This window comes from Mesorhizobium sp. CCNWLY176 (assembly GCF_037153935.1).
Taxonomy (GTDB): domain Bacteria; phylum Pseudomonadota; class Alphaproteobacteria; order Rhizobiales; family Rhizobiaceae; genus Mesorhizobium_M; species Mesorhizobium_M zhangyense.
This window is the reverse complement of sequence record NZ_JBBBDZ010000010.1, coordinates 56,434-170,983: the sequence shown is the minus strand read 5'-3', so window position 1 is coordinate 170,983 and position 114,550 is coordinate 56,434. Positions and strand designations below refer to the sequence as shown.

The window sequence follows — 114,550 nt, the reverse complement described above, 5'->3', positions numbered from 1 at the left end:
GCCGCGCGAGATCGCAGAAGCGATGGTCCTGCACGAGGAGATGGCGTCCCGCACCGGCATCCTCATCGCCAACCCCATTCCCGAAGCCGATGCGCTCGACCCCGCCTTCATCGATGGCACGATTACTGCCGCCGTGAAGGAAGCCGACGAGAAAGGCATTTCGCGCAAGGAGCTGACGCCCTTCCTGCTCGCCCGCATCAACGAGCTTTCGCAGGGCCGTAGCTTGAAAGCCAATATCGCGCTGGTGCGCAACAATGCAGAACTCGCGGCAAGGATCGCCGTCGAGCATGCGCGCTTGAGGCGGGCCGAGGGCTGAAAGCCGACATGGACAGAATGGTGCCCTACGTTGCCCCCCTCTGTCCTGCCGGACATCTCCCCCACAGGTGGGGAGATTACCAGCTTCGATCGCCTCCATCCTCCAGCGTCGCCGATTGGCGAAAATCAAGCGGCCGGCTGATCTCCCCACCTGTGGGGGAGATGTCCGGCAGGACAGAGGGGGGCGCGAAGGATCGCGACCTCCATACGCGTCGATTCATCCCCAGCTTCCGTAATTTCCGCCCACAGGAGACAGCATGAGCGACCAGACCTTCGAAACCATCCTTTACGAAAAGGATGCCACCGACAAATTCGCCACCATCACCATCAATCGCCCCGACAAGCTCAACGCGATGAACAAGACGGTGATCCGCGAGATCGACGCCGCACTCGCCGCTGCCGTTGCCGACCCGGACGTCAATGCGCTGGTCATCACCGGCGCCGGCCGCGCCTTCTCTTCCGGCTACGATCTGCAGGGCGGCGATTTCGATGTCGACATCGATTTCTGGCGCTCCGACATGGGCGAGAACGCCGAGGCGCTGCTCAACATCTGGAAGGCGCCGATCCCCGTCATCGCCTCCATCAACGGCTACGCGCTGGCCGGTGCGCTGGAGCTGATGATGTGCTGCGATCTGGCGATCGCCGCCGACAACGCCAAGTTCGGCGAACCGGAAGTGCGCCACAATTCCGGCCCGCCCGCGCTGATGATGCCCTGGCTGCTCGCCACCCGCGACGTGCGCTGGCTGATGTATACGGGCGATCTCGTCGATGCCGAGGAAGCGCTGCGCATGCATCTCATCAACAAGATCGTGCCTGCCGACCAGCTCAAGCTGAAGACGGAAAACCTTGCCCGCAAGCTGGCGCGCATGCCCGTGCCGGCGCTGAAATTCACCAAGGCCTCGATCAACAACCAGCAGATGGTGGCGGGGCTTCTGCCGTCCTTCCAGTACAACATCGAGGCAATCGCCGCCCTTCACGTCACCAAGCAGGGCCGCGAATGGATGGCCAACCTCGCCAAGATGAGCCTGAAGGAATATCTCGCCTTCCGCGACGGGCCGTTCAAGGATCTGGACTGAGCTGGAGCGGGGGTGGGGAACGTCGATCACCCCCACCCCTAACCCCTCCCCACAAGGGGGAGGGGAACTCAGGTGTTGCTTGCGCCAAATTCGGACAGACTGTGCCGAGGATACTCGACGGCGTCCCCCTCCCCCTTGTGGGGAGGGGCTAGGGGTGGGGGTGCTTCATATGCGATCGGCGTGCCCTTGTGGGCGCTGAGGTGGGGGGAACCGAAATACGATGGCGATGAAATCACCTGACATGACCGCCGCAATGCAGGCCCTGATAAACCCGCGCTCGGTTGCCGTTATCGGCGCGACGGAACGTCCGGACGCTTCTTCAAGCTATGTCATGCGCAACCTGATGGCGTTCGGCTTTTCCGGGGCCATCATCCCGGTGCATCCCAAGGCTGATCAGGTCTTCGGCATCCCGGCCATTCCCGTGCTCGACCGGCTCGACAAGCCAGCCGACGTCGCCGTGATCGGCATCGGTGCAGTGCATGTTCTGGGCGCACTCGAAGCCGCAGCTAAGGCCGGCACGAAAGCCGCCGTCGTGCTTGCCAGCGGCTTTGCCGAGACCGACGACGAAGGCAAGGCACGCCAGCAGGTGCTGATCGAAATCGCCGAGAAATACGGCATGGCGATCTGCGGGCCGAACTGCCTCGGCCTGTTCAATCTCTCAAGCGGTGCGGCACTCTATTCGTCGACCCTGTCGCCCAATCTTCGCAAGGGTGGCCTGGCGCTGCTTTCCCATTCCGGGGCCAGCGCTATCGCGCTCGCCAATACAGGCCGTTTCGGCCTCAGCCACATCGTCTCGTCCGGCAACAGTGCTGCGACCGACATTCCCGATTATCTCGCCTATCTCGCTTCCGACGAGACTACCCGCGTCGCAGGCGTCGTGCTCGAAGCGATCCGCGATCCAAAAGCCTTCTCAGCGGCGATGCAGGCTATGCACGTCGCCGGCAAGCCGGTCATCGCCTTGCGCGCCGGCCGCTCGGCCAAAGGCTCGGCTGCAACCGCCGCCCACACCGGTGCGCTCGCCGCCGCCAACGAAGCCTATGAAGCCTTCTTCCGCAACAGCGGCGTGATCGAAGTTTCCGACATGGACGCCTTCATCGAGACCGCTTCGCTCTGCCTGTCGCTGAAAGCAAAACCGCGCGCCAGGGGCGTTGCGGTGGTCGGCGTCAGCGGCGGCGGCGTGGCGCATGTGTCCGACATCGCCTCCGAGATCGGCCTGGAATTGCCCGAACTTGCCACTGAGACGAAAGCCGGCCTGAAAACTTTGCTGCCGGCCTTCGCCACCCCGCAGAACCCGATCGACACCACCGGCATCGTCTTTGCCGACGGTTCGATCTACGCCCGCGTTCTGGAGGCATTGGCCAATGACCTGTCGATAGGCCTGATCGTTGCGTCCCAGGACGCGCCTGTCGGCCTCGACGCGGACGGTGCCGCCGAATATGTCGGCATCGCCGAGGCCGTCGCAGGCTATGCGCGCAACCCCACGGTGCCGGCCGTCTTCATGAGCAATCTGTCGTCTGGTCATCATCCTGCGGTGCGCGCCGTGCTCGACGGCGTCCCGGTGCTTAACGGGACACGCGCGGCGCTGACGGCGATCCGCAACATGGTCGAGCCGCCGGTTCTTCGCGCTGCCATATCGCCCGCCGTCGAACCGGCTCCTGCAGGTGATCCATGGGCGAAGCGTCTCGCTGCCGGCGATAAACTCACCGAGCGCGAGGCCAAGGAATTGCTCGCCTCCTGCGGCCTGCGGGTCACGAAGGAACGGCTTGCAACCACGGCGGACGAAGCTGCCGCCGCCGCGCTGGAAATCGGCTTTCCCGTCGTGCTGAAAATTGAATCGCCGGATATTCTGCACAAGACCGAGGCCGGCGGCGTGCGGCTGAACATCGCTTCTGAAGCCGAAGCAAGGCAGGCGTTCGACGCCATCATGGCGTCTGCACGCGCCTATGCGCCCGCCGCCGAACTGCGCGGCGTCGTCGTGCAGGAAATGGCCGGTCGCGGCGTCGAGGCGCTGATCGGCCTGGTTCGGCATGAGCCGTTCGGGCTCGGCATCGTCGTCGGTGTCGGCGGCGTGCTGGTCGAACTGGTCAAGGACGCCGCCTTCGACCTGCTGCCCATCGATCGGGCTGCCGCCGAAGCGCTGATAGACCGAACCCGCCTCGGCCATCTTCTCGCCGGCCATCGCGGCGCGCCGGCAGCCGACCGCGAAGCGCTGGTGGAAGCGATGCTCGCGCTATCACGCTTCGCCGACCACTACGGCCATCTGGTCGAGGCGGTGGATCTCAATCCTGTCGTGGTGTTTGAAAACGGCAAGGGCGCCTGCGCGCTCGATGCGCTGGTGATCGCGCGGTAGGTGGCAGCCTTGGATTTTGGGGGGAAAGATTCCCAGTTGATTTTCTCTTCGCAAAGCTAGTTCTTCGACAACGGCCGGATGCGAAGCAGGCGCGGCGGTGATAAAGTGCGCCCACGTATTCTCCCCCCTTGAGGGGGAGATGGCGCGTAGCGCCAGAGGGGGTCGGTTCATGCAGTGCGCGACGCAAAAAGAACGTCGAGCACTGCCGCAACGACCCCACCCGGCCCTACGGGCCACCCTCCCCACAAGGGGGAGGGAGGCGCTGAGCCTCGAAGGACGCACTTAAGCGGCGACCTCTCCGATGGAGGGTGAAGCTGAACTCTTGTTTGCACTAAGCTTGGCCAGAAGCCCGGCGCGCTTCTTCTCATAGCGCTCCACAGCCGCCAGCTTCACATGACCAAAGCCGCGAACCTCTTCCGGCAGCTTTGCAAGCTCGATCGCGACCGTACGATTGTCCGCAGAAAGCCGTGCCGCCAAATCTTCCACCATTGCAAAATAATCGGCGATCAACTGCCGTTCCAAGCAGCGTTCCTCGGTGCGGCCGAAGGGGTCGAAGCGCGTGCCGCGCAGGCCCTTGAACCGCGCTAGAAGACCGAACACCGGCCCCATCCACGCCCCGAACGCGATCTTGCCAGGATGGCCGGTGCGCGGATCGGTGCGCGAGATCATTGGCGGTGCCAGATGGTATTTCAGCGTAAAATCGCCCTCGAACTGCTCGGCCAGTTTCTGCGCGAAGGAGCGGTCGCGGTGCAGCCGGGCGACCTCGTACTCGTCCTTGTACGCCATCAGTTTGAACGCGCCATGCGCGACCGCCAGGCCGAAATCGGCATCGGCCTTGTGGGCCTTTTGGACCAGCGCGCGATAGCGCCCGGCATAGGTACCATCCTGATAGGCGGTGAGGAATTCGGCACGCCGTGCCACGATTTCATCGAACGTTGCGGGCTTCGGAGTTTCCGGCCCGACATGCGCGGCCTTGGACACTGCGCCCGGATCGACCGCCGCGCGCCGCCCCCAGCCGAAGGCGGCGCGGTTCATGGCCACGCCCGCACCGTTCATTTCGATTGCCTTGTCGAGCGCGTCCAGGCTGATCGGCACCAGCCCGCGCTGCCAGGCATTGCCGAGCAGGAACATGTTGGCAGCAATCGCATCGCCAAGCAGCGCCGTGCCGAGTTTGGTGGCCGAGACCAGCGCCAGCGCGTTCTCGCCTGCTGCCTGCCGAAGCTGCTTCAGCGTCGCTTCCTGCCGGAAGTCGATGGTGGTGTTTTTAACGAAGGAGGCGGTCGGCGCGAAATGGTCGTCCAGCACCAGCCTCGTGCGGCCATTGGCGACGGTGGCGAGTGAGCCGGCGGAGGCCGCCACGACGATGTCGAAGCCGAGGATCAGGTCGGATTCGCCGAGGCCGATGCGGATTGTGTTGAGCGATGCGGGGTCGCGCGCCAGCCTTATATGCGAGGTCACCGCGCCGTTCTTCTGCGCCAGCCCGGTCTGGTCGAGCGTGAGCAGGCCGAGCCCGTCGAGATGCGCCGCCTGTGAGAGAATGGCGCTGACGGTGATGACGCCGGTGCCGCCGACGCCGGCGAGCAGCATGTTGTAGGGCCGCTCGATTGCCGGCAAAACAGGCATCGGCAAGTCGGAGAAATCGGCTTCTCGTGCCTTGCCCTTCGGCTTGCGCACCTGCCCGCCCTCGACCGTCACGAAGCTCGGGCAAAAGCCCTTGATGCAGGAGAGGTCGGTGTTGCAGCTCGACTGGTTGATGGCGCGCTTGCGGCCGAATTCGGTTTCCTTGGGCTCGATGGAAATGCAGTTGGAGACCGCCGAGCAATCGCCGCAGCCCTCGCAGACCAGCTCATTGATGAAGGCGCGCTTGGGCGACACGGGAAACGCGCCGCGCTTGCGGCGGCGGCGCTTTTCCGCAGCACAAACCTGATCGAAGACCAGAACCGTGACACCCTCGATCTCGCGCAATTCGCGCTGTGCGGCATCGAGTTCGTCGCGGTGATGGATGGCCACGCCGCGCGGCAGCACGCCTTCCCAGGCTTCCGGCTTTTCGGAGACGACGACGACGCGTTTTGCGCCTTCCGCCAGCACCTGATCGACGATGCCGGGTACGGTCACCTCGCCGTCATGGCGCTGGCCGCCGGTCATGGCGACGGCGTCGTTGTAGAGGATCTTGTAGGTGGCATTGACCTTGGCCGCGATCGCCGCGCGGATCGCCAGCAGGCCGGAATGGAAATAGGTGCCGTCGCCCATATTGACGAAAATGTGCTTCTCGTCGGTGAAAGGCGACAGGCCGATCCATGCACCGCCTTCGCCACCCATCTGAGTGAAGGTCGAGGTGTTCCGGTCCTCGACGCCGATCACCATCATGTGGCAGCCGATGCCGGTCGATGCGCGGCTGCCCTTGGGCACGACGGTGGAGATCGAATGCGGGCAGCCGGAGCAGAAATAAGCCTCGCGCTTCAGCGCGATCGCCTCGGCGGGAACGGCTGCCGCGATCTCTTCGACGCGGCTGGCATTGGCGGCCAGCGCCTTGTCCGGCTTGCCGAGGCGCGACATCACTGCACGGGCGACCACGACGGAATTGATCTCGCCGATCGACGGCAGCAGCGGTGCGCCTTTCTCGTCGGCCTTGCCGGTGACGCGCGGGCGGCGGTCCGCAGGCATGTTGAACAGCAGCGACTTGATCTGCTCTTCGATCACCGGCCGCTTTTCCTCGACCACGAGAATCTCGTCCAGGCCGTTGGCAAAGGCGCGAAGACCTTCCGGCTCCAGCGGCCAGACCAGCCCGACCTTGTAGAGGCGTATGCCGAGCGCGGCGGCTCGCTTTTCGTCGATGCCGAGTGCGGATAGTGCGCCGAGCAGGTCGAGCCACGACTTGCCGGTCGAGACGATGCCTAGCCGCGCCTTGCCGTTGCCTCGGACGCGGTCGATGGCGTTGGCGCGCGCGAAGGCATGAACCGCTTCCAGCTTGTGCTCCAGCCGCCGCTCCATCGCATGCGGGCCGTCGGGCCAGCGCAGCGACAACCCGTCGCCGGGAAGCACGAGATCAGGCATGGCGATCGAAAGCCCATCGGGCGAGACATCGACGGTTGCTGTGCATTCGACGATCTCGGTCTGGCATTTGAAGCCGACCCAGGCGCCGGAATAGCGGCTCATCGCCCAGCCCAGAAGGCCGTAGTCGATATATTCGCCGACGCCGCCCGGCGACAGCATCGGCACCATAGCCGAGATGAGGTTGTGCTCGCTCTGATGCGCCAGTGTCGAGGAAACCGCGCCATGGTCGTCGCCGGCCAGCAGCAGCACGCCGCCATGGCGGTCGGTGCCGACGGCATTGGCGTGGCGGATGACGTCTATCGAGCGGTCGACGCCCGGTCCCTTGCCGTACCACATGGAAAAAACGCCGTCGTAGCGGGAGCCGGGAAACATGCCGGTCTGCTGCGTGCCCCAGACGGCGGTCGCGGCCATGTCCTCGTTCAGGCCGGGATGGAAGACGACGTGATTGGCCTTGAGGTATTTGCCGGCGCGCGCCATCTCGCGGTCGAAGCCGGCCAGCGGCGAGCCGCGATAGCCGGAGACATAACCGGCGGTGTTGAGGCCGGCGGCAAGGTCGCGCTGGCGCTGCATCATCGGCAGGCGCACCAGCGCCTGCGTGCCCGAAACGAGGATGCGCCCGCGCTCCAGCGCGTAACGGTCGTCGAGGCTTACCCCTTCCCGTGTTGGCGAGGGCGCTTTGTCATGTTGCGTGGCTGAAACTGTGGCTACGGACATGGGGCACTCCGTCAGGCGGAAGGATCGGGTGGCGTAAGATCGAAGACGCGCCCGCGATTGAGGATATTTTTCGGGTCGAACGCGGCCTTCAGCCGCCGCATCGCGGCAAGTTCAGCGTCGCTGCGAACGAGTGAAAGCCAGCGCTTCTTGTCGAGGCCGATGCCGTGCTCGGCCGAGACGCCGCCGCCGGCAGCGGCGACGCTGCGATAGATGATGTCGTACACGGCGGCCGGCTCAGTCGTGCGCACTTGATAGTGCAGATTGCCGTCGCCGAGATGGCCGAAGACATAGATGTCGGCTTGGCCATCGATCGCGCGGATCGCGGTTTCGGTTTGCGCGAGAAACGCCTGCATCCGCGCCAGCGGCAGGCTGACATCGACGCCGATCATCCCCTTCATTGCGAACAGGAAGGGATTGACGCTTTCGCGCACGGCCCAAAGCGCATGAAACTCGCGCGGCGATTGCGAAACGACCACGTCGCTGACGATGCCGTCTTCCACCGCCTGCATCAGCACTTCGGCGAAGCGCTCGCCGTCACGATCGGGCTCGTTGCCCTGGATCTCGGTCAGCACATAGACCGGCGAGCCGGCGGGCAGTGGCGCAGGCGCTGCCATGCTGGGTATCATGTCGTCATAGAGCGGCGCGAAATTCACCTCATAGGCGGAAAGCAGCGGCCCGAGCTTTTGGCGCAACAGCCCGAGCAGCGCGATTGCGGCTTCGAATGAAGGCAGTGCGCAAAACGCATTGACCTCCGAAAGCGGCCTGGGATGCAGCCTGAGTGCGGCGCGTGTGACGACGCCGAGCGTGCCTTCGGTGCCGATGAAAAGCTGGTTGAGATCGTAGCCGGAATTGTCTTTCGGCAGGCCTTTCAGCGAGGTCAACACGCTGCCATCGGCCAGCACTGCCTCCAGCCCCAGAACCTGGGCGCGATACATGCCGTAGCGCAGCACGCGGATGCCGCCGGCATTGGTGGCGATGTTGCCGCCGACTGTGGCCGAGCCGCGCGCGCCGATATCGACGCCGAACATCAGGCCGGCATTGTCGGCAGCCTCTTGGACGGTCTGCATCGTCGCGCCCGCCTGCGCGGTGATGGTCGCTGCCTCGCGGTTCGGGACGTCGAGCCCTGTCATACGCTCCAACGACAGCACCACTTCGCCGGGCTGCACACGCGCCGCCCCCGCAAGCCCGGTACGCCCGCCTTGCACAACGACAGGCTGGCCGAGGCGATTGCAGGCGGCAAGTGCTGCAGCAACGCCCTCGGTGTCGCGCGGACGAAGGACAATTTCAGGCAATGCGCCAAGCTTGCCGTCGGGGTCGTCGCGGTAACGTTCATCGACGGCAGAGCCGGCAAGAATGCCGCCCGCGTCGAGCTTGCCGTCTAGTTCGGACAGAAGCCGATCGCCTTCGAGACTCATGAACGTCAGGAACCGCGCTGAAGGGAGAAGGTTTCGGCCGGCAGGCTGCCGCCCTGCGAAGGTCCGCAAGCAAGCGCCAAAAAGACCCGACGAAATGCCTGACTGGACACGCTTGCCACCTGTTGAAGCCGTTACCGATCAACCATATTCTCGGGCGACTATTTGTCAAACCTATATTCATTAAAAAGATATGGCTTTCCGCGTCGCTTCGTGGCATCCATCACAAAGCCAAGGGACGGAGCATATGATCCTCAAATACGATGAAGTCGTGCGGTCGGGCGTGGCCAAGCAGGTCGCCGACAACATCCGCTCGGCCATTATGGACGGTAGGCTCAAGATCGACGAGCGCCTGCCGACCGAGGAAGAACTGGCAAAGAGTTTCGGCATTTCCCGGCCGACGGTACGCGAAGCGCTGAAGCGCCTGGCGGCGGAAAATCTCATTCGCTCAAGGCGCGGCCCGACCGGCGGAAATTTCGTTACGCGGCCCGATCCCGAGGGGCTTTCGGCGGCCATCACCGGCGCTGCCACGCTGCTGGTCGGCATCGGCGCCTTCGACATTGACGAGATCATCATCGCGCGCCTCGAAACCGAGACGATCTGCTGCCGGTTGGCTGCGGCCAATCGCACGGATGCCGATATCGAGGCGCTTGAAGTGGAAATCCGCGTCCAGCTTGATGAGACCATTTCGGACGAAGCCTTCTGCGCTTCCGACGTGCGCTTCCATCGCGCGCTGGTGAATTCGGCCGGCAACGGCCCGCTCAATCTGATGATGTACACGGTGGTCGAGGCCTTCATGCCCATCACCAACATGATCGTTTCGCGGGTGCGCGATCGCCGCGCTGTCGCCGGCTTTCATAAGCAACTGGCATCAGCCATCAAAAACCGCGATGCGGCGAAGGCGACTGAGGCGCTTGCCGCCATGCTCGCCTATCTGCGCGACAACTATTCCACCAGTCTAGAACGGCGCGAGCGCGCACTGGCCGCCCGCGGCTGAGGGCGTCACCGCCCCTAACAACCACCGGATAATTTGGAGGTACCATGTCCGATACGTTCACCGCACTCATGATTGAAGACGAAGGCGGCAAGCCCAAGGCTGCGTTCAAGCAGATCACCATTGCCGATCTTCCGGACCATGACGTGCTGGTCGAAGTCGCCTTCTCCACGCTCAACTACAAGGACGGTCTTGCCGTTTCCGGCAAGGGCCGCATCGCTCGCAAGCTGCCGATGGTCGCCGGCATCGATATCGCCGGCACGGTGGTCGAATCGCGTTCCGACAAGTGGAAGGCCGGCGACAAGGTCGTGCTCAACGGCTGGGGCCTCTCGGAAACGGAGTGGGGCGGCTACACGCGCTTCCAGCGCGTCAAGCCGGAATGGCTGATCCGCCTGCCCGACGCCTTCAGTCTGCAGGACGCAATGGCCATCGGAACCGCCGGCTATACGGCGGCCCTTTGCGTCGATGCGCTCGAAGCCTGGGGCACGATCGCCGCCGACCAGCGCGAGGTGCTGGTGACGGGTGCTGCCGGCGGCGTCGGCTCGACGGCGATCGCACTGCTCGCCAAGCGCGGCTACAAGGTGACCGCCGCGACCGGCCGGCCGGAAACGCATGATTATCTGGCCAAGCTTGGAGCAACGGCTTTTGTCGATCGCGCCACGCTGTCCGAAAAGGGCGGCCCCTTGCAGAAGGAGCGTTGGGCCGGTGCCGTCGATTCCGTCGGCTCGACCACGCTGGCCAACGCTCTCTCGCAGACCGTCTATGGCGGTGCGGTGGCTGCCTGCGGCCTTGCCGGCGGCGCCGATCTGCCGGCGACCGTGTTGCCGCATATCCTGCGCAGTGTCGCTCTTCTCGGTGTCGATTCCGTCATGGCGCCGATCGCCAAGCGCGAAAAGGCGTGGGAGCGGCTGGCCCGCGATCTCGACCGTGAAGCGCTTTCCAGCATCACCCGTGTCGAGCCAATGTCCAGGCTGCCGGAACTTGCCAACGAGATTCTGGCCGGCCAGGTGCGCGGCCGCGTCGTCATCGAAATCGGCAAGTAGTTTCTGGCAGGCGGCGGTGTCGTTAGACGATGCCGCCGCTTCCGCCCACAACCGCCGGCCGTTCTGCGGCGACCTTGGCGCGGTAGCCGGCAGCCCGGTAGGCGGCAACCGGGTCGATTGCGCCGCCTGAATCGAGCCGCGCCATGGCAAGAATCGGCTCGACATCGGTCCGGTACGCGGCCTTCAGCATCTGCGTTGCCATCAGTGCATCATTGTCATCCTGAAAGCCTTCCAGTGCCTTGCGGTCCACCAGCAAGGCGGCGGCATAGGCGCGCTGGACTTCGATCGCCGACAGCATCAGGCTCTCGATCGGGTCGGTCACATTGTGGCTCTGGTCGAGCATGTGTGCGGGGTCGAATCCCTTGGCGTTGTTCAGTTCGGCGTCGACCAGCTCGTTGAAGATCAGGAACAGGCGGTAGGGATCGATCGAGCCGGCGTCGAGATCGTCGTCGCCATATTTCGAATCGTTGAAATGAAAACCGCCGAGTTTGCCGAACTGGATCAGGCGGGCGACGATCATCTCGATATTGACGTTGGGCGCATGATGGCCGAGGTCGACGAGGCAGTGGGCCTTCGGCCCGAGTTCCTGCGCGATCAGGTAATTGGTGCCCCAGTCCTGCACGACCGTGGAATAAAAGGCAGGCTCATACATCTTGTGCTCGGTGAACAGCCGCCAGCCGTCCGGCAGCTCCGCATAGATCGCCTTCATCGCATCGAGATAGCGCTCGAATTGCTTTGTGAAATTCACCTGCCCGGGAAAGTTGGAACCGTCGCCGATCCACACCGTAAGCGCCTTCGAGCCGATCGTCTTGCCGATCTCGATACATTCGAGATTATGCTCCACCGCCTGCTGGCGCGTGCCGGCGTCGGCATGTGACAGCGAGCCGAATTTGTAGCTGAGCTTCTGGTCCGCCGCGTCCGAGAACGTGTTGGAGTTCATCGCGTCGAAGCCGAGCCCGAAGCGGCTCGCCGCCTGCTTCAGCCGGTTGGCGTCGGCCTTGTCCCAGGGGATGTGCAGCGAGACCTTTGGCGTCGCCTGCGTCAGTTGCTGGATGACAGCGCAGTCTTCGATCTTGTCGAAAATGTCGCGCGGCTCACCGGCGCCCGGAAAGCGCGCAAAGCGCGTGCCACCGGTGCCGACGCCCCAGGACGGCACGGCGACCTTGAACGCCGCCACCTTGTCGCGGATCGCGTCGATGGAAATGCCGCGCCGGTCGAGCCGCTCGCCGAGCGAGGCGTAGTCGCGCGTGAGCTCGGCACGGCGCTTTTCGTTTTCGCTTTCGACAATGTCGGCGGAGATGATGGTTTCCGTCACTTATGCCTCCCAAGTCTTGTCATGCCGACGCTGCCCCTCACCTGCCTGCCGGCTTCCTCTCCCCGTATAGTGACGGGGAGAGGAAGAAGCTCCAGCGCTGACGCCCCCCTCTCCCTGTTCTTACGGGGAGAGGGTAAGGGTGAGGGGCAGCGCAACGCTCAAATGACTACCGCGTAAAACTCTGCGCATTCCCAGCATCGACATTGACGATATTGCCAGTGGACTTCGCCGACATGTCCGACACGAAGAAGAATACGGCCTCTGCAATGTCTTCGGGGTAGACGCTGAGCTTCAGCATCGAGCGCTTGCGGTAATGCTCCTCAAGTTCGTCCGGGCTCATATTGTAGGCGGCGGCGCGCTGCTCGCGCCATTCGCCGGTCCAGATTTTAGAGCCGCGCAGCACCGCGTCCGGGTTGACCGTGTTGACCCTTATGCCGAACTCCGCACCCTCCAGCGCCAGGCAGCGGGCGAGATGGATTTCGGCGGCCTTGGCGGTGCAATAGGCCGACGCGTTGGGCGAGGCGGCAAGGCCGTTCTTGGAGGCGATGAAGACGATGGCGCCGCCGGTCTTCTGCTTTTTCATCAGGCGGAAGGCCTCGCGGGCGACCAGGAAATAGCCGGTCGACAGGATATCCATGTTGCGGTTCCACATCGACAGTTCCGTCTCGTCGATGGGCGCGGAAGACGAAATCCCGGCATTGGAGATCAGGATATCGATGCCTCCGAATTCCTGTGCCGCGAATGTAAAGGCATCGATGACATCCTGTTCGCGCGTCACGTCGAGCCGCACGCTGCGCACGACATCGGCCGTGTGCCGGCTGGCCAGGTCGTCATTGGCGGCTTGCAGCGCGCTTTCATCAATGTCGGCCAGCACCACGCAGGCGCCGTCGCGCAGCAGGCGCTCGGCGGTCGCCTTGCCGATGCCACCGGCACCGCCCGTCACCAGCGCCACCTTGCCGGCCAGTGGCTTCGGCCTGGGCATGCGCTGAAGTTTTGCCTCCTCCAGCACCCAGTATTCGATGTCGAAGGCCTCCTGCTCGGGCAGGCCCATATAGGATGAAACGCTGGACGCACCGCGCATGACATTGATCGCGTTGACGTAGAACTCCGCCGAGATGCGCGCGGTGGCCTTGTCCTTGGCGAAGGTGATCATGCCGACGCCGGGCACCAGATAGACCACGGCGTTCGGGTCGCGCATCGGCGGGCTTTCCGGCCGCTTGCAGCGTTCGTAATAGGCGGCATGGCCCTTGCGGTAGTCTTCCACCGCAGCACCGAGCCCGGCCAGCGTCTTGTCGAGGTCGGGCTTTGCCGGGTCGAAATCGACCACCAGCGGGCTTATCTTGGTGCGCAGGAAATGGTCGGGGCAGCTCGTGCCGAGTGCTGCCAGCGGCTCCATGTCGCGCGCGGCGACGAATTCCAGCACGGCCGGCGAATCGTCGAAATGCCCGACCTTGCGCTCGGAGGCCGAGATCATGCCGCGTATCGCCGGCATAAGCTTCGCCGCGATCGCCTTGCGTTCAGTTGCAGGAAGCGTCGGGCGCACTTCGCCGCCGAAGGCGGCCTTGCCGACGCTCTTCTCCTCGAACCATTCGATCGCGCGGTTGATGATGCGGATCGTCGTTTCGTAGCACTCCTTTGCCGTATCGCCCCAGGTGAACAGGCCGTGGCTTTCCAGGACGACACCGGTCGCCTTCGGGTTTTCGCGGCAGAATTTTTCCAGCCAGAGGCCGAGTTCGAAGCCCGGCCGCTTCCATGGCAGCCAGCCGATCTCGCCGCCGAAGATTTGCTGCGTCAATTCCCTGCTGTTCTTCGCGGCGGCGATGGCAATGACCGCGTCCGGGTGCATGTGATCGACATGCTTTTGCGGCACATAGGCATGCAGCGGCGTATCGATGGAGGCTGCGCGCGGGTTGAGATTGAAGGTGCAGTGGGGCAGGTAGCCCACCATCTCGTCTTCGAACGCGACACCGCGATAGAGCCCCTTCAGCGCCTCGAGCTTGTCCATGTAGAGCGTGGCGAAGCCGTCGAGCTTGATGGTGCCGACATCTCCGCCTGAGCCTTTCACCCACAGCACCTCGACCTGATTGCCCGTCAGCGGGTCTTTCTCCATCGCCTTGGCCGAGGTGTTGCCGCCGCCATAATTGGTGATGCGCTTGTCGGAACCGAGAAGGTTGGAGCGGTAGAGCAGGCGCTGCGCTTCCGACATGGATACCGCCTTGGCCTCGTCCCAAAGATTGGCGAGGCGCTTGGCTGTGCGCGTTTCGAGCATTTTCCATCCTCCCAGAGCCGCGCGGCGGCAGCGCGTAATTTGCCCAAGGCTTTCATGATCGGGCCATTACTGTCAATCAAAAACGATCATGTTCGATCATATTGCGCTGCACAATGAAATAAAATGACTGAAGTTGATTGACAGTAACCGGTATGAATGACCTAATGACCAGCAACGGGAGGAACCATGCACGAAAAGGAACGCCACCGGATCATTCTGTCGGCCATCCAGGAAAAGCCTGTGGTGACGGTGCAGGAGATGGTCGATCTGACAGAATCGTCGGAGGCGACGATCCGGCGCGATATCGCGGCACTCCATGTGCAGAAGCGGCTGCGCCGTGTGCGTGGCGGTGCCGAGGCGATCAACCCGCCGCAGTTCATCGGCCTTGCCGGCCGCCCCTTTTCCGTCAACGAAACGCTCAACGCTTCCAAGAAGCGCGCCATAGCCCGCGAGGCGGTCGAGCTTTGCGCCGATGGCGAGCCGATCATCATCAATGGCGGCACCACCACTTTCCAGATGGTGCATTTTCTCACCAACCGGCGCATGCCGATCTTCACCAATTCGTTTCCCATTGCCGAGCACCTGCTCAAGCATTCCAAGAACACGGTGATGCTGTCGGGCGGCACGATTTACCGCGAGCAGAACATCATCCTGTCGCCCTTCGACAATGACGTGACGCGCAATTTCTATGCGCGGCGCATGTTCATGGGCGCGCAGGGGCTGGGGCCGCTCGGTCTGATGGAAGGCGATCCGCTGCTGATCCAGGCCGAGCAGAAGCTGATCGATCAGGCTGACGAACTGGTCGTGCTGGTCGATTCCTCGAAATTCCGGCAGCGCTCGAGCCTGATCCTGTGTGGCCTGGCGCGCATCACCACCGTCATCACCGACGATGGCGTCGAGGATCGCGAAGCCAAGATGCTGGAGGACGCAGGCGTCAATCTCGTCGTGGCGAAAAACACGGCATCGAAAATGGAGGAATCTTCGCTGCAGGCGTGAGGGAATTCCCGGTCGCAGCGCTGATGGAATACAACGTCAAAGGGAGGAACTCGATGAACATCTTGAAGAAACTGATGGTGACTGCCGCACTTTCGGCCGCCATGTTCGCAACCGCCGCACATGCCGAAAGCACCAAGATCGCACTGGTCGTCAAGTCGCTCGGTAATGGCTTCTTCGACGCCGCCCACACCGGCGCGCAGGAAGCCGCCAAGGAACTCGGCGATGTCGAGATCATCTACACCGGCCCGACCAAGGCAACCGCCGAAGCCCAGATCGAGGTGATCAATTCGCTGATCGCCCAGAAGGTCAACGCCATCGCCATCTCGGCCAATGACCCGGACGCGCTCGTGCCGGTGCTGAAGAAGGCGATGGAACGCGGCATCACGGTTATCTCGTGGGATTCGGGCGTCGCCAAGGAAGGCCGGCAGCTTCACCTCAACCCGTCGGCCACAGACCTGATCGGCAAGACGATCATCAAGCTCGCCGCCGACTATCTGCCTGAAGGCGGCGATGTCGCGATCCTGTCGGCATCTTCGACGGCCACCAACCAGAACGCCTGGATCGAAGCGGCCAAGAAGGCGCTGCCGACCGACTTCCCGAAGATCAATCTCGTCGCCACCGTCTATGGCGATGACGATTCGGCCAAGAGCACCGACGAAGCCAAAGGCCTGCTGAAAAGCTATCCGGGCCTGAAGGCGATCATCGCGCCGACGACGGTGGGCGTGGTTGCCGCCGCGCAGGTGGTGACCGACGAGAACCTGATCGGCAAGGTCAATGTCACCGGCCTGGCGCTGCCGTCGGAGTTCAAGAAGTTCATCGACAATGGCGCTTCGCAGGCGGTCGCCCTGTGGAACCCGATCGACCTTGGTTATTCGGCTACCTATCTCGCCTATGACCTTGCGGTGAAGAAGGACGAGGCCAAGCCGGGCGCCGAGCTATCGATCGGCCGCGTCGGCAAGATCACGCTCGACGACGACAATTCCGCGCCGATGGCCGATCCCTTCACCTTCGACAAGTCGAACATCGAGAAGTTCTCGAAGATCTATTGATCTTCGGCACTCCGCTTTACCCTCCCCGCCGTGGGGAGGGTCTGCGAGCTGCTTCGCAAGGCGAAGAAGGCGAGACGGGGTGTATCGAGACCGCACAGCAGGATACCATAATGCTTGCCGACCCCCACGCCGCTCGCATCGCTCGCGACCCTTCCAATAATGGGGAGGGTAAGACGCCGCTTCTGACGCTCTCGGGCATCAGCAAAAGCTTTCCCGGCGTGCGGGCGCTGCACGATGTCGCGCTGTCGCTCTATCCGGGACAGGTAACAGCGCTGATCGGCGAAAACGGTGCCGGCAAATCGACGCTGGTGAAAATACTCACCGGCATCTATCAGCCCGACGCCGGCGAAATCAACGTTGCCGGCGCGGCAGTAAACTTGCCGACCGCCCATGCCGCTTTCGAGCGCGGCATCACCGCGATCCATCAGGAAACGGTGCTGTTCGACGAGCTGTCCGTCGCCGAAAACATCTTTCTCGGCCATGCGCCAAAGACGCGTTTCGGCACCATCGACTGGGGCACCATGCGCAGCCAGGCTCGCGAGGTGCTGGACGCGATGGGTGCTGCCCATATCGATCCCGACACGCGGCTGAAGGATCTCGGCATCGCCAACAAGCATCTGGTCGCCGTCGGGCGCGCAATGTCGATCGACGCGCGCATCGTCATCATGGACGAGCCGACCGCGGCCCTCTCGGCCAAGGAGATCGAGGAGCTTTTCCTGCTCATCGAGTTCCTGAAAGGCGATGGTAAGGCGGTGCTGTTCATCAGCCATAAATTCGATGAAATCTATCGCATCGCCGACCGCTACACCGTGTTCCGCGACGGCGAAATGGTGGGCGAGGGGCTGCTGAAAGACACCAGTCAGGGCGACATCGTCAGACTGATGGTCGGCCGCTCCGTCGACCACATCTTCCCGCAGCGCGAGGCCCATATCGGCGCGCCGGTGCTGAAAATTTCCGGCCTGTCGCACCCGACCGAATTCGACGACATCGGCTTCGAATTGCGCAAGGGCGAAATCCTCGGCTTCTACGGGCTGGTCGGCGCCGGTCGCAGCGAAGTCATGCAGGCAATCGCCGGCATCACCCGCACAAGCCGCGGTTCGATCACGCTGGAAGGCGAAGCGATTGCGCCGAGATCGGCCGCGGATTCCATCGAAAAGGGCATCGTTTACGTGCCGGAAGAGCGCGGCAAGCAGGGTGTGGTCATCGGTATGCCGATCTTCCAGAACGTGTCGCTGCCGTCGCTAAAGCGCACTTCAAAATCCGGCCTCTTGCGGCTGGCCGAAGAATTCGCGCTGGCGCGCAAATACACCGAGCGGCTCGACCTGCGCGCCGCCTCGCTCAGCCAGGATGTCGGCACGCTGTCCGGCGGCAACCAGCAGAAGGTGGTCATCGCCAAATGGCTCGCCACAGCGCCCAAGGTCATCATCCTCGACGAGCCGACCAAGGGCATCGACATCGGCTCCAAGGCGGCGGTTCACGGTTTCATGGCCGAGCTCGTCGCGCAGGGGTTGTCGGTCATCATGGTCTCGTCCGAACTGCCGGAAATCCTCGGCATGTCTGACCGCGTCGTCGTCATGCGCGAGGGACGCATCGTGGCGGTTCACGAAAACAAGGGGCTCGACGCCGAGACCTTGGTGCGAACGGCAGCTGGGATAGCAGACCAATGAACGCCCTCCTGAAAAATCGTGAAATCTGGCTGCTTGCCGCGATCCTGTTGCTCATCGGCCTGATCTCGACGCGCTACGGCGCTTTCGCCAGCCCGCGCAATCTTGCCAATGTCTTCAACGACACGTCGATCCTGATGATCCTGGCGCTCGGCCAGATGGTGGTCATCCTGACGCGCTCGATCGACCTTTCCATGGCTTCCAACCTCGCCTTCACCGGCATGGTCGTGGCGATGATCAATGCCGCATATCCGGCGCTTCCCGTGCCGCTGCTCATGCTGATTGCCGCCGGCGTCGGCCTCGCGCTCGGCGCCTTCAACGGGGCGCTCGTCTGGAAGCTCGGCATCCCGTCCATCGTCGTGACGCTCGGCACCCTCACGATCTATCGCGGCGCGACCTTCGTGATCTCCGGCGGTGCCTGGGTCAATGCCGACAAGATGAGCCCGGCCTTCATCGGCCTCCAGCGCATGCAGATGCTCGGCATTCCGCTGCTGTCATGGATTGCGCTCGCAGTCATTGCGCTGTTCTTCGTGCTGCTGACCCGTACGCCGCTCGGCCGCTCGCTCTATGCGATCGGCGTCAACCCGACGGCCTCGGTCTATGCCGGCATCGATGTCGGCCGCACCAAATTCGTCGCCTTCTGCATCTCGGGTCTGGTCGCCGGCATCTGCGGCTATCTCTGGGTGTCGCGCTACGTCATCGCCTCGGTCGAGATCGCCAATGGCTACGAGCTCAACATCATCGCCGCCTGCGTCATTGGCGGGATATCGATTGCTGGCGGCATCGGCTCGGTCGGCGGCGCCGTGCTCGGCGCGCTGTTCCTCGGCATCATCAGCTCGGCCCTGCCGCTGGTCAATATATCGCCCTTCTGGCAGATGGCCATTTCCGGCAGCGCCATCATCCTGGCTGTCGTTCTAAACGCGCGCGGCGAACGCCGGCAGGGCCGCATCATCCTGAAGAAGGCGGAAGCAGTATGAGTGCGACCGAAGCCCCGCATGGCCGCCATATCCCCGACCGGCTCGACAGGCCGCTGCGGTCCGCAGTGTTCAGCTGGGAGGCGCTGCTGATCGCGGTCGCAGTCGCGATCTTCGCCGTCAACAGTGTCGCCTCGCCCTATTTTCTCGACGCGTGGTCGCTGTCCGACCTGACCTTCAACTTCACCGAGAAGGGACTGATCGCGCTGGCGATGGCGCTGCTGATCATTTCGGGCGAGATCGACCTGTCCGTCGCCGCCATCATCGCGCTGGCCTCAACCATGATGGGCATGGCCGTGCAATTCGGCGTCGGCACCCCCGGCCTTGTCTCCATCGGCATCGGCGTCGGGCTCGCCTGCGGCGTGTTCAACGGCCTGCTCGTCACACGGCTCGGCCTGCCGTCCATCGTCGTCACCATCGGCACGATGAGCCTGTTTCGCGGCGTCGCCTTCATCATTCTCGGCGACCAGGCCTACAAGGGCTATCCCGAAAGTTTTGCGTTCTTCGGCCAGGGCTATGTCTGGTGGGTGGTGTCGTTCGAACTGGTGCTGTTTCTGGTCGCGGCGGTCATCTATTACGTCATCCTTCACCGCACCAGTTTCGGGCGGCGCGTCTTCGCCATCGGCAACAACCCGGTCGCGGCGCAGTTCTCAGGCGTCAGGGTCGAGCGCATAAAGTTCATCCTGTTCTGTCTCACCGGGCTGATGTCGGGCATCGCCGCCGTGCTGATCACATCGCGGCTCGGCTCCACGCGCCCGTCGATCGCGCAGGGCTACGAGCTCGAAGTCATCACCATGGTCGTGCTCGGCGGAGTCAGCATCCTTGGCGGCGCCGGTAGCATTCCGGGCGTGGTTCTGGCAGCGCTCATCATGGGGCTGGTCACTTTCGGCCTCGGCCTGCTCAATGTGCCCGGCATCGTCATGTCGATCTTCATCGGCCTGCTGCTCATTCTGGTCATCGCGCTGCCGATCGTCTGGCGGCGTCTCATGAAGGAGCGCGCTGCCTGATGGCCGAGAAATACGCATTCCGCATGAAGCTCAATCCCGGCATGAAAGCCGAGTACAAAAAGCGTCACGACGCGATCTGGCCGGAACTGACGGCGCTTTTGAAGGACGCCGGCGTCTCCGACTATTCGATCCATCTGGACGAGGAGACCAGCACCTTGTTCGGCGTGCTGTGGCGTCGGGAAGGCCACACCATGAACGACCTGCCGAACCACCTGGTGATGAAGCGCTGGTGGGCGCATATGGCCGACATCATGGAAACGAAGCCGGATAATGAACCGGTGGCAGTGCCGCTCGAAACCGTTTTCCATATGGATTGAGCGATGGCTGACCCACGCCGCGTCGCCGTCATCGATATAGGCAAGACAAACGCCAAGGTGGTGGTGGTCGACTTCGACGCCATGGCCGAGATCGATGTTCGCAGGATGCCAAATCGGGTGGCGACTGATGGGCTCTATCCGCACCACGACACCGGGCGGCTCTGGGACTTCATCCTCGACTCGCTCACCCAGCTTGCGCGCAGGCATGCAATAGACGCCATTTCGGTGACCACGCATGGCGCGACGGCTGCATTGCTCGACGAGCGCGGTGAACTCGCGCTGCCGATCCTCGACTATGAGCATGACGGCCCCGGCGACCTCACTGCCGAATATGATGCCGCCCGCCCGCCTTTTGTCGAAAGCGGAACGCCTCGCCTTCCGGCCGGGCTCAATCTCGGTGCGCAGATTTTTTGGCAGTCGAAAGTGTTTCCGGAGCAGTTCTCCGCCGTCCGCGCGATCCTCCCCTATCCTCAATATTGGGCGTATCGCCTGACGGGCGTGCAGGCAACGGAAGTCACCTCACTGGGTTGCCACACCGATCTCTGGAATCCGGCCAGGCGCGATTTCTCGACAATGGTGGACCGCCTGGGCTGGCGCGACCTCATGCCACCGCTGCGATCCGCAAGCGACCGGCTTGGGTCAATCCTTCCCGAGATCGCGGCGCGAACCGGGCTTTCGCCGCGAACGTCGGTCCATTGCGGCATCCACGATTCCAACGCCTCGCTGCTGCCGCATATCCTCCACCGCAAGCCGCCTTTCGCCGTCGTTTCGACCGGCACGTGGGTCGTCGCAATGGCCGTCGGCGGCACGCCGCATAACCTTGACCCGGCGCGCGATACGCTGGTCAACGTCAACGCGCTTGGCGATCCGGTTCCTTCGGCACGTTTCATGGGCGGGCGCGAATACGAGATGCTGACCGGAAATGATGTTTCGCCAGCGTCCGACGAGGACATCGCCCGCGTCCTCTCCGAAAAACTCATGCTTCTGCCATCTGTCCAGCAGGGCTCCGGTCCATTCCCGCAGCGAGCAGGCGAATGGATCGTGCCGCGCAACCTCGAGGCTGGCGAAAGATCCGCCGCCGTCTCGTTCTATCTCGCCATGATGACCGCGACCTGCCTCGACCTGATCGGCGCTTCCGGCGAGACGATCGTCGAAGGCGGCTTCGCCGACAATCGTCTTTTTCTGGATATGCTCGCAGCCGCGACCGGAAGGCCGGTATTCGTCAGCGCCGCCAACGCCACCGGCACCAGCCTGGGTGCCGCCGAACTGGCCTTTTCAGGACGTGCGTGCAGCAATGTCGCTCAACGCCGACCGTCAAATGGCGATCTCTTGGCATCCTATGCCGAGGCTTGGCGCTCACGCATTGCGTGAGAACGCATTCCTTCTCGATTCTTCCATCCCGACATCTCGTCCAGCGAAGGGCCTGCAGTATTTTGTGATTTTCGGTATTGAAATATTTTTCATTGAGAAATAGAAATGTTCAGACGCTTTGACACCTGAATACCAATGCACGGGAGGACCGGACAATGTCTAATCCGCAGTTCGCTGCAGAGCTTCTTGATCGCGCCGAGCGGCAGGGGCCTATCACCATCGGTCTTGCCGGGGCCGGGCAGATGGGCACGGACATCGTCGTGCAGGTGGCGCTCATGCCGGGTCTGCGCATTGGTGCGATCTCCGAAGTCAGGCCACAGGCGGCGATCGATGCCGCACTTCTGGCCGGGCATGACCGTTCCGACATCGTGCAGGCCAGCTCGGCCTCCGATATCGACCGTGTCATCGAGGCCGGCAAGGTCGCGGTTACCGAGGATCTGAACGCGCTTGCCGCGGCAGGCCGCATCGACGTCATCATCGACGCCACCGGCAATCCCAACATCGGCACGCTGTTCGCACTCGAAGTGATGAAGAACGGCAAGCACATCGTCATGCTCAATGTCGAGGCCGACATCACCATCGGCCGCTTCCTCAAGGAAGAGGCCCGCAAGGCCGGTGTCGTCTATACGGGTGCCGCCGGCGACGAGCCCGCCTGCACGCTGGAAATCATCAACTTCGCCAAGAGCCTCGGCTTCGGCATCATCGCTGCCGGCAAAGGCAAGAACAATCCGCTCAAGATCGACGCCATGCCGGCCGATTACGAGAAGGAAGCAGCCGAACGCAAGATGAATGCGCGCATGCTGGTCGAGTTCGTCGACGGTTCCAAGACCGCCATCGAAATGGTCGCCATCGCCAACGCAACCGGTCTCGTGCCTGACGTTCCCGGCATGCACGGCCCGACGGCGACGCTGGAACAGCTTGCCGACGTGCTTTGCCCGAAGGAAGACGGCGGTTTGCTGAACCGCAAGGGCGTTGTCGACTACTCCATCGGCAAGGGTGTCGCGCCCGGCGTGTTCTGCGTCATCGAGACCAAGCATCCCCGCGTGCTGGAACGCATGATCGACCTGAAGGTCGGCAAGGGCCCGTATTTCACGATCTTCCGGCCTTATCACCTCACCAGCCTGGAAGTGCCGCTGTCGGCTGCGCGCGCCGTGCTTTACAAGCGCGCCGACCTGGAGCCGCTCGACCATCCGGTGGCCGAGGCCGTCGCGGTTGCCAAGAGTGATCTCAGCGTCGGCCAGTCGCTGGGCATGATCGGCGAGAGCGATTATCGCGGCTTTGCCATGACCTGGGAAGACGCGCGCAAGAAGGGCGCGCTGCCGCTCGGCCTTGCCGAACGCGCCAAGGTGGTCAAGCCGCTCAAGGTCGGCGAGTTCCTGACCTACGACAACTGTGTACCTGACGACTCGATGGTGGTAACCCAGATTCGCCGCCGTCTCGATCAGTCGGACGGCCGGTTTGTGACCAGCGCCGTCGCCTGAGAACCTCATGTCCGATGTCGTAATCGGTATCGATGCGTCGACCACCGCGGTGAAGGCGATCGCCTTCACCCGCGACGGCCGCGAATTGGCGCAAGCGCGCGCAACCTATCCGCTCTCCAATCCGCTGCCTGGCCATTTCGAGCAGGATCCGGAGCATTGGTGGGCGGCACTGCTGCAGGCTCTGACAGAGCTTGCAGGCCGCATCGATCCTTCGCGCTTTGCTGCCCTGTCGATAGCCCATCAGCGCGAAACCTTCACGCTCATCGATGATGCGGGCAAGGCGCTCAACCCGGCCATTCTCTGGCTCGACGAGCGCGCCCGCCCGCAGGTGGCGCGGCTGTCGAAAGAACTCGGCCGCGACAACATCACGGCCTGGAGCGGCAAGCCGCCGGATCCGACGCCGGCGCTCTACGCCATCGCATGGCTTTCCGAACACAGGCCGGAAGCGGTGCGCGCTGCGCGCGCCATCGTCGATGTCGACGGCTTCCTGATGCATCGCCTGACCGGCAGGCTCGCCACCAGCACGCCAAGTGCCGATCCGCTAGGCCTGCTCTCGCTCGAAACATCGACCTGGCATCCGACCCTTGTCGAGGCGGCTGGTTTGAAGCTCGAGCAGCTTCCCGAAATCATTGCGCCGGGCACGATATGCGGTGGCCTGACAGACGAGGTCGCCAAACTCACCGGCCTGAAGGCGGGTCTGCCAATCGTCGCCGGTGCAGGCGATGGTCAGGCCATGGGCCTCGGCATGGGTGTGGTCGAAGTGGGAAAGACCTACCTTTCGCTGGGTTCCGGCGTCGTCAGCGGCGCTTACTCACCAGATTACCGGACGTCGGAAGGTTTCCGCACGCTGGCATCGCCGACGGGCTCGGGTTTCATGCTCGAAACCGTGCTGCGCTCGGGCATGCAGCTTGTCGACTGGATCGTCAGGACGACGGGTGCGCAGTCGGCCCCGGCACTGGAAGTGCTGGCGAAGGATGTGGCTGCGGGCAGCGACGGCCTACTCGTCATGCCCTATTGGGCGGGGGTCATGAGCCCCTATTGGGATGGGGCGGCGCGCGGTTCCATCGTCGGCCTGTCGCTTGATCATAAGCCGGCGCATCTGTTTCGGGCGGTTCTGGAAGGCATCGGCTTCGAGCAGGCGATCGCCACCGAAGCCATGGAAACCAGCATCGGCCACAAGTCGCAATCGATGATCGCGGCCGGCGGCGGCACCAATTCGCGCCTGCTGATGCAGATCATGGCGAGCGTGCTCGAGCGGCCGCTGTCGGTTTCACCGGTCAACGAGGCCGCAGCCCTCGGTGCCGGCATGCTTGCGGCTTATGCGGCGGGCTGGTTCCCTTCGGTTGAGGAAGCGAGCAGGGCCATGACGGCCCCGCCGGACAATCGCGTCGATCCGGTCGCGGAACTATCGGTGAATTATGCGGTCCGCAAGGAGATCTACCGAGACCTCTATCACGCGACGCGCGACATCCATGCCAGGTTGGATGCCTTAAAGCCCCAATAAACCTTTTGCCGCCTCTTCGTCGGTGATCAGCACGGAAACCTTGGTGCGCGCCAGCATCGCGTTCATCACCGCAACCTTGTCGCGCCCGCCCGAAACCAGGATGGTGTTCGGGATGTCGGCGAGTTCGTCCATCGGGAAGGCGCAGACGCGGTGGTTTACGTCATGGTCGATGGTTTTGCCTTCGGCATCGACGAAATGGCACAAGATGTCGCCGACGGCGCCCAGCGCCTTCAGTTCTTCCAGCTCGCTCGGCTTGATGAAGCCGTAATTGGCGATCGGGCTGTCCAGCGAGAACGAGCCGACGCTGAGCAGCGCGATATTGGCCCGCCGTGCCCGGAAAACCACGTCCTGAACGCTGCGCTGGCTCATGAAGGCGTCGCGCTGTTCCGGCTTGTCGGCATAGACGGGAACCGGCAGAAGATAGCATTCGGCGCCGATCTTTTCGGCGAAATCCCAGGCGCTTTCGGTCGGGTTCAAAGGCTGTGCATGCGTCAGCCCGCCGAGCATCGAAACGACCGTGGTCCGGCTGATCTGGCGGTGCGGCAGCTGGTTGATGGCAAATTTCAGCGTTCGCCCCCAGCCGAGCGCGATGACATCGCCGGCATTCACATTGTCGCCGATATAGGCGGCTGCGGCATGACCGATCATCATCGGGCTGTTGCGGCTGTCGGCGGCTGCCGGCACCACGATCGCCTGGCCGAGGCCGAAACGCTCTTTCAGCTTCTGCTCCAGCACAACGCAATCGACCACGGTGTCGCTGATGCGGAACTGGACCACGCCTTCCTCACGGGCGGCGGCAAGGATGCGGTGCACCTTGATCCGGCCTATTCCCAGCAGTTCGGATATCTTCTCCTGGGTCAGACCCTCGACATAATAATGCCAGGCCGCGCGCGCCTTCAGCTCGGCATCGGGAAAGCGCGCGGCGCTGTCATTGTCTGCGTTGGTCATCGTGCGCCTATTCCTTCCCTGCCGGATACGTCCGAACCCGATACCATTCATAATGCCAGTTTTCGCGTGTCACGAAACCCCATTATCGGGAGCGTTCTGTAAGCTATGTCTTTCATTCGCCGCTTTCCAAGCTCCCCCTTGACAATTCGTTCGGTCGGAAGTTACTTTGAACAAAATTACAAAGCAAAGTTAAAATGTTCATCCTAGGGAGGTGTAACTTGGCTTTTGAACGCAGGTCATTGCGGCTGGCGTCCGCGCATTGCGCAGGGACGGTGTGCCGATGAGTTCCAAACCCGGCAGCGCCGATCTTTCCGTCTCGGCTGGAGAGCCGCGTGCAGGTGGCCTGAAGCCGCTGTTTGCTGCGCTTTTCGCCGGTGCCAAGGGTCCGCTTATCGGCCTTATTCTCCTGTGCCTGGTATTGTCGGTTTCCACCGATACCTTCCTGACCGTCCGCAACATTCTGAACGTGCTCGACCAGATCACCGTTCTCGGCATCATGGCGATCGGCATGACGCTGGTAATCCTGATCGGCGGTATCGACCTCTCCGTCGGCTCCATCCTGGCGCTTGGCGCCATGGTGCTCGGCTACGTCGTCAACCCCGATTATCTCGCACTGCCGATCCCGGCAGGCATTGCCGCCGCCTTGATCGTCGGCGGGCTTTGCGGGCTGGTTTCCGGCCTGCTTGTGACAGTGGCCAAGCTGCCGCCTTTCATCGCCACGCTCGCCATGATGTCGGTGGCGCGCGGCCTCGCCAACATTATCACCGATGGCTCGCAGATCGTCGGTTTCCCCGACTGGTTCACCAACCTGTCCATCGTCCGTCATTTCGGCTTCATCTCGGTGACGGTCGGCGTGATGATCGTGCTCGGCGTGATCTTCGCGATCTTCCTCAATTACCGCGCCACCGGTCGCAATCTCTATGCCATCGGCGGCAGCCCGGAAGTGGCTCGACTGTCCGGCATTCCGGTAAACCGGCTGACCAACTGGGTCTATGCCGTCTGTGGCGTGCTGGCAGCGCTTGCCGGCGTGGTGCTTGCCGCACGGCTCGATTCTGTCCAGCCGAGCTCCGGCTTCGGCTATGAGCTCGACACCATCGCCGCAGTCGTCATCGGCGGCGCCAGCCTCAGCGGCGGCGTCGGCTCGATCGGCGGAACGGCGATCGGCGTCCTCATCATCGGCGTGCTGCGCAACGGGCTTAACCTGCTCGGCGTGTCGCCCTTCATCCAGCAAATCGTCATCGGCGTCGTCATCGCGCTGGCCGTTGCGGCCGACACCTGGAGGCGCCGGGCCAAATAATTCCGGCCGGGTTCGCCCGGGGGGAATCGGACTTTACTGACACTCGAAGTTCATCAGTTCAACGGAGGAGAAATACATGCTGACGAAACGTTCATTCCTGCTTGCTGCCGCAGCCATCGTTCCGCTGCTCGGTCTTGCCAACGGGGCTTCGGCCGCCGAAGCCAAGAAGCTCGGCCTAGCCGTCGCCAATCTGCAGGCCGACTTCTTCAACCAGATCAAGCAGTCGGTCGAAGCCTACGCCAAGGAGAAGGGCCTTGAGGTCGTCACCGTCGACGCCAAGGGCGATTCCGCCACTCAGGTCAGCCAGGTGCAGGACCTGATCACGCAGAATATCGACGCGCTGATCTACATTCCGGCGGGCGCCACTGCCGCGACTGTCCCGACCAAGACGGCCAAGGCCGCCGGCATTCCCGTCATCAATGTCGACCGCAACGCCGACGGTGCGCCGGGCGACACCTTCATCGCCACCAACAGCGTCGCCTCGGCCAAGAGCGTCTGCGACTACATTGCCAAGCAGGCCGGCGGCAAGGGTGAGCTCATCATCATCCATGGCCAGAAGGGCACGACGCCTGAAGTCGACCGCTCCAAGGGCTGCGGCGAAGCGCTTGCCGGCTATCCCGATATCAAGGTCGTTGGCGAACTCTGGAGCGAAGGCTGGCACCAGGACGAAGGCTTCAAGCTGACGCAGGACCTGCTGCAGTCCCATCCGAACGTCTCGATCGTTGTCGGCCAGGCCGATGCGCTCGCGCTCGGCGCCGCACAGGCGGTCAAGGTCGCCAATCTCGGCCACAAGGTCTGGATCGCCGGCTTCGACGGCGACGTGGCAGCACTCAAGGCGCTGAAGGACGGCGTCTTCGACGTCACCGCCACGCAGCAGACGCAAGGCATGGGCCGCTTGGCTGTCGACTCGGCGATCAAGCTGGTCGCCGGCGAGAAGGTCGAGCCGGAGCAGCTTCAGGACGCGACGTTGACCACCAAGGACAATGTCGCGCAGTTCATCGAGAAGCATCCGTAAGCTGTGACGGACGAAACGATGTCGATGACAACAACCTTGCCTCAGGAAGGCTCCCATCAGGGGCTTTCCGTGCGCGGCCTGTGCAAGAGTTTCGGGCCGATCCAGGTGCTGACCGAAGCGAGCTTCGATGTCAGGCCGGGCGAGGTCGTGGCGCTGCTCGGTGAGAATGGCGCCGGCAAATCGACCGTTTCCAACATCATCGCCGGATCGCTGCACGCAGACCGCGGCGCGATCACCTGGCAGGGGAAACCCTATTCCCCTGCCAGCCCGGCCCAGGCGATCGATGCCGGCATCGGCATGATCCATCAGGAACTCAAGCTTCTTCCCGATCTTTCGGTTGCCGAAAATGTCTTCGTCGGCCGCATGCTGACGCGCGGCGGCGCCATCGACCGCGCCAGGATGAACGAACGCGCATCTGCTCAGCTTAGGCGCCTCGGCCTCAACGTCTCGCCTGACACCAAGGTTCGCGACCTGCGCGTCGCTGCCCAGCAGCAGGTCGAGATCGCCAAGGCACTGACGCTGGATGCCAAGCTCCTGATCTTCGATGAGCCGACGGCTGCCCTTGGCGGCGACGAAACGGCGCTTCTGTTCGAACAGATACGCAAGCTCAAGGCCGAAGGCATGGGCTTCATCTATATCAGCCACCGCCTCGAGGAGATCGTCCAGATCGCCGACCGCATCGTGGTGATGCGCGACGGGCGCGTGGTCGCTCGTCATGAGCAGGGCGATATTCCTGTCCGCACGGTCGTCGAGCAGATGGTCGGCCGCAGCGTCGACCGCATGTTCCCCACACTCGACGAGCCGCGTCCCGAAGTGCTGCTCGAGGTCGAGAATCTTTCCTCGCCCGCCCGGACTTTCAACGATGTCAGCTTCTCCGTGCGCGCCGGTGAAATCCTCGGCATAGCCGGCCTGATCGGCGCTGGCCGCACCGAACTCGTCCGCGCCATTGCCGGCGCCGACCCGATCTCCAGCGGCAAGGTCACGGTTGCCGGCAAGCCGGTCCATCTCGATGGTCCCGCCGCCGCGATCAAGGCCGGCGTCGTGCTGGTGCCCGAAGACCGCAAGGGGCAGGGCGTCGTGCTAGACCAGACCATCGGCGAAAACCTGGCGCTCGGCAATTTCGACCATGTCGCGCCGGGTGGTTGGGTGTTCCCGAAGGCTGTGCAGAAATTCGCCGAGACGGGCATCCGCAAGCTCGGCGTCAAGGGTCAGCCGGGTCAGGCGGTGCGCAAGCTCTCCGGCGGCAACCAGCAGAAGGTGGTGATCGCCAAATGGATCGCGCGGCCGCCGAAGATCTTCATCCTCGACGAACCGACGCGCGGCATCGATGTCGGCGCGCGCGCTGCGATCTACGATGTCATCGCCGACCTTGCGCGCTCCGGCATGGCAGTGGTGGTCGTCAGCTCGGATCTTGAGGAAGTGCTCGGCCTGTCGCACCGCGTCATGGTGCTGAGCCGGGGCCGCCAGCGTGGTATCCTGCCAAAGTCAGAGGCGAACAATGTCGCGGTGATGGAACTGGCGACGAGCTAGACCAGCGCCGTGCAAACATAGCGCAACAGGGTAAGCCTCCCAAGCACCCGACCGCGCCGGGCGCCAGTTCCGAGAAACTGGCGCCCGCTCATTCGGGCAGGCAGTCTTTCGAGGGATGGAGACATAACCGTGGAACTCTTCGATCTGACCGGCGAAATCGCTTTCGTCACAGGTGCCGGCAGCGGCATCGGCCAGCGCATCGCCATCGGGCTTGCCGAGGCGGGCGCCGATGTCGCCTGTTTCGGCCATGCTTCCAAAGGCGGGCTTGATGAGACGGCGAACAGCATTACGGCACTCGGCCGCAAGGCGCTGGTGCTCAACGGAACCGTGACGTCCGAAGCCGATCTGGCCTCGGCAGTCAGCCAAGTCGAAAAAGAACTCGGAGCACTCACGATCGCCGTCAACAATGCCGGCATCGCCAATGCCGCACCTGCCGAGACGCTGCCGCTCGAGCAGTGGCAGAAGCTCTATGAGGTCAATGTCAACGGCGTGTTCCTGTCCTGCCAGGCGCAGGCGCGCGTGATGCTGCCGCGTCGCAAGGGGTCGATCATCAATATCGCCTCGATGTCGGGCTCCATCGTCAATCGCGGCCTCACCCAGGCGCATTACAACTCGTCCAAGGCCGCCGTCATCCACATGTCGAAGAGCCTTGCCATGGAGTGGTCCGATCGTGGCCTGCGCGTCAATGTCATCAGCCCCGGCTATACGCTGACGCCGATGAACCGTCGGCCGGAAGTGGCCGATCAGGTGAAGATTTTCGAGCGCGACACGCCGATGGGGCGCATGGCCAGCGTCGACGAGATGGTCGGCCCGGCGGTGTTCCTGGCGAGCCGTGCATCCTCGTTTGTCACCGGCATCGACCTCATCGTCGATGGCGGATTCGTATGCTGGTAAGGGAGAAATAAGTGCAGAAGCGCTTTGAAGGAAAGACAGTCGTCGTAACAGGCGCGAGCGGCGGCATCGGCGCCGCCATGGCGAAGCGTTTCGCCGATGAAGGTGCGGCGATCGTCGTCAGCGCCATTGATGCGCGCGTCGAGCAGGTCGCCGACGTATTGCGCAAGGACGGGGCCAAGGTGGTCTCTCAGGTCATGGACGTGACCGACAGCAAGGCCGTAGCAGCGCTCTACGATCTGGCCGAACGCGAATTCGGCCGCGTCGACATCTCGATCCAGAATGCCGGCGTCATCACCATCGCCAAGATCGAGGACATGACCGAGGCCGAATGGGACAAGGTTCTGGCGGTCAACACCAAGGGCGTATTCCTGTGCTGCCAGGAAGCCATCGCGCGCATCCGCAAGCATGGCGAAGGCGGGCGGCTGATCAACACGGCCTCCGGCCAGGCGCGCCAGGGTTTCATCTATACGCCGCATTACGCCGCGTCGAAATTCGGTGTCGTTGGCATCACCCAGAGCCTCGCTAAGGAAGTCGCCAAGGAAAACATCACCGTCAACGCGATCTGCCCCGGCATCATCGACACCGACATGTGGGCCTATAACGACAACGCCTGGGGCAAGCTGCTCGGCGACTACAAGCCCGGCGAACTGATGGCCGAGTGGATCAAGGGCATTCCCATGGGCCGCGCCGGCAGCGGCGCAGACGTTTCCGGTCTGGTTGCCTTCCTTGCCAGCGAGGACGCTGCCTACATCACCGGCCAGACGATTAACGTCGACGGCGGCCTCATTATGTCGTGAACCTAGAGCCTTTCCTGCTCAGGTGAATCGCCCTCATCCCCCTGCCGGAACCTTCTCCTCGTGAATGACGGGGAGAAGGCTGGCCGCAACGCTGACGACCCCCTCTCCCCGTCCTTCACGGGGAGAGGGTAAGGGTGAGGGGGCTGTTTCCAAGAACCGAAACGATCTAGCTAGCGCAGGCGCTTACTGCGTCAGCGCTATCGCATCTTCCGGGCGCACGATGTCCGCCGGGCAGGCCGGTGCGACCGTCACCGCAAACAGGCGCAGGGCTGGCTCTTCAAAGCCGATATAGCGGGCGAGCCTACGGCGATAGTTTTCGATCCACGTGCTCGTCACCGGCTGCTGATCGTAGAAGCGGCCATCGAAGGCGTAAAGCAGCCGCTCGTTGGTTGCCTGCTGGGCGACGATGGCGCGCGACCAGCCTTCCGGCGCGACCTCGGCGATGCGCACGCGGCAATCGTCGAGGGTTCCCACGATCCAGGCAGGGGCGCCGACAGGATTGAAGGGTTGAACGGCAAGGCCGCGCATGTTCATCAGCGCAACGGCCGCCGCGCCCTCATCGGAGGCGACATCCGGCGTCCGCGCCAGGCTCACCACCTTGCCCGCGACGGTGACGCAGAGCAGCAATCCCAGTGCGAGGCTAGCGACGGACAGGCGCATCGAAACCGATCCTGTTGTAGCCGATGAGTGCGATGACCGCGAATGTGAGCCAGCCTGCCACGCTGGCGCCGATCGGCCCGTGGAGAAGCTCATATTCCCAGGGGTAAAGCCCGATCAGGCTGATGCGCGTGATGTTGATCGCGACGACCGCGACAGCACTCGTAGCCGTCCAGCCGATTGCAGACAATGTCCAGCGTCCGCTGCGCAGATTGACGAAGGCCGCCGCACTGACGAAGACGAGCGAAAGGTTTGCCAGTGAGGAGCAGGCCGGCGCTATGAATAGCGACCCGGAACCGTCGGCAAGCGGCACGACATTGGCGACCGGCACCGTTCCGATCATCCAGCCGACAAGCCTGGCGTCGATATGCAGGATCGTCCCGCTGAATGCCGCAAAGGCAAGGCGCGTCCAGAACAAGGGAATGGTCAGCGCAAAGACGATCGTCGCGGCGCGCCTGGTCGTCTCGTCGCCGGCCGTGCGTCGAAGATGAACGGCGATCAGGACGATGCCGAGCCAGCTCAGGGCAGGCACCGGTGCCATGAACGCGAGGCCGGCGAGCAAACTCACCAGCACATCGCCACGCCGAAAAGCCTGCTCGGCGGATGGCCGCAGAAGCATCGCCAGGGCGGCGAAACAGGCGCCCCAGAGAATGATGCTGATTTCGAATGTGTTGAATATGGCGGCGGCAAACCCGCTGTCGGTCACCGACCGATAGACTTTTTCACTGATGCCGTTCGCGAAGCCGACGACCACCATGCCGGCGAAGAAAGACTGCCGTGTCACGGTAAGTTTTCTGAACCACACAAGAGCGGTCGGCTGGACCACGGGCGCCAAATGATCTTCGCCTGCTGCCATGCCGGAACCGGATATTGCCACCTGCCCACTCCGCATCGACGGCTCGGATTAAGCTATTCTTTGTTCTTGCGATTGCGCATTCTCAACCAGACAAGGCCGCCGAGAGCCACGACGATCGGCAATCCCACGCCAGCCAAAGGTGCCGGCACTGCGTAACCCTTCGAGCCGCCAGGCCCCCAGCCCAGGCCGGGCGTCGGACCGCGGTCAGGCGGCTGTGCAGCAAATGCCGGCGCTGCTGTCATGAGGCCCAGCACGGCCACGAAAAGCAATGATCGGAAGCCTGACATGGCTACCTCCTGTCAAACTGGATTGACCAGAAGATTATGCCTTTGACGGCGGGTAGGTGAGGCATCCGTTCGATGTAATACGGCCTCGCCGAGCGCCTTGGCGGATCGCAAAGACGAGACAGCATCGTCGAAAATGCACCAAGCAGATGGGTGTACCGCCGCATTGAAGCTGTCGGATGAAAGCCGAATTATTCCTGGCCCTTGCCGTCTTTGCCGCGACGGTTGCGCTTCCTCAGCCAGATATAGCCGCCATATGCAGCCAGAACCGGGAGGCCGACGCCGGCAAGCGGGCCGGGAACACCATAGCTCGTTCCACCACCGCCGCCGCCACCGCCATAGCCACCACCGCCCAGATCGATCTTGATGATGCCGAGGTCGATCGTCAGAGCGGATGCTGGAGATATTGCCATAAGGCAGAGTGCTGCCGCGCAGACGGTTGATCGAATGCTATGCATGATAAACCCCCATGATGTTCAAGCCACACGGGAAGAATATTCCTTTGCCGGCGGGTAGGTGACGCATCTCTTTGGTGTAGGGGGCTCGTCCGACAATCAGCAGCTTTATCTAGCTCGGTTGAGCGGGAACATTATCGATCAGGCGTACCTCACGGAGAAAGACGGCAGCGAGCAGCCGCGCCGGACGGTCGAGCCTGTCCATCGGCTGCAGATTGTCCTCGGCCCGAAGTTCGAGATACTCGACCTCCCGGAAGCCGGCGTCTTCGAGCGCCTTGACGGCCTCGTCCAGCACGGGCTTGGCAAGCCTGCCGTCACGAAGCTTTTCCGCCGCTGCGAATAGTGCCTGGGCCAGTTTCGGAGCGATTGCGCGATCCTGCGACGACAGCCGCACATTGCGCGAGGAGAGCGCCAGCCCGTCGGCCTCGCGCACGGTCGGGCAAGGCACGATCGTGATCGGAATGTCGAGATCGCGCGCCATGCGCTTGACGACATGCAATTGCTGGAAATCCTTTTCGCCAAAGAAAGCCGCATCCGCCCCGGTCTGGAGAAACAGTTTGGCAACCACGGTGGCGACACCGTCGAAATGTCCGGGCCGATGCGCTCCGCACAGGCCTTCGCTGACGCCGCTTACCGAGACGGTCGTCGAAAAGCCTTCCGGATAGACTTCTTCCGCATTCGGCACGTAGAGCATATGCGCGCCGACCGGCGAAAGTTTTTCCGCGTCTTCCTTCTCGGTGCGCGGATAGGCGGCGAGGTCGGCGGGATTGTTGAACTGTTTGGGATTGACGAACAGTGTGACGATAACGCGGTCAGCTTGGCTGAGGGCGGTGCGCACCAGGCTCAGATGCCCTTCATGCAGCGCGCCCATCGTCGGCACGACGCCGACTTTCAAACCCTCGCGCCGCCATCCAGCAACGGTCGAACGCAGTTCGGCAAGCGTTCTGACGATCGGCACGCTCATGCGGCGGCTCCGCCCTTGATAGCCTTCGGATTGTCGCCGAAAACATGCTCGCTTGCCGGAAAGCGGTGCTCGCGCACGTCCGCCGCATAGGCCGCGATCGCGGTCTCGGCATCGCGGCCGAGTTCGGCGTAGCGCTTGACGAATTTCGGCCGGAAATCCGCGAACTGCCCGAGCACGTCGTCCACGACAAGGATCTGCCCGTCGCAGGCGGCGGAAGCGCCGATGCCGATGGTGGGAATGGCGATCGTCTGCGTGATCTTGCGGGCGAGCGGCTCGACGACCTTTTCGAGCACCACCGAAAACGCACCCGCCTCGGCAACGGCAACCGCATCGCGAAGGATGCGCTCGCCGGCTTCGCCCCGGCCTTGCACCTTGTAGCCACCGAATGTGTTGACGGCCTGCGGTGTTAGTCCGACATGGGCCATGACCGGAATGCCGCGGCCGGTGAGAAAGCGGATCGTCTCGGCCATGCTCTCGCCGCCTTCCAGCTTCACCGCCGCGCACCCGGTTTCCGTCATCAGGCGCGCGGCGTTGCGGAACGCCTGCGCCGGGCCTTCCTCGTAGGAGCCGAAGGGCATGTCGACCACCAGAAGCGCGCGCTCGACACCGCGCCGCACGGCCTGTCCGTGCATGATCATCATCTCCAACGTCACGCCAAGCGTCGACGGCAGGCCATGCAGGACCATGCCGACGCTGTCGCCGACGAGAACCACGTCGCAGTGATGGTCGACGATGCGCGCGACCGGTGTCGTATAGGCGGTGAGGCAGACGATGGGCGTCCGGCCTTTCCTGTCCGCGATATCCGGTGGTGTCAGCGCTTTTGTCTCTGCCGTTGCACTCATCGGCCTCTCCTTCCCTTGGGGTACTCTCTCCCACCCCGCGCGCGGTTTTACATGGTTTTGTGCAAATGCGAAGAAAATTGTTGCGTTGCGGCGGAACGCTGCCCGTGAGGCAACCGCCTGCCGGGACCCTGCCCCTGGCTCTGTGTTTCGATTGTAGTGCTTTGATCCGGCACAGTTTTCGTCGTTGCGCTGATCCGACAATGATGGCACCTTGAGCTATCGCTTGGCATCCTCGGGTGGGTGAGCGTGCACGGCGACAGCATTTGCGAGGGACACTTGCATGGCGCTTCGAGGGGACGATAGCAGCCGCCTCTTTCCGACGGTCGCCTTTGCCGTTGCCCTGATGCTGCTGCAAGGCTGCAGCGAGCAGAAGCAGAGCGGCCCTGAAACCATTCTCAATGTGAAGGCGATCGAGGCCGAAACGGTCGACTACCGGCCCCGGTTCGCGCTGACGGGGCAGGTCACCGCCCGCAATGAAGCCAGGCTTTCCTTCGAGGTCGGCGGTCAGGTCACTGAAGTCCTTGCCGATGTCGGCGTCCATGTCGAGGCCGGCGCGCTTCTCGCCCGGCTGGATCCCAAGCAGCAGAATTCCGACGTGGCTTCAGCAGAGGCCGGCGTCGACGCGGCACAGGCCCAGCTTGCGCAATCCACCGCCGCCTTCGAGCGGCAGAAATCGCTGCTTGCCGGCGGCTTCACCACCAAGAGTACCTATGACAATGCGGCCGAAGCCGTCGATGTCGCGAAGGGCACGCTGGAAACAAACAAGGCGCAGCTCTCGATCGCCCGCAAAAGCGTTGCCGACACGGAGCTGAAAGCCCAGCAGGCCGGCATCGTCAGCACCCGCAATATCGAGGTCGGGCAGGTGGTGCAGGCGACGCAGACCGTTTTCATCGTTGCTGTCGACGGTCCGCGCGATGCCGTCTTCCAGGTTCAGGAGCAGGTCGTAGCCCACATGCCTGAAGACCCGCAGGTTCAGATTTCGCTGCTTTCCGATCCCGAGGTCAAGACGACCGGGCATGTCAGGGAGGTCGCACCTTCCATCGATCCGACCACCGGCACCGTCCAGGTTAAGGTCGCGCTTGACCAGACGCCCGCCCGCATGACGCTTGGGGAAGTGGTGCTGGGAACCGCCCCGGTACCGGGCATACGGGCTTTCGTCATCCCCTGGTCGGCCATGATGATCGACAACGGAAAGCCTGCGGTGTGGACGGTCGACGCCGCATCGAACACCGCCGGCCTCGCGCCGATCACGGTTGATCGCTACGAAACCGGTCGGATCATCGTCCGCGACGGGTTGAAGGACGGTGATCTCGTCGTGACGGAGGGTGCCCAGCTTCTACGGGCCGGCGCGAAGGTCAGTATGTCGCTGGAGGGCGCCCAATGAGACGGGCCGGCGTCGTTTCCATCCTGCTGCTCGCCGCCCTGTCTGCTGGATGCAAGCCGGCTGAGGAAAAATCGGCCGAGCCGGAGCCAAGAACGGTGCGATCGGTGATGGCTGCGGTGCCGGACATAAAGTCGACCGGCTTCACCGGTCTGGTGCAACCGCGCTATGAGGCCGCCCTCGGCTTCCAGACCACAGGGCGCATCGTCTCGCGCGATGTCGAACTTGGCAGCCTCGTTACCAAGGGAGAGCTTCTGGCCACCATCGACGGCGAGCAGATCATGCTTGCCGCGCGTTCCGCCGAATCGCAGGCGACTGTGGCCGCCGCGCAGCTTGCCAATGCGCAGGCAAGCGAAGGGCGGCTGCGAACGCTCCTTGCCGAGAAGAGCATTTCGCAGGCGGATTTCGATTCGGCCACGCTCGCAACCGCAACGGCGCAGGCGCAGGTCAGGCAGGCACAAGCGGAGCTCGACAAGGCAAAGGACCGGGTGAGCTATCTCGAGCTTCGCGCCGAAACCGATGGCGTGGTGACCGCGGTCGATTCCGATGTCGGGCAGGTCGTGTCGGCGGGAACGGCGGTCATCACTGTTGCCCGCACCGACGTGCGTGAAGCGGTCGTGGATATTCCCAACGAGATCATGGCTGGCATGCGCGCGGACGCCGAGTTCGATGTCGTGCTGGCCGTCGATCCGCGCACCCGCGCCAATGGCCGCATCCGCGAGATCGCGCCGCAGGCCGATGCCGCGACACGCACGCGGCACGTCAAGATACTGCTGGATAATCCGCCGGAAGCCTTCCGTCTCGGCTCGCTCGTTACCGCCTTTCCGAAAGAGGCGCCCTTCACCCAGATCGTTCTGCCGGTTTCGGCCGTGTTCGAGAAGGACGGCAAGTCTTCGGTATGGGTGGTCGACGCCACGGCTAAAACCGTGTCCGAAAAACCCGTCGAAACAGGCAAGACGCTGTCCGGCTATGGCATCGAGATCAATAGCGGTCTTGCCGTTGGCGACCGCGTGGTGACGGCCGGCGTGCACGAACTCAAGGACGGCCAGCGCGTGAACATCGATGGCGGTATCGAAGAATGAACAGCTTCAACCTGTCCGACTGGGCGCTGCGTCACCGATCGCTGATCTGGTACCTGATGGTCATCGCGCTGGTGGCCGGCGTGCTTTCCTATCTCAATCTCGGGCGCGAGGAAGATCCGGCCTTCGCCATCAAGACGATGACGGTCAGCGCTTCCTGGCCGGGCGCTTCGCTCGACGAGACGCTGTCGCAGGTCACCGAACGCATCGAACGCAAGCTCGAGGAGCTCGACACGCTTGATTACACCAAGAGCGTGACGACGCCCGGCCAGACCACCGTATTCGTCAACCTGGCCGACACGGTGCGCGGTGTCCGGATCACCGACAGCTGGACCCGCGTCCGCAACATGATGTCGGATATCCGCGGCGATTTTCCGCAAGGGTTCGCCGGCTTTGCCTTCAACGACCAGTTCGGCGACGTGTTCGGCAACATCTATGCCTTTACCACCGACGGCCTGACGCCGCGCCAGTTGCGCGACTATGTGGAAGAGGTCCGCCGCCGGGTGCTGGCCATCCCCGAAGCTGGCAAGATAGACATACTCGGCGCGCAGGACGAGGTCGTCTATCTCGAATTCTCGACCCAGCGCATAGCGGCGCTCGGCCTGGACCAGCAGGCCGTCATCGATACGCTGCAGAGCCAGAATGCGATCACGCCCTCCGGCGTCATCCAGGCTGGCCCGGAGCGGATTGCCGTCCGCGTCAGCGGGCAGTTCACCTCCGAGGAAAGCCTGCGCAACGTCAATCTGCGCGTCAACGACCGCTTCTTCCGCCTCAGCGATGTCGCCACCATCAGCCGTGGCTATGAAGACCCGCCGCAGTCGCTGTTCCGCTATGGCGGCAAGCCGGCCATCGGCCTGGCGATCGGCATGAAGGACGGCTCCAACATTCTCCATTTCGGCGAGAAGCTGAAGGAGACGATGGCGCGCGTCGAGCAGGAATTGCCGATCGGCGTCAGCGTGCATCTTGTGGCCGACCAGCCAGCGGTGGTCGAGGAAGCCGTCGGCGGCTTCACGCGGGCACTGTTCGAAGCGATTGCCATCGTGCTTGCCGTCAGCTTCATCAGTCTCGGATTCCGCGCCGGCATCGTCGTCTCGCTGTCAATCCCGCTGGTCCTGGCAATGACCTTCGTCTTCATGGAATATCTCGGCATCAACCTTCAGCGCATTTCGCTGGGCGCGCTCATCATCTCGCTCGGCCTTCTGGTCGACGATGCGATGATCGCCATCGAAACCATGGTGACGCGTCTGGAGGCCGGCGATACGCGCGAGAAGGCCGCAGGCCATGCCTGGACGTCGATCGCCTTTCCGATGCTGACCGGCACGTTGGTCACCGTCGCCGGCTTCATCCCGATTGGCCTGAACAGCAGCAGTGCCGGCGAATATACCTTCTCGCTGTTCGAGGTGATCGCCATCTCACTGCTTCTTTCCTGGGTCGTCGCGGTGTTGTTTGCGCCCCTGCTCGGCGCGACCTTCCTGCCCAAGAACATGAAGAAGCATGAGGACCATGTCGGCTGGATGCGGAAGAGATTCCGCCGGGTGCTGCATGCCGCCATGCGCTATCGCTGGATAACGATCGCCGCCACGCTGGTACTGTTTGTCGGGGCACTTCTCGGCTTCCGTTTCGTGCAGCAGCAGTTCTTCCCGCCCTCGGACCGGCCCGAGCTCATCGTCGACATGACCCTGCGCCAGAACAGCACGATCCGCGAAACGCAGGTGCAGATGGATCGGCTGGAGGCAAGCCTCGTCGGCGACGACGACATCGTGCGCTGGACATCCTATGTCGGCGCCGGTGCCGCGCGCTTCATCCTGTCTTACGACGTCCAGCCGCCCAACCCCTATTTCGGCCAGGTCGTGATCCTGACCAAGAGCGTCGAGGCGCGCGAGCGCCTTCGGGCCAAGCTTGTGGACAAGGCGCAGAAGGAATTCCAGGGCATCGACGTGCTGGTCAAGGGGCTCGAACTCGGGCCGCCGGTGGGCCGCCCGATCCAGTATCGTCTCAGCGGACCCGACGTCGAAAAGGTACGCGCGTTTTCGCTGCAACTGGCCGACGTGCTGGGCAAGGACACGCGGGTGGGCGCGGTCGTCTACGACTGGAACGAACCGTCGCGGGTGATCAAGGTCGACATATTGCAGGACAAGGCGCGGCAGCTCGGCGTCAGTTCCGAGCAGATCGCGTCGAGCCTCAACAGCATCGTGGCCGGCGCCACCGTCACCCAGATACGCGACAGCATCTATCTGGTGAATGTCGTCGGTCGCGCGCAGGCCGCGGACCGAAACTCGGTCGAGGCGTTGCAGGGCCTGCAATTGCCAAGCGGCAGTGGAAGCTCAGTTCCGCTCGGCGCCATCGCAACGTTCGAATACGGGCTTGAGCAGCCGGTGGTGTGGCGGCGTTCCCGGCTGCCGACGATCACCCTCAAGGCGAGCATTGTCGGTCCCGCCCAGCCGGCAACGATCGTGTCGAGCCTCGCACCCTCCGTTGCCGAATTCTCCGGCAAGCTGCCGCTCGACTACAAGGTCGAGGTCGGCGGCACTGTCGAAGACAGCGGCAAGAGCCAGGCGCCGATCGTCGCCGTCGTGCCGCTGATGCTGCTGACGATGCTCACGCTTCTGATGCTTCAGCTTCAGAGCTTCAACAGCATGGTTCTCGTGGTCAGCGTCGCACCACTTGGCCTGATAGGCGTTGTCGCGGCTCTGGTGCCGTCAGGCGCGCCGCTTGGGTTCGTCGCCATACTGGGCGTTCTGGCGCTGATCGGCATATTGATCCGCAACTCGGTCATCCTGGTCACGCAGATCGATGCGCTGAAGGCTGAGGGCAAACCGCTATGGGAGGCCGTCTATGAGGCAAGCGACCATCGCGCCCGCCCGATCCTGCTGACGGCTGCCGCCGCCAGCCTCGCGCTCATTCCGATTTCACGCGAGATTTTCTGGGGCCCGATGGCCTATGCGATGATGGGCGGCATCATCGTCGGCACGCTGATCACGCTGATCTTCCTGCCCGCGCTCTACGTCGCCTGGTTCCGCGTTCGCGAACCGGAAGCCGAGCCGGCGGTCGCGGAGGAATAGCCGCTGGCGGCATATTCTTGACGTGATTGCGCGCCACATCCGTTCCGTCGGGTCGCTATGCGTGCCGGCATATCGATTGCCGGAAGCATGACGGAAGACCAGATTGAACATGAAGACGAAGTTTTTCGGGGCGCAGCCCTGTGTGCCCTGCTGTTTCTTGCGGCCTGCCAGACAGCCCGCGCTCCGGGCGATGGTGCAGGCGCCTCCAGTTCGGCCTATAGCTATCTCGCCGAGATACGCTCGGCAAACGGCCTAGGCACGATGGTGGCAGACTCCCGTCTGGAGAAGGCATCCCTTCAGCAGGCCGGCTATATGGCGCGTTCGGGCCGCATGTCGCACACGACCGGCTGGGGCAAGGATTTTGCCGCACGCATGAAGGACAATGGCGTCGAGGGCGCAGCGGCGGAAAACGTCGCCCATGGCGGCATGGACATGGCCAAGCTCTTTTCCATGTGGATGAATTCGCAAGGCCACCGCCGCAACATGCTCGACGCGCGTTTCAGCCGCTATGGCCTCGCCTATGTCCGCGACGAAGCCGGCAGCGACCGGAAATACTGGGCGCTCGTGCTCGGCAGGTAAGAGCCCACCGAGCCACTATTCCCAAGCAACCCGCAGTCAGCAGGCGGCATTCGCCAGTGCTGCACTCACCCGGTCCTGCTTGCGTTCCAGAGCCCGGCTGAGCAGGGCAAGCAGAAGACCCGCGACGGTCACCAATGCAGCCACCCATGTCACCGCGCCGAGGCCGGGGCCATGCTCGATCACCACGCCGCCCAGCCACGCACCGATCGCATTGCCGAGATTGAAGGCCGCAATGTTCAGGCTCGAAGCAAGCGTCTGGCCGCCGCCTTCAGCCTTCTGGAGAACGCGAAGTTGCAGCGGCGCAACCGTGGCGAAGGCCGCAGCACCGAGCAGCCCGACGAACAGCACCGCCGCGATCTGGTTGTGTAGGGCGAAGGTCATCAGCCCCATCACCAACGCCAGCGTGGCCAAGGTTCCGAGCAAGGTAGCCATCAGCTTGCGGTCGGCAAGGCGTCCACCGATGAGATTGCCGGCGATCATGCCGCCGCCGAACACCAGCAGGATCGGCGAGACAGCCGTTTCCGGGAAGCAGCTAACCTGCGTCAGCAGCGGCTGGATATAGGTGAAGACGGCAAACACGCCGGCATAGCCAATGACGGTGATGAGCAGGCCGAGCAGCACTTGGGGCCGGGCGACGGCGACAAGCTCATCGCGCAGATGGCTCTGCTCGTCGGAAGCCTTGTCGCCGGGCACCAGGAAAGCAATTGCCGCAAAGCCGATGACGCCGATTGCTGCTACCGCCCAGAAGGTCGAGCGCCAGCCGAAATGCAGGCCGAGCCACGCGCCGAAGGGGACGCCGAGCAGGGTTGCAAGCGTCAGGCCGGTGAACATGATCGATATCGCCGAAGCCTTGCGGTCCTGCGGCACCAGTCCGGTCGCCACGACCGCGCCGACGCCGAAGAAGGTGCCGTGCGTCAGTGCCGTGATGACCCGTGCCACCATCAGCCAGGTGTAGTCGGGCGCCAGCGCGCTCGCCGCATTGCCGATGATGAATATCACCATCAGCGTCAGCAGCACCGCCTTACGCGGCAGGCTACGGGTCAGGATAGTCAGGATCGGCGCGCCGACGAACACGCCGAGCGCATAGCCGCTGATCAGCAGACCGGCAGCAGCAATGGTTACGTTGAGGTCCGCCGCCACTTGCAGCAGCAGTCCCATGATAACGAATTCCGTGGAGCCGATGCCGAAGGCCCCAACGGTTAATGCATAAAGCGCCCTGGGCATGGTCGTACTCCTGGTCAGCGCGGGTGAAAGATCGACCCCTATATGGACCCCGCCCCACTTGTGAGGTAGAATGCCTCTGGGAAAATCATCTATGAATTGAACTCACCATGGCCAGATTGGACGTCAACCGCTCGGGCGAGATGGAAGTCTTCGTCAGGGTCGTCGAACTCGGCGGCTTTTCGGCCGCCGCCCGCGCCTTCCGCATGACGCCGTCGGCGGTCAGCAAGCTGGTGGCGCGGCTTGAGGCGCGGCTCGGCACAAGGCTGGTCAACCGCTCGACGCGGCGTCTCCAGCTGACGCCGGAAGGCGGCGTTTTCTACGAGCGCAGCGTGCGCCTGCTCGCCGATCTCGACGAGGCCGAGCGCTGCGCCTCGGCAAACGAGATCCCTGCCGGCCGCCTGCGCGTTAACACCAATTTTGCGCTGGGCCGGCACTACCTGCTGCCACTGGTCCCGGATTTCCTCGCCGAGAACCCCGCCGTCACGCTCGATATCGCTCTCACCGACGCGGTCGTCGACCTCATGGAAGAACGCACCGACGTTGCCATCCGTAGCGGGGAGCTCAAGAACTCGCGGCTGATCGCGCGCAAACTGGGAGGATCGCGCATGGTGATCGTGGCGAGCCCGGATTATCTCGCCCGCCACGGCACGCCGCGCATACCGGCCGATCTGGCCGGCCACAATCTGCTCGGCTTCTCCTTCGCACGCTATCTCGACGGTTGGCCCCTCATGGAGAATGGCACGGAAATCCGCGTTCCGGTTTCCGGCAATCTGCAGATCAGCGACGGCGATGCGCTGATGCAGCTTGCGCTTGGCGGGCTCGGGCTTGCGCGCCTTTCCGATTATCATGCGCGCGCCGAGGTGGCGGCGGGCCGGCTGGTGCCGGTGCTGGAAGACTGCAACCCCGGCGACATCGAGCCGGTGCACGCCGTCTTTCTCGGGCAGGGCGGCCACCTGCCGGCGCGGGTTCGGGCATTTCTCGATTTTCTTGTTCGGCGCCTGAAAATATGAGCGCGCGGCCGTCGCCCGCCGCGCGCCTTGCCTTCACGCGGGGTTCTCCAGCGTGAACATGTCGGATGCCTCGTCATAGGCGAACAGCTCGGCATAGCGCGCCCAGCTCGTAACCGCCCGCACGGTCTGCTCGGCGTTTTCCTCCGACATATGGTCCTCAAGCTCGTCGCGAAACCGGCGCGCCGGGGCCACATGACCCGACCGTTCGTCCAGCACCCGGCGGATATGTGCTGCCAGCGGCACATGCGTTGCCAGCTGCATCGCAAACAGCCGCTTGCGCTCGTCCACGTCGCCCTCGGCGAAGCGCTTGCCCGCCGGCTTCAGGCGGATATCGCCTTCGGCTAGCTCTGCGAAATGCAGCAGCTGCAGCGTCTCGGCGATCGGAAACAGATCGTCGATTTCGAGCTGCAGGCTGGCCGCCAGCGGCGGCAGGTCGGCCTGTCCGCGATAGGGCTCGGCGGCGATCGCCTCCATCAGGCCGGCCAGCAGGTTGGTCGAGACGCGCGGCAGCACCATCCCTATCCCGGTGCCGGGAAAGATGCCGCCGCGCGCCGGCTCGGCCACGCCCTTTCGTGCCGTCATGCGGGCGTAGATGTCGTCCACCAGTGCCCGGAACGCCGGATCGAGCCGGTCGCGTGGTTGCGGCAGGTCGATGCGGATTTCGGCTGCCACCCGGCCGGGATTGGACGAGAAGATCAGCACGCGGTCGCACATCAGCACGGCCTCCTCGATGTTGTGCGTCACCATCAGGATCGACTCGATCGGCATCCGCCCTTCCGACCACAGGTCGAGCAGGTCGGTGCGCAACGTCTCGGCGGTCAGCACGTCGAGTGCCGAAAACGGCTCGTCCATCAGCAGCACTTTTGGGTGCACGACCAGCGCGCGGGCAAGCCCGACACGCTGGCGCATGCCGCCGGAAAGCTCCTTCGGATATGCGCTTTCGAAACCGTCGAGGCCGATCAGGTCGATTGCCTCCAGCGCGCGCTTGCGCCGCTCGGCAGACGCGATACCGCGGGCCTCCAGCCCGAGCTCGACGTTCTGCAGCACGGTGAGCCACGGAAATAGCGCGAAGCTCTGGAACACCATGGCGACACCGTCGGGCGTGCCGGTGACGGGCACGCCCTCGAAGGTGATGGTGCCTTCGGTTGGCTTGATCAGGCCGGCGATGGAACGCAGCAGCGTCGACTTGCCCGAGCCGGAGCGGCCGAGCAGGCCGACGATTTCGGACGGGCGCAAGGTCAGCGCGACATCGTCGAGCACGACGAGGCGTTCCGCCCCGCCATTGTCATAGGTCTGGCGCACGCCCTTGACGTCGATGAGGGCGGTTTCGTTGGTGGTGATTGCGAGGTTGTTCATGATCGGTCTCCCGAATTCGAATTGGTTTCAGTCGAGGCGCAGGCGACGCTCGGCAAAGACGTAGAGCGGGCGCCACAGAATGCGGTTGAACAGGGTGACGAACAGCGACATCACCGCGATGCCGAGCACGACGCGCGGAAAATCGCCCGCTTCCGTCGCCTTGGCGATGTAGGAGCCGAGGCCGTAGGCTTCGAGCTTGGTGTTACCCCAGCTCGCCAGCTCGGCGACGATCGAGGCGTTCCAGGAGCCGCCAGTGGCGGTCAGCGCGCCGGTGACGTAATAGGGGAAAATCCCCGGCAGCATGACGTTTCGCCACCAGCTCCACGAGCGCAGCTTGAACACCGAAGCAACCTCCTTGAGGTCGGACGGAAAGGCGCTGGCGCCGGCAATGACGTTGAACAGGATGTACCATTGCGTGCCCAGGATCATCAGCGGCGACAGCCAGATGTTGGGGCTGGCACCTGTCGCTACGATGGCGAGCACCGCGAAGGGAAACAGCACATTGGCCGGAAACGCAGCGAGAAACTGGGCCAGCGGCTGGACGCGTTCCGCGACCTTCGGCCGAAGCCCGATCCACACGCCGATCGGCACCCAGATCACGCTGGCAATGGCGATCAGCACGATCACCCGCAGCAGCGTGGCAAGCCCACCGCCGAAGGCTTGCGCCACATCGCTCCAGCCCAGCTCGCTATGAATATAGTGCGCGGTGAAGATCGCTCCCGCCCCGGCTAGAATCGCAATGAAGGCAAGCCACAGCCTGTCGCTAAGCCGGCTAAGGTTCTGCTGTTCGGCAGTTTGTACCTTGAGTTGCGGGCGGCCAAGACGCACCAGCATCAGCCGTTGCCAGCCCCATGCCAGGGGTACGCCGATCGTCTTGACGAGGCGTGTCCGGCGCAGAAGGTCGTAGACCCAGGAGCGTGGTTTCTCCTGGCTGGCGGTCTGCTCGGAACGGAACTTGTCGGCCCAGGCGACGATCGGCCGGAACAGCAGCTGGTCGTAGATCAGGATCAGGACGCCCATCGCCAGTACGGCCCAGCCGACGGCGACGAAATCCTTTTTGTCGATGGCCAGCGCCAGCCACGAGCCGATGCCCGGCAGTTCCACCGTGGTGTGGCCGACGGTGATCGCTTCCGAGGCGACGACGAAGAACCAGCCGCCCGACATCGACATCATTGTATTCCAGATCAGGCCGGGGGCGGCGAAGGGTGCTTCCAGCCTCCAGAAGCGCTGCCACGCCGAAAGGCCGAAGCCGCGGCTGACCTCGTCGAGGTCATGCGGCACCGTGTGCAGCGACTGGTAGAAGGAAAAGGTCATGTTCCAGGCCTGGCTGGTGAAAATGGCGAAGATCGCCGCACATTCCGCCCCCATCTGGCTGCCGGGAAACAGGCCCATGAAGAAGGTGACGGTGAAGGTGAGGAAGCCCAGCCCCGGCACTGACTGCAATATGTCGAGCGCCGGGATGATCACTTTCTCGGCGCGGCGGCTTTTGGCAGCGAGTGTTGCAACGATGAAGGTGAAGACCAGCGAGGCGATGATGGCCGCGAACATGCGCAGCGTGGTGCGCAGCGCATATTCCGGCAGGTTGGCCGGGTCGAGCGTCACCGGCTGGGAGACTAGCAGTTCGGCCGAGCCGCGCATGGCGGCGGCGCCATGGGCCAAAAGCACGAGCAGTGCCGCCATGATCGACAGCGCGACGATGTCGTGGATGTTGGGCACGATGCGGTTGCGAGCGAGCCTGGTGGCCTCGCTCAGCGAAGCGCGGTTGTGGGGCAGGAAGACCATGATGATCCCTCAAATTCCTGATGCTGCAGGGATACGTTGTAAATGGACGCGCGAAGGCGTCGCCAAAGCCATGTCGGGCGACGGCGGGCGCATCCTCCTTGCGGTCAGGAAGAAGGAATTTCTGGTGCGGTCCGAAAGCTCAGGCGGCGAGAAGCATGCGGATGCTTCGACTGACGCCCTCTTCGGAAACGGTGTTTTTCTCGCGCGTCCAGCGGCATTCGAGATGCCCGTTGGCCGGGTTGCGAAGCCAGCGGCAGGCCAGCACGGTCTGGCCGATGGCTGCATTGGCGGGTGCGGCTACCGGCAGAATGCGCTTGCGGGCGACCGGCTCGGCACTCATGGAAAGGCGCACGGCAGGACGATCGCGGAAAAAGAGGATGATGGTGTTCATGGCTCACCTCCTTGGCCCCACAGGACCCGGAAGCAAGCGGACAGACCTTTAGGCCCTGGCGCTCACCCGGCGGGACATGCCGGACACAATCTTGATTGATGATGTTGTCCGAACCGGGCTGGTGGCCTTGTCCGAACAGCGACTAGGGTAACTGTCCATAACCTGTTCGATCTGTTGTTGACGGCCTCGATCTCTCGAAGCGGGGGTGGCATACGCCCGCGGCATTTGACGTGTCAAGCACGAAAGGGCCAGTCGCCGGAACGTGATCAGGCCGTGCGTTTGAGTGATATGACGAACAGCACGGCGTCGTCGGCCTCGATGAGCAAGTGCCCCGGCGTTTCAGTGAGATGGAGCGTGTCGAGCGCCCCCAAATCCGCTGACTTGCTGCCGGTCACAATCCGAGCCTGTCCCTCATGACAGAACAACAAAACTTCCGAACCATCAGTCGACAACGCGGTTGAACCCGCGGCGACTCTTAGCCGTCTCATGGAATGCGCAAGCTTGCCCCGCCGCGTCATGATGTTGAGGTCGGTCACGGCGCCGCCGATCAGCTCGGCGCTGGTCGGCGCGTCGCCGGGAAAGGCCAGCGGCTCGGAGCGAGAGGTCAGCGCCGCCGGTTCCATGCCCTCGATTGTCAGCAGCAAGCCGTCACCGTCGAGCACGGCCAGCGTCCGGTCGATGCCGGGAAACATCGAAAACGGCCCGCCACTTTCCACCCGCGCCATCGACAGCCGCCAGTCGAAATCGCCGGTCGTTGCACCAGCGGGCGAGATCGCGATCTCCGTCGTCTCGCCGCCGCCATTCTTCCACGGCATGCGGCGGTGTTCAGAGGCGCGGATGACGCGCATCACCCCAGAATGCCCGGCAAATTCAGCCCATGCTCCCTAGCGCAGTCGATGGCGATGTCGTAGCCGGCATCGGCGTGGCGCATGACGCCAGTGGCCGGGTCGTTCCACAGCACGCGCTCCAGACGCCGGGCAGCGTCTTGCGTGCCGTCGGCGACGATGACCATGCCCGAATGCTGCGAAAAGCCCATGCCGACGCCGCCGCCATGATGCAGCGACACCCAGGTCGCACCGGAGGCGCAGTTGAGCAGGGCGTTGAGCAGCGGCCAGTCGGACACGGCATCGGAGCCGTCCTTCATTGATTCGGTCTCGCGGTTGGGCGAGGCGACGGAGCCGGAATCGAGATGATCGCGGCCGATCACCACCGGCGCTTTCAGCTCGCCGCTGGCGACCATCTCGTTGAAGGCGAGGCCCAGCCTGTGGCGGTCGCCGAGGCCGACCCAGCAGATGCGCGCCGGCAGGCCCTGGAAGTGGATGCGCTCGCGCGCCATGTCGAGCCAGTTGTGGAGGTGATGATTGCCCGGCGTCAGTTCCTTCACCTTGGCGTCGGTCTTGTAGATATCTTCCGGGTCGCCCGAGAGGGCTGCCCAGCGGAACGGGCCGATACCGCGGCAGAATAGCGGGCGGATATAGGCCGGCACGAAGCCCGGAAAATCGAAGGCGTTTTCCACGCCTTCCTCCAGCGCCATCTGGCGGATGTTGTTGCCGTAGTCGACGGTCGGCACGCCCTGTTTGTGGAAGTCGAGCATCGCCCGAACATGCCCGGCCATGGAGGCGCGTGCGGCCTTGTTCACGGCCTTCGGGTCGCGCTCGCGCTTTTCTTCCCATTCGGCCACCGTCCAACCCTGCGGCAGGTAGCCATTGATCGGGTCATGCGCCGAGGTCTGGTCGGTCACGGCATCGGGGCGAACGCCGCGTCGCACCAGTTCGGGAAACACGTCGGCTGCGTTGCCGAGCAGCGCGACGGAGATTGCCTTCTTTTCCTTGGTGGCCTTGTCGATGATCGCCAGCGCGTCATCCAAATCTTTCGCCTGCACATCGACATAACCGGTCTTCAGCCGCATCTCGATGCGGCTCGGCTGGCACTCGACGGCAAGGCAGGAGGCGCCGGCCATGGTCGCCGCCAGCGGCTGCGCGCCGCCCATGCCGCCGAGGCCGGCGGTGAGGATCCAGCGGCCGGAAAGATCGCCATTATAGTGCTGGCGGCCGAGCTCAACGAAGGTTTCGTAGGTGCCCTGAACGATGCCCTGTGAGCCGATATAGATCCAGGAACCGGCCGTCATCTGGCCGTACATCATCAGCCCCTTCTTATCGAGGGCGTTGAAATGGTCCCAGTTGGCCCAGTGCGGCACGAGGTTGGAGTTGGCGATCAGCACGCGTGGTGCGTCCGCATGGGTGCGGAATACGCCCACCGGCTTGCCCGACTGCACCAGCAGCGTCTCGTCGTTTTCGAGCTGCTTCAGCGCGCCGACGATGCGGTCGAAACTGTCCCAGTCGCGGGCGGCGCGACCGATGCCGCCATAGACCACGAGTTCGCCGGGCTTTTCCGCGACGCCGGGGTCGAGATTGTTCATCAGCATGCGCATGGGCGCTTCGGTGAGCCAGCTCTTGGCCGAAAGCTCAGCGCCGGTCGCTGCACGGATGGTGCGTGAATTGTCGATGCGGGTGTGGGTGGTCATGCGGAGGCTCCTTTGAACGTGGGAGCTCGATGTTGCCCCCCTCTGGCCTGCCGGCCATCTCCCCCACAGGTGGGGAGATCAGCAGTTGCTACGTTGATGCTCGTTCTGAATCGCTGATAATTGGCGTAAGCGGACATGAAGGCTGATCTCCCCACCTGTGGGGGAGATGGCCGGCAGGCCAGAGGGGGGCGCGAAGGAACGCGATCCTGAAAATTAACCGGCAGCATATGCCTCATCCCCCAATCTCCGGCAGCTTCACCGCATTGGCCGCCTCAATCACCGCCCCGCTGCGCACCAGCGCGATTGCCTTTTCCATGTCGGGGTGGAAATGCCGGTCCTCGTCGAGATGCGGCACCTTGGCCCGGATTGCCTTGCGCACCGCTTCAAGTGGCCCGCTCGAAGCCAGCGGCGCATGAAAATCGCAGCCTTGCGCCGCGGCCAGAAGCTCGATGCCGATGACCGCCGTGGCATTTTCCACCATGCCGATCAACCGACGCGCGCCGTGCGCGGCCATCGAGACATGGTCTTCCTGATTGGCCGAGGTCGGGATCGAATCGACGCTTGCCGGATAGGCTTTCTGCTTGTTTTCAGAAACGAGTGCCGCTGCCGTCACCTGCGGGATCATGAAGCCCGAATTGAGGCCCGGCTTCGGCGTGAGAAATGCCGGCATGCCCGACAGCGCGGGATCGACCAGCATGGCGATGCGCCGCTCCGACAGCGAGCCGATCTCGCAGACGGCGAGCGCGATCATGTCGGCGGCAAAGGCCACCGGCTCGGCGTGGAAATTGCCGCCGGAAAGTGCGGTGCCATCCTCGGGAAAGATCAGTGGGTTGTCGGTGACGCCGTTGGCCTCGGTTCCCAGCGTGTCGGCAGCCTGGCGCAGCACGGTCAGGGCCGCACCCATCACCTGCGGTTGGCAGCGCAGGCAGTAAGGGTCCTGCACGCGCTCGTCGCCGACGCGGTGGCTTTCGCGGATGGCGCTGCCGGCCATCAAAGCGCGCAAGGCGTCGGCGCTGTCGATCTGGCCCTTGTGCTTCCGCAGCGCATGGATGCGCGGGTCGAAGGGTGCATCGGAGCCCTTGGCGGCATCGGTCGAAAGCGCGCCGACGACAAGCGCCGAGTGGTAGAGGATTTCCGCCTCGAACAGCGCTGCCAGTGCATAGGCAGTCGAAAACTGCGTGCCGTTGAGCAGCGCCAGCCCTTCCTTGGCGCCGAGCGTCAGCGGCTCAAGACCATGCGAGACGAAGGCCACCTTGGCCGGCACCCGGCCATGCGGCGTAAAACATTCGCCGACGCCGATCATCGCCGCCGTCATATGCGACAGCGGTGCGAGGTCGCCGGAAGCGCCGACCGAGCCTTGCGCCGGCACGACAGGCACCACGTCGTTCGCCAGCATCGCTTCCAGCAGCGCAACGGTCTTGGGCTGCACGCCCGAAGCCCCCTGCGCCAGGCTGGCAAGCTTCAGCGCCATCATCAGCCGCACGATTGCAACGGGCATCGGTTCGCCGACGCCGGCGGCGTGCGAAAGCACGATGTTGCGCTGGAGCGTTTCGAGATCGGCAGCGGGAATGCGCACGCTGGCAAGCTTGCCGAAGCCGGTGTTGATGCCATAGACCGGCTCGCCCTTGGCGACGATTTTTGCCACCGTGTCGGCGCTGGCCTTGATCTTCGGCCGGCAGCTCTCATGCAGCTTCGGCACCGCACCGCGATAGATGGCGCGCCAGTCGGCGAGTGTTGCATTGCCGGGGTTGAGAGTGATGTCAGTCATGAAAAACCTCCGGTGATGTGGAGGCTGATCCACCCCCACCCCTAGCCCCTCCCCACAAGGGGGAGGGGGATTCTGAGACGTTGACGGCCCCCTCCCCCTTGTGGGGAGGGGTAAGGGGTGGGGGTGCCGAGACGTTCACATTCCCCTCCAGACGCGTTGATGCAGCGGGTTGAACCCCATGCGATAAACCAGCTCGGCCGGGCTCTCGATGTCCCAGATGGCGAGGTCGGCCCATTTGCCGGCTTCCAATGTGCCGGTCTCGGCTTGCAAGCCGAGCGCGCGCGCCGCCTCGCGGGTGACGCCGGTGATGCATTCGTCCACCGTCATGCCGAACAGCGTCGCCGCCATGTTCATGGTCAGCAGCAGCGAGGTCAGCGGCGAGGTGCCGGGGTTGCAGTCGGTGGCGATGGCCATCTTCACGCCATGCTCGCGAAACAGCGCCACCGGCGGCTTCTTCGTCTCGCGGATGAAGTAGAATGCACCGGGCAGGATGACCGCCACAGTGCCGGACTTCGCCATCGCAGCAGCACCGTCCTCGTCGGTATATTCGAGATGATCGGCCGACAGCGCGCTATAGCGTGCGGCAAGCGCTGCGCCATGCAGGTTGGAAAGCTGGTCGGCATGGAGTTTTACCGGCAGGCCGAGCTCTTTCGCCTTGTCGAAGACGCGGGAAATCTGCTCCGGCGAGAAAGCAATGCCCTCGCAGAAACCGTCGACAGCGTCGGCCAGTTTTTCAGCAGCGATAGCCGGCAGCATGTTGTCCACAATATTGGTGATATAGGCGTCCTTGTCGGGATAAGGCTCTGAGGGCACAGCCAGGGAGCCGAGGTTCTGCGGTAATGTGTGCGCCCCCAGAAATGTTGTGACGACGGACACGTCACGGACACTGCCCAGTCGCCGTGCTGCGCGCAAAGACCACCGTTCATGCATGTGGCTAAGGCCATAGCCTGACTTGATTTCGACGGTGGTCACGCCCTCGGCGATCAATGCGTCGAGACGTGGGAGGCTTTGCCGGACAAGCTCATCTTCAGTCGCGGCGCGGGTTGCCTTCACCGACGAGACGATGCCGCCGCCGGCCTTGGCCACTTCCTCATAGGTCGCGCCGGCCAGCCGCATCTCGAATTCGTTGGCGCGGTTGCCGGCGTGAACCAGATGCGTATGGCAGTCGATCAGGCCTGGGGTGATCCAGCGGCCTTCGCAGTCGATGATTTCGGCCTTTTCGCGCAAGGCGACGGGAAGGCTGGTTTCAGGTCCCGCATAGACGATGCGGCCACCTTCGGCAGCGACCGCGCCTTTCTCGACAATGCCCAAGCCCGGCGTGCGCTCAGTGAGCGTCACAAGCCGCGCATTCCGCCAGATGCGGACCTCGTTCGACTGGGCTCTCTCCCGATCCGGCATGATCTTTTCCGTTTCCATCCCGCTCTGATATGTATATACATATTAACGATGGACGCAAGCGTCTTGCTGATGGATTATACGCAAAGCGGAGGGCAGGGCTAATGACGGGGATCTTTGCGGAAAATGCCTTGCTGGCAGACGGCTGGCGCAGCGATGTTCGGCTGACCGTCGAAGCAGGGCGCATTGCCGGCGTCGAAACGGATGCCGCGCCGCAAGTGGGCGACGAGCATCACGCGATCGTCCTTCCCGGCATGCCGAACCTGCACAGCCACGCCTTTCAGCGCGGCATGGCCGGCCTTGCCGAGACGCGCGGCCCTTCCGCCGACAGTTTCTGGTCGTGGCGCGAGGTCATGTACCGTTTCGCGCTTTCGATGACGCCGGAACAGGTCGAGGCGGTCGCCGCCCAACTCTATGTCGAGATGCTGGAAGCGGGCTTTTCGCGCGTCGGCGAGTTTCATTATCTGCATCACGATCTCGATGGCGGGCACTATGCCGACATCGCCGAAATGGCCGCGCGCATCGCATCAGCGGCGCAAACCACCGGCATTAATCTCACGTTGCTGCCCGTCTTCTATGCCCATTCGGGCTTCGGTGGCACCGCGCCCAATGAAGGCCAGCGCCGCTTCGTCAACGATCTCGACAGTTTTGCCCAATTGCTCGACGGCGCCCGTGCGGCGGTGAAAAACCTGCCCGGCGCAGTCGTCGGCGTTGCCCCTCACAGTTTGCGCGCCGTCACGCCTGAGGAACTGGCCGCCGTCACGGCGCTGACGGACGCCCCCATCCACATCCACATCGCCGAGCAAATAAAGGAGGTCGAGGACTGTATCGCCTGGTCGGGCGCGCGCCCGATCGAATGGCTGCTCGATCATGCACCGGTCGATGCCCGCTGGTGCCTCATCCACGCCACCCACATGCTCGACGCCGAGACCGTCGCCATGGCGAAAAGCGGCGCGATCGCAGGGCTATGTCCCATAACCGAGGCCAATCTCGGTGACGGCACTTTTTCCGCGCCGCTGTTCATCGAACATGGCGGCCGTTTCGGCATCGGCTCGGATTCGAATGTGCTAATCGGCCTGCCGGACGAACTGCGCCAGCTCGAATATTCGCAGCGGCTTTTCCATCGCCAGCGCAACGTTCTGGCCGCTCCCGGCGGTTCCAACGGTCGCGCTCTGTTCGATGGGGCGCTGGCCGGTGGCTCCGTGGCCCTTGGCGCGGGATCGGGAAAAATCGCCGTTGGCGCATCGGCCGATTTCATCTCGCTCGACGCCGGTCATCCCTCGCTTGCGGGCAAGAGGGACGACGGCATTCTTGACGCCTGGATATTCGCCAACGGCACCAGAGTCGATTGCGTTTGGGTGCGAGGCGAGAAACTCGTTGCGGATGGGAGACATTTCCGGCGCGAGGCCATTGCCCAAAACTTCCGAACAGTGATGATGCAGCTCTCCGCCGGGTGAGCGGCGAAGCTGGATAGGGGAAACACGGTGGAAGCGGTAAGGGAACAGGAAGCGACGTCGCTGCATCAGCGCATCCTCGCCGATATCAGCGAGCGCATCCTTTCGGGCGAATGGGCGCCCGGCCACCGCATTCCTTTCGAGCACGAACTGACCGAGCAGTATGGCTGCTCGCGCATGACGGTGAACAAGGCTCTGTCGCAACTCGCCAAGGTCGGGCTGATCGAGCGCCGGCGTCGTTCCGGCAGTTTCGTCCGCCGTCCGCAGTCGCAGGCTGCGATCCTCGAGATACACGACATCAAGGTCGAGGTTCAGGCGCTTGGCCTGCCCTACCGCTACGAGCCGGGCACGCGCCAGAAGCGCAAGAGCATGGTCCAGGACCGTGCGCTCATGGATCTCCGCCCGGCGGGGCTTATCCTCGACCTGACCTGCCGGCATTTTGCCGGGCAGCGCCCCTTCTGCCTGGAAGAGCGGCTGATCAATCTGGCAGCCGTGCCGGAAGCGGCGGACGAAATGTTCGACGACACCGCGCCGGGGCCGTGGCTGATCGCCCGCGTGCCATGGAGTGCTGCCGAACACCGCATCAGGGCGAGCGCCGCCAGCGATGAAGTGGCAGACGCGCTGGACATCGAAGCCGGCTCTCCCTGCCTCGTTGTCGAACGCCGCACCTGGAGCGCCGAGCATCCGGTCACCCATGTCCGCTTCACCTATGCCGCCGACAGCCACACGCTGGTGGCACGCTTCACGCCATCACAAGGTGGCTGAGGCGAGAACGGCGTTGCTAGAAGCGCAGAAAACTGCGTCAGATGACCGGCAGGGTAGAGTTTCCAAATGGTCTCTTAGTCGGTGATGATCCTGTCCATCGGTATGTCGTGCGGCTGCGGGTAGATCGTGGCGAGGTGCGCCTGCGCATAGCCGATGCCGATCACCAGCGGCTTCTTCGGCATCGCCGCGAGCGTGCGGTCGAAAAAGCCGCCGCCATAGCCGAGCCGGTAGTTCTCGCCGTCGAAGCCGACCAGCGGCGCGATCACCACGGTTGGAAAAACCGCCGGTCCAATGGACGGCACGAGAATGTTCCAGACGCCGCGTTCCAGCGGCTCGCCGGGCGCCCATTGGCGATAGTCGAGCGGCTTGCCGGCCTCGATGACCACGGGCAGGGCGATTTTTGCACCAGCGGCGATCATCTCGTTCATCCAGCCGCGCAAGTCCGGCTCGGCCCGGAAAGGCCAGTAGATACCGATCAGTTGTTTCTCGGGGTTCTCGATCGCACCGGTCAGCGCCGACGCGATCGTCTCCGTGCGGGCGCTGCGCTCTTCCGCCGGCACCGCCATGCGTTCGTCGATCAGGCGCTTGCGCTCGGCCTTGCGCCAGCGCGCCACGTCGGTCCAGGCGACGAGATCGGCGGGGCGTCCGTCCGGCGTCAGCTCGTGCATGAAACAGGGCGGAGAAGCATAGCCGCGCCCTTCCGCATCGTCTTCGCTGTTCATTGGGGGTTCCTCCGGGACCAAGCATTGCGCCGCGCTCCGCCCGGAGCAAGCGAATAAGGCCGCTGGCCCATAGGTTAGGCCACCTCAGGTCCGCGGCCGATCTCAAACGTGTGAGACATCAGAGCCGATAGAATCTCGCCGCCGTCCCACCAAAAATTGCGTCGCGCGCGGCCTCGCTCAGTCCGGCGGTCAGCTCATTGGCGATCCGCCACCAGTCGCCATAGGTGGCGGCCAGTTCGAGGACCGGCCAGTCGCTGCCGAACATCAGGCGCTCTGGCCCGAATGCCGAAAGCATGGTTTCGACATAAGGTTTCAGCGCGGCGGCAGACCGGTCCGCGCCGGCCTCGGTCAACAGGCCGGAGATTTTTGCGAACACATTCGGGCGCTGTGCGAGCGCTGTCATGTCGTGTGCCCATGGTTCAGTGACGCCCTTGGCGATGAATGGTTTAGCACCGTGATCGACGACGATTTTCAGCTCCGGCAGCCGGTCGGCAAGTGCTGCGACAACCGGCAAATGGCGGGGCTGCACCAGCGCGTCGAATGTCAGGCCGAGCGAAGGCAGCGCCGCCAGCACGGCGATCCGATGCTCGGCGAGGATGAAGAACGTATCATCGATATCCTGCAGCATCGGCCTTATGCCGCGGAATTTTTTGTGGCCGGCCAGCCGGTTCAGCACGGCAAGCGCGTCCGGCGCATCGAGGTCGATCCAGCCGACGACACCACCGATCGAGGCTTCCCGCTCGGCGAGTTCCAGCATGAACTCGGTTTCCGCCACCGTCGCCGCCGCCTGAACGACAACGGTTTTCCCGATGCCTGCTGCCTTCAGATGCGGCTGCAGATCGGCTGGCAGATAATCGCGGATGATCGGCGCCACCGGCGGTCCCATCCAGTCATAGTCGCCGCGCGCGATTTTCCAGTAATGCTGGTGTGCGTCGATCCTCACGATGAAGCTCCGCGATTGTGTCTATTCGCCGACGGCGATGACAGCCTTGATCAGGCCGGATTTTTCATGCGCCCATCGCGCGAGATCGCGGGGCGCCTCGGCTAGCGTGGTGCGATGCGTGACGATGTGGTCGAGCGGCACGAGATCGCGCCTGATCGACTCCGCGACATGGTCGAAATCCTCTCGCGTGGCGTTGCGGCTGCCGATCACCATCATCTCGCGCTTGTGGAATTCGGGGTCCGAAAAGCTGATGTCGTCCTTGACGACGCTGACGATGACCAGCACGCCGCCATGCGCGACATGGGCGAAAGAGGATTTGATCGACGCCGTGTTGCCGGTCGCGTCGAACACAACGTCGAAGCCTTCGCCGTCTGACGCACGGGCAACGCCCTGGTTGGTCGGCTCATCCGGGCCGATGGTCGAGGAAAAACCAAGCTCGCGTGCGGCGAAATCCAGCCGCTCCGCACTCATGTCGAGCAGTGTCACTTCATGGCCGGCGATGCGCGAAAAGATGGCCGTGCCGATGCCGATCGGGCCTGCGCCGATGACCAGGGCCCGCGAACCCGCCGGCGCCAGCGAGCGGCGCACGGCGTGTGCGCCGATAGCAAGGAATTCCACCGTCGCGGCATCGGTGGCTGAAAGCCCATCAGCTGGGTAGAGATTGCCGGCAGGTACGAGAACCTGCTCGCACATCGCGCCGTCGGTGTGGACGCCGAGCACCTGGATTTTCGTGCAGCAGTTCGGTTTGCCCTTGCGGCAGGCAATGCAGGTGCCGCAGGCGATGTAAGGATTGACGATGACCGTCTCGCCGACCGGCAGAAAAACGCCTTCGCCGGCTTTCAGCACCGTGCCCGAAACCTCGTGCCCCATGACGCGCGGATATTCGAGGAACGGATGCTTGCCCTCGAAGATGTGATAGTCGGTGCCGCAGATGCCGACATGGCTGACACCCACCAGCGCCCAGCCGGCCGGCGGTTCGCCGGGGGCGGGGCGCTCTTCCAGCACCAGTTCGCCGGGCGCGCGGCACACCAGGGCCTGCATCGTTTTCACCGCCTTGTTCATGCGCTGCCTACTTGCCGCGGCGGCGCAGGCCGTCGAAATAGACGATGACGATGATGAGCGCGCCGGTGATGATGCGCTGCCAGAACGAATTGACGTTCAGCAGGTTCGCGCCGTTGTTGATCGTCGCCAGGATGAAGGCGCCGAGCAGCGGCCCATGCACCGAGCCGATGGCGCCGAACAGGCTGGTGCCGCCGATGACCGAAGAGGCGATCGCCTGCAGTTCCCAGCCCTCGGCCTGCGTCGGGTTGCCGATGCCGATGCGCGAGGCGAGCAGCACGCCGACGAAGGAGGCGCACAGTGCCGAGAGCGTATAGGCGAGGTAGATGGTGCGGTTGACGTTGACGCCGGACAGGCGCGACGCCTCAGCATTCGAGCCGACCGAAAACAGATAGCGCCCCCAGCGGCTGTGGTGCAGGAAGATATAGGCGGGGATCGCCACCAGTATCACCATCCAGAACAGGTTCGGCACGCCGAGGAAGGAGTTGCGCGAGAATTCCGAAAAGGCGTCGTTCTTGATCGAGATGGAATTGCCGTTGGTCATCAGAAGGCCGATGCCGCGCAGCGAGGTCAGCGTCGCCAGCGTGATGATGAAGGGTGGCAGGCCCATTTTGACGATGCCGAAGCCATGGAACAGGCCGATGGCCACACCAAGTGCGAGCGTAGCGAGGACCGCCAGCCACACCGGAAAGCCGGCATTGATGAGCATCGCCACGATAACCGTGCAGAAGCCGACGATCGCGCCGACCGAGAGGTCGATGCCGCCGGTGATGATGACGAAGGTCTGCCCGACCGCCAGGATCGCGATCATCGAGCCCTGACGCAGCAGGTTTGCGATGTTGATGCCCGACGCAAAGCTCGGCGTGGCGAGCGAAAGGGCGATCCACAGGAGCACGAGCAAGGCCAGCAGGGTCAATCCGAAAAGGATGTTGTAGTTCCGCTTCGGCTTCTCGATCGGTGTCGTTTCGGTGCTGGTGGTCATCGGCGTTTCCCGTTGTTTTTCTTGGTCGACGTGGCGTTAGACGCCGATTGCTTCAGTCAGGACTTCTTCGTGGCTGGCCTGCCCGTGAGCATGGCTCGCCACCAGTCGCCCGCGCCGGAACACATGCAGCGTATCAGCCAGTTCATAGACTTCCGGCAGGTAAGACGAGATCAGGATGATGCCCGCGCCCTTCGAAAGCAGCGTCGAGAACAGGCGGTAGATCTCCGCCTTGGTGCCGACATCGACGCCCACGGTCGGTTCGTCGAAGATGAAGAGCTTGGCGCCGTGGTTCAGCCATTTGCCGATCACGATCTTCTGCTGGTTGCCGCCCGACAGGCTCGAGGCGAGCGCGTGCCGGCCCGCCGTCTTGATGCGCAGCCCGCCGATCTGGCGCTCGGCATGCGACTTCTCCTGCGCGCCGGAAATCAAAAGCTTGCTGCTGATGCGTTTGTAGATGGGCAGGTTGAGATTGGTGCCGACCGACAGATTGAGGCAAAGGCCCTGGTCGCGGCGGCTTTCCGGCGCCAGCGCCATGCCGAGCTTCATCGCGTCGTGCTCGTTGCGTATGTTTGCCGGCTTGCCGTTCCAGAAAATCTCGCCGGCGCTTTTCTTTTCGCGGCCATAGAGCGTCAGCACGAATTCGCTGCGGCCAGCGCCGATAAGCCCGTAGAGCCCGACGATCTCGCCCGCCCGCGCGGAAAGCGAGACGTCCTCAAAGCCCTTGCCGGACAGGTTCTTCGCCTCGACGATCGTCTCGCCCGGCTCGAAATGGTCCTTGTGGTAGATCTGCTCGATCGAGCGGTTGATCATCATCCGCACCAGCTCGGCATCGTCGGTCTCGGCAATGTTGCGGGTGCCGACCAGCGTGCCGTCGCGCAGCACCGAAACACGGCTCGCCAGCTCGAACACTTCTTCCATGCGGTGGCTGATATAGACGATGGTGACGCCTTCGGCCTCCAGCCGCCGGATCAGCGCGAAAAGCTGCTCGGTCTCCTTGCGGGTCAGGTAGGCGGTCGGCTCGTCGAAAATCAGGAAGCGCGTGCCGCGTATGGTGGCGCGGGCGGCTGCGATGAGCTGCTGCTGGCCGATGGTGAGATCGCCGAGCATGACATGCGCCGGCAGGTTGAAGCCGAGATCGTCGATGATCTTCTGCGCCCGCTGCACCATGGTGCGGCCCTGCAGCATGCCGAAGCGGGTGTCTTCCTCGCCGAGAAACATGTTGGCGGCAACCGTCAGGTGACGGCACAGCACCACCTCCTGGTGCACGGCATTGATGCCGAGCGCAATCGCCTCGTTGGGTGTTGCCAGCGCGACCGGTTTGCCGTCCCAGAACACCTCGCCCGAGGTGCGCGGGATGACGCCGGTCAGAAGCTTTATTAACGTCGACTTGCCGGCACCGTTCTCGCCGACGATGGCGTGGATTTCCCCGGCCTTGAAGGCGAGGTCGACCGGCTTCAGCGCATGGGTGCCGATATATTTCTTTTCCAGCCCCTTCAGTTCCAGGATCGGCTGGCCGGGCACCGCGGCGTCGGGCGCCGGGTGGTCGTGACCGTCAAGTGTCGATAATATCATGACAATCCTCCCGATTGGCATGCGCGGCAGCGCCGGCGACATGCCTATCCTAGCCCGTTTCCTTTGCAGGTCGAGTCTGCCCCTCATCCGCCTGCCCGCACCTTCTCCCCGCAGGCGGGAGAAGAACGAAGCTCTATCGTTGACGACCCCCTCTCCCCGTTCTTCACGGGGAGAGGGTAAGGGTGAGGGGCAGCGCGACCTAACCTTGGGTCAGTCCAGCTTCGGGTTCAAAAGGGCGTTGATCTTCTCGTCGGCCATGTTGGCCTTCGTCACCAGATTGGCGCCGGTGTCGACATTGGCTTCGACCTTCTCGCCCTTGGATGCGGCAAGCGCGGTCTTGATGCCGTCATAGCCCATCCGGTAGGGGTCCTGCACGACGAGGCCGGAAATGACGCCGTCATTGAGGAACTTGATCAGCTTGTCGTCGCTGTCGAAGCCGATCAGCGACACCTTGCCTGCAAGGTTGTTTTCCGCGATCGCCTGCCCGACGCCCTGCGCCATGATCAGGTTGGAGGCGAAGATGCCCTTCAGGTCAGGATTGGCGGTGATCAGGTCGGTGGCGATGTTCAGGCCGGTTGTTGCCTGACCGTCGGCATATTTGTCGGCGACCAGTTCGAGGCCCGGATACTTGGCCTTGAGCTGTTCCTTGAAGCCCTCGGCGCGCTGCTCGAGCGAACCGGCGCCCGGCAGTGCGGTGATGAGAGCAACCTTGCCCTCGACCTTGCCGCCATTGGCTTCGCCGATCGCCGCTGCGAGACCGTCGGCTGCGACGCGTCCGCCCTGGACGTTGTCGGTGGTCAGGAACGAGGTGAAGGCCTTGGAGTCGGCGCCGGAATCGATGCCGATGATCTTCACCTTGCTTGCTGCTTCGTCGATCGGCTTGCCGAGCGCCTTGGCTTCGGTGGGCGAGATGACGATGGCCGCCGGATTGCCGGCAACCGCATTTTCGAGGATCGAGATCTGGCCGTTGACGTCGGTTTCGGCCTGCGCGCCGAGTTCCGGCACCTTCACGCCAAGATCCTTGCCGGCCTTGCGGGCGCCGGCCAGCACGATCTGCCAGTAGAACGAGGTCGTGTCCTTGACGATAATCGGAATGGTCACGTCGGCAGCCGTTGCCGGCAGCGTCGGCGCAAGCCCGAGCATGGCGGTGGCAGTGGCCAGCGCGACGAAGCGGCGGCGGTTGATCAGTGCATTGACGAATTTCATTAGGTTTCCTCCCTAAATCGCCTGTTGCAGTGCTGTTCGCTACGGTTCGGCTAGGCGTCTCCAAACCGGACTTTATAGATAAAAAACAGATGCACGTTTTTGTTAGTCCATTCCTGAAGGCGTTGCAAGCGGCGTTTCGTGCCCGTCTTCGGCGCCGATAACGACGCTCTGTCTGAACCTGCGATCGTCTGTTGAGGCATTGGCCTCGTACCGTTCAGGTAATGAAATATTAATTCCATCGTTAGGTCAAGATGGAATTTATGTTCCCTTGTTGCGCCGATCATCCGAACTGCGCCAGTTCCTCCTTGCGCACCACGCCTTTCTTCAGGATGACATTTGCGTAGAGCTGCAGTTCCCCGGTGGCGACCACATAGGCCGCCTTGCGCGAGCGCTCGTAGAACGCGAAGCGCTCCAGCGGTTCGACCTGAAAATCCCCGGCCAGCCGAGTGATGATCTTCTGGAACGAGACGCAGACCGGCGGCACCACATCCGGCGTATCCACCATCGCCATCCGGAACGCGGACGCCGGCGCGAACGTGTCGAGCGGAAAATGCGTCAGGATCGCTTCCAGCAGCGGCTCGGCAAGCACGCCGTCGGCGCGGACGACCGGGCAGCCGAGCGTGCTGGCCGGGAAATTCGCATCGGCAATCACGATCTCGTCGCCATGGCCCATCGTGCGCAGCGCATGCAGCAGTTCGGGTCCGAGCAAGGGGTGAATTCCACGCAGCATCAGGCAAACTCCAGGGTTAGGGCGGACAGGGCGAGGCTCACGCCGCTTAATGAGAATTGGCGTTGTCTCATTCGCGGACGGCCCCCGTCAGCGGCGGCTGCACGGTCGTGTGCGGCGCGTATTTCTCGTAATCCTTGTCGGGAACGTGGACCTTTGGCAGTTCCATGTTCCGCAGCAGGCTGGATGTCTTGGCGGTGCCGATCAGCACTGTCGCGACAGCCGGCTCGTGCAGGGAAAACTGCATCGCGGCGGCTGCCAGCGGATAGCCGCCGTGAGAAGCAATCGCTTCCATGGCCGCGACCTTGGCAAGTATCTCCGGCGACGCCGGGCCATAGTCGAAATGCGCGCCCGGTTTGGCCCCTGTCGCCAGTATGCCCGAATTGAACGCACCGCCGACGACAAGCGAGGTCTTCTTCTGGCGGCACAGCGGAATAAGCTCCGCCTCGGCGGACCTGTCGAGCAGGGAATAGCGCCCGGCGAGAAGGATGCAGTCGAGCGGCGCGCGCCGCATCACCTCCAGGCAGATTTCCACCTCGTTGACGCCGAGACCATAGGCAGAGATCACGCCGGCCGCCTTCAGTTCCTCCAGAGCCTTCAGGCCGCCGTCGAGAAACTGGCGCAGATGCGCCTTGGTCGTCTCAACACCGTGGGTATAGACGCCGATATCGTGGACATAGAGGATGTCGATGCGGTTCAGGCCGAGCCGGGCATAGCTGAAGTCGACGGATCGCATGATGCCGTCATAGCTGTAGTCGTATTCCAGCTTGAAGGGCAGCGGGTCGACGAAGCCGAGGTTCGGCACCTGATCGGCGGGCGCAGGCGTCAGCAGGCGCCCGACCTTGGTCGACAGCACATATTGATCGCGCGGCTTGTGGCGCAGATAATCGCCGAAACGGCGCTCCGAAAGGCCGAACCCGTAATGCGGCGCCGTATCGAAATAGCGTATGCCGGATGTCCACGCAGCATCGAGGACTGCCGATGCATCGGCCTCCGATACCGCCTGGTAAAGGTTGCCCAGAGAGGCACCGCCGAAGCTGAATTCGGTCACCTCCAGTGCCGTTTCGCCGATGCGGCGTTTCTTCATGAATGTCCTCCCAAAGTCCCGGCCGTTGTCCGGCCTTGTCGATGTGGCGTAACTTCTAAAGCGTAGCCCCAAGGTGCCACGGCACGAATTCATTGTCGCCATAGCCGAAGAGTTCGCTCTTGGTCTTGCGCCCGGAAGCCGTCTCCACGATCAGGTCGAAGATTTCGCGGCCGAGCTCGGCAACGCCGATCTCCCCGGATGCGATGCGCCCGCAATCGACATCCATATCCTCCTCCATGGAGCGGAACAGCGCCGAGTTGCTGGCAAGCTTGATCGAGGGCGTCGGCCGGCAGCCGAAGCATGAACCGCGCCCGGTGGTAAACGCGATGACATTGGCTCCGCCGGCCACCTGGCCGGTCGCCGAAACCGGATCGTAGCCCGGCGTATCCATGAAGACGAGGCCGTGCTCGGTCACCTTTTCGGCGTAGCCATAGACGCCGTTGAGCGTCGTCTGTCCGCCCTTGGCGACCGCGCCGAGCGATTTTTCGAGAATGGTCGTCAGCCCGCCCTTCTTGTTGCCGGGCGAGGGATTGTTGTCGAGCGATGCGCCATGCAGGGCGACATAGTCCTCCCACCACCTCACATAGCCGTCGAGCTTTTCGGCGATCTCGGGCGTTGCCGCGCGCGAACCGAGCAGGTGTTCCGCCCCGTAGATTTCGGAGGTTTCCGAGAGGATGCCGGTGCCGCCGGCGTCGGCAAGAATGTCGACGGCAGCACCCAGCGCCGGGTTGGCGGTGATGCCCGACATACCGTCCGAACCGCCGCATTGAAGACCGACGACGATCTCGCTTACCGGTATCGGCTCGCGCTTGAGCTGCCCGACTTCCTCGGCGATCTCGGCCAGCACTTCCAGCGCCTTCTCCACCGATTTGCGCGAGCCGCCGGCCTCCTGGATGTTGAAATGCCGCTTGCCCGCCGCCACGCCCTTCTGGCCGTAGAGCGTCAGCTGGTTGACCTCGCAGCCGAGCCCAACCATCAGGACGCCGCCAAAATTCGGGTGCCGTGCATAGCCGGCTAACGTCCGGTGCAGCACGCGCATGCCGTCGCCCGTGCCGCTCATGCCACAGCCCTGGTCGTGCACGATCGGCACGAAGCCGTCGATGCCGGGATAGTTGGGCAGAAGCTTCTGGTTGGCCTGCTCGGCGATTGCCCGGCACACCGTCGTCGAGCAGTTCACGCTGGCGATGATACCGATGAAGTTGCGCGTGCCGGCGCGGCCGTCGGCGCGGCGATAGCCCATGAAGGTGCGGGCGCGGTCGTCGTCCGTCGCATGTTCTGCCTCCGACGGCGGCACGACGGGAAGACGCCCGGATTCGAACACGAGATTGTGCGAATGCACATGCTCGCCCGGCGCGATGTCCTGCGTCGCGCGGCCGATCGCCTGGGCATATTTCACCACGGCAGCCCCTGCCGGAATGGCCTTAACGGCGACCTTGTGACCGCCGTCGATGGCGGCGACAGTGACAGCGCCGCCGGGCAGGGCAGTGCCGGCTTCAAGGCGGCCATTGGCAACCGCAACATTGTCGGAGGGAGAGAGAAGAATTGCCTGGGCGAGATTCACGCTGCGATTTCCTTGGCATATTTGGCGGCGATTGCCGCGAGCCTGGGTGATTTCCGGTTGGTATCGGCGGTGGCTGCCCACTCGATAAAGCCGCCTATGCGGCGTGCGACCTTGGTCTTGTGGCCGCTGGCTATGTCGGCGAGGCGATGGTCGAGGAACGGATTTTCGAAGCGCTCCAGCGTCGTCGTCGCATAGGCACCCGCCGCCTCGCCCATGCCTTGCGCGGCAAAGCCCGGGATGACCTCGTCACGATAGAGCGAAAGCAGGTCGTTGCGGATTTCCGGCCTGGCCAGCATGCCGCGCACCGTCTCGTCCGCGTCCATGCGCCCGGTCAGCCAGGTTTCGGCCAGAAAACTATGGCCGAGATTGAGGATATGGATCTTCAGGCGCTCGACCGGTTCGAGATCGTCGACGATGCGGATCGCCGGATGCGTGCACGGCAGCTTCAGGCCGGGCTGGTTCTCCACTGCCCACAGTGCGTAGGGCTCGGCAATTGCGCCGGCCGGGTCCAGCGGCGCGGAAACGATGCGGTCGACCAGCGAGTTGGCGAACACGCATTGCTCGCTGATCCAGGTGAGCAGCGCATTGGAGGCGCGGCTTCGCTCGGCAAGGTCAAGCACCGTCCGCTTCAGCAAATCGCCATTGCGGCCGACGAGTTCGGTCGGGAGGATCGTAAGTCCAGACCGACCGGCGGCGAAGCGTGCCGCGAGCAGCGCCAGCAGTTTTGCCGGGTATGAGGGCGGTGCCGAAGCTGTTGCTTTCGTCAGGTCGAGCACCAAGCCCGCCGGCACGGCAAAACCCGATTCCGTCGTGTTGGAGAGGATGAATTCAGCCTCTTCGACCACGATCCGCGTCAATTCCGCCCAATCCGCCTCGGCGTCGAGGCCACGCCGTACGCTCTTCACCTGAATGGTCCGATCGACGGTCCGTCCATCCTCCAGCCCGCGGATCATCACCGGAAAGCCTGCCGGATCGGAAAACGCCTGCAGCCGCGCCCGGCCGGCGGCAGAACCGCTCGAAGCAACGATGGTCACAGTGTCTTCCATGCCTGCCTCGTGCAGGAACAGGTCGGCATGCGCCTGAAGAAACCGGCTGGTGCCGAACTGGACGACAGGCGTTTGAACCGAAGACACTTGCAACTCCCTTGATAATGTCTTTTATCGTCAAAAGACATTTTGTCGTCAATAGATTTTCCTTGTAAGGGACGACCGGGGCGCAGACGCGACGGGCAAAAGGCAGGCGATGGCGAAGCAGAACAATGTCTACAAGGACGCATATAACCGCTGCCTGGCGCTGCTCGGAGCCGGCGAAAGCCTGCCTTCGGAGCCTGAGCTCGGCACGACGCTGGGTGTCAGCCGCACGACGGTCCGCTCGATCCTGTCGCGGATGGAAGAACGCGGCCTGATCGAATGGAACAAGCGCAGCAAGCTGGTTCTGCGCGCACCGGCGCCCGACGATTTCTTTCCCGACGACGAGACCGATTCCCTGTCGCAGATCATCGAGCGGTCCTTCATGCGCCGCCTGCTTGCCGGCGGCGCCCAGGCCGGCATGCAGATCAACGAGCTGGAGCTTGCCCGCGAGATCGGCGTCGGCACCACCAGCGTGCGCGAGTTCCTGATTCGCTTCAGCCGCTTTGGCCTGATCGAGAAGCGCCGCAACAGCCATTGGGTGCTGAAGGGTTTTACCAAATCCTTCGCGCTGGAGCTGACCGAGATCCGCGAGATGTTCGAGCTGCGCTCGGCCGCCGCCTTTGCCGCGCTGGCAAAGGACAATCCCGTCTGGACCGATCTTGATGCGATGGAACAGGAACACCACGAGCTGATTGCCGCGATAGGCACCCGCTACGGCGAATTCTCAGAGCTGGACGAACGTTTCCACAGGCTTATCCACAGCGCTTCGCACAACCGCTTCATCGTCGATTTCTACGACGTCATCGCGATGATTTTTCACTACCACTACCAGTGGAACAAGACGAATGAGCCCGGACGCAACAAGATAGCGCTGCAGGAGCATCTGCAATACATCGCCGCGCTGAAATCCGGAAAACTCGACCAGGTCGAAAAGGCCTGCCGCCGGCATCTCAAATCGGCGCGCGAGACGCTTCTCCAGTCGATTCCCGAAAGCTGGCAGTAGCGCAAACGATTATCTTGCCATAAGCTTCATTCGATGCGCTTTTGAGAAGACGGCAAAACAGTCGCTGGGGCGCATTTTTCATATGTACTGACCTTGAGAACCGGGCTTTGTTTGACGGCCCTGATACTTGCAGTATCTCTAAAACAGTGCATGCTGAAATATGTTTTGAGGGGCTAAGGAAAATGAAGAAAAAACTGCGCGTCACCGTTTCGGTGACAGTGTCGGATGACGACGAGTTTTCAACAGAAGAACAGGCTCTTGCCGTATGCGACGGGTTGCAGCGGATACTCTGCTATGACGAGGTGGCCTTGCAGAGCGTCGAGTCTTTCACCGATGGCGTAAGCTTTGAGGATACTCGCAGTTCTGTCCGCTTCGAAAGCGAGCACGGCTGAAGATTGATCCCGCCGCTCAATGGCGTATCCTGAGTCCGGGGTCTGACCCCGGCTTTGGGTATGCCTGTCTGCCGGGCACGCCCGAGGCAAAAACCACCGGAGGAAGCTCATGAACACGCCGCCGCTTGCCGCAAGGGCCGAAGAAGAACAGATCGACGGCGCCCCGGAGCGCGTCGGCGCCGTCATTGGCGCGCTGATCACGATCGGCAGTTTCGCCCTGGTGCTCTGGCCGGTGGCGCGGATTTGGCTGTGACGCGGTAAGACATTGACCTCGCGTGCCTGTGCACGCTCAACCGCCTGAAAATCCATTTAAGATCGACTTGAACCGGCAGCAAGCGCTCGCCGGCATGTTCCCCTGCACCACCCAAATGGGCGGTGACGGTTGCCGGTTCCACGCCTAGACATTGGCAAGGGTAGGCAATCTTGGGGAAATATCATGGCAACGTTTTCATCAACAAGCGCGATCAACAATTCCTTGCTGGTCTTCGAAAGCCTTCTGCCAGATTCGTTTTATTACGAGTGGTATAGCGAGCGCTCTATGGATACCGCCTACGGGCAAATATCCTACATGTACGGAAACACGGAAGAAGGTATTGATTCAAATTACTACGGGAATTTCGAATATCTCTACGAAGGCGATGGGAGTGTTTTCCATATATCTGGATATGTAACAAGCATAGTCAGCGAAACTCATTATCAAGACTACAGTTTCTATCCACCTATAACCAATGGAACGAGGTGGATAATCAACGACATAAACATATATGTCGGGAAATTCCAGACGCCGAATGACCTCCCTGGTCTCATCTTCGCTGGCGATGACCGAATTTACGGTTCCCCTGAGAATGACGAACTTTACGGCTTTTCCGGTTCCGATGTCATCGAAGGAAAATGCGGCAACGACATAATCAATGGCGGAACCGGTGCCGACATCATGCTCGGCGGCCTTGGTAATGATCTGTACTTCGTCGACAATGCGCGCGATGTCGTCTTCGAATTTGTTAACGAGGGAACCGATACGGTTCGCAGCACCATCAGCCTGACACTAACATCCAATGTCGAGCGGCTGGAGCTGCTTGGAACAGGCCATCTCAGCGGTGTCGGCAACGATCTCAACAACGATCTCATTGGCAACAGTGGCAACAACACCCTGTATGGCCGCGCCGGCAACGATCTTCTGGACGGTCGCGCCGGCAGCGATACGATGTATGGCGGCGCCGGCAACGACATTTATGTCGTATCTTCGGCCGGTGACCGCGCGATCGAACTTGCCGGTGAAGGCACGGACACGGTCCGCTCCTATATCGACTGGTCGCTCGGCGCCAATCTCGAACGGCTGGAACTGCAGGGCTCGGCCAACCTGACCGGTAACGGCAACGGGCTCAACAACACGCTTATCGGCAATTCCGGCAGCAACATTCTGCGTGGCGGGGCAGGCAATGACACGCTGATCGGCGGTGCCGGCAAGGATACGCTCAACGGCGGCGACGGGAAGGACACTTTCGTCTTCAACGCGGCTCTCGGGTCAACCAACATCGACAAGATCAACGACTATAACGTCGCGCAGGACACAATGCAGCTGGACTCGAAATATTTTGCCGGTCTGGCAAAGGGCTGGCTGGCTGCCGGCGCCTTCCACACGGGAACCGCCGCGCATGATGCGACCGACCGCATCATCTACAACAAATCGACCGGTGCCTTGTGGTTCGACAAGGATGGCATAGGCGGGGCCGCAGCCGTGCAATTCGCCACGCTGTCACCCGGCCTTGCCATGACGGCGAACGAGTTCTTCATCGTCTAGATTGCCATGGTCTTCGGATTCTCTCCGATGGCCGCGGAGCAGAGTTCAGCGAACAATTCGCGTGCTCACTGTGCGTTGCAGAGTGGGCACCCGAATGTATGCTGGACGATGCCGTGCACCGAACAGCGTTCGAACTCAAATTGTGAGGATGGTGCCAGCCCAATCATGGACGCGCTGGCGCTGATATCGTCAGGCCGGAACTCTGCGAGCAGCACCCGGAATTCATCCAGGCACGGCATAAGCCAGGCCTCGTTGGGTTCATAGCCGAGTCTGTCCCAATCGACTTTCGATTTGGCCGCAGCGATCGACCGGATCAGGAAGGCTCGATGGTCAGTGAAGTTTTCAGCTTCCCACGGTATATCCGCGATATCGAAGCCGACAGTTCCCGGGCCATAGACCCCCTGGTCTTTCGAAGCGATCCACGCCGCAATCTGACACTCGCGAGCGGTGGAAGCCAGGGAGGAGGCAGCGAGAGCAAGCACATCTATGAAAACGGATGTCAGCCCGTTCGACATCCTGATATCCGGCAGGTCCGGTCGAGCGTCATAGGTTATCCGGTTTGCCATGGCTCGGCTCGGAAAGCTCAGATGCTTTGGGATGTTTGCGAGAAAACCTGTCGAAAACGACTGGTGCCATCGAAGCCGATGGTGCCCAGGAGAGGACTCGAACCTCCACGCCTCGCGGCACACGGACCTGAACCGTGCGCGTCTACCAATTCCGCCACCTGGGCAAGGTGCGCCGCTGATGTAAGCGGGCAGCGTCGCGGTGTCAACGCGCTTTCGGCAAAAAATGACGTTCAAACAAAAAGATAGTTCAGGTCGGCATTCTTGCCACGAATGCGCGGCCAGCCGGCAATGAATCCGCCGGCAAAGCCTGCGGCAAAGACGCAAAAAGCCGACGCAAATGCATTGCGCCGGCTCATCACGAATCACATCGGGTAGGTTCTCTGCCGGGCAGGCCTAGGCTGAAAGAACTTCCTTCGAAGCCACGGTCGAATCGGCGTTGAGTCTGTAGACGACCGGCACGCCCGTGCCGAGTTCCAGCTTGACGATGTCGGGGCCGGAAATCCCCTCCAGCGCCATGATCAGCGCCCGCAGCGAATTGCCGTGGGCGGCCACCAGCACCGTTTCGCCGCGCAGCACATGCGGCTGCATCTCATGCATGTAGTAGGGCCATACGCGCGCGCCGGTGTCCTTCAGGCTCTCGCCACCGGGCGGGGGCGTGTCATAGGAGCGGCGCCAGATATGCACCTGCTCCTCGCCCCATTTGGCGCGGGCATCGTCCTTGTTGAGTCCGTTGAGGTCGCCATAGTCGCGCTCGTTCAACGCCGCGTCACGCACGGTCTTCAGATCGTTCTGGCCGGTGGCGTCGAGGATAAACTGGCAGGTCCGCTGCGCGCGCTTCAGCACTGAAGTGTAGGCGATGTCGAATTTCATTCCGCGCACGGCAAGCTTCTGGCCGGCCGCCTTGGCCTCGCGCACGCCCTGCTCGGTGAGGTCGACGTCGCGCCAGCCGGTGAAGAGGTTCTTGAGGTTCCATTCGCTCTGGCCGTGGCGGACAAGCACGAGAGTTCCGGTCATTTCAATCCTCATGATTGATGTGTGGACGCCGCTTTAGCTCAGGCCCAGCACATCGCGCATCGAATACAATCCGGGCTTCTTCCCATGCGCCCAAAGCGCTGCCTTCACCGCCCCGCGTGCGAAAATGGAGCGGTCCTCGGCATTGTGGGAAAGCGTGATGCGCTCGCCGGTGCCCGCCAGGATGACCGAATGGTCGCCCACCACAGAGCCGCCGCGCAGCGTGGCAAAGCCGATCGAGCCGGCCTCGCGCGCGCCGGTATGGCCGTCGCGCACCCGCACGCTGTGTTCGGCAAGATCGATACCGCGTCCCGCCGCTGCCGCGTTGCCAAGCAGCAGCGCCGTGCCAGACGGCGCGTCGACCTTGTGCCGGTGATGCATCTCCAGCACCTCGATGTCGAAATCGTCAGAGCCGAGCGCCTTCGCAGCCTGTTCGACGAGCACCGCAAGCAGATTGACGCCCAGGCTCATATTGCCGGACTTGACGATCGTCGCGTGGCGAGCCGCCGCAGCGATTGCCGCGTCGTCCTCGGGCGAACAACCCGTCGTGCCGATGACATGGACGATGCGCGCCTGCGCGGCATAGCCGGAGAATTCGACGCTGGCGGCCGGCGTGCTGAAATCCAGCACGCCATCGGCCTTGGCGAAGGCCGTCAACGGGTCGTCGGTGATCGGCACGTTGATGATGCCGATGCCTGCAAGCTCGCCTGCGTCGCGGCCGATATGCGGCGAGCCGGCGCGCTCGATGGCTGCCGACACTTTCGCGCCCGGCACGGAATGGATGGTGCGGATCAGCGTCTGACCCATGCGTCCGGCTGCCCCGACGACGACGAGACCCATATCGCTCATGCGCTTTTCTTCCTTGCGACCTTCGCCGGCTTGGCTGGCTTTAGTGGCATTTCGACGGTTTTCGTGTCGTCGACCAGTCCCAGCCCCTTCTGGCTCTGAAGGCGGTGGAAGCGGGCGTAGACGCCATGCGGATTGGCCAGCAACGACTCGTGCGTGCCTTCCTCGACCAGCCGGCCATCCTCCAGCACGATGATGCGGTCGGCATTGACCACGGTCGACAGGCGATGGGCGATGACGATGGTGGTCTTGCCCCTCATCACCGTCGCCAGCGCTTCCTGCACACGCGCTTCGGACTCGTTGTCGAGCGCTGAAGTCGCCTCGTCGAGAAGCAGGATCGGCGCATTGCGCACGATGGCGCGCGCGATCGAGATGCGCTGGCGCTGGCCGCCCGAAAGTGTCACGCCGTTCTCGCCCACCGGCGTGTCGTAGCCGTTGGGCTGCTGGCGGATGAAGCTGTCGGCCGCGGCCTGGTCGGCGGCGCGGTGGATTTCTTCGTCGGTCGCGTTCTCGCGGCCGTAGCGAATGTTGTCGGCAATCGTACCTTCGAACAGATAGGGCTGCTGCGAGACGAAGGCGATCGAATTGCGCAGCGACTGCTTGGTCACCTTGGCGATGTCCTGGCCGTCGATCGTGATGGCGCCGGAATCGAGATCGTAGAAACGCTCCAGCAGCGCCGTCAGCGTCGTCTTGCCGGCGCCCGAAGCGCCGACGATCGCCGTCGTCTTTCCGGCTTCCGCAACGAAGCTCACGCCGTGCAGCACCGGAATGTGTTCCGCATAGGAGAAGGCGACGTTTTCGAAGCGCACTTCACCCTTGGCCACCTTCAACGGGGTCGCATTCGGCGCATCGTCCTGCTGCGGCTCGAGATCGAGGATCTCGTAGATCATGCGCGCATTGACCAGCGAACGCTCGAGCCCGACCTGCAACCGCGCCAGGCGGCGCACCGGGTCATATGCGAGCATAAGTGCCGTGATGAATGACATGATCGCGCCCGGCAGTTCGCCGCCATGGGTGGCGCGGTAGCCGGCATAGGCAATCACGCCGGCAACCGCGATGCCTGCCAGCATTTCGGTGATCGGTGTCAGCCGCTCCGAAACCCTTGCGATCTTGTTCGACCGTTCTTCGGCGCGCTCGATCATCTCGCCCATGCGGCGGGAAAGCTGGTCTTCCATGGTGAAGGCCTTCACCACGGCGACGCCTTGCGTCGCCTCCTGCATCGAGCCGATCAATCGCGAATTGATCTCGACGGACTGGCGCGTCACGCGGCGCAGGCGGCGCATGAGATAGTTGACGGCATAGACCAGTGGCGGCCCGATAACGAAGGCTATCGCCGACAGAAACCAATCCTGCACGAACATCACCGTCACCAGCGCAACCAGCGACACGACATCGCGCGCCACGGCCGTCAAGGTCATCGACAGCAGGTCGCGTATGCCGCCGACATTCTGGTTGATCTGGGCGGCGAGGTGGCCCGAGCGCGTTTCGGTGAAGAAACTGACGCCGAGCTTCATCAGATGGTCGAACAGCCGGCGCTGATAGCGCGCCACCAGGTTGTTGCCGACCTTGGCGAGGATCACCGCCTGCGCATAGCCGGCAACCCCGCGTATGAAGAAGGCGCCGAAGATCGAGACACTGAGCCACAGGATCAGGTCGCTGCGCTGGTGATAGAAGATATCGTTGATGACACTGCTGATGATCCACGCCGGATAGGCCGTGGTCAGCGCCACAGCGATCATGCAGAGTGCTGCGATCGCATACGACCAGACATATTCGCGGCCGTTCTCGGCCAGAACGCGCCGGATGACGGCGATGATCTCGCCGCTGTCGGCTTTCTTCTTCTTTTGGGTCTGAAGGCTCAAAGTCCGGTCTGCCCGTCCGTTTCAGCAATAGTGCGGCACGTGCTGCCGCGTTTCCGCGCCCCTAATAGCGCCATCATGCCGGCTTGCCTATGGCCGGAGTGCGAAACATTGCCGCTGTGGCTGCAATGCCGCGAAATGCCTCTACGCCTGCCAGCGCCGGCCCGCCGTCTCGACGCCGAAGCGCGACGGCGTGCGGGCAAAGGCTGCAAGCCCGTTCAGCGCCGCCAGCGGATGGGTGATGACATAGACCGGCATGTCGCGCATCAGGGCGCTGTGCGGCGCCTTGTCCTCGAATGCGGCGCGGAAATTTCCGGCCTTCAGCGCCGGCACGATCTTCTGGGCGATGCCGCCGGTGAGATAGACGCCGCCGCGGCTCATGAACACCAGCGCCAGGTCGCCGGCGGTGCGACCGAGGCATGTGACGAAGAATTCCAGCGCCTCGACGGCAATCGCGTCGGATTTGTCGAGCGCGGCGGCGGTGATCTCGGCAGGCGTCGAGAAGCGCGGCTCCTTGCCGTCGGCCTTGGCGACGGCGCGGTAGGCGTTCACCAGCCCGCGTCCACACAGGATCTGCTCGCCGGAGATGCGGCCTTCGATCGCTTCAAGATACGGGAAGATTTCGCGGTCGCGCGCCGTGCGCGGGCCGATATCCATGTGCCCGCCTTCGCCGGGCACCGGTATCCATTTGTGGCTGGCATGGATCAGCCCGGCGACGCCAAGCCCGGTGCCGGGGCCAAGCACGACACGGCCGGCATTTTCCTCCGGCTCGCCGGGGCCGATCTTTTCCATATGCTCTTCGCCGAGCGCCACGACGGCCAGCGCCTGCGCCTCGAAATCGTTGAGCACGACCACGTCATGCAGGCCGAGTGTGTCGAACATCGCCTTTGGCCGCACCACCCACGGGCAGTTGGTAAGCCTGATCTCGTCGCCGTCGACCGGGCCGGCAACGGCAAGCACGGCCGAGCGCGGTCGCAGCGATGTGTGGTCGAGCACGGCCTGCTGTATCGCCTCGTCGATCGAGGCAAAGCTCGCGGTCTGCACGATCCGCGTTTCGCCGGGCTCGGAATTGGCATCGACGACGATGGCGAAACGGGCATTGGTGCCGCCGATGTCGCCGATCAGGATCGGAAACTGCAGGACGGCTTCGTCGTCGCTGGAAACAGGCATCTATCTGGCATCCCTGGTCTGCGACGGCTGCCCGCCGTTCTCGTTCAGCATTATCTCGGCAGTGGCGTGGTTCAGCGCCAGCGGAATGTCATAGACGATCGCCAGTCGCATCAGCGCTTTCACATCCACGTCATGCGGCATTGGCGTCAGCGGATCAACGAAGAAAATCACGCCGTCAATCCTGCCTTCGGCAATCAGCGCGCCGATCTGCTGGTCGCCGCCCAGTGGGCCGCTCTTCAGCCGCGTTATCTTGAGGTCCGGGCAGGCGTCCAGAACGCGCTGGCCGGTCGTGCCGGTGGCGACGATGTCGCAGCTTGCGAGGAAATCGGCATGCTCACGCGCGAAGGCGACCATGTCGTCCTTCTTCTCGTCATGCGCGATCAGTGCCAGGCGGTAGGGAGATGCCACAGAAAAGCCGATGGAATTAAACTAAATCGGTTGAAACCTATAGAGAAGGAAACGCGGCGAGGAAAGGGGCGGCAAGATCCGCCCCGCCCATTCCTATCGGTTCTGGCTCGAGGGCTTGGCCACCGGCAAAGGCGGACGCTTGATCGGTGTCGGCGCAAAGGCGCTGGCCGGGACCGGAGGCGCGCCGACATCGACCGTATCCGTCTCGGGCGCCGCCGGTGCAGGTGCGGTGGCAACCGCCGAGCCCATCCCACCAACCGTAACGGCGGCTTCCGAAACCGGATTGGGAGCGCTCAGCACAGCCCTGCATGCCGCCGGCAGGCTCGCCATCGTCATCTTGTCGCGTGCCTTCGGCGCGTCCGGGTTCTTGTTGGGGCGCCACGGCTCCTCGGTGAACCACCATGCCAGCGACTTGTCGCAGCCGTCGCCGGCAGCCGTCGCCTCCTGCCGCTTGCAGCCGGGCGAGCCTGGCTGGCAGCCGATGCGGACATGGAAGTGATAGTCATGGCCCCAGAACGGCCGGATCTTGCGCAGCCATGTGCGGTCGCCCGTCACCGTGTCGCACAGCTTCTTCTTGATGCCCGGATTGACCAGGATGCGCTCGACTTCCGGATAGCTGGCGGCGCGCTGCAGAAGCCGCGTATGCGCGGCAGTCCAAAGCCTGTCCTTCACCAGATGTGTCTTCTCGTTGACCATCGACACCGCGCTCATATTCTCGCGCTCGGTCGGCGAAAGCCGGCGGTCCGGCATCGGCGTGAACCAGATGTCGGCATCAAGTCCGATCTGGTGCGAGGCATGCCCCGTCAGCATCGGCCCACCGCGCGGCTGCGAAATGTCGCCGATCAGCAGGCCGGGCCAGCCGTCGGCTGTCGCATCGCGCGAGAACTTCTCGATCAGGTTGATCATCGTCGGATGGCCCCAGCGGCGGTTGCGCGAAAGCCGCATCGCCTGCCATGTCGGGCCGTCGGTGGCGATAGCCACGCCGCCGGCAAAACAGCCCTTGGAGTAGAAGCCGATCGATTGCGGGGCGGCCATTGCCGGCAGTTTTTCAGCCCCGAACAGGTTCTTCGCCAGCTCGTCCGCGCTAGCGCCGCTCGGCTCGAGTCCGGAAAAAGCCAGTGCCGCAATGGCGATGCCGGTCAGCCTTGCGGCTGCCTGAAGGATGGATTTCATGCGCATTTCCCGGTCATGCCCCTCTACGACAAGGGTGAGACGCCCTGGTTACCGAAGCGTAAACGAGTGGCTCGATTTCGAATCATACCACGCTTCGTGTCGGTCTTCGATCATTTGGCCTTCATCGGGCTGCGCGCCTCGCCATCCTTCCAGTTCCGCGCCGCCCACATCGCATCGAACGCGGCACGGTAGTCCGGATAGTGGAAACGATAGCCCGCAGCCTTGATCGCCGCATTGGAAACGCGCTTGTTCTCGCCGTAGAAAGACCGTGCCATGGGCGAAAGTTGGGCGGTCTCGAAGGGAATTTCGGCCGGCGGCGTAACACCCATCAATCCAGCCGCATAGGTCACCACATCCTGCGGTGGGGCAGGCATGTCGTCGGTGACGTTGAAGACGCCGCCCAGATCCCGGCCCGCCAGATGCCAGACGGCACCGGCGATGTCCTCGCCATGAATGCGGTTGAACACCTGGTCCGGCTTGATCAGGCGCTTGGCCGTGCCGTTCTCCAGATTGACGAAGGCGTTGCGTCCCGGCCCGTAAATGCCGGAAAGGCGCAGGATCGCCACCGGCAGGCCGGTCGCGCGGCCGAGTTCCTGCCATTCCTGCTCGGCCTTCAGCCGCATCACCGAGCGGCGCGAGACGGGCTTGCATTCACCTGTCTCATCCACCCACGCACCGCCATGGTCGCCATAGACGCCGACCGTGGAGAGGTAGCCGATCCAGCGGAGCTTCGGCATGGCTTTGGCGATCGTTTCCCGCGCTGCGATCAGCACCGGGTCGCCTGCCTCGTCCGGCGCGATGGAGACCAGCAGGTGCGTTGTCCCGGCAAGCTCTTTTGTCAACGCCTCGGTCAGCGTCCCATCGAATGCAAATGCCTCGATCCCGGCCTGCCGCAGCATCTCGAATTTCTCCGCCGAGCGCGTCGTGCCCGCCACGCTCGCATCCTCCGGCTTCGCTCGACCAACCGCCTTGCCGGAATAGCCGGCGCCGAAGATGAACAGTTTTGTCGCGGTCATGCATGTGTCCTGGTTTCTGGGTGGCTGCCGGTGGCCAAAAGCCATTCCCGGCGCACATCGCTATCCGATTCCGCTCCCGCCCGCGCCGCAAGCGCGGAAAATGCCGCAGGCTCCATCAGCCGCGACAGCGCCCACACCGCAGCCCCGCGCACCAGCGGCGAGGCGTCGGCCGCCAAGCTCTCGCAGGCAGCGGCAAGCGACGCATCCCCCGAATTCCCCGCCGCGATCAGCACGTTGCGCAAGAAACGATCCCGGCCGATGCGCTTGACCGGCGAGCCGGAAAAGAAGTCGCGGAAGCCGGTATCGTCCATGGCCAGAAAATCGGCCAGTGCCGGCGCCCGCAGGTCGTCGCGTGCGACAAGCTTGGCCTCGGAGGCAGCGCGGGCGAATTTGTTCCACGGGCAGGCGGCGAGGCAATCGTCGCAGCCATAGATGCGGTTGCCGATCGCCGCGCGGAATTCCTGCGGGATCGGCCCCTTGTTCTCGATGGTGAGATAGGAGATGCAGCGCCGCGCATCGAGTCGGTAGGGCGCGGGGAAGGCGTCGGTCGGGCAGGCGTCGAGGCAGGCGCGGCAGGAGCCGCAATGGTCCTCCTCCGCCTTGTCGGGCGTCAGCTCTGCGGTGCAAAAGATCGTGCCGAGAAACAGCCACGAGCCGAATTCGCGGCTGACCAGATTGGTGTGCTTGCCCTGCCAGCCAATGCCGGCGCTTTGCGCCAGCGGCTTTTCCATCACCGGCGCGGTATCGACGAAAACCTTTACGTCGCCGCCGGCCCTGGCGACGATCTTGCCGGCGATCTCCTTCAGCCGGCCCTTCATCACGTCGTGATAGTCGCGGTTCTGGGCATAAACCGAAATTGCCCCGCGATCGCGCTTTTCCTGCAACGCGCGCGGGTCGCTTTCCGGGCCATAGTTCATCGCCAGCACGATGATCGAGCGCACCTCCGGCCACAATGTGCTGGGGTCGGCGCGGCGTTGCAGCGTCTCCGAAATCCACGCCATCGAGCCATGAAAACCGTCGGCGACGAATTCGGCGAGCCGCATCGGTGCCTGCGGGATGGCGTCGGGCGTGGTGATGGCGACGGAATCGAAACCGGCCCGCGCTGCCTCGCGGTCGATCAACTGCCGCAGGCGATCGACCTCGTCCGGTTTGCCCTTCTGGGCTTTGTCAGAAATCGAGGTCCGCATAATGCGACACCGGCGAAAGGCCGCGCACCCGGTCGCCCAGCAGCGGGCGGAAGGACGGCCGCGATTTGACGCGCGTATACCAGTCGCGCGCCGCGTTGTGGTCGCGCCAGTCGACCTCGCCGAGATAGTCGAGCACGGAGATGGCGGCAGCCGCCGCCAGATCGGCATAGGTGATGCGCGGGCCGGCGAGCCAATGGCGGGTGCCGGCCAGCCAGTTGGTGTATTTCATGTGCTGGCGGATATTGGCGCGGGCGGCGCGGATCGCGCCCGAATCGGGCGAGCCGCCGCCCATCTCGCTCGGCATCAGCGGCTTCAGCACGCGTTCGCGCACCAGATGGCGGGTCACTTCGCTGTCCATCTTGGCCAGATACCAGTCGACCAGCCGGCGGATTTCGGCCCGCTCCATCGGGTTTTCGGCAAACAGCCGCTTGTCGCGCTTCAGCACGCCGCGCGTCTCATCGAGATATTCGGCGATCACGCCGGCGCCGACGATCGGCACGTCGCCTTCGGCCAGCAGCACCGGCAGCGTGCCGGCGGCGTTCAGCGCCAGGAACTCCTTGCGGCGCGTCCACGGCTTTTCCTCGATCAGCGCCAGTTCCTCGCCATACTCGCCGAAAGCCAGGCGAACGAAGCGACAGGAGGCGAACATGGAGTGATGGAAAAGCGTCAGCATGGTCCTGCGATGAAAAAGTGCGCTGGTCTTTATTTGGCCGCGCCGGTAGTTCTATCTCTGCCCGATTCACCGGGCGGTCAAGCGCCCCGACCTATAGGCATAGTTCCGCGCTGTGACAAGCAAGCGCCCGTCATTCCAACGCTCCTCCTCAACCGTCCATTCTAATAAAAAGTCACCGAGAGACCCATGGAACACCAGACGATCGTCGAAGCCCTTTTGCTCGGCCTGCTCGAAGGGCTGACCGAATTCATCCCGGTCTCCTCCACCGGACACATCCTTTTGGCGGGGCATTTCCTCGGCTTCCAGTCGACGGGAAAGTCCTTCGAGGTGCTGATCCAGCTCGGCGCGATCCTGGCGATCCTGTCGGTCTATTTCGGCCGGCTGTGGAAGATGGCGACCGATCTGCCCAGCGACCCAAGGACGCAGCGTTTCGTGCTCGGCATTCTCGTCGCCTTCCTGCCGGCGGCCGTCATCGGCGCGCTGGCGCATGATTTCATCAAGACGGTGCTGTTCGAATCGCCGCGGCTCATCTGCATCATGCTGATCATCGGCGGTTTTGTTCTTCTGGCCCTCGACCGGATGGCGCTGAAGCCGAAATATCACGACGTCATGGATTTCCCGCTGTCGCTGTGCCTGAAGATCGGCTTCTTCCAGTGTCTGGCGATGATCCCCGGCACCTCGCGCTCCGGTGCTACGATCGTCGGCGCATTGCTGATGGGCACCGACAAGCGCTCGGCGGCGGAATTTTCCTTCTTCCTCGCCATGCCGACCATGGCCGGCGCCTTTGCCTATGACCTCTACAAGAACCGCGATATTCTTTCTGCGGCCGATCTGCCGATCATCGCGGTCGGGTTTGTCGCCGCCTTCATCACGGCGGTCATCGTCGTGCGCTATCTGCTCAATTACGTCTCGCGCCACGGCTTTGCGCTGTTCGCCTGGTGGCGGCTGATCGTCGGTGCGGTTGGACTGGCTGCGCTGATGGTGTGGGGGTGATTTAGGCCCCTCTCCGTCTCGGCTTCGCCGAGCCACCTCTCCCCATTTCATGGGGCGAGGAACCTTGGTTCTGCGAGGCAGCGACATTTCAGAACTTGGGTTCCTCGCCCCCGCAAAGCGGGGGAGAGGTGGCTCGGCGAAGCCGAGACGGAGAGGGGGATCTTCCCTACTCTACCCAATCATCTCACCCGCAGCACGACCCCGCCATCATCGCCTTCAGCTGCGGATCGTCCTCATATTCATCGTGGCGCTTGACCCAGTCCATGGTGCCCTTTTCGTTGCGACCCTTGGGCATGATGTCGAGGATCATGTAGGCGCCGATGCCTTCCTCGCCGCCGCGCGCATATTGCGAGAAGGTACGGTAGATGTCGCCCTTCTCGTCCTTGTAGAAGGCGGTCATGCCGGGCAGCTCGTCCATTTCGAAATCGAGCGGGCGGAAATTGTAGATCGCCTTGCCGGCCTTGACGTCTTCCTTGTTGAACGACACGTCGAAATCGAAATTGAAGTCGCTGCCATTGGACGACACCCATGGGAACTGCCAGCCCATGCGCTTCTTGTAGGCTTCGATCTTGGCCAGCGGCGCCCGCGCTACGGCCACCAGCGTCACGTCATGATGCTGCAGATGCAGGTTCGCGCCGTCGAAATGGTCGCAGCCGAAGGAGCAGCCGGTGCAGCCTTCCTCCCAGTCCGGCCCGAGCATGAAGTGATAGAGCGCCAGCTGGCTGCGGCCGTCGAACAGTTCGGAAAGCGTCTTCCTGCCGTCGGGCGTGTCGAAGACATACTCCTTCTCGACCTTGACCCAGGGCAGTTCGAGCCGCTCGGCACGCAGTCTGTCGCGCATCCTGGTGTATTCCTTTTCCTTCACCAGATGCGCTGTCTGCGCTTTCATCCATTCCTGCTGCGATACGACTTTATGCGGTTCCATGGTCTTGCTCCTCATTGCCAGGAAATGCCGTTTCGATTTTCTCGACTGCCCGCTCGCCGATGTATTTAACCTATGAGTTAAGTATGGCGTGCGGTCCTGTTCTTGTCAACCCGCCGGCGAAGTCCGGCCATCAATGATGGATGTCAGCCGATGTCCTTGACCCAGGCATGCCGGGACTCGGAATGGACCGCCTGTGTCGGCGCTGGAAAGGCCGGATCGGCGAAGGAACCGACACCGACCGCAACAAATTCGGGCCGGCGCTGCGGTTCCCAGAAGACGGTCGAACCGCAGTCGGGGCAGAAATGAAACGTCACGGGAAAGCCGCTGTCGGACGGGCGCGTATAGGATTTGTGCGGTCCCTCGATCCGAACAGCATCACGGCGAAAGAAGGCCGCGATGCCATAGGTGCTCCCGGTGCGCTTCTGGCAAGCCAGGCAATGGCACAGCGAGACCTTCGCCGGCTCGCCCGTGCAGACGATGCGGAGGTTTTCGCAGGAGCAGGTCGCTGTTCTTTCCATGAAAGCTCTCCGTGCAGCGCCGCTCAGCCGCCTGCGTTCAGAACATGGGCCAGCACAGGCAGCGCAATGCCTTTCAGCGTCAACGCCCGCGTTGCTGTGCCAGCCAGCAGGCCCGCGGCCTGCACTGCGGCCTCGGGGGAGACAAGAATCTCGCCGGCCGCCGCCTGGGCTTCGAGCCTCGCCGTCAGGTTGACGACGCCGCCGATGGCGGTGAAATCGCTGCGCAGCGTCGAGAATTCCCCGATCTCGACCTGACCGGTGTGAACGCCGACACCGACGCCCAGCGCGCCGGCGGCAGTCTCGCCGTGACGCGATGCCAGCGCGGAAAGTGCCGACGTGCAGCGCCGCTGTATGTCGATGGCCGCCGTCACCGCAGCGTCGGCGTGGTGCTCGGTCTTGATCGGAAAGTTGAAGATCGCCATCAGGCCGTCGCCCATCTGCTTGTTGACGATACCGTCATGCGCCCAGATGGCTTGGGCGCATTGATCCTGGAAGACGCTGACGATTTCGCCCAGCACGACAGGGTCCATACGCTCCGACAGGTCGGTGTAGCCGCGTATGTCGGCAAACAGGATGGTGGCCGGCACCGAGATCTGCCGCTGTTTCTTGACATAGCGGAACGAGCGCTCGCAGATCGTGCAGATGTTCGGGTTCATCTTGCTCTGCGTGATGCCGCAGATGCGGAACGGAAGCGCCAGCGGACCCCTGATAGGGATCGGCATATGCATCTGATCCCAGCAGCCCCGGCAAATCCGCGCGGTCGATCCCATCTGAAGCTACATTCCCGGCCGGCATCCATCCGTCAGCCGCCTCGCCGAAGCCAGATTGTCGCTTTCGGCGGGTTTTGGCAACTCGAAGTCGAGCCTAGCCGAGGACAGAATTCAGCACGGGCGATTCCGCTCAATGCAGCGCGACATCCTCGGGCATGTCGCGTTCCGCCCTGATCTGCGCCAGCGCCCCGGCGATCGTCGCCTTGTAGCGGACATGTGGCGGCTTCACGCTATGCGCCATCAGGGTGCGCCGGGTCTGCCGGTTGGCGCCGGTGATGAAGAAGCGCACGCCGGCGCGATTTGCCTTGCGCACCGCACCCTCGATGACATTGGCTGCCGTCGAATCGAGGAACGGCACCGCTGCACAGTCGAGCACGAAGCTCTTGCGCTGGTCGGCGATGCGGTCGAGCACGGTCCCGACGGTCGAGGCCGCACCGAAGAAGAACGCGCCGGAGATGCGGTAGACCACCGTGTCCGGGTCGCTGGCGGAGGCTGCGTCATAGACATTGCGGCCGCCATTGGTGGCATCGGCGACATCGTCGACGGCCAGCGGCGCGTGCGCTTCCACCGCGATCGCCTTGGACATGCGGTTGATGAACAACACCGAGCCGAGCGCGAAGCCAACGACGATGCCGGTCGTCAGGTCGCGGAAGATCACCAGGCCGAAGGTTGCCAGAAGCACCAGTGCATCACCGGGTGAGGAGCGCAGCAGGGCGGCGAAGGCCGGCTTCTCCACCATGTTCCAGGCGACGACGGCGAGCAGCCCGGCAAGGGCAGCGAGCGGGATATAGGCGGCCAATGGCGCAGCCACGAGCATGAAGAGCAGCAGGAACACCGCGTGCAGAAGCCCCGACACCGGCCCATGCGCGCCAGACCGGACATTGGTTGCCGTGCGCGCGATCGTTCCGGTCACGCAGATGCCGCCGAAAAGCGCCGAGCCGATATTGGCGAAGCCCTGCGCCACCAGCTCGCAGTTGGAACGGTGCCGGCGCCCGGTCATGCCGTCGGCGACCACAGCCGAAAGCAGCGATTCGATCGCGCCGAGCAGCGCGAAGGCGATCGCATCCGGCAGCACGGCGTAGGCCTTGTCGAGGCTGAACATCGGCAACGCCGGCTCCGGCAGCATGCGCGGAATGCCGCCGAAACGCGTGCCGATCGTCTCGACCGGCAGGTTGAGCACGACGGCCGCCAGCGACGCGACCGCGATGGCGATCAGGAAACCGGGCCAGGACGGCCGCCAGCGCTTCAGGGCAATAATGATGGCGATCGTCAGTACGGCGACGGCAAGTGCTGAGCCATTCGTCGTGCTTGCGGCCTCGCCAAGCGCGATCAGCCGGGGCACCAGTTCGCCGGGCTCCTTGCCGGCAAGCGTCAGGCCGAACAGATCGTGCAACTGGCTGGAAAAGATGATGACGGCGATGCCGGCGGTGAAGCCCACCGTCACCGGATACGGAATGAATTTTATGTAAGTGCCGAGCCGCAGATAGCCGGTGGCGATGAGGAAGACGCCCGACATCAGCGTGGCGAGGATCAGCCCGTCTATGCCGTGACGGTCGGCGGTCGCGGCCACCAGCACGATGAAGGCACCCGCCGGCCCGCCGATCTGGAACCGGCTGCCGCCAAGCAGCGAAACGATGAAGCCGCCGACGATTGCCGTGAACAGCCCGCGTTCCGGCCCGACGCCCGAGGCAATCGCGATCGCCATCGACAGCGGCAATGCGACGATCGCAACGGTCAGCCCGGCAATCATGTCGGCCTTGAATTGCGGAAGATGATAGCCTTCGCGAAAGACCGTGATCAGCTTGGGCGTGAACAGCTCCGCGAAACTGGGTTCTGCTTGCCGTGATGCCTGATGCCGTGATTGACGAAGCGTATCCATGAACTGCCTTCCGCATATGAAGGCGGCGGGATCGTCGGCTGGATCAGCGGTGCCGGCAGGCCGGTCACTCTCGCATCATGTCGGCGGTCGCCGTCGCGACTCTTTGCGGATCAGCCGTTGGAACCGTTTCGGTCGGGCGCCGGCTGCCTGAGGCGCACGCCCCTGCCGCTGCCCTCGCTCGGCTGGTTTTCCCCGATCAGTTCGACGCCCGATTTCTCAAGCGCCTGAATGACCTTGACCAGCGTGTCGACCACGCCCCGCACCACACCGTCGCTCGCTTCCATGCGCTGAATGGTCGGAAGCGAAACGCCGGCGCGTTCGGCGAGTGTCTTCTGGTCTATCCCGGCCAGCGCCCGTGCGGCGCGCATTTGCGCAGCTGTGATCACTGGTCAGAACTCCCGTCTGAGTCCGCAATATGAATGTATGGTACAGTTATCATGATGTTTCAAGCATGAATATGAAGTGTAAATCCATCAAGAAGGTCCCGATGCCGCGTCTTCCGGAGTGCCTTGCCGCAGGAACCAGCGCCCGACCAGCCAGCACAGCATCGCCCAGGCCGACCCGGCGCACCATCCGGCCAGCACGTCCGAAGGCCAGTGAACGCCGAGATAGATGCGGCTGAGCCCCACCAGGAAAGTCAGCAGGACGGCGACGAACAGCACATAGATCTTGGTCGCGCGCCCGGTCATCCGCCGCGCCAGCAGCGTGCCTAGCGTCAGGAAGGTCACCGCCGACATCATCGCATGGCTGCTCGGAAAGCTCAGCGTGTGCACATTGACCAGATGCGACACCAGTTCCGGGCGCGGGCGGTCGATGCCAAGCTTCAGCAGGCCGTTCAGCGCCTGGCCGCCGGTGATCGCAACGAAGACGAACAATGCCGTCGCAATGCGGCGCGTGATCAGGAGGTAGATGATCGTGACGGTGACGATGGCCACGAGAATGGCCCCGCCGCCGAGGCTGGTGATGTCGCGCATGACATCCTCCATCCAGAAAGGTCCGATCGGCGTACTTGGGTCGCCCGGCGTGCGGAAGGCCAGGAGGATCTGCGTGTCGAAGCCGTGAGGGGCCGCGTCGCGCGCTACCTCCATCAGCTCGACGAAGCCCCACAGCCCGCCGGCGATGATGATCGCCGCAAGCAGCACGGTGAACTCCACCTTGCCGCGCAGATTTGCCAGAAATGTCGGCATGAAAACCCCAGGCTGTTTCGTCGGCACAATAGATGCGGTGCCTTCAATAAGCGGGCAAGCCGGCCGGCGCAAATGCCGCGAATTTTTTCATGCCCGGTTTTCGGAAATTCCGATGGTCCGTCAAGCAGATGAGGCCGTGCGCATTGTTATTTGAGCACACGACGCGATAGCGTCATCTTCCTGTTACGCAGCCGCTTTAGCCGTCGGTTTCATCCCCAAGCCACCGATCAAGCCAGAGGACACGCTGATGAACGATCATTTTCCCCCGGAAGCCGTTTTCCGCACCAGCCAGCTCGAGGAGAATGACGGCCCCGGCCACAATCCGACGGAAAACCCGACCATGGGCGAAATCATAGCCTCGCGCTTCTCGCGCCGCGGTTTCCTGAAAGGTTCGCTCGCCGTTTCGGCCATCGCCGCCACCGTCAGCCCGCTGGCGCTGATCACCGCCGACAATGCGCGCGCAGCCTCCGGCTCCGCCTTCAACTTCGACGAGATCGAGGCCGGCATCGACGAAAAGCATCACGTCGCCGCCGGCTATGACGCCGACGTGCTGCTGCGCTGGGGCGATCCGCTGTTTGCCGACGCGCCGGAATTCGACCCGAAGAACCAGTCGGCCGAAGCCCAGGCAAAGCAGTTCGGCTACAACAATGACTATGTCGGCTTTATCCCGATCGACGGTTCGTCCGAGCATGGCCTGCTCGTCGTCAACCACGAATACACCAACGAGCACCTGATGTTCCCCGGCATCGTCACTGTGGCCGAGGGCAAGATCAAGGTTGCCGATGCCGACCAGAAGCGCGTCGACATCGAAATGGCGGCCCATGGCGGCACCATCGTCGAGATCAAAAAGGAAGGCGGCAAGTGGCAGGTCGTGCGTGACGGCAAGCTCAACCGCCGTATCACCTCCACCACCGAAATGCGGCTTTCCGGCCCCGTCGCCGGCCACGACCGCGTCAAGACCAATGCCGACGCTGCCGGTACGAAAGTCTTCGGCACCGTCAACAACTGTGCCGGCGGCGTCACGCCATGGGGCACCTATGTCATGGCCGAAGAAAACATCCACGGCTATTTCGCCGGCGAGCTGCCGGCCGACCACAAGGAAGCCGCCAACTACAAGCGCATGGGCATTCCCGAAGGCACCTATCAGTGGGCCAATTTCTACGATCGCTTCGACGTGTCGAAGGAGCCGAACGAAGCCAATCGTTTTGGCTGGATCGTCGAGGTCGACGTCAACGACCCGAACTCGGTGCCGAAGAAGCGCACCGCCATGGGCCGCTTCAAGCACGAGGGTGCCGAATCGATCGTCGCCAAGGACGGCCAGGTCGTCTTCTATCTCGGCGATGACGAGCGCTTCGACTACGTCTACAAATTCGTCACCGCCGGCAAGTTCAATCCGGACGATCGCGCCGCCAATCTCGACCTGCTCGACGAAGGCACGCTTTACGTGGCCAAGTTCGCCGATGACGGTTCGTTCGAATGGCTGCCGGTCGTGTTCGGCCAGGGCCCGTTGACCGCCGAAAACGGCTTTGCCAGCCAGGCTGACGTGCTGATCGAAACCCGCCGCGCCGGCGACCTGCTCGGCGCGACCAAGATGGACCGGCCGGAAGACATTCAGCCCAATGCCGTCAACGGCAAGGTCTATGTCATGCTGACCAACAACACCAAGCGCAAGGCCGATCAGGTCGACGCCGCCAACCCGCGCGCCGAAAACGCCTTCGGCCATCTCATCGAACTGGTGGAAGAGGGCGGCGACTTCGCCGCGACCAAGGGCAAGTGGGAAGTGCTGCTGAAATGCGGTGATCCTTCGGTCGCCGAGGTCGGTGCATCCTTCTCCACATCGACCACTGCCAATGGCTGGTTCGGCATGCCCGACAACTGCGCCGTCGACGCCGATGGCCGCCTCTGGGTCGCCACCGACGGCAATTCGCCCAAGGCCACCGGCCGCACCGACGGCATCTGGGCGGTCGACACCGAGGGCGAGGCGCGGGCAACGTCAAAGCTGTTCTTCCGCGTGCCGGTGGGTGCCGAAATGTGCGGCCCGCTGCTCGCCCCCGACATGCAGTCGATGTTCGTCGCCGTCCAGCATCCGGGCGATGGCGGCGAGGACTGGGAAGGCTTTGGCCGCCCCTCCTACTACGAGGACCTGTCGACCCGCTGGCCCGACTTCAAGGACGACATGCCGGTACGCCCGGCCGTCGTCGCCATCACCAAACAGGGCGGCGGCAAGATCGCGGTTTGATTGGCTCGACTAAAGCCTAGCTGCCCCTCATCCGCCTGCCGGCACCTTCTCCCCGTATAGTGACGGGGAGAAGGACGAAGCTGCAACGCTGACGCCTCCCTCTCCCCGTTGTTCACGGGGAGAGGGTAAGGGTGAGGGGCAGCACCTGCCTCTAAGATTTTTACTGCCCGCTCGCCGTAGGCCCGAGCGTAATCAACCCGACAGCCACGATCGCAAGCACGATCCCGCCGCTCTGAACAAGGCTCAACCGCTCGCCGAAAAACGCAAGCGCAATCACATTGACCGCGACAAGCTGGATGACGGCCGACAGGCTGAAGGCCGAGGCCATGCCGAATTCGCGCACCAGCCGCAGCATGATGAGATTGCCCAGCGAATAGAGCGCCAGCGTCAGCAGCAGCTTGGGAATGCTCGGTGCGAGCGCCCAGGATTTGGCGCCCGTTGCAGCGAGCAGGAATATCACCGTCGAAGCGATGAGTTGGGCGAAGCCGGATAGGGACAAATTGTTCTCCGCGGGCAGGGCCGTGCATGGCATCCAGCCCCTTTTCGCGATCTCTCGGGCAAAGCCGGCACGCCGTCAAGATGCTGGCGCGTCCCGGCCATGGGCCAGCGCCGTCCGCCATCTGTTGGACCAGCGTCTTGCCCTGCGAGGACGGCACCGATACCTCTTGGCGATGCACTGGCTGCGGTCAGATCACGAAAGGGAGAGAAAGAATGTCGGAACTGAAAACGGCGATCGTCACGGCGGGCGGCAGCGGCATGGGTGCGGATGCGGCGCGCAAGCTTGCCGAAGACGGCTTTCAGGTCGCGATTCTCTCCTCGTCCGGCAAGGGCGAGGCGCTGGCCGAAAAGCTCGGCGGCATCGGCGTCACCGGCTCCAACCGTTCCAACGACGACCTCAAGCGGCTGGTCGACGCAACGGTCGAGAAGTGGGGCCGCATCGACGCGGTGGTCAACAGCGCCGGCCACGGCCCGCGCGCGCCGATCCTTGAGATCACCGACGAGGACTGGCATCTCGGCATGGAGACCTATCTGCTGAATGCCGTACGCATCGCACGTCTGGTCACGCCGGTGATGCAGGCGCAGAAGTCCGGCTCCATCGTCAACATCTCGACCTACGCCGCCTTCGAGCCGGAAGCGCTGTTCCCGACTTCGGGCGTATTCCGCGCCGGGCTTGCCTCCTTCACCAAGCTCTTCGCAGACAAATACGCCGCGGAAAACATCCGCATGAACAACGTCCTGCCCGGCTTCATCGACAGCCTCCCCGAAGCCGGCGAACGGCGCGAGCGCATCCCCATGGGCCGCTACGGCCGCGTCGAGGAGGTGTCTGAGCTCATCGCCTTCCTGGCCAGCGACCGCTCCAGCTACATCACCGGCCAGAACATCCGGATTGATGGCGGGATAACGAAGTCGGTGTGAGATTGGCAGGGGTCGTTGGTCTGTGACTGAAAGAACCGGATGATTAAGTAGGTCATCGCGAATACCCCCTCTCCGTCGCGCTTCGCGCGCCACCTCTCCCCCGCGTTCCGGGGGCGAGGAACCTAGGTCCTGCAAGGCCGCGGCGTTTCAAGGCTTGGGTTCCTCGCCCCATGAAATGGGGAGAGGTGGCTCGGCGAAGCCGAGACGGAGAGGGGAGCCCTTAGTGCTGCCGCGCCTTCACAACCGCCTTCGCAATCCCTTCGCCCTGCACCACCGCATTGCGGAAGCAGCCGAGCAGGCTCGGCCGCATGCCGGTGAACCACAATCCCGGCCAGCCGGGAGCCGCCTGCGGGCCGTTGAACAGCGGGGTGCCGTTGCGGTCGAGCACGCCGAGCTTGCCGACCATGTCGTCAAGCCCGGTGCGATAGCCGGTGGCGGCGATCACCACGTCGGGGTTGATCGTCCGCCCGTCTGCGAGCACGACGCCGTCCGCCGTGAATTCGCGCACGCCGGGCACGATCGTTATGCGCCCTTTCTTGATCGCCGCCATGGCGCCGTCGTCGGCGGCTATCGCCGTATAGTCGGAGCCGAGCCGGCTCGCCCCGCCGGCCGCTGCTTTCGGCAGGCCGTATCTGGTCATGTCGCCGAACACCAGCCGCTGCGTCGCCGCAATCACCATGTCGGCCAGCTTCACCGGCAGCGCCGCTGTCAGGGGCGAGACCTTGTGCACCGCGACGCTGGCGATGCGCTTGGGCAGCACGGTCGGGCCACTGCGTGCCGACAGCCATAGCGGTCCAGTCTCGGCGCGAATCAAATGGTTGAGCGCGTCGAAACCGGAGTTGCCGGCACCGATCACCAGCACACTCTTGCCGGTGTAGTCGGAAGCCTCGCCGAAATCGGCCGAATGGATCAGCCTGCCGTCGTAATCCGCCAGTCCCTGCCACGAGGGGATGAATGGTTTCCGGTCGCGCCCGGTGGCAACCACCACGTCGCGAGCATGGCGCACACCCTTGTCGGTCTTCACCGCCCAGGCGTCGCCGTCGCGGAAAATCTCCTCGACCGAAATGCCGAATTCTATGGCAAGCTTTTGCTGCTCGTTGAAGGCCGTCAGATGGTCGATCACCTCGACCCGGGAGGGAAAGGCGGGCGTGCCGCGTGGAAACCTTATGCCGGGAAGATGGGACAGGTCGCGGTGCGTGTTGAGCCGCAGGTTCTTGTGACGTCGCCGCCAGGGCTCGCCGATTCGGTCTTCCTGCTCCAGAATCACCGGAGAAAGCCCGGCCCTGGCCAGCGCATGTGCTGCAGCCAGCCCGGCGGCTCCGGAGCCGATTACGATCACGTCCTCGATTTTTGTTGCAGTCATTCCTAAATCACCGGAAATCTGGTGCTCGTGGCGGGTGCAATCGGGAAGCCTTGTGGCGCAGCCGCGCAATTTGAGCAAGAGTGCGGTGGAACAAGCGGCTCGCATGTGGGTTTGAGATGCGGTAGGGGCACGTTGTTACGCTTATCGATCAAGGACTGACGAATGCCCTCCCTGCGCAACAGGTTCGACGTTTTCATGGAGGGCAGGGCCGCCAGGGTGCCGACCCTCGATCTTGCGCTGGAAGATCGGCTGAAGCTGCTGCGCCGCCATGGCGATTTCTCGCTTGCCTACTCCACTGCGGTCCAGAACGGGCTTTCCTATTTCGGCGACGACAATGGCTATGTCGCCTTTGCCTCCAAGATGGGCGGGCATTTTGCGCTGGGCGATCCGGTGGCCGCACCCGATGAGCGCGGTGATTATATCCGGCGGTTCGTCGAGGCCGCCGGCACGCCTTGGTTCGTCCAGATCGGCGAGGACACCGCCCGCACGCTTTCCGGCCTTGGCTACCGCGTAAATCGCATGGGCATCGACACCAGGCTCGACCTTGCCAGGCATGATTTTTCCGGCTCGCGCAACGAAACGGTGCGCTATTCCGAACGCTGGCTGTTCAAGAAGGGCTATTCGATCATCGAGGACGATGGCGGCGTCGCCTCGCTTGAGCATGTCAAGAAACTGTCGGCGGAATGGCTGTCCGAGCGCATCGTCAAGCGCTGGGAAATGCGCTTTCTCAACCGTCCCTTCGACGCTGCTGCCGGCGAGGGCATGCGCCGCTTCACGCTCGTCGATCCCGAGGGGCAATCGGTGGCGCTTCTGGACTTCGACCCGCTGCATCGCGACGGCGAAATCATCGGCTACACCACCTCCTTCAAGCGCAAGCTGGTCGGCACCACGCCGCACGCCGAAGTCGGCCTGACCAAATTCGCCGTCGACCGCTTCCGTAGGGAAGGCCACAGCATCGTCACCCTCGGCCTCTCGCCGCTCGCCGACATCAAGGCCAGCGGTTTTTCCGAAAGCGGCTTCTGGCGAACGATGTTCGCCCGCGCCTACGATTCCAAGAGCGTCAACAGCCGTATCTTCAACCTGCAAGGCCAGGCCGCCTTCAAACGCCGCTTCCACGGCGAGGAAGAGCCGACCTACATCGCCTTCAGGAAAGGCTCCGTCATGGAAATGACCGGCCTGCTGCGGCTTTGCAAGGCGGTCTAGGCGTCAGAGTCAGCTTTTCGTTCTTCTCCACCCCCACCCCTAGCCCCTCCCCGCAAGGGGGAGGGGAACTTTGCTGTGCGGCGATGACATCGTCCCCTCCCCCTTGCGGGGAGGGGCTAGGGGTGGGGGTGTTTCAACTGAGATTGCCCTGGGTCGAGCCTAGCGCCGGCAGGCAGTTACCCTCAATGCTTGCCATATCCCCTACCGGGGGATATGGATACGGCATGAGCCATGTCAACGATCCCGAAATCCACAAGCGCCTGCGCCGCGCCGAAGGCCATCTTGCCACTGTCGTGAAGATGGTTGCCGAAGGCCGCGACGGCCTCGTCATCGCCCAGCAGATGCAGGCGGTGATCAAGGCTCTGGAAAAGACCAAGCAGCTCCTAATCATCGATCATATCGACCATCATCTCGGCGCCGGCGATTCCGAGCTTCCCGCCGAGATGAAGGACAAGCTGTCGGTCTTCCGCGAGATCACCAAATATCTGTGAGGATATGCCGATGAGCACCGCCTCGATCGAACGCTTCAAGCATGAGCACGTCTTCCTCGGCGAAGCTCACGACCGTAACGCCCGGCGGACTTTTGCAGTCATTGCGCTGACGGCTGCGATGATGGTCGGCGAGATCGTTGCCGGCTATTTGTTCGGTTCGATGGCGCTGTTGGCCGACGGTTTCCATATGGCGACCCATGCCGGCGCGCTGACCATTGCCGCCGTCGCCTATGCCTATGCCCGCCGCCATGCCCGCGACGAGCGTTTCGCCTTCGGCACCGGCAAGATGGGCGAACTCGCCGGCTATACGAGTGCGGTGGTGCTGGCCGTCGTCGCGCTGATGATCGGCTTTGAGTCCGCGCTGCGGCTGACCGCGCCGGTGCCCATCCGCTTCGACGAGGCGATCACGGTGGCAGCCCTTGGCCTGCTCGTCAACATCGCCAGCGCATGGCTGCTGCACGACGGCGGTCACCACGATCACGGCCACGACCACAATGACGCCCATGCGCACAGCCATGACGATGGCCATCATCACCACCACGGCCACGACGATCACAATCTGCGCGCTGCCTACTTCCATGTTTTGGCCGACGCGCTGACCTCGGTTCTGGCCATCGCCGGCCTGCTCGCCGGGCGCTTCTATGGCTGGCTGTGGATGGATGCGCTGATGGGCATCGTTGGCGCCATCGTCATCGCCCGCTGGTCCTGGAGCCTTCTGCGCGGCTCCGGCGCGGTGCTGCTCGACGCCCGCGCCGATGCATCGCTCGCCGGCAAGGTCCGCTCGATTCTGGAACGCGACGGCGACCGCGTTGCCGATCTGCATCTGTGGCGGGTCGGGCCGGGTCACATGGCATTGATCGTCTCGCTGGTCTCGCCCGCGCCGCAGGCACCGGAACGCTACAAGGCAAAGCTCGCCACCCTGCAGGGCCTGTCGCATGTCACCGTTGAAGTTCACGCGGAATCATTTGCCGGCTAAGCCTTTTTCCGATCCAGCACCGGTCTCCTGCGACACTGCGCCTCTGCGCCATGCGGCCGCTTTGACGGTCTGCGCCGACAGGCCTATTCTCGGTTGCATAAGAAACAGCAGGAGCTTCCTTCATGGACCCGCTCATCCTGTCGCGCATACAGTTTGCTGCGAACATTTCGTTCCACATCCTGTTCCCGACAATCACCATCGCGCTCGGCTGGGTGCTGCTCTTCTTCAAGCTTCGCTACAACGCCACCTCCGACGCCGCCTGGATGCGCGCCTACTTCACCTGGGTGAAGGTGTTCGCGCTTTCCTTCGCGCTCGGCGTCGTCTCGGGCGTCACCATGAGCTTTCAGTTCGGCACCAACTGGCCGGGCTACATGGAAAAGGTCGGCAACATCGCCGGCCCGCTGCTCGCCTATGAGGTGCTGACTGCCTTCTTCCTCGAGGCGGTGTTCCTCGGCATCATGCTGTTCGGCTTCCGCCGCGTCTCCAACAAGGTCCACACGGCAGCCACCTTCCTCGTCGCCTTCGGCACCACCATGTCGGCCTTCTGGATACTGGCGCTGAATTCCTGGATGCAGACGCCCGCCGGTTTCGAGGTCCGCGACGGCGTCGCCTATGCCACCGACTGGTGGGCGATCGTCTTCAACCCGTCCTTCCCCTACCGCCTGATCCACATGCTGCTGGCGTCGGGACTTACGGTGTCCTTCTTCATCGCCGGCCTGTCGGCGCTGCGCTATCTCGCCGGCGACCGCTCGGATTCGATGATGAAGGCGCTGCGCACCGGCGTCTACACCGCCGCCATCCTCATCCCGATCCAGATATTCGCCGGCGACCAGCATGGCCTCAACACGCTGGAGCATCAGCCGCAGAAGATTGCGGCCATGGAAGCCAACTGGAACACCGGCCCCAACGTGCCGCTGGTTCTGTTCGCCATTCCCGACGAGGCGGCGAAGGAAAACAAATACGAGATCACCATTCCCAACGGCGCCAGCCTCATCTTGCGCCACAGCGCCGATGGCGTCGTGCCCGGCCTGAACGACTATGTCGGCAACCATCCGCCGGTGCTGCCGGTGTTCTGGGGCTTCCGCATCATGGTCGGCACGGGCCTCGCCATGCTAGCCATTTCCTGGGCCGCCTCCTGGTATCTCCTGCGCCGCCGCGCGTTGCCCAAGCCGCTCGCCTATCTCATGCTGCCGATGACGCTGTCGGGCTGGCTGGCCACACTCGCCGGCTGGTACACCACGGAAATCGGCCGCCAGCCCTGGCTCGTCACCGGCGTGCTCAAAACCGCCGACGCGCTGGGCCCTGTCCCCGGCAGCCACGTCGCGTTCACACTAGCCGTCTACCTGGCGCTCTATGCGGTGCTGATCGTCGCCTATCTCGGCACGCTGGTGCATCTGGCGCTCAAGGCCGCCAAGGACGGCGATGAATCGCCGCTGCCCGGTGTCCTCAACAAGCCGCTGTCGCAACCCGTGCACGGAACGGAGTGAGATCATGATGTCTAGCTTGGACTGGCCGATAATCCTCCCCCTCATCTTCGCCGGGCTTATGGGGCTGGCGATCCTGATCTATGTCGTGCTCGACGGTTTCGACCTCGGCATCGGCATATTGTTCGCCACCGCCGACGATCACGAGAAGGACACGATGATCGCGGCAATCGGTCCGTTCTGGGATGCCAACGAGACCTGGCTGGTGCTGGCCGTCGGTCTGCTGCTGGTGGCTTTCCCGATGGCCCACGGCACCATCCTGACAGCGCTCTACATTCCCGTCTTCATCCTGCTGTTCGGCCTCATCCTGCGCGGCGTCGCCTTCGATTTCCGCGCCAAGGTGCCGGTCCATCGCAAGGCTCGCTGGAACAGGATCTTCTTCGCCGGCTCGCTCATCGCCTCGCTGGCGCAGGGCTACATGCTCGGCGTCTACGTGCTTGGCCTCGACACCGGCCTTGCAGCCTTCACCTTCGGCGCGCTGGTCGCCGCTTGTCTCGCGGCATCCTATGCGGCAATGGGCGCTGCCTGGCTGATCTACAAGACCGAGGGCGAATTGCAGAAGAAGGCGGTGCGCTGGCTGCGTCGGGCGCTCGTCTTCACCGGGCTCGGCATGGCCGTCATCTCCGCGGCCACCCCGCTGGCCTCGCCGCGCATCTTCGCAAAGTGGTTCTCCATGCCGGACTTCCTTCTGCTGGCGCCGCTGCCGCTGGTCACGCTCGGCCTGTTCGGCGCGCTGTGGTGGCTGTGCGGCCATCTGCCGGACGAGAAGGACCGCTTCAGCCTTGCCCCGTTCATAACGCTGGCGGCAGTCTTCGCGCTCGGTTTCGTCGGGCTGGCCTATTCCTTCTATCCCTACGTCGTGCCCGACAAGCTTACCATCTGGCAGGCGGCCTCCGCCACCGAAAGCCTTGCCATCATCCTCGCCGGCACGCTGGTCGTGCTGCCGGTCATCATCGGCTATTCCTTCTATGCCTACCGGGTTTTCGGCGGCAAGGCGTCGGATTTGACATACGATTGAGCGGGTAGGTTGCCCCTTACGCGGCCCGGCGCGCGGCAAACCTGCCGTCGGGCAGGGCGCTCACATGCCCATAGCGCGCCAGCGAAGTCAGCAACTGCTCGACCCTCTTTTCGATGCGCGCGCCGCCGCGCTTGAAGCCGCGCGCTATCTCGGCGGCACTCATCACGCTACCGCGCTTCATCAGCACCGCTTCAACCGCCAGCACCTGCTCGTCGCGATCGGATGGGAAGGCAGGCAGGCGCATGTCGATGGAAACGACCTTTTCCTCCAGCGCAAGTTCGCCGCTCTTCGTTGGGGCACCCTTGGCAAAACGCGAAATCTGATAAGCCGGCCGCAGCCAGCGCACCTGTCCCGCAGCCTCTTCCCGTAACCGCTCCGCGTTGAGCGCGACGAGCCGCTCCAGGATTTGTCCTTCCGGAAGATCCACCGGCCAGCCATAGGCTTCGGCGGTCAGATGGTCGATCGTCTCATGCAGTTCCCTGATGATCAGCACCAGTCCGCGCGTTTTGACGTCTTCCTCTTTTTCCGTCAGCGGCGCGTTCGCTTTCAGCTTCTCCAGCACATTGTAGAGCCCGGTCAGGGTAAGGTCGGGATGCTCTTCCAGCACCCGCTTGCGTGTCGCATCGAGTTCTTCACCTGCCTGCCGTAGTCCTTCCATCATCGCCTTGGACGATGCTGGAAAAGGAAAGGGATCGAAGCAACGCGATTTGGAATAGCGAGGATCGTTTCCGTAGCCGAGCCAGCCGCCGACGACCGGTGCCCAGATCGTGTGGATCCGGCTTGAGAGGATGGCGAGCGTTCCGGCGTCGTCCGATCCTATATTCACCAGCATATTGTCTGCCCTGATATCGGCCGGCAGGAATGAGAAGATGCGATGCTTGGCGGTTTCGGGCGTTGTTATGAAGCGCTCGATATCGTGGGTAAAGCTCCTGTACATTTCATGGGTCGCGCCGAACCACCACCAGTTGAGCCGCCGGAATTCCATATTGTTGTGGTCCCGTTCGGGTTTCACGCGCTCCAGGACATGCTGATAGACCTCGGGAAATCGGCGCCTGACTTCGTCCGATTGCAATGGATACAGATCTATCACCATGACGTTTCGCGCGGTCTGTGCGATGTCCCGGCCATGGCGGTAGGGACGAATGAATTCTTCCAGGCCATCTCTTCGCCCCAGCCCGAGCAGTTCGGCCTCTGCGCGCGTGATGATGAACCCCGCGCCGTGCAGGACGACGCCTCTTGAAGCCAGTCCGGCATTCGCGGTCAGTTTGGTCGCTTTGGAGACATCGACGCCAACGGTCAGGTTGGAATTCAGGTATCCGGAATTCTTCAGATAGACGATCTCCGGTTCGTCCGTATCAAGCCCGGTTTCCGCCACCACTTCCCAGAGATCTCCGTCCTTCTTCCGGGCTTCGCAGACCGTCATGGCAATCCGCACGGCTGCGCTGTCCTTGGTGGCTTTCGTCCAGGGATGATCGGGAATGGCGAAGACCACGCTGACTGGCGCCTTGGCGTTCAGGTGCCGCTCCATCACGCGCCGCTGAAACACCTGGCTGATCGAATTGGTCGTGACCAGCCCGAAGCGGCGCAGCGGCGTTTCCTTGGCCGCGAGCAGTTCGGCTGCTCGGTCCCACCAATACATGACGAAGTCGGCACTCTCGTTCATGCCGGGATGCGTCGCCCGCAGTGCCGCGGCATAGGCGTCGCCAAGCCGCGAACGCAAATTCTTGCCGCCGATGAATGGAGGATTGCCGACGATGAATTCCGCTGCCGGCCATTCGGGACGGCGCGCATTCGGGCAGGTTTCGATGCAGGTTCCATCCTTCATGACGACCCGGGGCACGGGGTAGCCGTCCCATGTCAGCACCGCGTCGTAACCGTCCTTGCGACCGAAATTGATGTTTCTGAACGCCTTCAGGATCGGCTCGCCGGGATGACCGCTGTTTGTCTTGTAGTGCTGCTGGAGATAGCCGATCCACACCACCAGTTCGGCGATCGCGGCCGCGCGCGGATTGAGTTCCAGCCCGAGAAACTGGTGCGGGTCGACACGCTCGTCCTCCAGCCCCAGGCTCTCCGGCACGCCGAGCCGTGCCAGCATTTCCAGCACTTCGCCTTCCAGTCTCTTCATCAATTCCAGGCTGACATAGAGAAAATTCCCGGTTCCGCAGGCAGGATCCAGCACCCGCGTCTGCCGAAGCTGGCGATGAAACGCTTCTACGATCCTGATCGCCCTCTTGTCGTTTCCCGCATCCTTCTCCGCCTCCGCCTGTTTCAGCGCGGCCTGCCAGTCGGCGCGCAGCGGCTCCATCACCGTCATTTCCACCAGCCGCTGCACATAGGCGCGCGGCGTGTAATGCGCGCCGAGCCGCTTGCGCTCCGTCTTGTCGAGCGCCTGTTCCAGCAGCGTTCCGAAGATCGCGGGGTCGACCTCCGTCCATTTGTGTTTCGACGCCGCCAGCAACTCACCGACCTCCTCGCGATCGAACGGGAAGGCGCGGGCGTTGCGATAGAGATTGCCGTTGAAATGCTTCAGGTGGGTGAGGAAATACGAGAAGTAGCGCTTTTCCTTGTCCGGCTCGTCCATCTTCGACCACAGCTCCTCCAGCAGTGGAACGAGCGAACGCGGCGACTTCAGGCCGTCTTCCAGAAGCCGCGTGAACTCGCCCTTCGGCAGCAGGTCCACATCCTCGGCAAACATGCAGAAGATGCAGCGCATGAGGAAATGCGCAACCTCCTCCGGCGCATGGCTCGCTTCCAGAGAGCGGCTGACTGCGGCCAATCGCTTGGCGATCTCACGCGTCACGCGCGCCGACTCTTTCGCCGGGTCGAGGCTGGCCGGATCGGTCCAGATCTTTGCCAGAAGCTCCCGTGTCTCGGGTTTGCGCAGATCCTCGAGATAGATGCGGAATCCCTTCCGGTCGGGGAACTGGCTGTAGGCGCGGCCCGTGCCGGTGAAGTCGGCGAACACTTCGAAGGCATGTCCGACATCGCAGGTGACGATGAAGGGCGGCGCGGGATGGCTCGCATCGAGCAGGAACACATAGTCTTCGGCCTGCCGCCGCGCATTCTGCATCAGCACATCCCAGTTGCGCCCGGCACCCCGCCGGCCGAGCCGCTCCTGTTCTTCGATCGGCAGCAACAACTGGTCCGGAAGCGCTTTCTTTCCGCCCGGCAGGCGCGACTGCTTGGCTTCGAGAATGAAGCAGCCTTTCTTGTAGAGGTCGATGCGCCTGGTGGCCGCGATGGCATTGCTTTCGCGCCGGCGCACCGCCCGCTCGAAGACATAGTCGTTGAAATCCCGCTCAGTGCCCGCCGGGTCCGGTCGCGTGACGCCGATGATGTCGCAAAGCTCGGAGAGGAACATCTGGTAATTGGCGCGCTCCGCGCCGCCCTCGCGGGCCGTCCATCGTGCGATGAAAGCTTCGATATCCACGCTGCCCCCAGCCCGCGGAAGACGCGCAAGAAATCGCCCACGCCGCGCTGCACGCGCGTCGTCCAGGTCTTGCCCCCGCTCTTGTCAAATGTATTGCTGCTCAGTTAAAGTTGTATTTTTCAGATTTGCAACCAAAAATTGTAATTGGTGGTGAGATTTGCAAAGCCGCTTCGGCACCGCCTGTCGCAATCCGCCACGCTTGTTAACCCCCGCTGCCCCTGCTAAATGCGCGGCCATGACCACACCTTTGTCCCACATCCGCAATTTCTCCATCGTCGCCCATATCGACCATGGCAAATCCACGCTGGCCGACCGGCTGATCCAGTCCACCGGCGGGCTGGAGCTGCGCGACATGAAGGAGCAGGTGCTGGACTCGATGGATATCGAGCGCGAGCGCGGCATCACCATCAAGGCCCAGACCGTTCGCCTCAACTACCGCGCCAACAATGGCGAGGATTACATCCTCAACCTCATCGACACGCCCGGCCATGTCGACTTCGCCTATGAGGTCTCGCGCTCGCTGTCGGCCTGCGAAGGCTCTCTGCTGGTCGTCGACGCTTCCCAGGGCGTGGAGGCGCAGACGCTGGCCAATGTCTACCAGGCCATCGACAACAACCACGAGATCGTCGTGGTCTTGAACAAGATCGACCTGCCCGCCGCCGAGCCCGAGCGCATCAAGGAGCAGGTCGAGGAGGTCATCGGCATCGACGCCAGCCAGGCCGTCTATATCTCGGCCAAGACCGGCCTCGGCATACCGGACGTGCTGGAGGCCATCGTCAACCAGCTGCCGCCGCCGCGCGAGGGCGACATCGACGCGCCGCTGAAGGCGATGCTGGTCGACAGCTGGTACGACACCTATCTCGGCGTTATCGTGCTGGTGCGCATCATCGACGGCAGGCTCAAGAAGGGCCAGACCATCCGCATGATGGAGACCGGCGCAAAATATCTGGTCGAGCGCACCGGCGTCTTCACGCCCAAGATGATCCAGGTCGACGAGCTCGGCCCCGGCGAGTTCGGCTTCATCACCGGCTCGATCAAGGAAGTGGCCGACACCCGCGTCGGCGACACCATCACCGAGGACCGCCGCCCGACCGCGCAGGCGCTGCCCGGCTTCAAGCCGGCCCAGCCGGTGGTGTTCTGCGGCCTGTTCCCGGTCGACGCCGCCGACTTCGAGGATCTGCGCGCCGCCATGGGCAAGCTGCGCCTCAACGACGCCAGCTTCTCGTTTGAAATGGAAACCAGTGCTGCCCTCGGTTTCGGCTTCCGCTGCGGCTTCCTCGGCCTGCTGCATCTCGAAATCATCCAGGAGCGGCTGGAGCGCGAATTCAACCTCGACCTCATCGCCACCGCCCCAAGCGTCGTCTACCGCATGGTCATGAACGACGGCACGATGAAGGAACTGCACAACCCCGCCGACATGCCCGACGTGGTCAAGATCGCCCATATCGAGGAGCCGTGGATACGCGCCACCATCCTCACCCCCGACGACTATCTCGGCGGTATTCTAAAACTGTGCCAGGACAGGCGCGGCGTGCAGGCCGACCTCAGCTATGTCGGCAAGCGCGCCATGCTGGTCTACGACCTGCCGCTCAACGAGGTGGTGTTCGATTTCTACGACCGGCTGAAGTCGATCTCCAAGGGCTATGCCAGCTTCGACTACCACCTCACCGACTACAAGGAAGGCGATCTGGTCAAGATGTCGATCTTGGTCAACGAGGAGCCGGTGGATGCGCTGTCGATGCTGGTCCACCGCACGGCAGCCGAAAAGCGCGGCCGCGTCATGGTCGAGAAGCTGAAGGAACTGATCCCGCAGCACATGTTCAAGATCCCGATCCAGGCCGCCATCGGCGGCAAGGTCATTGCCCGCGAAACCCTCTCGGCGCTACGCAAGGACGTGACCGCCAAATGCTACGGCGGCGACGTCACCCGCAAGCGCAAGCTGCTCGAAAAGCAGAAAGAGGGCAAGAAGCGCATGCGCCAGTTCGGCAAGGTCGACATCCCGCAGGAAGCGTTTATTCAGGCGCTGAAGATGGGGGATAACTAGCACCTCTTCCTTCTCCCCGTCTCTATACGGGGAGAAGGTGGCCCGAAGGGCCGGATGAGGGGCGGCGCCAACGTTGCAGAAGGCAGCGTCCCCACCTCGGCGCCACTCATACCCGCATCATCATCCTCGGGCAGGTTTTTATCGAGACAGACACTTGCTGATCACAGAAATCTGACGCTAGTCGCCGAGAAGGGGCAACGGATGGCAAAGCCCTACGCAACGGTCGTTCTTAGATAATTTTAGCGCTACGCTATTCCGCTATCCATAAGCCTTGTCAGAATAGCTTGAAATGCTAGCCTTTGCATTCGGGGGATGTAATGGCGATTAGAAACCTTACGCTTGGCTCACTTGAGGTTAACCGTGCCAACGACCGGCACGGCGAACTCGAAAACGAGACAGCCGCTATCGCTTGGCTCTTCAATGAGCGCGAGCAGCATATGCGCTTTCTCGCGAAAGATATCGTTGACCGTGGCGAGATTTATGAGTTTCCGCTCGTCTCGCCCGAGAAGGACAAGTTCATCGTCTTTGATGGGAACAGGCGGGTGACGTGTCTGAAGCTCCTTGATGATCCTCGTCGAGCCCCAACGGTCGAGCTCCAAGCGTTCTTCCGTGAGCAACGCGCTCGCTGGACAGGCTCATTTCCCAAAAACTTCCAGTGCCAGGTTGAGTCTGACCGCGACCGGATCGACGAGATACTATTTCGCCGTCATACCGGCACGCAGAATGGTGTTGGTCAGAGCACTTGGGACGACCGGATGAAGGCGACATTTGTCGCTCGTACTGGAAAGGGTAACGGCGCGAGTGTCGCTGACGAAATCGAGAAACGTTTGGCCGACGCGTATCTCTTGCCTTCACGTAGAAAGATTCCTCGCTCCACACTCAATCGCCTGCTTTCAGCGGAGCCGTTCAGGAATCGCGTCGGTATCAGCATGAAAGGCGGCCGATTCGAGTTCACTCACGACAAAGCGACATCCCTTGGCGCGCTGGCTCGGATTGCAAACGATCTTGCGAGCCGAGAGGTAGTTCTTGGCCATATCTGGGATGTCGATGGCAAAGAGGCATATCTTAATAAGCTTGAAAATGAAGGAGTTCTTCCGGGCCCAAGTTACGCAATCACCAAAGATGGCGACACAAAGGCTGCGCCGAGGCCTGTAAAGGCGAAGCCAACGGCTAAGGCCGTGCCGTCCGTCCGCTCAACGCTGATTCCACAGAAGGATTTTGGACTCACATGGCCCGGTCGCCTTCAACGCCACCATCAGATTTGGGAAGAACTTCAGTTCCATCTCGACTTAAGAAAGCATCCAAATGCGGTTTCAGTGCTGCTTCGCGTACTGCTTGAACTCGCCCTAGAGAACTACATCAAAGAAGCCGGCGTCTCGATCCATGACAATGACAAGCTTGCGATACGACTGGAGAAGGCGGCCCTCCATCTTCAGGCCGCTGGCAAGATCGACAACAAGCAGATGGACGTGATCCGAAAGTTCAAACAGGGTGATAAGCTTGTCTCCGCCGACACGCTGAACCGGTACGTCCATTCCCCGAACTTCGCGCCGTCGCCGGAGCATCTCATGTCGATGTGGGACAGCTTGGCAGACGTGATTGTGCTCTGCCTCAAGGCCTAGCTACGTTTTCTTCAGAGTGAGCGATTCCTGCTTCTGGAATTTCGAAAGAGAGAGCCTCTGCCGATCCATCTCAATCAGAAACTCAGCCATGCCGTCGCCATTGAACCAGTAGATGAAATCGACAGAGTTGCGGTCGGGGCTGTCATCGCTGAAGGCTGTGAACCCGTCGAGCAACAGGTCGCGGACGTCGTCATCGCCCTCGAAGTTGAACCACTCTCGTGCATACCAGTATCGAGCAAACCCGGCGTGTAGCGCCCGCTCGTGATGGGACACGCCCCAGAAGGGCTTGAACCCGATCAACGACATGTCAGGCAGCCACGTCTTCGCCGCCTTGAGGCGGTCTTCCGTACGCTTGGTCTTCCCGATCTTGTATCGGCCGTGGCTTTCGATGACGTAGATGAAGCCGGGATCCATACGGTGGATTTGCCAGACCGGCATGACGGTTCCAACGTCCTTGAAGATCATTCTAGGCCGCCCCTCTGCGAGCGAACGGACCCGCGTTGAACCTCGGAGAAAACCGGCCTTCAAATTCCGGATAGAGCATGTGGTAAAGGCGATCGAGTTGTTTCACGACCTTCCTCATGACGCCATTGAACTCCCTTTGAAGTTCAACGAGGCCCTCTCGGAAAAGCCGCTTAATGGGAAGCGGCCGGCCGTTCTGGCCGACGATCCCGTTGAACCGATGTTCGAACAAAGACGCGGTCCGAAATGTCTCGTCATCCGAACTAAACCCTCGTTCAAACCCGTGGTGGAAGCGGCTGTTACGCTCTTTGCGCAAGAGCCCCTGATCGTCGATCATCTCTCCGAGATGGGCCAAAACTTCCTGCGGGACCGATCTCTTTTTCAGGTTCTGTATCGCGCAGGCTTCGAACGTTAGCCCGCACTCGAACACCTCGTTAACGAGAATTATTGCGCAATCGACCACGGAGATGTAGCGCGCTAGGAAAACATCCGCTGATACGGTGAGCCATTCGTAGCGCGAAACGGGAAACTCCTTGAAGCTATTCGGCATTCCGGCCGGCCACAGCATGCCGCCAATCATGTTGAGCGACTCTACCCGTCGCGTCAGCATCGACAGGGCGTAGTTGACATCGTAGGCGTATTTGCAATCGGCGTGCTTCGAAAGCTCCTCGTATGTTTCGAAATGCATGCCGACGATCGAAAGATCGTAAATGCGTCCGACGAACTCATGATCGTCGGATGGCAACACGTATTGCTTGAGAAATCTTGTCGACATTTACAAACCCCATGTGACCTTCCCTTGAAAGGACGCATTAGCCATAACTGCACTACACCATCATAAAATACAGCTTGATAGGAAATAGCGGCCTATCTTACCTGCAGGCAATGAAACCCAACCGCCTCCCCATCCTCCTAGCGTTCGCCATCCTCTCCGCCTGCGCGTCACCGCGCCCGGCGCCTCCGGCCGAGGTGCAGCCGACGGTCGAGCCTCTGCCGCCGGAGATAAAACCTCTAACGCAGGAGCAGGAAGAAGAGATCGGGCAGTAGCCCGAAGCTTGCGAGGGTGGGGATAAAAATCCTCTCACTTTGCGGTTCCCGGCACCTGGCCTGCGCGCCACTCCCGGCCAAGCCCTTGAAATCGCTCGCTCTCCCTCACGGCGACAAAAATAGCGCCGTATTTTTTCAAGAATCTTTTTCCACCCCCCAAACACCGCTCGCATAATGGCGGCTGCTCCTCCTGCGGGAAGGCCGGTCGCGACGGCGGTCTGTGGGGAGGGGCCGGCGCTTCCGGTTCTCCGCAAACGTAGCGGCGGGCCCGGGGAGGTTCCGTCCAAGGGTTCCCCTGCGGGTATTACGGCCCGCGCGTGCTGGACGAGCACATAGACCCCGTCTGCCGAAAGGTTTGCGGGGAGCAGCGGAACGGACGGGAACAGAAATCGCCGGACGGGCGGTCGCGAGATCGCACTAAAACATTCAGATGAGCGATCCCGCGACCGCCCGTCTTCCCGACCTTCCTTTCAAAACTCGGCCATGCGGCGCGAGAGCGCCTTCGCGCGGCCCCATCCCGCTTTCACCCCGAAGGGAGACAAGAAACATGGCAGACGAGAGGAAAGAACCGCGCACGCTCGACAGCCAGCCCGCGCCGCCGCTCGACGGCTATGCGGTCAAGCATAAATATGTGCCGCGTGACTGGAGCCGCTACGACGTCACCGACGTCTACGAATATTTTCCGATCCCGCCGGACGAAGTCGGCCCGCGTTTCAGGATACCGCACCATAAGCGCGATCCGGACCAGACGGACAAGCAGTATGAAGCCTCGCGCCGCTCGACCGAACGGCATTTTCGTGCGCTCGGCGTCTATCTCTACATGTCGCAGAAAGCTGCGACGTATCGCGGCCATTTTCGCGATTGCAAGGTCCGCGCCTGCCGGCGCGCCGGCAAATGCATCTCGCGGCGGCTGGAGGATGACTGGACGATCTTTCCCGGCCCGATGATGCCGCCCTGCTGCGACCGCAAGGACCGCACCGAGCCGGTGCGCGAGATGATCCGGGAAATCACCCCGAAGATCCTGGCCCTGCAGCGGCGCGAGGCCGAGGAGAAAGCGAAGGCCGGTGGGGAGGCGGCAGGCAAGGCGAAAGGCTGAGGCGGGCGTCGTGGCGTAAGAGGAGGTCGCGCCAGCGGCTTTCGCGGGCGGGGTCGATGGGCTAAAGGGCGGTGAAAGCCACCTGCCGGATAGCCCGCCCCATGAATGCCACGCCTGCGCCGTCTCCCCTGTTTCTCGGTATCGACACCGGCGGCACCTACACCGACGCCGTGCTGTGGTCCGAAACGGGGGGAGTGGCTGCCAAGGCCAAGTCGCTGACCACGCGGCACGATCTGGCGGTCGGCATTTCCGGCGCGGTCGATGCGGTGCTGGCGCAGGCGAGCGCCGACCCGGCCGGGATAAAGCTGGTGTCGATGTCGACCACGCTCGCCACCAACGCGCTGGTCGAGGGGCAGGGCGGGCGCGTGGCCTTGGTCATGATCGGCTTTTCCGAGGCCGATCTTGCCCGCGACGGGCTGAAGACGGCGCTTGGCACCGACCCGGTCGTCTTCTGCGGCGGCGGCCACGACGTCCACGGCAATGCGAAGCCGCTGGAGCTCGGCGCGCTGGAGGAGGCGCTGCCGGCACTGGAAAAGTCCGTATCGGGCTTTGCCGTCTGCGCCTATTTCGCCACCCGCAACCCGGCCCATGAGATCGCCGCGCGCGACCTCATCCGCGAAAAGACCGGCCTGCCCGTCACCGCCAGCCACGAGCTGTCCGCAAAACTCGGTGGCCCGCGCCGGGCGCTGACCACGCTGCTCAACGCGCGCCTGATCTCGATGATCGACCGCCTTGTCGCCGCCACCGAAGGCTTTCTCGCCGCGCGCGGTATAAAGGCGCCGCTGATGGTCGTGCGCGGCGACGGCGCCCTGGTCTCGGCCGCCTTCGCCCGCGCCCGTCCGATCGAGACGATCCTGTCGGGGCCGGCGGCAAGCCTCGTCGGCGCCCGCCACATGACCGGGCTCGACAATGCGGTCGTGTCGGACATCGGCGGCACCACGACGGACGTCGCCGTGCTCGACAATGGCCGCCCCAGGCTCGATCCCGAGGGCGCCACCGTCGGCGGTTTCCGCACCATGGTCGAGGCAGTCGCCATGCGGACTTTCGGTCTCGGCGGCGATTCCGAGGTCGCGCTGGAAGACGGCGCGCTCAACCCGCGCATATTGCTCGGCCCCCGCCGCGTCGTGCCGCTGGCGCTCGCCGGCATGGCGCATGGCGAGGCGGTTCTCGGCCAGCTCGAACGCCAGTTGCGCGCTGCCAATCCGGGCCGCATGGACGGACGTTTCGCCGTTCGCACCGGCGTGCCGGAGCGCCTCGCCGCCGGCCTGACGCCGCCGGAAGCGAAGCTGTACGAGGGCATAGGTGCCGTGCCCCTGCCGCTGGATGGCCTGCTGACCTCGAACGCCCAGAACGCCACCTTGAACCGGCTGGTATCGCGCGGGCTTGTTCACATTGTCGGCTTCACCCCGTCTGATGCCGCCCACGTGCTCGGCCGCCAGGCCAATTGGGACGCAAAGGCTGCGCGGCTGGGCGCAGAACTTTTCGCCCGCAAGCGCGACGGTCGCGGCCAGTCGATCGCCAGCTCTCCTGAAGTGATTGCCGAGCGCGTGCTTCTGACGCTCACCCGCAACTCGGCCGAGGTGATCCTCGAGACCGCCTTCGCCGAAGACGGGCTCGATGGCGCCGCCACCGTGGCACACGCGCTGGTGCAGCGCGCCGTCGATGCGCATCCCGGCATCGCCCGGTTCACTGTTGCGCTCGACAGGCCGGTCATCGGCCTCGGCGCCTCCGCGCCGCTGCATTATGCCGGCCTGCCGCCGCTCGTCGGCAATGAATGCGTGGTGCCGGAAGACACCGACGTAGCCAATGCGCTTGGTGCTGTAGTCGGGCAGGTCCGCGTTTCGGTCGAGGCCCGCGTCAGCCAGCCCAAGGAAGGGCTTTTCCGGGTGACGTCAGGCGATCAGGTCCGCGATTTCCTGAATGAGAACGATGCCGTTCTGGCAGCGGAAACCGACATCAGGGCAATCGCCGCCGGCAGGGCGAAGGACGCCGGCACCGACGCCGCCGAAATCGAGATTATCCGCGAATTCCGCACTTCCACCGTGGAAGGCCAGCGCATGTTTATCGAGGCGCAGATCATGGCTGTCGCGACCGGGCGGCCGCGCATTGCGGTGTAAGCGAAAAACTTATTCACACCTACGGTTGCTGCCATATTCTGCAGTGAAGTCGGTTTGTGAAACTTAGGGTGAATTGACCCTGCCATCCCGACATGGTCAAAGGCCGGAAATTGTCGCCCCGGGGCTGGGTATCTGGAGAACAACTATGAGCGATAGGATCGAGGTGTCGGGGCTGCGCATTGCCGGCGAGCTTCATGATTTTGTGGAGCAGGAAGCAATCGCCGGCACCGGTGTCGATCCCGCAGCCTTCTGGTCCGGCTTTTCGGCGATAGTCCATGATCTCGCGCCAAAGAACAGGGCGCTCCTGACCAAGCGCGACGAGATTCAGGAACAGATCGACGCCTGGTATCGCGACAATGGCGCGCCTGTCGATATGGCGGCCTATCAGGCTTTCCTGAAGGAAATCGGCTATCTCGTCCCGGAAGGCCCGGCGTTTCAGGTGTCGACGGAAAATGTCGATCCCGAGATCGCGGTGGTCGCGGGGCCGCAGCTTGTCGTGCCGGTCATGAATGCGCGCTACGCGCTCAACGCCGCCAATGCGCGCTGGGGTTCGCTCTACGATGCGCTCTACGGCACCGACGCCATCCCGGAAGCTGATGGCGCAGAGAAGGGCAAGGGCTACAATCCGGTTCGCGGCGCAAAGGTCATTGCATGGGGCAGGGCGTTTCTCGACGCTTCCGTGCCGTTGAAATCCGGATCATGGACGGATGCCGGCGCTCTTGCCGTCAAGGACGGGAAACTCGCCGTCGGAACGGGCGAACTTGCCGATCCGTCGCAGTTTGCCGGCTATCGCGGTGAAGCGGGCGCCCCGTCGGCTGTCCTGCTGCGGCAGAACGGGCTCCATATCGAGATCGTCATCGACCGCAGCCACCAGATCGGCAAGACCGATGCTGCCGGCGTTGCCGATCTCGTTCTGGAATCGGCGCTGACGACGATCCAGGATTGCGAAGATTCCGTTGCCGCCGTCGATGCCGAGGACAAGGTCGTGGTCTACCGCAACTGGCTCGGCCTGATGAAAGGCGATCTCGCCGAGGAAATCGAAAAGGGCGGCAAGACCTTTACCCGCAAGCTCAACCCGGATCGCACCTACACCGCGCCTGATGGCGGCGAAGTCACGCTGCCCGGCCGCTCGCTGATGCTGGTGCGCAATGTCGGCCACCTCATGACCAATCCGGCCATTCTTGATCGCGATGGCAACGAGGTGCCGGAAGGCATCATGGACGCGGCGATCACGGCGCTGATCGCGCTCCACGACGTCGGCCCGAACGGCGTGCGGAAAAATTCGCGCGCGGGTTCGATGTACGTGGTCAAGCCGAAGATGCATGGGCCGGAAGAGGTCGCCTTTGCCGTCGAGATTTTCGACCGTGTCGAAGATCTGCTCGGCATGAAGCGCAATACCATCAAGATGGGCATCATGGACGAGGAACGCCGCACCACCGTCAACCTCAAGGAATGCATCCGCGCCGCCCGCGAACGCGTCGTCTTCATCAACACTGGTTTCCTCGACCGCACCGGCGACGAGATCCATACCTCGATGGAAGCCGGTCCGATGATCCGTAAGGGCGACATGAAGCAGGCGCCGTGGATTTCCGCCTATGAGGCGTGGAACGTCGACACCGGGCTTGAATGCGGCCTTTCCGGCCATGCCCAGATCGGCAAGGGCATGTGGGCCATGCCCGATTTGATGGCGGCGATGCTGGAGCAGAAGATCGCCCACCCCAGGGCTGGCGCCAACACCGCCTGGGTGCCGTCGCCGACGGCTGCAACGCTGCATGCCACGCACTATCACAAGGTCAATGTGCAGGAAGTGCAGGCCGGCCTGAAGAGCCGTGCCAAGGCCAGGCTGGACGATATCCTGTCGGTGCCGGTCGCAGTGCGCCCAAACTGGACGCCGGAGGAAGTCCAGCATGAACTCGACAACAACGCTCAGGGCATTCTCGGCTATGTCGTGCGCTGGATCGACCAGGGCGTCGGCTGCTCGAAGGTCCCGGACATCAACGATGTCGGCCTGATGGAAGATCGCGCCACGCTGCGCATTTCTTCGCAGCACATCGCCAACTGGCTGCATCATGGCGTCTGCACCGACACGCAGGTGATGGAAACCATGAAGCGCATGGCCGGCATCGTCGATCGCCAGAATGCCGCCGACCCGCTCTATCGTCCGATGGCGCCCGACTTCGAAAATTCCATCGCCTTCCTCGCCGCCTGCGACCTGGTGTTCCAGGGCCGCGCCCAGCCCAACGGCTACACCGAACCGGTGCTGCATGCACGTCGGCTCGAGCTGAAGGCGCGGGACCGGGCGGGCAATTAATTTGACCATTGCGCTTGCCCACCCCCCTCTGCCCTGCCGGACGCCCTGGCCCGAGCCACGGGTCTCGGCCCGTCCTTTGGACCCCCCTCAAGGGGGGAGATCACGCTTTCATCGGCGACCGATCTCAGCCGCTGACCTTGCAGAACGAATGCGGCAGAGCGGCCAGCCAATCTCCCCCCTTGAGGGGGAGATGCCCGGCAGGGCAGAGGGGGGTGGTCGTCGCGAGGCTGGTCAATTCCCGATATGGTTCGGCTTTCAGGATGCCAGCGTCCAATGAACCTCCTCGCCATCGACTGCTCCGCCAGCCTGTGCGCCGCCTGCGTCTACGACGCAACTGCGGGCAGGGAACTTGGCCGCAAGGTACTCGATCTCGGCAAGGGCCATGCCGAGCATCTCATGGCGGTGATCGATGAGGCGTTGAATGCCGCAGGCATGGCGTTTTCTGACCTTGGCAGGATTGCCGTTTCCATCGGTCCGGGCTCGTTCACTGGGGTGCGTGTCGGCGTCTCTGCAGCCCGCGGGCTTGCATTGGCGCTCAACATTCCGGCGGTCGGCGTGACCACGTTGGAGACGCTTGCCGCCGAGACACGCGACCAGCTCGGCGCCCGCAATGTGCTTGCCGCTCTCGATGGCGGGCGCGGCGAAATCCAGGCGGCGGTCTATGACGCCGCCGGTGCTGTGCTCTTTGCGCCTGCCGTCATCGATTTGAACCACGCAACAGAACTGGCGGCGCAGTTTTCGCCGGCGCTCGCCGGCACGGCGGCGCAGATGATTGCCGCGGCAATGCCGGCGCATGAATTCGGCCTTGGCCCGCTGGCGACAACCGCCGATATTGCCGTCTACGCGCGGCTCGCCGCGGCCAAGGAACCGGGCGAAAAGCCAAAGCCGCTTTATCTGCGCGAGCCGGACGCCAAGCCACAGGCGGGTTTTATTCTCCCGAGGAGCAGTTGATGCGTATACCCTTCCTGCATTCGCGGCCGCGTGACTATTCGCTGGAGCCGCTTGCGGGCAAGGATGCAGACGCCGTCGCCCTTATTCATCACGAGGATTTCGTCCGCCCCTGGAGCGGTGGCGAATTTGCCGATCTTCTGTCGCAAAATACGGTCTTCGGCTTTGCGGCGCGCGAGGTCGGCCGGGGCAAGGCACCGCCTGTCGGCTTCGTGCTGGCGCGGCTGGTCGCGGGCGAGGGCGAAATCCTCACCGTCGCCGTCGCCCGCACGCACCGTCGGCAGGGACTTGGCTGGCGGCTGATGGATGCGGTGCTGCGCGAATTGCACGGCCAGCGCGCGGATGCACTTTTCCTCGAAGTCGACGAGATGAATGTCGCAGCGATCGCGCTCTATCGCCGCCTCGGCTTCATCCAGGTCGGCAAGCGCCCCGGCTACTACAAAACCGGCGATGCCGGCACGTCCAGCGCGCTCGTCATGCGCCGCGATCTTCGTTAGCCGTCACATGCAGGCTGATGAGGGAAGATTTGGAGCGGTGATCGGCTGGATCCGGACAGGTCTTGCGCTTCTGCTTGTGGCTGTCGCCACGGTCATTCTCGTGCCGTTGCAGCTATTCGCCCGGAAGACCGGGCTTTGGGGCGAGCATGTCATCCTGCGCCTGTGGCACAAAATTATCCTGTCCGCGCTCGGCATTCGCGTTCATGCGCATGGTGCGATGTCGCAAAAGCGCCCGCTGCTGGTAGCGTCGAACCACATTTCGTGGACCGACATCATGGCGCTGGGATCGTTCAACGACCTTGCCTTCATCGCCAAGTCGGACATGGCCGGCTGGCCGCTGATCGGCGGGCTGTCGCGGCTCCAGCGTACGGTCTTCATCGAGCGCGAACAGCGGCGCAAGTCGGGCGAACAGGCGAGCGAGATCGCCAGCCGCATGGCCGCCGGCGACGCCATGGTGCTGTTTGCCGAAGGCAGCACGGGCGACGGCAATCTGCTGTTGCCATTCAAGAGCACGCTGTTCGGCGCCGCCGAGATGGCGCTTCGCGAAGGTGGCGTCGAGACGGTTTTCATCCAGCCGGTTGCGATCGCCTATACGCGTCTTCATGGCCTGCCGATGGGGCGCCAGCACCGCACGATCGCGGCATGGATCGGCGACATGGATCTGGTGCCGCATATGAAGGAATTGCTTGCCGAAGGCGGCATCGATGTCGAGATTCATTTCGGCGATCCGCTGGAGTTTTCGGCGGGCACCAGCCGCAAGGAGACGGCCCGAAAGGTGGAGAAGCAGGTGCACGCGATGATGCAGGCGGCGCTGCGCAATCCGCGCGGCGGATCGTGAACAAGAATCGTCTGTTTTTTGACACCGAAAAGCGCTAGAAGCCGCCCAATGGAACTGAACGAGATTTCTAAGGACACGGCAGAAATTGCCGTCGCGTCGACCGGCCCGGCCAAGAAGGTCTTCCTCAAGACCTATGGCTGCCAGATGAACGTCTACGATTCGCAGCGCATGTCCGATGCGCTTGCCGCCGACGGCTATGTCGCGACCGACGCCATCGATGATGCCGATCTGGTGCTGCTCAACACCTGCCATATTCGCGAGAAGGCTGCCGAAAAGGTCTATTCCGAGCTCGGCCGCATGCGCGATATGAAGGCGGAGCGGGCAAAGGTTGGCCGTGAAATGGTCATCGGCGTTGCCGGTTGCGTCGCGCAGGCCGAGGGCCGCGAGATCATCCGCCGCTCGCCGGCCGTCGATCTGGTCATCGGCCCGCAGACCTATCATCGCCTGCCCGAAGCGCTGAGGAAGGTTCGCGGCGGCGAGAAGGTCGTCGAGACGGACTACGCGCTGGAAGACAAGTTCGACCACCTGCCGCAGCCGAAGCGCGCCGACGTCATCAGCCGCGGCGTCACCGCGTTCCTGACGGTGCAGGAAGGCTGCGACAAGTTCTGCACCTTCTGCGTGGTGCCCTATACGCGCGGCTCGGAAGTATCGCGCTCGGTCGCGCAGATCGTCGCCGAGGCCGAAAAGCTGGCCGAGGCCGGCGTGCGCGAGGTGACGCTGCTCGGCCAGAACGTCAATGCCTGGCACGGTGTCGGCCCTGATGGCAACGAATGGGGCCTTGGCCGCCTGCTGTTCCGGCTGGCCGAAATTCCGGGGCTGGCGCGGCTGCGCTACACCACCAGCCACCCGCGCGACATGGACGACGAGCTGATCGCCGCCCATCGCGACCTGCCCTCGCTGATGCCCTATCTGCATCTGCCGGTTCAGTCCGGCTCGGATCGCATCCTGAAGGCGATGAACCGCAAGCATACGGCGGCGGATTATCTGCGGCTGATCGAGCGCATCAGGACTGTGCGTCCCGATATCGCCATGTCGGGCGACTTCATCGTCGGCTTTCCCGGTGAGACCGATGCCGATTTCGAGGCGACGATGGAACTGGTGCGCGCGGTCGATTACGCGTTGGCGTTTTCGTTCAAATATTCGCCACGTCCCGGCACACCGGGCGCAGACATGAAGAACCATGTCGCTGAAAACGTTAAGGACGAACGGCTCCAGCGCCTGCAGGCGCTCCTGCTCGATCAGCAGCGCGCATTCGGCACCAGCCTCGTCGGCAAGACCGTCGAAGTGCTGATCGAGAAGCCCGGCAGACAGGCCGGACAGATCGTCGGTCGATCACCTTGGCTGCAGCCCGTTATTCTTGATGAAACTGCCGGCGAAATCGGTGACATTATCAGGGCACGAATCACTGGAACGGGCCACGCCAGCCTGTTCGCCGAACGAGCCTGACGGCTTCGGCAGATGAGGAGAGACGTTTGAACGCCACGACTGACCTGAAGAACGTGCCCTCCGGGGCCTCGGACATGGCGCACATCGTACTGACCTTCGACAACAACAAGCTGGCCAGCGCGCTGTACGGGCAATTCGACGAGAATCTGGCCCGGCTGGAGCAGAAGCTCGGCGTCGACATCAATTCGCGCGGCAACCAGCTGCAGATCAAGGGAAGTGCGACCGCAGCCGAGCAGGCCCGCCGGGCGCTCGACCATTTGTACGGCATTCTGCAGAAGGGTGGCGAGATCGCCCAATCGGATGTCGATGGCGCGGTCAGGATGGCGATCGCCGCCGACGACCAGCTGACGCTGCCGACGCTGGAGCGCAAGGGCAAGGTTGCCGCTGCGCAGATCTCCACGCGCAAGCGCACCATTTATGCCCGCACGCTCAACCAGGACGCCTATATGCGGGCACTGGAGCGCTCGGAACTCGTTTTCGGCATCGGCCCTGCCGGCACCGGCAAGACCTATCTGGCCGTTGCGCACGCCGCCATGCTGCTTGAACGCGGCATGGTCGAGCGCATCATCCTGTCGCGGCCGGCGGTCGAAGCCGGCGAGCGGCTCGGCTTCCTGCCGGGCGACATGAAGGAAAAGGTCGATCCCTATCTGCGTCCCCTCTATGACGCGCTCTACGACATGATGCCGGCCGACAAGGTCGAGCGCGCCATCGCCGCCGAGGTCATCGAGATCGCGCCGCTGGCCTTCATGCGTGGCCGCACGCTGGCGCATGCCGCCGTGATCCTCGACGAGGCCCAGAACACGACGTCGATGCAGATGAAGATGTTCCTGACGCGTCTTGGCGAGAATTCGCGCATGATCATTACCGGCGACCCGACGCAGATCGATCTGCCGCCGAACACCAAATCCGGTCTGGTCGAGGC

At 63.2% G+C, this 114,550-nt stretch carries 98 protein-coding genes and 1 tRNA gene (2 of these 99 running past the window's edge); 48 read left to right on the top strand and 51 right to left on the bottom strand.

Annotated elements, in window-relative coordinates; all coding sequences use genetic code 11:
* From WBQ96_RS17850 to WBQ96_RS17840, 3 genes are all read left to right on the top strand, one after another.
* Positions 1-316 carry the final stretch of a pseudouridine-5'-phosphate glycosidase gene (locus WBQ96_RS17850; protein WP_336552420.1) on the top strand. Its footprint begins 614 nt before the window's first position, so 316 of the gene's 930 nt are visible here — the last part of the coding sequence; its start codon lies beyond the left edge, outside the window; the stop codon is at positions 314-316.
* A 256-nt stretch (positions 317-572) separates the two neighbouring features.
* Positions 573-1,391, top strand: coding sequence for an enoyl-CoA hydratase/isomerase family protein (locus WBQ96_RS17845; RefSeq protein WP_336552418.1), 819 nt, complete (start codon positions 573-575; stop codon positions 1,389-1,391).
* A gap of 220 nt (positions 1,392-1,611) precedes the next feature.
* Positions 1,612-3,741: an acetate--CoA ligase family protein gene (locus tag WBQ96_RS17840; RefSeq protein ID WP_337035906.1), complete on the top strand. Its 2,130-nt coding sequence runs from the start codon at positions 1,612-1,614 to the stop codon at positions 3,739-3,741.
* Positions 3,742-4,023: 282 nt separating this feature from the next.
* On the opposite strand, the gene WBQ96_RS17835 is transcribed toward WBQ96_RS17840, so the two are convergent.
* Both WBQ96_RS17835 and WBQ96_RS17830 read right to left on the bottom strand, forming a co-directional pair.
* Positions 4,024-7,509: an indolepyruvate ferredoxin oxidoreductase family protein gene (locus WBQ96_RS17835; protein WP_336552414.1), complete on the bottom strand. Its 3,486-nt coding sequence runs from the start codon at positions 7,507-7,509 to the stop codon at positions 4,024-4,026.
* A gap of 11 nt (positions 7,510-7,520) precedes the next feature.
* Complete coding sequence (locus WBQ96_RS17830) at positions 7,521-8,924, bottom strand: FAD-binding oxidoreductase (RefSeq protein ID WP_336552412.1); 1,404 nt, start codon at positions 8,922-8,924, stop codon at positions 7,521-7,523.
* 244 nt (positions 8,925-9,168) lie between these two features.
* On the opposite strand from WBQ96_RS17830, the gene WBQ96_RS17825 reads away from it, so the two are divergent.
* Both WBQ96_RS17825 and acuI read left to right on the top strand, forming a co-directional pair.
* Positions 9,169-9,918, top strand: a complete 750-nt coding sequence (locus WBQ96_RS17825) for a FadR/GntR family transcriptional regulator (protein ID WP_336552410.1) — start codon at positions 9,169-9,171, stop codon at positions 9,916-9,918.
* A 44-nt stretch (positions 9,919-9,962) separates the two neighbouring features.
* Positions 9,963-10,958 carry an acrylyl-CoA reductase (NADPH) gene (acuI, locus tag WBQ96_RS17820; RefSeq protein ID WP_336552409.1) on the top strand — a complete coding sequence of 332 codons (996 nt, stop codon included), beginning with the start codon at positions 9,963-9,965 and terminating at the stop codon, positions 10,956-10,958.
* 22 nt (positions 10,959-10,980) lie between these two features.
* On the opposite strand, the gene rhaI is transcribed toward acuI, so the two are convergent.
* A complete protein-coding gene (rhaI, locus tag WBQ96_RS17815) occupies positions 10,981-12,273 on the bottom strand; it encodes an L-rhamnose catabolism isomerase (RefSeq protein WP_336552408.1) in 1,293 nt (430 codons plus the stop codon).
* Positions 12,274-12,439: 166 nt separating this feature from the next.
* Entirely contained in the window at positions 12,440-14,542 is a 2,103-nt protein-coding gene (locus WBQ96_RS17810) for a bifunctional rhamnulose-1-phosphate aldolase/short-chain dehydrogenase (RefSeq protein WP_336552406.1), read from the bottom strand.
* A 186-nt stretch (positions 14,543-14,728) separates the two neighbouring features.
* On the opposite strand from WBQ96_RS17810, the gene WBQ96_RS17805 reads away from it, so the two are divergent.
* The 9 genes from WBQ96_RS17805 (at position 14,729) to WBQ96_RS17765 (ending at position 24,905) form a co-directional block, all read left to right on the top strand.
* Entirely contained in the window at positions 14,729-15,538 is an 810-nt protein-coding gene (locus tag WBQ96_RS17805) for a DeoR/GlpR family DNA-binding transcription regulator (RefSeq protein ID WP_336552404.1), read from the top strand.
* A 53-nt stretch (positions 15,539-15,591) separates the two neighbouring features.
* Entirely contained in the window at positions 15,592-16,587 is a 996-nt protein-coding gene (gene rhaS, locus WBQ96_RS17800) for a rhamnose ABC transporter substrate-binding protein (protein ID WP_091911397.1), read from the top strand.
* A gap of 110 nt (positions 16,588-16,697) precedes the next feature.
* On the top strand, positions 16,698-18,254 hold the full coding sequence (locus WBQ96_RS17795; protein WP_336552402.1) for a sugar ABC transporter ATP-binding protein: 1,557 nt from the start codon (positions 16,698-16,700) through the stop codon (positions 18,252-18,254).
* A complete protein-coding gene (locus tag WBQ96_RS17790; RefSeq protein ID WP_336552400.1) occupies positions 18,251-19,228 on the top strand; it encodes an ABC transporter permease in 978 nt (325 codons plus the stop codon). Before WBQ96_RS17795 ends, WBQ96_RS17790 begins: the two co-directional genes overlap by 4 nt.
* Positions 19,225-20,232, top strand: a complete 1,008-nt coding sequence (locus WBQ96_RS17785; RefSeq protein WP_336552398.1) for an ABC transporter permease — start codon at positions 19,225-19,227, stop codon at positions 20,230-20,232. The genes WBQ96_RS17790 and WBQ96_RS17785 overlap by 4 nt, the downstream gene beginning before the upstream one ends.
* On the top strand, positions 20,232-20,549 hold the full coding sequence (gene rhaM, locus WBQ96_RS17780) for an L-rhamnose mutarotase (RefSeq protein ID WP_336552396.1): 318 nt from the start codon (positions 20,232-20,234) through the stop codon (positions 20,547-20,549). Before WBQ96_RS17785 ends, rhaM begins: the two co-directional genes overlap by 1 nt.
* A gap of 3 nt (positions 20,550-20,552) precedes the next feature.
* On the top strand, positions 20,553-21,920 hold the full coding sequence (locus WBQ96_RS17775; protein WP_336552394.1) for an FGGY-family carbohydrate kinase: 1,368 nt from the start codon (positions 20,553-20,555) through the stop codon (positions 21,918-21,920).
* A gap of 155 nt (positions 21,921-22,075) precedes the next feature.
* Positions 22,076-23,401 carry an NAD(P)H-dependent oxidoreductase gene (locus WBQ96_RS17770; RefSeq protein WP_336552392.1) on the top strand — a complete coding sequence of 442 codons (1,326 nt, stop codon included), beginning with the start codon at positions 22,076-22,078 and terminating at the stop codon, positions 23,399-23,401.
* A gap of 7 nt (positions 23,402-23,408) precedes the next feature.
* A complete protein-coding gene (locus WBQ96_RS17765; protein WP_336552390.1) occupies positions 23,409-24,905 on the top strand; it encodes a xylulokinase in 1,497 nt (498 codons plus the stop codon).
* Here the strand turns inward: WBQ96_RS17765 and WBQ96_RS17760 are convergent.
* Complete coding sequence (locus WBQ96_RS17760; protein ID WP_336552388.1) at positions 24,891-25,853, bottom strand: sugar-binding transcriptional regulator; 963 nt, start codon at positions 25,851-25,853, stop codon at positions 24,891-24,893. The two genes, WBQ96_RS17765 and WBQ96_RS17760, sit on opposite strands and share 15 nt — an antisense overlap.
* A gap of 280 nt (positions 25,854-26,133) precedes the next feature.
* Between WBQ96_RS17760 and WBQ96_RS17755 the strand changes: the two genes are divergently transcribed.
* The 5 genes from WBQ96_RS17755 to WBQ96_RS17735 all read left to right on the top strand — a co-directional run bounded on the left by WBQ96_RS17755 (position 26,134) and on the right by WBQ96_RS17735 (position 31,386).
* On the top strand, positions 26,134-27,150 hold the full coding sequence (locus WBQ96_RS17755; RefSeq protein ID WP_336552386.1) for an ABC transporter permease: 1,017 nt from the start codon (positions 26,134-26,136) through the stop codon (positions 27,148-27,150).
* Positions 27,151-27,226: 76 nt separating this feature from the next.
* Positions 27,227-28,165, top strand: coding sequence for a sugar ABC transporter substrate-binding protein (locus WBQ96_RS17750; protein ID WP_091911378.1), 939 nt, complete (start codon positions 27,227-27,229; stop codon positions 28,163-28,165).
* 24 nt (positions 28,166-28,189) lie between these two features.
* Positions 28,190-29,695 carry a sugar ABC transporter ATP-binding protein gene (locus WBQ96_RS17745; protein ID WP_336552519.1) on the top strand — a complete coding sequence of 502 codons (1,506 nt, stop codon included), beginning with the start codon at positions 28,190-28,192 and terminating at the stop codon, positions 29,693-29,695.
* Positions 29,696-29,824: 129 nt separating this feature from the next.
* Positions 29,825-30,589: an SDR family oxidoreductase gene (locus WBQ96_RS17740; RefSeq protein ID WP_165118993.1), complete on the top strand. Its 765-nt coding sequence runs from the start codon at positions 29,825-29,827 to the stop codon at positions 30,587-30,589.
* Between the two features lie 11 nt (positions 30,590-30,600).
* Complete coding sequence (locus WBQ96_RS17735; RefSeq protein ID WP_336552383.1) at positions 30,601-31,386, top strand: SDR family oxidoreductase; 786 nt, start codon at positions 30,601-30,603, stop codon at positions 31,384-31,386.
* 183 nt (positions 31,387-31,569) lie between these two features.
* Here WBQ96_RS17735 and WBQ96_RS17730 read toward each other — a convergent pair whose 3' ends face one another.
* The 6 genes from WBQ96_RS17730 to panB all read right to left on the bottom strand — a co-directional run bounded on the left by WBQ96_RS17730 (position 31,570) and on the right by panB (position 35,444).
* Positions 31,570-32,046, bottom strand: coding sequence for a hypothetical protein (locus WBQ96_RS17730; RefSeq protein WP_336552381.1), 477 nt, complete (start codon positions 32,044-32,046; stop codon positions 31,570-31,572).
* Positions 32,027-32,920 carry a hypothetical protein gene (locus WBQ96_RS17725; protein ID WP_336552379.1) on the bottom strand — a complete coding sequence of 298 codons (894 nt, stop codon included), beginning with the start codon at positions 32,918-32,920 and terminating at the stop codon, positions 32,027-32,029. The genes WBQ96_RS17730 and WBQ96_RS17725 overlap by 20 nt, the downstream gene beginning before the upstream one ends.
* Before the next feature lie 32 nt (positions 32,921-32,952).
* On the bottom strand, positions 32,953-33,186 hold the full coding sequence (locus WBQ96_RS17720; protein ID WP_336552377.1) for a hypothetical protein: 234 nt from the start codon (positions 33,184-33,186) through the stop codon (positions 32,953-32,955).
* Between the two features lie 188 nt (positions 33,187-33,374).
* Positions 33,375-33,641 carry a hypothetical protein gene (locus WBQ96_RS17715; protein WP_165118989.1) on the bottom strand — a complete coding sequence of 89 codons (267 nt, stop codon included), beginning with the start codon at positions 33,639-33,641 and terminating at the stop codon, positions 33,375-33,377.
* A gap of 109 nt (positions 33,642-33,750) precedes the next feature.
* The gene (panC, locus tag WBQ96_RS17710) at positions 33,751-34,602 is read right to left on the bottom strand and encodes a pantoate--beta-alanine ligase (protein ID WP_336552375.1); all 852 of its coding nucleotides are present in this window, start codon (positions 34,600-34,602) and stop codon (positions 33,751-33,753) included.
* Positions 34,599-35,444, bottom strand: coding sequence for a 3-methyl-2-oxobutanoate hydroxymethyltransferase (gene panB / locus WBQ96_RS17705; protein ID WP_336552373.1), 846 nt, complete (start codon positions 35,442-35,444; stop codon positions 34,599-34,601). Before panB ends, panC begins: the two co-directional genes overlap by 4 nt.
* 280 nt (positions 35,445-35,724) lie before the next feature.
* Here panB and WBQ96_RS17700 point away from each other — a divergent pair, with 280 nt between their 5' ends.
* The 4 genes from WBQ96_RS17700 to WBQ96_RS17685 all read left to right on the top strand — a co-directional run bounded on the left by WBQ96_RS17700 (position 35,725) and on the right by WBQ96_RS17685 (position 41,545).
* Positions 35,725-36,828, top strand: a complete 1,104-nt coding sequence (locus WBQ96_RS17700) for an efflux RND transporter periplasmic adaptor subunit (protein ID WP_336552371.1) — start codon at positions 35,725-35,727, stop codon at positions 36,826-36,828.
* The gene (locus WBQ96_RS17695) at positions 36,825-37,907 is read left to right on the top strand and encodes an efflux RND transporter periplasmic adaptor subunit (RefSeq protein WP_336552369.1); all 1,083 of its coding nucleotides are present in this window, start codon (positions 36,825-36,827) and stop codon (positions 37,905-37,907) included. Before WBQ96_RS17700 ends, WBQ96_RS17695 begins: the two co-directional genes overlap by 4 nt.
* Entirely contained in the window at positions 37,904-40,966 is a 3,063-nt protein-coding gene (locus WBQ96_RS17690; protein ID WP_336552367.1) for an efflux RND transporter permease subunit, read from the top strand. Before WBQ96_RS17695 ends, WBQ96_RS17690 begins: the two co-directional genes overlap by 4 nt.
* 87 nt (positions 40,967-41,053) lie before the next feature.
* Positions 41,054-41,545 (top strand): CAP domain-containing protein, encoded by a 492-nt coding sequence (locus WBQ96_RS17685; protein WP_336552365.1) that lies wholly within the window; start codon positions 41,054-41,056, stop codon positions 41,543-41,545.
* Positions 41,546-41,581: 36 nt separating this feature from the next.
* Here the strand turns inward: WBQ96_RS17685 and WBQ96_RS17680 are convergent, their stop codons facing one another.
* Complete coding sequence (locus tag WBQ96_RS17680; RefSeq protein ID WP_336552364.1) at positions 41,582-42,769, bottom strand: MFS transporter; 1,188 nt, start codon at positions 42,767-42,769, stop codon at positions 41,582-41,584.
* Positions 42,770-42,876: 107 nt separating this feature from the next.
* Between WBQ96_RS17680 and WBQ96_RS17675 the strand changes: the two genes are divergently transcribed.
* Positions 42,877-43,779 carry a LysR family transcriptional regulator gene (locus WBQ96_RS17675; protein ID WP_336552363.1) on the top strand — a complete coding sequence of 301 codons (903 nt, stop codon included), beginning with the start codon at positions 42,877-42,879 and terminating at the stop codon, positions 43,777-43,779.
* Between the two features lie 33 nt (positions 43,780-43,812).
* Here the strand turns inward: WBQ96_RS17675 and WBQ96_RS17670 are convergent, their stop codons facing one another.
* From WBQ96_RS17670 to hutI, 7 genes are all read right to left on the bottom strand, one after another.
* On the bottom strand, positions 43,813-45,135 hold the full coding sequence (locus WBQ96_RS17670) for an ABC transporter ATP-binding protein (RefSeq protein WP_336552362.1): 1,323 nt from the start codon (positions 45,133-45,135) through the stop codon (positions 43,813-43,815).
* Positions 45,136-45,162: 27 nt separating this feature from the next.
* A complete protein-coding gene (locus WBQ96_RS17665; protein ID WP_336552360.1) occupies positions 45,163-46,917 on the bottom strand; it encodes an ABC transporter permease in 1,755 nt (584 codons plus the stop codon).
* Positions 46,918-47,056: 139 nt separating this feature from the next.
* Entirely contained in the window at positions 47,057-47,308 is a 252-nt protein-coding gene (locus WBQ96_RS17660; RefSeq protein WP_165118978.1) for a hypothetical protein, read from the bottom strand.
* Between the two features lie 266 nt (positions 47,309-47,574).
* Complete coding sequence (locus tag WBQ96_RS17655; RefSeq protein WP_165118977.1) at positions 47,575-48,156, bottom strand: HutD/Ves family protein; 582 nt, start codon at positions 48,154-48,156, stop codon at positions 47,575-47,577.
* Positions 48,156-49,832 carry a urocanate hydratase gene (gene hutU / locus WBQ96_RS17650; RefSeq protein ID WP_336552357.1) on the bottom strand — a complete coding sequence of 559 codons (1,677 nt, stop codon included), beginning with the start codon at positions 49,830-49,832 and terminating at the stop codon, positions 48,156-48,158. The genes WBQ96_RS17655 and hutU overlap by 1 nt, the downstream gene beginning before the upstream one ends.
* Positions 49,833-50,064: 232 nt before the next feature.
* Complete coding sequence (gene hutH, locus WBQ96_RS17645) at positions 50,065-51,600, bottom strand: histidine ammonia-lyase (RefSeq protein ID WP_336552355.1); 1,536 nt, start codon at positions 51,598-51,600, stop codon at positions 50,065-50,067.
* Positions 51,601-51,735: 135 nt separating this feature from the next.
* Entirely contained in the window at positions 51,736-52,998 is a 1,263-nt protein-coding gene (gene hutI, locus WBQ96_RS17640; protein ID WP_336552353.1) for an imidazolonepropionase, read from the bottom strand.
* A gap of 101 nt (positions 52,999-53,099) precedes the next feature.
* On the opposite strand from hutI, the gene WBQ96_RS17635 reads away from it, so the two are divergent.
* Entirely contained in the window at positions 53,100-54,452 is a 1,353-nt protein-coding gene (locus WBQ96_RS17635; RefSeq protein ID WP_336552351.1) for a formimidoylglutamate deiminase, read from the top strand.
* A gap of 27 nt (positions 54,453-54,479) precedes the next feature.
* Entirely contained in the window at positions 54,480-55,214 is a 735-nt protein-coding gene (gene hutC, locus WBQ96_RS17630) for a histidine utilization repressor (protein ID WP_336552349.1), read from the top strand.
* 74 nt (positions 55,215-55,288) lie between these two features.
* Here hutC and WBQ96_RS17625 read toward each other — a convergent pair whose 3' ends face one another.
* The 10 genes from WBQ96_RS17625 to WBQ96_RS17580 form a co-directional block, all read right to left on the bottom strand.
* Positions 55,289-55,936: a 5-formyltetrahydrofolate cyclo-ligase gene (locus WBQ96_RS17625; RefSeq protein WP_336552347.1), complete on the bottom strand. Its 648-nt coding sequence runs from the start codon at positions 55,934-55,936 to the stop codon at positions 55,289-55,291.
* 118 nt (positions 55,937-56,054) lie between these two features.
* Entirely contained in the window at positions 56,055-56,879 is an 825-nt protein-coding gene (locus WBQ96_RS17620; protein WP_336552345.1) for an amidohydrolase family protein, read from the bottom strand.
* 21 nt (positions 56,880-56,900) lie between these two features.
* The gene (locus WBQ96_RS17615; protein ID WP_336552518.1) at positions 56,901-57,920 is read right to left on the bottom strand and encodes a zinc-binding alcohol dehydrogenase family protein; all 1,020 of its coding nucleotides are present in this window, start codon (positions 57,918-57,920) and stop codon (positions 56,901-56,903) included.
* A gap of 28 nt (positions 57,921-57,948) precedes the next feature.
* Complete coding sequence (locus WBQ96_RS17610; RefSeq protein ID WP_336552344.1) at positions 57,949-58,920, bottom strand: ABC transporter permease; 972 nt, start codon at positions 58,918-58,920, stop codon at positions 57,949-57,951.
* A 36-nt stretch (positions 58,921-58,956) separates the two neighbouring features.
* Complete coding sequence (locus WBQ96_RS17605) at positions 58,957-60,492, bottom strand: sugar ABC transporter ATP-binding protein (RefSeq protein ID WP_336552342.1); 1,536 nt, start codon at positions 60,490-60,492, stop codon at positions 58,957-58,959.
* Between the two features lie 210 nt (positions 60,493-60,702).
* Positions 60,703-61,698: an ABC transporter substrate-binding protein gene (locus tag WBQ96_RS17600; RefSeq protein WP_336552340.1), complete on the bottom strand. Its 996-nt coding sequence runs from the start codon at positions 61,696-61,698 to the stop codon at positions 60,703-60,705.
* 280 nt (positions 61,699-61,978) lie between these two features.
* Complete coding sequence (locus tag WBQ96_RS17595; RefSeq protein ID WP_336552338.1) at positions 61,979-62,428, bottom strand: RbsD/FucU family protein; 450 nt, start codon at positions 62,426-62,428, stop codon at positions 61,979-61,981.
* A gap of 67 nt (positions 62,429-62,495) precedes the next feature.
* Positions 62,496-63,512, bottom strand: a complete 1,017-nt coding sequence (locus WBQ96_RS17590) for an aldo/keto reductase (RefSeq protein WP_336552336.1) — start codon at positions 63,510-63,512, stop codon at positions 62,496-62,498.
* Positions 63,513-63,567: 55 nt separating this feature from the next.
* The gene (locus WBQ96_RS17585) at positions 63,568-65,073 is read right to left on the bottom strand and encodes a UxaA family hydrolase (protein ID WP_336552334.1); all 1,506 of its coding nucleotides are present in this window, start codon (positions 65,071-65,073) and stop codon (positions 63,568-63,570) included.
* A complete protein-coding gene (locus WBQ96_RS17580; protein WP_336552333.1) occupies positions 65,070-66,206 on the bottom strand; it encodes a mannitol dehydrogenase family protein in 1,137 nt (378 codons plus the stop codon). Before WBQ96_RS17580 ends, WBQ96_RS17585 begins: the two co-directional genes overlap by 4 nt.
* Positions 66,207-66,315: 109 nt before the next feature.
* Here WBQ96_RS17580 and WBQ96_RS17575 point away from each other — a divergent pair, with 109 nt between their 5' ends.
* The 4 genes from WBQ96_RS17575 (at position 66,316) to WBQ96_RS17560 (ending at position 69,399) form a co-directional block, all read left to right on the top strand.
* Positions 66,316-67,206, top strand: a complete 891-nt coding sequence (locus WBQ96_RS17575) for a GntR family transcriptional regulator (RefSeq protein ID WP_165118964.1) — start codon at positions 66,316-66,318, stop codon at positions 67,204-67,206.
* Positions 67,207-67,388: 182 nt separating this feature from the next.
* Positions 67,389-67,598, top strand: coding sequence for a hypothetical protein (locus WBQ96_RS17570; RefSeq protein WP_165118963.1), 210 nt, complete (start codon positions 67,389-67,391; stop codon positions 67,596-67,598).
* 109 nt (positions 67,599-67,707) lie between these two features.
* Entirely contained in the window at positions 67,708-67,851 is a 144-nt protein-coding gene (locus WBQ96_RS17565; RefSeq protein WP_162931530.1) for a hypothetical protein, read from the top strand.
* 183 nt (positions 67,852-68,034) lie between these two features.
* Complete coding sequence (locus WBQ96_RS17560; protein WP_336552329.1) at positions 68,035-69,399, top strand: calcium-binding protein; 1,365 nt, start codon at positions 68,035-68,037, stop codon at positions 69,397-69,399.
* Between the two features lie 65 nt (positions 69,400-69,464).
* On the opposite strand, the gene WBQ96_RS17555 is transcribed toward WBQ96_RS17560, so the two are convergent.
* From WBQ96_RS17555 to WBQ96_RS17505, 11 genes are all read right to left on the bottom strand, one after another.
* The gene (locus tag WBQ96_RS17555) at positions 69,465-69,914 is read right to left on the bottom strand and encodes a hypothetical protein (protein ID WP_336552326.1); all 450 of its coding nucleotides are present in this window, start codon (positions 69,912-69,914) and stop codon (positions 69,465-69,467) included.
* A gap of 130 nt (positions 69,915-70,044) precedes the next feature.
* Positions 70,045-70,129: transfer RNA gene (locus WBQ96_RS17550), tRNA-Leu, on the bottom strand.
* A gap of 229 nt (positions 70,130-70,358) precedes the next feature.
* Positions 70,359-70,979 (bottom strand): 2,3-bisphosphoglycerate-dependent phosphoglycerate mutase, encoded by a 621-nt coding sequence (locus WBQ96_RS17545; protein ID WP_336552324.1) that lies wholly within the window; start codon positions 70,977-70,979, stop codon positions 70,359-70,361.
* Positions 70,980-71,012: 33 nt separating this feature from the next.
* The gene (dapB, locus tag WBQ96_RS17540; protein WP_336552323.1) at positions 71,013-71,825 is read right to left on the bottom strand and encodes a 4-hydroxy-tetrahydrodipicolinate reductase; all 813 of its coding nucleotides are present in this window, start codon (positions 71,823-71,825) and stop codon (positions 71,013-71,015) included.
* The gene (locus WBQ96_RS17535) at positions 71,822-73,684 is read right to left on the bottom strand and encodes an ABC transporter ATP-binding protein (RefSeq protein ID WP_336552320.1); all 1,863 of its coding nucleotides are present in this window, start codon (positions 73,682-73,684) and stop codon (positions 71,822-71,824) included. The genes dapB and WBQ96_RS17535 overlap by 4 nt, the downstream gene beginning before the upstream one ends.
* Before the next feature lie 141 nt (positions 73,685-73,825).
* Positions 73,826-74,851, bottom strand: coding sequence for a glucokinase (locus WBQ96_RS17530; protein WP_336552318.1), 1,026 nt, complete (start codon positions 74,849-74,851; stop codon positions 73,826-73,828).
* On the bottom strand, positions 74,852-75,259 hold the full coding sequence (locus WBQ96_RS17525; RefSeq protein WP_165118956.1) for a methylglyoxal synthase: 408 nt from the start codon (positions 75,257-75,259) through the stop codon (positions 74,852-74,854).
* Positions 75,260-75,352: 93 nt separating this feature from the next.
* Positions 75,353-76,432: a penicillin-insensitive murein endopeptidase gene (gene mepA / locus WBQ96_RS17520; RefSeq protein ID WP_336552315.1), complete on the bottom strand. Its 1,080-nt coding sequence runs from the start codon at positions 76,430-76,432 to the stop codon at positions 75,353-75,355.
* Between the two features lie 110 nt (positions 76,433-76,542).
* Positions 76,543-77,448 carry an SDR family oxidoreductase gene (locus WBQ96_RS17515; RefSeq protein WP_336552314.1) on the bottom strand — a complete coding sequence of 302 codons (906 nt, stop codon included), beginning with the start codon at positions 77,446-77,448 and terminating at the stop codon, positions 76,543-76,545.
* Positions 77,445-78,635, bottom strand: a complete 1,191-nt coding sequence (queG, locus tag WBQ96_RS17510; RefSeq protein ID WP_336552312.1) for a tRNA epoxyqueuosine(34) reductase QueG — start codon at positions 78,633-78,635, stop codon at positions 77,445-77,447. Before queG ends, WBQ96_RS17515 begins: the two co-directional genes overlap by 4 nt.
* Entirely contained in the window at positions 78,616-79,308 is a 693-nt protein-coding gene (locus WBQ96_RS17505) for a glutathione S-transferase family protein (RefSeq protein WP_091911294.1), read from the bottom strand. Before WBQ96_RS17505 ends, queG begins: the two co-directional genes overlap by 20 nt.
* 186 nt (positions 79,309-79,494) lie before the next feature.
* On the opposite strand from WBQ96_RS17505, the gene WBQ96_RS17500 reads away from it, so the two are divergent.
* Positions 79,495-80,301 (top strand): undecaprenyl-diphosphate phosphatase, encoded by an 807-nt coding sequence (locus tag WBQ96_RS17500; RefSeq protein WP_336552309.1) that lies wholly within the window; start codon positions 79,495-79,497, stop codon positions 80,299-80,301.
* 184 nt (positions 80,302-80,485) lie between these two features.
* Here WBQ96_RS17500 and WBQ96_RS17495 read toward each other — a convergent pair whose 3' ends face one another.
* The 6 genes from WBQ96_RS17495 to WBQ96_RS17470 all read right to left on the bottom strand — a co-directional run bounded on the left by WBQ96_RS17495 (position 80,486) and on the right by WBQ96_RS17470 (position 85,580).
* Positions 80,486-81,226 (bottom strand): DUF899 domain-containing protein, encoded by a 741-nt coding sequence (locus WBQ96_RS17495; protein WP_336552307.1) that lies wholly within the window; start codon positions 81,224-81,226, stop codon positions 80,486-80,488.
* A gap of 143 nt (positions 81,227-81,369) precedes the next feature.
* Positions 81,370-81,744 (bottom strand): GFA family protein, encoded by a 375-nt coding sequence (locus WBQ96_RS17490; protein ID WP_336552305.1) that lies wholly within the window; start codon positions 81,742-81,744, stop codon positions 81,370-81,372.
* A gap of 23 nt (positions 81,745-81,767) precedes the next feature.
* Positions 81,768-82,514: an adenylate/guanylate cyclase domain-containing protein gene (locus tag WBQ96_RS17485; protein ID WP_336552303.1), complete on the bottom strand. Its 747-nt coding sequence runs from the start codon at positions 82,512-82,514 to the stop codon at positions 81,768-81,770.
* A gap of 130 nt (positions 82,515-82,644) precedes the next feature.
* Complete coding sequence (locus WBQ96_RS17480; protein WP_336552301.1) at positions 82,645-84,393, bottom strand: SulP family inorganic anion transporter; 1,749 nt, start codon at positions 84,391-84,393, stop codon at positions 82,645-82,647.
* A 110-nt stretch (positions 84,394-84,503) separates the two neighbouring features.
* Positions 84,504-84,779 (bottom strand): helix-turn-helix domain-containing protein, encoded by a 276-nt coding sequence (locus WBQ96_RS17475; RefSeq protein ID WP_091911282.1) that lies wholly within the window; start codon positions 84,777-84,779, stop codon positions 84,504-84,506.
* Positions 84,780-84,866: 87 nt separating this feature from the next.
* Positions 84,867-85,580 carry a phosphatase PAP2 family protein gene (locus WBQ96_RS17470; RefSeq protein WP_336552299.1) on the bottom strand — a complete coding sequence of 238 codons (714 nt, stop codon included), beginning with the start codon at positions 85,578-85,580 and terminating at the stop codon, positions 84,867-84,869.
* Positions 85,581-85,827: 247 nt separating this feature from the next.
* On the opposite strand from WBQ96_RS17470, the gene WBQ96_RS17465 reads away from it, so the two are divergent.
* Positions 85,828-87,819, top strand: coding sequence for a PhoX family protein (locus WBQ96_RS17465; RefSeq protein ID WP_336552297.1), 1,992 nt, complete (start codon positions 85,828-85,830; stop codon positions 87,817-87,819).
* Positions 87,820-87,979: 160 nt separating this feature from the next.
* Here WBQ96_RS17465 and WBQ96_RS17460 read toward each other — a convergent pair whose 3' ends face one another.
* Positions 87,980-88,318, bottom strand: a complete 339-nt coding sequence (locus WBQ96_RS17460) for a hypothetical protein (RefSeq protein WP_336552294.1) — start codon at positions 88,316-88,318, stop codon at positions 87,980-87,982.
* A 212-nt stretch (positions 88,319-88,530) separates the two neighbouring features.
* On the opposite strand from WBQ96_RS17460, the gene WBQ96_RS17455 reads away from it, so the two are divergent.
* Positions 88,531-89,235, top strand: coding sequence for an SDR family oxidoreductase (locus WBQ96_RS17455; RefSeq protein ID WP_336552292.1), 705 nt, complete (start codon positions 88,531-88,533; stop codon positions 89,233-89,235).
* Between the two features lie 220 nt (positions 89,236-89,455).
* Here the strand turns inward: WBQ96_RS17455 and WBQ96_RS17450 are convergent, their stop codons facing one another.
* Positions 89,456-90,598 carry a flavin-containing monooxygenase gene (locus tag WBQ96_RS17450; protein WP_336552291.1) on the bottom strand — a complete coding sequence of 381 codons (1,143 nt, stop codon included), beginning with the start codon at positions 90,596-90,598 and terminating at the stop codon, positions 89,456-89,458.
* A 162-nt stretch (positions 90,599-90,760) separates the two neighbouring features.
* Here WBQ96_RS17450 and WBQ96_RS17445 point away from each other — a divergent pair, with 162 nt between their 5' ends.
* The 5 genes from WBQ96_RS17445 (at position 90,761) to WBQ96_RS17425 (ending at position 95,770) form a co-directional block, all read left to right on the top strand.
* Positions 90,761-91,801 carry a phosphatidylglycerol lysyltransferase domain-containing protein gene (locus WBQ96_RS17445; RefSeq protein ID WP_336552289.1) on the top strand — a complete coding sequence of 347 codons (1,041 nt, stop codon included), beginning with the start codon at positions 90,761-90,763 and terminating at the stop codon, positions 91,799-91,801.
* A gap of 224 nt (positions 91,802-92,025) precedes the next feature.
* Positions 92,026-92,292 carry a metal-sensing transcriptional repressor gene (locus WBQ96_RS17440; protein ID WP_165118942.1) on the top strand — a complete coding sequence of 89 codons (267 nt, stop codon included), beginning with the start codon at positions 92,026-92,028 and terminating at the stop codon, positions 92,290-92,292.
* A gap of 10 nt (positions 92,293-92,302) precedes the next feature.
* Complete coding sequence (gene dmeF / locus WBQ96_RS17435) at positions 92,303-93,268, top strand: CDF family Co(II)/Ni(II) efflux transporter DmeF (protein ID WP_336552286.1); 966 nt, start codon at positions 92,303-92,305, stop codon at positions 93,266-93,268.
* Between the two features lie 122 nt (positions 93,269-93,390).
* On the top strand, positions 93,391-94,755 hold the full coding sequence (locus tag WBQ96_RS17430) for a cytochrome ubiquinol oxidase subunit I (protein WP_336552284.1): 1,365 nt from the start codon (positions 93,391-93,393) through the stop codon (positions 94,753-94,755).
* Between the two features lie 7 nt (positions 94,756-94,762).
* Positions 94,763-95,770, top strand: a complete 1,008-nt coding sequence (locus WBQ96_RS17425) for a cytochrome d ubiquinol oxidase subunit II (protein ID WP_442920850.1) — start codon at positions 94,763-94,765, stop codon at positions 95,768-95,770.
* A 16-nt stretch (positions 95,771-95,786) separates the two neighbouring features.
* On the opposite strand, the gene WBQ96_RS17420 is transcribed toward WBQ96_RS17425, so the two are convergent.
* Positions 95,787-99,200 carry a class I SAM-dependent DNA methyltransferase gene (locus tag WBQ96_RS17420; RefSeq protein WP_336552280.1) on the bottom strand — a complete coding sequence of 1,138 codons (3,414 nt, stop codon included), beginning with the start codon at positions 99,198-99,200 and terminating at the stop codon, positions 95,787-95,789.
* Positions 99,201-99,435: 235 nt separating this feature from the next.
* Here WBQ96_RS17420 and lepA point away from each other — a divergent pair, with 235 nt between their 5' ends.
* A complete protein-coding gene (gene lepA / locus WBQ96_RS17415) occupies positions 99,436-101,244 on the top strand; it encodes a translation elongation factor 4 (RefSeq protein ID WP_336552277.1) in 1,809 nt (602 codons plus the stop codon).
* Positions 101,245-101,561: 317 nt separating this feature from the next.
* A complete protein-coding gene (locus WBQ96_RS17410; protein WP_336552275.1) occupies positions 101,562-102,866 on the top strand; it encodes a hypothetical protein in 1,305 nt (434 codons plus the stop codon).
* Here the strand turns inward: WBQ96_RS17410 and WBQ96_RS17405 are convergent, their stop codons facing one another.
* Positions 102,867-103,331 carry a GIY-YIG nuclease family protein gene (locus WBQ96_RS17405; RefSeq protein ID WP_336552273.1) on the bottom strand — a complete coding sequence of 155 codons (465 nt, stop codon included), beginning with the start codon at positions 103,329-103,331 and terminating at the stop codon, positions 102,867-102,869.
* Between the two features lies 1 nt (position 103,332).
* Complete coding sequence (locus WBQ96_RS17400) at positions 103,333-104,103, bottom strand: hypothetical protein (RefSeq protein ID WP_336552271.1); 771 nt, start codon at positions 104,101-104,103, stop codon at positions 103,333-103,335.
* A gap of 819 nt (positions 104,104-104,922) precedes the next feature.
* On the opposite strand from WBQ96_RS17400, the gene WBQ96_RS17395 reads away from it, so the two are divergent.
* The 8 genes from WBQ96_RS17395 to WBQ96_RS17360 form a co-directional block, all read left to right on the top strand.
* Positions 104,923-105,471, top strand: a complete 549-nt coding sequence (locus tag WBQ96_RS17395) for a hypothetical protein (protein WP_336552269.1) — start codon at positions 104,923-104,925, stop codon at positions 105,469-105,471.
* Positions 105,472-105,572: 101 nt separating this feature from the next.
* Complete coding sequence (locus WBQ96_RS17390) at positions 105,573-107,588, top strand: hydantoinase/oxoprolinase family protein (protein ID WP_336552267.1); 2,016 nt, start codon at positions 105,573-105,575, stop codon at positions 107,586-107,588.
* A 145-nt stretch (positions 107,589-107,733) separates the two neighbouring features.
* Complete coding sequence (locus tag WBQ96_RS17385) at positions 107,734-109,899, top strand: malate synthase G (RefSeq protein ID WP_336552265.1); 2,166 nt, start codon at positions 107,734-107,736, stop codon at positions 109,897-109,899.
* A gap of 273 nt (positions 109,900-110,172) precedes the next feature.
* Positions 110,173-110,850: a tRNA (adenosine(37)-N6)-threonylcarbamoyltransferase complex dimerization subunit type 1 TsaB gene (tsaB, locus tag WBQ96_RS17380; protein ID WP_336552263.1), complete on the top strand. Its 678-nt coding sequence runs from the start codon at positions 110,173-110,175 to the stop codon at positions 110,848-110,850.
* A complete protein-coding gene (locus WBQ96_RS17375) occupies positions 110,850-111,344 on the top strand; it encodes a GNAT family N-acetyltransferase (protein WP_336552261.1) in 495 nt (164 codons plus the stop codon). The genes tsaB and WBQ96_RS17375 overlap by 1 nt, the downstream gene beginning before the upstream one ends.
* A gap of 37 nt (positions 111,345-111,381) precedes the next feature.
* Positions 111,382-112,182: a lysophospholipid acyltransferase family protein gene (locus WBQ96_RS17370; protein WP_336552259.1), complete on the top strand. Its 801-nt coding sequence runs from the start codon at positions 111,382-111,384 to the stop codon at positions 112,180-112,182.
* 48 nt (positions 112,183-112,230) lie between these two features.
* On the top strand, positions 112,231-113,628 hold the full coding sequence (gene miaB / locus WBQ96_RS17365; RefSeq protein WP_336552257.1) for a tRNA (N6-isopentenyl adenosine(37)-C2)-methylthiotransferase MiaB: 1,398 nt from the start codon (positions 112,231-112,233) through the stop codon (positions 113,626-113,628).
* 74 nt (positions 113,629-113,702) lie between these two features.
* On the top strand, positions 113,703-114,550 hold the 5' portion of the coding sequence (locus WBQ96_RS17360) for a PhoH family protein (protein ID WP_336552517.1). It continues 148 nt past the right edge of the window; only the first 848 of its 996 coding nucleotides appear in the window; it begins with the start codon at positions 113,703-113,705; its stop codon lies off the right edge, out of view.

What these genes read in the sequence shown, in the direction of transcription:
- WBQ96_RS17720 (WP_336552377.1), bottom strand. Translation starts at nt 33,186, where the DNA reads ATGTCAGGCTTCCGATCATTGCTTTTCGTGGCCGTGCTGGGCCTCATG.
- WBQ96_RS17835 (WP_336552414.1), bottom strand. Translation starts at nt 7,509, where the DNA reads ATGTCCGTAGCCACAGTTTCAGCCACGCAACATGACAAAGCGCCCTCG.
- panC (WP_336552375.1), bottom strand. Translation starts at nt 34,602, where the DNA reads ATGAGCGTGCCGATCGTCAGAACGCTTGCCGAACTGCGTTCGACCGTT.
- WBQ96_RS17375 (WP_336552261.1), top strand. Translation starts at nt 110,850, where the DNA reads ATGCGTATACCCTTCCTGCATTCGCGGCCGCGTGACTATTCGCTGGAG.
- WBQ96_RS17840 (WP_337035906.1), top strand. Translation starts at nt 1,612, where the DNA reads ATGGCGATGAAATCACCTGACATGACCGCCGCAATGCAGGCCCTGATA.
- WBQ96_RS17470 (WP_336552299.1), bottom strand. Translation starts at nt 85,580, where the DNA reads ATGCCGACATTTCTGGCAAATCTGCGCGGCAAGGTGGAGTTCACCGTG.
- WBQ96_RS17680 (WP_336552364.1), bottom strand. Translation starts at nt 42,769, where the DNA reads ATGCCCAGGGCGCTTTATGCATTAACCGTTGGGGCCTTCGGCATCGGC.
- WBQ96_RS17490 (WP_336552305.1), bottom strand. Translation starts at nt 81,744, where the DNA reads ATGGAAAGAACAGCGACCTGCTCCTGCGAAAACCTCCGCATCGTCTGC.
- WBQ96_RS17845 (WP_336552418.1), top strand. Translation starts at nt 573, where the DNA reads ATGAGCGACCAGACCTTCGAAACCATCCTTTACGAAAAGGATGCCACC.
- WBQ96_RS17575 (WP_165118964.1), top strand. Translation starts at nt 66,316, where the DNA reads ATGGCGAAGCAGAACAATGTCTACAAGGACGCATATAACCGCTGCCTG.
- WBQ96_RS17545 (WP_336552324.1), bottom strand. Translation starts at nt 70,979, where the DNA reads ATGACCGGAACTCTCGTGCTTGTCCGCCACGGCCAGAGCGAATGGAAC.
- WBQ96_RS17670 (WP_336552362.1), bottom strand. Translation starts at nt 45,135, where the DNA reads ATGAACAACCTCGCAATCACCACCAACGAAACCGCCCTCATCGACGTC.
- WBQ96_RS17685 (WP_336552365.1), top strand. Translation starts at nt 41,054, where the DNA reads ATGACGGAAGACCAGATTGAACATGAAGACGAAGTTTTTCGGGGCGCA.
- WBQ96_RS17610 (WP_336552344.1), bottom strand. Translation starts at nt 58,920, where the DNA reads ATGACCACCAGCACCGAAACGACACCGATCGAGAAGCCGAAGCGGAAC.
- panB (WP_336552373.1), bottom strand. Translation starts at nt 35,444, where the DNA reads ATGAGTGCAACGGCAGAGACAAAAGCGCTGACACCACCGGATATCGCG.
- lepA (WP_336552277.1), top strand. Translation starts at nt 99,436, where the DNA reads ATGACCACACCTTTGTCCCACATCCGCAATTTCTCCATCGTCGCCCAT.
- WBQ96_RS17385 (WP_336552265.1), top strand. Translation starts at nt 107,734, where the DNA reads ATGAGCGATAGGATCGAGGTGTCGGGGCTGCGCATTGCCGGCGAGCTT.
- WBQ96_RS17565 (WP_162931530.1), top strand. Translation starts at nt 67,708, where the DNA reads ATGAACACGCCGCCGCTTGCCGCAAGGGCCGAAGAAGAACAGATCGAC.
- WBQ96_RS17625 (WP_336552347.1), bottom strand. Translation starts at nt 55,936, where the DNA reads ATGAACAGCGAAGACGATGCGGAAGGGCGCGGCTATGCTTCTCCGCCC.
- WBQ96_RS17760 (WP_336552388.1), bottom strand. Translation starts at nt 25,853, where the DNA reads ATGACCAACGCAGACAATGACAGCGCCGCGCGCTTTCCCGATGCCGAG.
- WBQ96_RS17825 (WP_336552410.1), top strand. Translation starts at nt 9,169, where the DNA reads ATGATCCTCAAATACGATGAAGTCGTGCGGTCGGGCGTGGCCAAGCAG.
- rhaM (WP_336552396.1), top strand. Translation starts at nt 20,232, where the DNA reads ATGGCCGAGAAATACGCATTCCGCATGAAGCTCAATCCCGGCATGAAA.
- WBQ96_RS17450 (WP_336552291.1), bottom strand. Translation starts at nt 90,598, where the DNA reads ATGACTGCAACAAAAATCGAGGACGTGATCGTAATCGGCTCCGGAGCC.
- WBQ96_RS17615 (WP_336552518.1), bottom strand. Translation starts at nt 57,920, where the DNA reads ATGCAGGCCCTGGTGTGCCGCGCGCCCGGCGAACTGGTGCTGGAAGAG.
- WBQ96_RS17465 (WP_336552297.1), top strand. Translation starts at nt 85,828, where the DNA reads ATGAACGATCATTTTCCCCCGGAAGCCGTTTTCCGCACCAGCCAGCTC.
- WBQ96_RS17830 (WP_336552412.1), bottom strand. Translation starts at nt 8,924, where the DNA reads ATGAGTCTCGAAGGCGATCGGCTTCTGTCCGAACTAGACGGCAAGCTC.
- WBQ96_RS17495 (WP_336552307.1), bottom strand. Translation starts at nt 81,226, where the DNA reads ATGGAACCGCATAAAGTCGTATCGCAGCAGGAATGGATGAAAGCGCAG.
- hutI (WP_336552353.1), bottom strand. Translation starts at nt 52,998, where the DNA reads ATGCCGGATCGGGAGAGAGCCCAGTCGAACGAGGTCCGCATCTGGCGG.
- WBQ96_RS17590 (WP_336552336.1), bottom strand. Translation starts at nt 63,512, where the DNA reads ATGAAGAAACGCCGCATCGGCGAAACGGCACTGGAGGTGACCGAATTC.
- WBQ96_RS17665 (WP_336552360.1), bottom strand. Translation starts at nt 46,917, where the DNA reads ATGGTCTTCCTGCCCCACAACCGCGCTTCGCTGAGCGAGGCCACCAGG.
- hutU (WP_336552357.1), bottom strand. Translation starts at nt 49,832, where the DNA reads ATGACCACCCACACCCGCATCGACAATTCACGCACCATCCGTGCAGCG.
- WBQ96_RS17430 (WP_336552284.1), top strand. Translation starts at nt 93,391, where the DNA reads ATGGACCCGCTCATCCTGTCGCGCATACAGTTTGCTGCGAACATTTCG.
- WBQ96_RS17755 (WP_336552386.1), top strand. Translation starts at nt 26,134, where the DNA reads ATGAGTTCCAAACCCGGCAGCGCCGATCTTTCCGTCTCGGCTGGAGAG.
- WBQ96_RS17635 (WP_336552351.1), top strand. Translation starts at nt 53,100, where the DNA reads ATGACGGGGATCTTTGCGGAAAATGCCTTGCTGGCAGACGGCTGGCGC.
- WBQ96_RS17595 (WP_336552338.1), bottom strand. Translation starts at nt 62,428, where the DNA reads ATGCTGCGTGGAATTCACCCCTTGCTCGGACCCGAACTGCTGCATGCG.
- queG (WP_336552312.1), bottom strand. Translation starts at nt 78,635, where the DNA reads ATGCGGACCTCGATTTCTGACAAAGCCCAGAAGGGCAAACCGGACGAG.
- WBQ96_RS17675 (WP_336552363.1), top strand. Translation starts at nt 42,877, where the DNA reads ATGGCCAGATTGGACGTCAACCGCTCGGGCGAGATGGAAGTCTTCGTC.
- WBQ96_RS17425 (WP_442920850.1), top strand. Translation starts at nt 94,763, where the DNA reads ATGTCTAGCTTGGACTGGCCGATAATCCTCCCCCTCATCTTCGCCGGG.
- WBQ96_RS17440 (WP_165118942.1), top strand. Translation starts at nt 92,026, where the DNA reads ATGAGCCATGTCAACGATCCCGAAATCCACAAGCGCCTGCGCCGCGCC.
- WBQ96_RS17570 (WP_165118963.1), top strand. Translation starts at nt 67,389, where the DNA reads ATGAAGAAAAAACTGCGCGTCACCGTTTCGGTGACAGTGTCGGATGAC.
- WBQ96_RS17445 (WP_336552289.1), top strand. Translation starts at nt 90,761, where the DNA reads ATGCCCTCCCTGCGCAACAGGTTCGACGTTTTCATGGAGGGCAGGGCC.
- WBQ96_RS17505 (WP_091911294.1), bottom strand. Translation starts at nt 79,308, where the DNA reads ATGCTGACGCTTTTCCATCACTCCATGTTCGCCTCCTGTCGCTTCGTT.
- WBQ96_RS17745 (WP_336552519.1), top strand. Translation starts at nt 28,190, where the DNA reads ATGACAACAACCTTGCCTCAGGAAGGCTCCCATCAGGGGCTTTCCGTG.
- rhaS (WP_091911397.1), top strand. Translation starts at nt 15,592, where the DNA reads ATGAACATCTTGAAGAAACTGATGGTGACTGCCGCACTTTCGGCCGCC.
- dmeF (WP_336552286.1), top strand. Translation starts at nt 92,303, where the DNA reads ATGAGCACCGCCTCGATCGAACGCTTCAAGCATGAGCACGTCTTCCTC.
- WBQ96_RS17695 (WP_336552369.1), top strand. Translation starts at nt 36,825, where the DNA reads ATGAGACGGGCCGGCGTCGTTTCCATCCTGCTGCTCGCCGCCCTGTCT.
- WBQ96_RS17785 (WP_336552398.1), top strand. Translation starts at nt 19,225, where the DNA reads ATGAGTGCGACCGAAGCCCCGCATGGCCGCCATATCCCCGACCGGCTC.
- WBQ96_RS17660 (WP_165118978.1), bottom strand. Translation starts at nt 47,308, where the DNA reads ATGAACACCATCATCCTCTTTTTCCGCGATCGTCCTGCCGTGCGCCTT.
- dapB (WP_336552323.1), bottom strand. Translation starts at nt 71,825, where the DNA reads ATGAGCGATATGGGTCTCGTCGTCGTCGGGGCAGCCGGACGCATGGGT.
- WBQ96_RS17770 (WP_336552392.1), top strand. Translation starts at nt 22,076, where the DNA reads ATGTCTAATCCGCAGTTCGCTGCAGAGCTTCTTGATCGCGCCGAGCGG.
- WBQ96_RS17715 (WP_165118989.1), bottom strand. Translation starts at nt 33,641, where the DNA reads ATGCATAGCATTCGATCAACCGTCTGCGCGGCAGCACTCTGCCTTATG.
- WBQ96_RS17810 (WP_336552406.1), bottom strand. Translation starts at nt 14,542, where the DNA reads ATGCTCGAAACGCGCACAGCCAAGCGCCTCGCCAATCTTTGGGACGAG.
- WBQ96_RS17480 (WP_336552301.1), bottom strand. Translation starts at nt 84,393, where the DNA reads ATGGATACGCTTCGTCAATCACGGCATCAGGCATCACGGCAAGCAGAA.
- WBQ96_RS17500 (WP_336552309.1), top strand. Translation starts at nt 79,495, where the DNA reads ATGGAACACCAGACGATCGTCGAAGCCCTTTTGCTCGGCCTGCTCGAA.
- WBQ96_RS17485 (WP_336552303.1), bottom strand. Translation starts at nt 82,514, where the DNA reads ATGGGATCGACCGCGCGGATTTGCCGGGGCTGCTGGGATCAGATGCAT.
- WBQ96_RS17530 (WP_336552318.1), bottom strand. Translation starts at nt 74,851, where the DNA reads ATGCCTGTTTCCAGCGACGACGAAGCCGTCCTGCAGTTTCCGATCCTG.
- miaB (WP_336552257.1), top strand. Translation starts at nt 112,231, where the DNA reads ATGGAACTGAACGAGATTTCTAAGGACACGGCAGAAATTGCCGTCGCG.
- WBQ96_RS17765 (WP_336552390.1), top strand. Translation starts at nt 23,409, where the DNA reads ATGTCCGATGTCGTAATCGGTATCGATGCGTCGACCACCGCGGTGAAG.
- acuI (WP_336552409.1), top strand. Translation starts at nt 9,963, where the DNA reads ATGTCCGATACGTTCACCGCACTCATGATTGAAGACGAAGGCGGCAAG.
- tsaB (WP_336552263.1), top strand. Translation starts at nt 110,173, where the DNA reads ATGAACCTCCTCGCCATCGACTGCTCCGCCAGCCTGTGCGCCGCCTGC.
- WBQ96_RS17555 (WP_336552326.1), bottom strand. Translation starts at nt 69,914, where the DNA reads ATGTCGAACGGGCTGACATCCGTTTTCATAGATGTGCTTGCTCTCGCT.
- WBQ96_RS17515 (WP_336552314.1), bottom strand. Translation starts at nt 77,448, where the DNA reads ATGACCGCGACAAAACTGTTCATCTTCGGCGCCGGCTATTCCGGCAAG.
- WBQ96_RS17655 (WP_165118977.1), bottom strand. Translation starts at nt 48,156, where the DNA reads ATGCGCGTCATCCGCGCCTCTGAACACCGCCGCATGCCGTGGAAGAAT.
- WBQ96_RS17805 (WP_336552404.1), top strand. Translation starts at nt 14,729, where the DNA reads ATGCACGAAAAGGAACGCCACCGGATCATTCTGTCGGCCATCCAGGAA.
- WBQ96_RS17700 (WP_336552371.1), top strand. Translation starts at nt 35,725, where the DNA reads ATGGCGCTTCGAGGGGACGATAGCAGCCGCCTCTTTCCGACGGTCGCC.
- WBQ96_RS17600 (WP_336552340.1), bottom strand. Translation starts at nt 61,698, where the DNA reads ATGAAATTCGTCAATGCACTGATCAACCGCCGCCGCTTCGTCGCGCTG.
- WBQ96_RS17795 (WP_336552402.1), top strand. Translation starts at nt 16,698, where the DNA reads ATGCTTGCCGACCCCCACGCCGCTCGCATCGCTCGCGACCCTTCCAAT.
- WBQ96_RS17790 (WP_336552400.1), top strand. Translation starts at nt 18,251, where the DNA reads ATGAACGCCCTCCTGAAAAATCGTGAAATCTGGCTGCTTGCCGCGATC.
- mepA (WP_336552315.1), bottom strand. Translation starts at nt 76,432, where the DNA reads ATGAAATCCATCCTTCAGGCAGCCGCAAGGCTGACCGGCATCGCCATT.
- WBQ96_RS17605 (WP_336552342.1), bottom strand. Translation starts at nt 60,492, where the DNA reads ATGATATTATCGACACTTGACGGTCACGACCACCCGGCGCCCGACGCC.
- WBQ96_RS17410 (WP_336552275.1), top strand. Translation starts at nt 101,562, where the DNA reads ATGGCGATTAGAAACCTTACGCTTGGCTCACTTGAGGTTAACCGTGCC.
- WBQ96_RS17395 (WP_336552269.1), top strand. Translation starts at nt 104,923, where the DNA reads ATGGCAGACGAGAGGAAAGAACCGCGCACGCTCGACAGCCAGCCCGCG.
- WBQ96_RS17730 (WP_336552381.1), bottom strand. Translation starts at nt 32,046, where the DNA reads ATGCGCCTGTCCGTCGCTAGCCTCGCACTGGGATTGCTGCTCTGCGTC.
- WBQ96_RS17400 (WP_336552271.1), bottom strand. Translation starts at nt 104,103, where the DNA reads ATGTCGACAAGATTTCTCAAGCAATACGTGTTGCCATCCGACGATCAT.
- WBQ96_RS17775 (WP_336552394.1), top strand. Translation starts at nt 20,553, where the DNA reads ATGGCTGACCCACGCCGCGTCGCCGTCATCGATATAGGCAAGACAAAC.
- WBQ96_RS17690 (WP_336552367.1), top strand. Translation starts at nt 37,904, where the DNA reads ATGAACAGCTTCAACCTGTCCGACTGGGCGCTGCGTCACCGATCGCTG.
- WBQ96_RS17750 (WP_091911378.1), top strand. Translation starts at nt 27,227, where the DNA reads ATGCTGACGAAACGTTCATTCCTGCTTGCTGCCGCAGCCATCGTTCCG.
- WBQ96_RS17560 (WP_336552329.1), top strand. Translation starts at nt 68,035, where the DNA reads ATGGCAACGTTTTCATCAACAAGCGCGATCAACAATTCCTTGCTGGTC.
- hutH (WP_336552355.1), bottom strand. Translation starts at nt 51,600, where the DNA reads ATGACTGACATCACTCTCAACCCCGGCAATGCAACACTCGCCGACTGG.
- WBQ96_RS17390 (WP_336552267.1), top strand. Translation starts at nt 105,573, where the DNA reads ATGAATGCCACGCCTGCGCCGTCTCCCCTGTTTCTCGGTATCGACACC.
- WBQ96_RS17405 (WP_336552273.1), bottom strand. Translation starts at nt 103,331, where the DNA reads ATGATCTTCAAGGACGTTGGAACCGTCATGCCGGTCTGGCAAATCCAC.
- WBQ96_RS17455 (WP_336552292.1), top strand. Translation starts at nt 88,531, where the DNA reads ATGTCGGAACTGAAAACGGCGATCGTCACGGCGGGCGGCAGCGGCATG.